This window comes from Enterovibrio sp. QJM3NY_24 (genome assembly GCF_057786035.1).
Genome location: NZ_CM173519.1, coordinates 2,133,845 through 2,249,187, shown reverse-complemented (window position 1 = coordinate 2,249,187; position 115,343 = coordinate 2,133,845). Strand labels below are relative to the sequence as shown.

Below are 115,343 nucleotides of genomic sequence, written 5' to 3'. Positions count from 1 at the left end.
TGCTTTTGAATTCCAGTTCTTGATAACAACCTGAGAGTGAAGTGAATCCGTCACCATTAAGTTGGCCTTTCTCCACGTCTGCCTTGACCATGGTGAACCCTTCACGTTCTAGCGTATTGAGGACACGTTGAACCACGGGCAATGGGCGGACTTCAATGAAGTCGCGATCACTTGGGTCAATAGCAAAATCTATGTCTAAGGTGGTTTCAAGCCAAACGTGACATTTATTGGAATGTGCATTGACTGCTGTGATTGGCGTTTCATTATGCAGTTTTAATTCAAATTCCACGTCTTTTTCTTCATCCGGTTGGACCACGAATGAGTCGTTTACTTGCATTGATCCAAGCACAAATGATTCGTAACTCTCCCCTGAATCAGATTCCACTTTCACTTCTGTGCATAGCTTCAACGAGATTGCTTCAATCTGCTGCTCAATGTTCCCACCTTTAATGCGAACGACACCTCTGAGCATTTCTCCCTGATAGAGGGATTCATTTTCTACTAGTGTGTCGACCGTGGTAGCGCCAATGCCTAGAGACGCTTTGAGTTTTTTGAACATGTTTATCCTTGCTCTCGTTCAGACTTAAGATCTCTATTTACACGCCCTGAAGGGTTGGTGCAAGCCGCAACCTTGATACAAATCCATGATTGCTTGAATTCAAAAGAAAAAGCCGTGAAATAAGACAGCTGACAAGGTCTACTGCCAGAAGGATTAAGCAGCCAGAGCAGGAACACCGCTGTGGAAGCGGAATGTATTGTCAGGCGTTTGAATCAACGCGGCTTCCTTCTCGCCAATGATTTTAATGCGATCACTGATGTCGCCACCTGCAATGGCTTCCGCCAGTTTTAAGTAATCTTGATAGTGGCGGGCTTCTGAGCGCAGTAAGGAAATATAGAACTTGCGCAGCTCTTCATCCAAATACGGGGCAACTTTGGCGAAACGTTCACACGAACGCGCTTCGATGTACGCGCCGATGATCAGCTTATCGATCAGCGTAGCGGGTTCATGGGTACGCGCGCTTTTCATCAGCCCGCGAGCATAACCACCGGCTGGCAGTGATGAGTAAGCCATGTCGCGCTTTTCCATAATTTCGACAACTTGTTCAAAATGATGGAATTCTTCTTTGATGAGGCGAACCATTTTATCAATCAGATCTTGGCTATGTGCAAAGCCTGCTTTTGGCGTGAGAGGAGCACTCAAGCCATTTTTTTTGGATTGGGAAATACCGTCTTTTTTGCAGAGATAAACAAAATCCTCATAGGGTTTAGCCCATTCCAGCAGTAGCGCACCGCTTGATTCATCGATGGCGTATTTGCGGATCAGCCACATGGCGGTCTGGCTGGCTTTTAATTCGCAGTTGGCATGATCGCGCAACAAAATAGTTTCATTCTCAGGCTTTATCGCTTCATCAATCCATGCTTGAGGGGTTTCGCAATGCAGAAATCCGCGAATAGGTTCGAGCAATTTTTCTAACTCTTGGCTTAGCGACATCTATATTCTTAGCTTTTATTAGGTGTTTAGACAGCGATTATACAAATCCCTGAGGCAGAGAGAAACACTCCTGACATGTTCTGTCAGTAGCTGGCAGTAAGCTTCTTCTAACCCAAACAGAAGGAGAAAGCACCATGGAAAACGTTGTCGAAACAGTTCGCTTTAAATTGAATGAAGGCACGGATGTGCAAAGCTTCTTGTCTGACGCTGAAGGTACAACAGCTTTTGTTAAGGGAAGTGCTGGCTTTCAATATCGCTCACTAAGCTTGAACGAAGAAACGCAAGAGTGGCTTGATGTAATTTACTGGGACAGTATGGAAAATGCGAAAGCGGCTTCTAATCATTTTATGAGCAATGAGTCGGCACAGAAGATGGTCTCTCATATCGATGAGGCATCGCTTGTTATGGCTACCGATTTTGTCAAAATGAGTATCTGTAGTTCTGCTCTATAACGAAATAACAAACAGGAATAATGAATGAGTAAATCGGAGCGCTTATTTGAATTGCTGACACTGTTACGTTCTAAACGTTACGCGGTGACAGCAAATGCACTGGCTGACGAGCTAGGTGTCAGTGAGCGCACGATTTACCGTGATGTTCAATCTCTGCTTCTTTCGGGTGTGCCCATTGAAGGTGAAGCAGGGGTTGGCTATTTGCTTGGCAAAGGGTCTCATTTGCCGCCGTTGATGTTCACCGAAGAAGAAATGCTAGCACTGGAACTGGGTATGAAGATGGTTGAAGCTTGGTCGGATAAACGCCTTGCCTCGGCGTCGGAATCTGCCTCTCGTAAAATTCACTCTATCTTACCGGAACATTTGAAAGCGCAAATTGAAGCGTTTCCGCTTGCTGTGCCAGCGTTTCATGTTGAAAGTGACCATGCAGCGCGTGGTGACGTATTGCGCGCAGCGGCATCAGAAAAAACCAAAGTGCGCATTGAATATGAAACTGGCGAAAAGGTGACAAGCAAACGGGTTATTCATCCACTTGGACAAGTGTACTGGGGGAAAGTATGGACACTCGTGGCTTGGTGCGAACTGCGCGATGAATACCGAAATTTTCGACTTGATCGAATCAAAGCAGTTTCAGTGTTGGATGAGAACTTTGAAATCTCTCCCGCGAAAAACTTCCAACATTTCATGTCTCTTTGTTGTGAAGCCAAAATTATTGTTTAGTTCCGGTCTTTGATCTGTGGCTATACATATCAAGCATTACATGATGTGATTTCTGTTAGCAGTAACATCCTTATTTTTCAGTGAATTGCAGATGGTAGTCGTGTACTAAACCAATAAAAAAGCGAGCTAAATAGCTCGCTTTTTTTCATTGATCAGACCTCAAACCGATGCGTGATGCTTAGTGTTAGCCCAATAGATCATCTGCAACTTTGTAGTTTGGATCTTCAATATGATTAATTTCAACCAAGCTACCCGCTTTGGTTAGCAATGCCTGACAGTCATGTGATAAATGGCGAAGGTGCAGTGTTTTGCCCGCTTTGTTATAGCGGTCTGCTAACGTGTCGATTGCCTCGATAGCCGAGTGATCAACAACACGTGACTTACCAAAATCAACAATGACGTCATCTGGGTCGTTCTGCGTGTCGAACAACTCAAGGAAATTCGCAACTGAACCAAAGAACAAAGGACCATTTACTTCGTAAATTTTTGAGCCTTGTTCGTTAATATGGCTCGACGCGAAGATGTGTTTAGCATGTTCCCATGCAAACATCAGAGCAGACACTATCACACCCACGATAACGGCGATTGCCAAATCGGTCATGACTGTCACGACAGTCACAAGTACGATCACGAAGAAATCTTTCTTAGGCACACGACGTGCAAGCTTGAACGTTGCCCATTCGAATGTGCCAATCACCACCATGAACATGACACCAACGAGTGCTGCTAGTGGGATCATTTCAATCAGTGACGAGGTGAACAGAATAAAACAGAGCAGGGCAATGGCAGCCATGATACCTGATAAGCGGCCACGACCACCTGAGTTAACGTTAATCATTGATTGCCCAATCATGGCACAGCCACCCATTGCGCCAAACACTGAACAGGTGACGTTAGCGACGCCTTGACCGACACATTCACGGTTTCCGCGACCGCGAGTACCCGTCATTTCATCAATCACAGTTAGCGTCAGCAGTGACTCGATTAGACCAACCGCAGCAAGAATGAGTGCGTAAGGCAGAATGATATAGAGCGTTTCAAGGCTAAACGGAACGGATGGAATGGAGAACGTTGGCAGTGTACCTGCCAATGTTGCATTCTCATCGCCACTCATTGAACGCAGGAAGTCGACAACGTTGCGGGTATCCAAATCAAGCAATACCACCGCGGCGGTAACAGAAACGATAGCCACCAGAGAAGAAGGCACAGAGGTTGTTAGCTTCGGCAGGAAGTGAATGATAGCCATCGTGATAGCGACCAGCCCAAGCATCAAGAACATTTGCTCACCTTGAAGCCAAACAAGGGCACCAGAAGCGTCAGGCGCTTTGAATTGTCCTAGCTGTGCAAGGAAGATGACGATGGCAAGACCGTTTACAAAACCAATCATTACCGGATGCGGTACCATACGGATAAATTTACCCAGCTTGAACACACCTGCGGAAACTTGGATAAGACCGGCGAGCATGACAGCAGCAAAAAGATACTGAACACCATGTTGAGCAACCAGACTGACCATGACGACAGCCATTGCACCGGTTGCGCCAGAGATCATGCCAGGACGACCACCAAGGATGGAAGTCAGCAGACCCATAATAAAGGCAGCGTAGAGACCAACCATGGGATCTACACCAGCGACGAAGGCGAAAGCAACAGCTTCTGGCACCAAAGCCAATGCAACAGTCAGTCCAGACAGTACGTCGTTTTTTACTGAGTGTTGGGGGAATTTAGGAAATTCAAACATCGTGTTGGATTACTTCTTAAATATTGAGTTAAAAGGCTATCGCCAAAAAAATGACTCTGCGAAATCACAGTGTCGCAGAGGTATATCGCCTGCGAATACTACCGAAAAGTGTGATTTTGTTCAATGTTAGTAACGTTATTGTAAACAGTGGTGGTGAAAACTTTGCAGGTTGAACAATAAGTTAGTCATGTCGCAGCGATAGGGTGAATGAAAGCTTCGTTAGGCATCAAAGGAAATGTTGTCATTGAAGCGATATCATACGTCCAGTCTTTACCTTAAGTCGGCTTGATAAAGATAGAAATAAAAAAAGAGCCATGACAAGCATGGCTCTTTTCGTCAAACCTTGTTTATTTAGAAACTCGGTTTGGTGGCAGGTGCTGTTGCGCGACTTGTCGCGGTATCGCTGCCTGCTTGTTTGGTTTGTGCAACATCACTACGGAAGTCAGCAATAGCAACGTTAAGTGCTGCAGTGTTGCTTTCCGGTGCGGGTGCTTTCGCCATTGGCGCAGCAACTTGGCGATAGCGAATCACAGGGGTTTCTGCAGCCTTAGCTGGCTCAACCGCTGGGATTTCACTTGCCTCCATCACTTCTTTAACTTTAGCTTCTGGCTTAGTTACTTCTGTCACTTGTGATTCGGCAGCGTCTACCACAGCGGTTTCTGGCTGTGCTTCTGCAGGCGCGTTGATAGTAACAGGAAGCTCTTCGCTCAGTGTTTCAGTGCCTTCTGATTTGGCTTTTTCTTCCAGCACGCTTGGTGCAGTAGGACGTGGGAATACTTTACCCATTGCCATTTCAGGGAAGGCTACACCGCCCAAAGAAGGTTTTTCAGTAACAACGGCTTGTTCATCTGTTGGTGCTTCAGCAACAACTTCAGCAACGATAGGGGCTTTGATAGCAGCTTTTGACGGCCACACTTTACCCATCGCCATTTCTGGAGAAGCAACGCCTGATTTCAACACCACTTGGTTACGTTTTTCGACAACAGAAACGGAGGTCTCCATCATGTCCAATTGATCAAGAGCTTGTTCAGTCGAAGACGTTTCGTTTTCTTCACGATTATTGCGACGACGGCGCTGGCCGCTAGCACGCAAGTGACGCGGAGAACGACGGTTGCGACGCTTCTCATCACGTTGTTCTGTGTTTTCTGCCGCATCTACTGAATGAGTAAACTCAGTGGTTTGTACTTCGGCTTTCGCCTCAGTAGCAACCGCTTGACCCATTTCTAGTAGTGGGCTCGCTGCAATGGCTTCTGCTTCTTGTGCAGAATCAGCGCGGCGCACTTTCTTGTTGAGGGTGCGGCGTTGACGGCGTTGTTTCACTTTTTCCGTCTTTTCCACTTTCTCTTGTTTAGCAACTTCTGGTTTAACAACGTCTTGTTTAACCGCAGGGGCATCTTCTTTTACTGGCTTAGCTACTTTCGCTGGCGGACGTTGTTCGGTTTTTTCAACCTTCTCAACTGGCTTGCGAGTTTGCTTCTTCGCCGGCTTCTCTTGACGCTCGACGTTACGCTCAGTGTTTTCTGGACGCTCTCTATTGTTACGGCGAGGTTTGCGGCCTTCGCTACGTTCATTGTTTCGACCATTCTCATCGCGTTGGACGCCACGTGAACCGCGACGAGTGCGATCTTGTGAACGATTTTGGTCACGACGATTACGATTTTCGCGTACAGGCTCTTGCGGTTTCTCTACTTCTACTTCTTTACCTGCAAACAGGCCAGAGATGAAAGAAACAACGCGTGAAAGCAATCCTGGTGTTGTATCAACAGCCTTAGGTGCAGGCGCCGCTGATTGAGGAGCCGGTGTTGGCGATGCTGGCGCAGCGAAAGTTTGCAATGCAGGTTCTTCACGCTTCTTAACAACACGTTCTGCAGGTGCTTCTTCTTTGCTTTCAGCTTCACGAATGGCATCAAGATGCTGTGGCAGTTCGTATGACAATGTTGTGTTTTCATCACCGCCACGGACACGAACCACTTCAAAGTGCGGCGTTTCCATGTTGGCGTTTGGTACGATCACAACGCGAACATTGTGATACTTCTCTACGTGCTGAACAGAACGACGTTTTTCGTTCAGAAGGTAGGAAGCAACAGGAACAGGAACGATCGCCATGACTTGTGACGTGTTCTCTTTCAGTGCTTCTTCTTCAATCAGGCGCAAGATAGACAATGACAGTGATTCATTATCACGTACTACACCTGTACCCGTACAACGAGGACAGATGTGGTGGCTAGCTTCTGCAAGAGACGGGCTCAAGCGCTGGCGTGACATTTCTAGCAGACCAAAGCGAGAGATACGACCGATTTGAACGCGAGCACGGTCCATACGAACAGCTTCACGCAGACGATTCTCAACTTCACGCTGATTACGTACTGGCGTCATATCGATGAAGTCGATAACAACCAGACCACCTAGATCACGCAGACGTAATTGACGTGCAATTTCATCAGCAGCTTCTAAGTTAGTTTGCAGTGCGGTTTCTTCGATATCAGAACCCTTTGTTGCACGTGCAGAGTTGATGTCGATAGAGGTCAGTGCTTCGGTTGGGTCAATAACAATTGAACCGCCTGATGGCAAACGAACTTCACGTTGGAACGCAGATTCAATCTGGCTCTCAATTTGATAGTGGCTGAATAGCGGAACTTCGCCTTCGTAGTGTTTGACACGTTGAAGGAAATCAGGACGGGTAGCCTGAATGCGCTCACGTGCTTGATTATATACAGCTTCGCTGTCGATCAGCACTTCACCAATGTCACGACGAAGGTAATCACGGAATGCACGAGCGATAACATCACTCTCTTGATAGATCAAGAAAGGGGCCACTTTGGTATCTGCTGCGCCCTGGATACGTTCCCAGTTATTCAGTAGATATTTCAAGTCCCACTCGAGTTCTTCAGCTGATTTACCAACGCCCGCAGTACGAACGATCAAACCCATGCCCTGAGGCAGTGTAAGACCGGACATCGCTTCTTTTAGTTGGCTACGCTCTTCACCTTCGATACGACGAGAAATACCGCCAGCACGAGGGTTGTTAGGCATAAGAACCAGATAGCTACCCGCGAGAGAAATGAAAGTGGTTAGGGCTGCGCCTTTGTTACCACGTTCTTCTTTATCAACCTGAACAATGACTTCTTGGCCTTCTTTCAACACTTCTTTGATGTTGGGACGGCCTTGGTAGCTATAATTGGCAGGGAAATATTCGCGAGCAATTTCTTTAAGAGGAAGGAAGCCGTGACGTTCTGAGCCGTAGTCTACAAATGCTGCTTCAAGACTTGGTTCAATACGGGTAATACGACCTTTATAGATGTTTGCTTTTTTCGATTCATGACCAGAGCTTTCGATATCTAGATCGTATAAGCGCTGACCGTCAACCAATGCGACGCGCAACTCTTCTTTCTGAGTTGCGTTGATCAACATTCTTTTCATATCAATTTTTTCTCGATTATTTGTTGTTATTAGTCGTCGGATACGAGACAAAATACGCAATGCTGCCAGGTCCCAAGTCTGACATTAATGCAACCTCACGGCTGGAAAATCAGGGACGCTCTAGGGCACTACTCATCGACCCACTGATGCGGAAATCAGAAATCACTCCGCCTTATTCAGTCGGCTCTTCGCCACAAATGGCGATAGTCTCTTTGACACTGGTTATTTATCCCGTCGTGCCAACAAACTAACGGGTGCTTTATTCCTCATGTCTTACGCCAATTGCTGCATGATTAGGACGTCTTGAACTCTCAGCGAATCAGATACTACTCAGAGATAGTGCCGTGAATGGTCAAGTGTCTTGGAAAAAACGGTAAAGATTTACTCTATTTGTCGACTTTGTAGTCGTGACGTGCAAAAAAGCTGCAAACTTTCTCGCATTACGGCGCAACTATAGCAGGGACACTTTTTTGCAGCAAACTACTTTGATGCAATGTAGAATCGAAGTCCTATGAATACAGACAAACCCCAAGTGCAATTCATCGACATTTCTGATGACATTGCTGGCCAGCGGATCGATAACTTTCTCCGAAATAGGCTTAAAAACGTACCTAAAAGTATGATTTATCGCATTCTTCGTAAAGGAGAGGTGCGAGTTAACAAAAAACGCATAAAACCGGAGTATAAGCTCCAAGCGGGCGATGTTATCCGTCTTCCACCTATCAAGATCCCAGAGGTGGCGCAGGTTGCGGCTCCCAGCACCAAGCTTGATAGAGTGGCAGAGCTAGAAAAATGTGTGATTTATGAAGACGATCACATGCTTGTTCTCAATAAGCCTTCCGGAACTGCGGTTCATGGCGGCAGTGGGCTCCATTTTGGTGCCATTGAGGCTATGCGCGCACTTCGTCCAGACGCGCGTTTTCTTGAGCTGGTGCATCGTATTGACCGTGATACTTCTGGTATCTTGCTGATTGCAAAAAAACGTTCGGCACTTCGTCATCTTCAGGCGCAGTTTCGTGAAAAAACCGTACAGAAATATTATTTCGCTCTTGGCATGGGTCGCTGGAAGCCGTCGATGAAGAAGGTGACTGCGCCACTGCTTAAAAATGAAGTAAACAGTATTGTTCGTGTTAACCCCAATGGTAAGGCATCTGAAACACGTTTTAAAATACTGGAACAGTTTGATCAGGCGACCTTGCTTCAAGCGAGCCCAATCACAGGTCGTACCCATCAAATTCGAGTTCATGCGCAGTATGCTGGGCATCCGCTTGCTTGGGATGACCGTTATGGTGATCCGCGTTTTGATGCTTACACCAAGAAATTTGGCTTAAACCGTTTGTTCCTGCACGCAGCAAACATCAAGTTCACGCATCCGGGCACGGAAGAGGTGATGGATATCTCTGCGCCGTTGGATAAACAATTAGAGAGAGCCCTAGAAGGCTTAAGGAAATTGCCGCGTGTTAACTAACTACAAGTTAGTGATCTTCGATTGGGATGGCACTGTGATGGATTCTGTTGCCCGCATCGTGTCGAGTTTGAAGGAGGCTGCCCGTTTAACGGGTGGTTTGCCTGAATTGTCGGCTGATGAACTCAAGCAAATGATCGGGTTAAGTTTAGATAAAGGCTATTGCTATCTTTATCCGAATGCACCGCTAGATAAGCTTGATGAGTGGAAAAAACATTACGGCGAGCAGTTTCGTGATTTTAATACGACGCCGCATGCACTTTACGATGGTGTGGTGGATGTTTTAACTGCATTAAAAGAAAAGGGCTATGTGCTCGCGGTTGCTACAGGGAAGTCACGTATTGGCTTAGACCGTGTCATGCTGGAAACGGACACGGGACATTTCTTTGCGGCCACAAGAACGGCGGATCTTACGGCTTCAAAGCCGGATCCTTTGATGATCCTTGAGTTGTTAGACGAGCTAAATGTTCAGCCCCATGAGGCCATCATGGTCGGCGACACGTCTCACGATATGCTGTTGGCACAAAAGGCAGGCGTCGATGCTATTGGCATAACATGGGGAGTACATGATGAAGCTGTACTTTCGGATTACTCACCTGTTGCGATTATTGCGTCACTTGATGCATTGATATAAGCACTCAAGTTAAACAATAGAGAGGGCAATCGCCCTCTTTATTTGGTTTTTCGTGTGATTATTCGTTCTACTGGCAAGAAATAAGCCTCATGCTAGAGAATGCTAATACCTTCTTCTTTCAACATTTCACACAGCCTAATCAAGGGTAAACCCACCAAAGTGTTGGGATCCCTTCCTTCTAATCGAGTGAACAACGCAATGCCTAAACTCTCGCATTTAAAACTGCCTGCGCAGTCGAGAGGTTGCTCTTTCTGCACATAGTTTTCAATTTCACTGTCAGTTAACGTTCGAAAATGCACGTGAAAAGGCTCAACATCCGTCTGTGTGTGACCACTTTTGACATTGAGTAGGGTGAGGCCTGTATAAAAGGTAACATGTTTGCCTGAGGCCGCTTTTAGTTGTTCAACAGCACGTGCATGCGTGTGAGGTTTCCCGAGGATCCTTCCGTCGATCACACAGACTTGATCGGATCCTATGATGAGTGCTTCAGGATAAACGTCACGACAGGCGAGGGCTTTTTCATAGGACAAGCGCTTGACCAATTCAGTGGGGGGTTCATCAGCGAAAGCAGCTTCATCGATGTCAGGTGAATGTGATTTGAATGGAATGCGGAGTTTTTCAAGCAGCATTTGGCGGTATTTAGAGCCAGATGCCAGCACGACTGTTTGATTATTCATCTAACGGTGCACCTTTGTCAGATTATTCGTATACGGCGGTCAGTGTAATGTTTTACACTTGCGTAGGCGAGTGGACATGCGTTGTTTGCGTCCATTCTGGTATTAATTTCGCTAAGTACCTGTTGCACAGAAATTAACCTTTCCTGAATTATTGTGGCTTTTTTTGTCATCTATATGGAAGTTAAGGTACAAATCTCTTTGACTCGGGATACTTTGGAGGCTAGAATTCGCGCCCTATGCAGAAGGTAAAGCTACCACTGACGGTTGATCCGTTTAAGAATGCGCAAAAGCGGCTGGACTATGATGGCATCATCACAGGAAAGCAACTCGAGCGTCTTGCTGAGGCAACTGAAGGTGTGATTAGTGATGCTAATGTAAAGCTTTCGTTTGACATTGATGCTCAAGGTCTGAAGATTGTAAGCGGTAACGCCAAGGTCGATGTAACTCTTGAATGTCAGCGTTGTTGGAAGCCTTTCTCGCATCACTGTGATATCGAATTTATTTACAGCCCGGTTTTCAATGATGATCAGGTTGGCAATTTACCGGAAGCTTATGAGCCGGCATTAGTCGACGAAAATGGTGAGATTAACCTGCTTCACCTCATCGAAGATGAGTTGATGGTGGCATTGCCACAGGTTGCCATGCACGATGAGGTTGACTGCGAAGTCACCGCTGATGGTATGGTTTTCGGGGAAATCCCGCTTGCTGATGAGCGTCCGAATCCATTTGCCGTTTTGAAGAACTTAAAGCAAAGTAACGAGGAGTAGGGTCAATGGCCGTACAAAAGAGCAAGAAATCACGTTCAATGCGTGGTATGCGTCGTTCACACGATGCGCTAACTACTAGTGCACTGTCTGTAGATGCAACTTCTGGTGAAACTCACCTGCGTCACAATGTGACTGCTGACGGTTTCTACCGTGGCCGCAAGGTAATCAACAAGTAAGGTTGAGCCTTGTCTGGTCTAACCATTGCACTTGATGCGATGGGTGGGGACTTCGGTCCTCAGATAACAGTGCCTGCCTCCGTGCAGGCATTGTTGTATTTCCCTTCGTTAAAAGTCGTACTCGTCGGTGATCACGCTGAGATCACTCGCCAGCTTACATTGCTGGGTCAAAATAATGCCTCCCGCATATCAATTGTTCATGCGGAATCTTCTATTGCCAATGACACACGTCCTTCGCAAGCACTTCGTGCGAGCAAAGGTACCTCTATGCGTGTCGCTCTCGAACTTGTCGCTGAAGGCAAGGCCGATGCTTGCGTCAGTGCTGGAAATACCGGTGCCTTGATGGCGCTTTCCCGCATGTTACTGAAATTACTTCCTGGTATAGACAGACCTGCTTTGGTATCAGAGCTCCCAACGATTGGAAGCCATAAAAGCTGGTTGCTCGATCTGGGCGCAAATGTGTCCGTGGATGCTGATACCTTGTTTCAGTTTGCCGTGATGGGATCGGTCCTTGCTGAAGAGCAGCTAGGCTATAAACCGTCAGTGGCGTTGTTGAACATTGGTGAAGAAGAAATAAAAGGCAACGATTTAGTTAAGCGCTGTTCAGAAATGTTACAACAGTGCTCGGCGGTCAATTACATCGGTTATGTAGAGGGTGATCAACTTTATACAGGTAAGGCCGACGTGATTGTCTGCGATGGATTTGTCGGTAATGTCAGCCTGAAAACCAGTGAAGGTGTCGCCAGATTATTTTTAGAAAGTCTAAAAATGCATATACTGGTGAACCCAATTAAGAAACTGGTGGCTAAATGGTTATTCGGTAGCCTATTTAAAGCGCTAAATAACCTGAACCCCGACCAGTACAATGGTGCAAGTCTGTTAGGATTGCGCGGCATTGTAGTGAAAAGCCACGGACGTGCTGATATATCCGCTTTCCAACACGCTATCGGAGAAGCGGTACACGAAGTCGAACGGCAACTACCTAGAAAAATATGTGACCGTTTGGAAGCCGTACTACTCGAGAGGCAATATTAGTCGTCATGTTTAGTAAGATTTTAGGCACAGGCAGTTATTTGCCTGAGCAAATCCGTTCGAATGCGGATCTCGAAAAAATGGTTGATACCAGTAATGAGTGGATCATGGCTCGTACTGGTATTAAAGAGCGCCGTATTGCTGCTGAAGATGAATCAGTGGCAACTATGGGTTATCACGCTGCCTGTCGTGCCATTGAAATGGCAAATATTGACAAGCAAGACATTGATTTAATTATCTTTGCCACAACCAGTGGTGAAAATGCGTTTCCATCATCGGCCTGTGATGTTCAGGCAATGTTGGAGATCAGCGGTTGCCCTGCATTTGATATTGCTGCCGCCTGTTCTGGTTTTGTTTACGCGTTGAGTGTTGCAGACCAGTACGTGAAATCAGGCATGGCGCGTAATGCATTGGTGATTGGTGCTGATCGTCTTTCGCACAAGTGTGATCCGACTGATCGTTCTACCATTATCCTGTTTGGTGATGGTGCCGGTGCCGCTATTGTGAGCGCAAGTGATGAACCAGGCATTATTTCAACGCATCTTCGTGCAGATGGTAAGTTTGGTGAATTGCTGAAATTGAAATATCCAGCACGTGATATTGCGAGCAACCCTACTGCGCAAGATGCGTGGTTGGAAATGGCGGGCAATGACGTGTTCAAAGTCGCTGTCAATCAACTTGCCAATATCGTGTCTGAAACGCTTGATGAAAATCAAATGGATAAATCAGAGATTGATTGGCTTGTGCCACACCAAGCAAACTTTCGCATTATCAAAGCTACCGCGAAGAAACTCGCAATGTCGATGGATCAGGTAGTGATTACTCTAGATAGACACGGCAATACGTCAGCCGCTTCTGTTCCTACTGCGCTCGATGAAGCAGTACGAGACGGACGCATTCAGCGCGGCCAAACGATTTTGCTGGAAGCCTTTGGCGGTGGTTTCGCCTGGGGCTCTGCACTGATTAAATTTTAATAAGGAAAACGTTATGTCTAACTTTGCTGTGGTTTTTCCAGGCCAAGGTTCACAGGCTGTGGGTATGTTGGCAGCACTGGCAGAGCAATTTGCGGTAGTTAAAGAAACCTTCGCTGAAGCATCTGGCGTACTTGGCTACGATTTGTGGGAATTGGTTCAAAACGGACCTGACACCGATCTAAACCAAACCAATCGTACTCAGCCGGCATTGCTGACAGCCTCTGTTGCAATCTGGCGTGTCTGGCTGGAACAAGGTGGTGCGCAACCATCTGTCATGGCAGGTCATAGCCTTGGTGAATACTCAGCATTGGTATGTGCGGGCGTTATCGATTTCAAACAAGCGGTAAAGTTGGTTGAACTTCGTGGCGAGTTGATGCAAGAAGCAGTTCCAGCGGGTGTGGGCGCAATGTCTGCCATCATCGGCTTGGACAATGACGCGATTGCGAAAGCGTGTGAAGATGCTGCACAAGGTCAAGTCGTGTCACCGGTTAACTTTAACTCTCCGGGTCAGGTTGTTATCGCTGGTAATAAAGAAGCGGTGGAACGAGCGAACGTACTGTGTAAAGACGCGGGTGCTAAACGTGCGCTTCCTTTGCCCGTTTCTGTTCCTTCACATTGTGCGCTGATGAAGCCTGCTGCTGATAAACTTGCAGTTGCACTTGAAAGCATTGACTTCTCTGCGCCATCGATTCCTGTCATTAACAATGCTGACGTTGCTGCTGAAACTGATCCTGCTGCGATTAAACGCGCACTAGTTCATCAGCTATACGGTCCTGTTCGTTGGACTGAAAGTGTTGAGAAGATGGCTGGTCAAGGCGTAGCGCTGCTGTTGGAAATGGGGCCAGGTAAAGTATTGACCGGTCTAGCAAAACGTATCGATCGCAACCTAAATGCGGCGGCGGTAAATGATCCAGCATCGCTGGAAGCCGCGAAGTAATTTCTAGGAATTGCGGGAAGTGTTAAATCGCTAACCGCTGTTATAAAGGAACGAAAACTCATGAACCTGAATGGAAAAATTGCTCTTGTAACGGGCGCAAGTCGCGGGATTGGGCGTGCTATCGCTGAACTTCTCGTGGAACGTGGTGCGACGGTCGTAGGTACTGCCACTTCTGAGAGCGGTGCCGCAGCAATCAGCGATTATCTGGGTGAAAATGGCAAAGGTTTCGCACTGAATGTGACATCAGCAGAATCTGTTGGCGATGTGTTGAAAGCGATTAAAGAAGAGTTTGGCGACATTGATATTCTGGTAAATAACGCAGGTATCACTCGCGATAACCTTCTGATGCGTATGAAAGATGACGAGTGGCAGGACATTATGGACACCAACTTGACGTCTATCTTCCGCATGTCAAAAGCAGTACTGCGTGCAATGATGAAAAAGCGTAATGGCCGAATCATCAACGTGGGTTCTGTTGTTGGTACCATGGGCAATGCAGGACAAGCGAATTACTCAGCGGCAAAAGCTGGAGTTGTGGGTTTCACCAAATCTCTGGCACGTGAAGTTGCATCGCGCGGAATTACCGTAAATACTGTTGCTCCAGGTTTCATCGAAACCGATATGACAAAAGCGCTGAACGATGATCAGCGTGCAGCAACACTTGCTCAAGTACCTGCTGGACGATTGGGTGACCCACGTGAAATTGCTGCCACAGTCGCATTCCTTGCGTCTGCGGATGCAGCATATATCACAGGTGAGACACTTCATGTTAACGGCGGCATGTACATGATTTAAACATTAAAGTTGCAACACTAAATGATACAGGTCAAACTCCGGCTGTTTATCGAGCATATCGTGGTTTGACCAGCATATAGGGTGTTGCAAAGTCCACATTATTGAATAAACTACTGCACATATCGCATCTGCGAATCTTGTAAGGAATAGTATTAATATGAGCAACATCGAAGAACGCGTTAAAAAAATCATCATTGAGCAATTGGGCGTAGACGAAGCTGAAGTTAAAAACGAAGCATCTTTCGTAGACGACCTAGGTGCAGACTCACTGGACACAGTTGAGTTGGTAATGGCTCTGGAAGAAGAATTCGATACCGAGATTCCAGACGAAGAAGCAGAGAAGATCACTACCGTCCAAGCAGCGATTGATTACGTTGTAGGCGCGTCTGAGTAATCAGAACAAGATCCTTCCAGGCGGTCACTTGACCGCCTGAGTTTTTTCTAAGACCCCGAAAATTTCAAATAACACCTTTTCTCGGAGAATATCATCGTGTCTAAGCGTCGTGTTGTAGTCACTGGCATGGGGATGTTATCACCTGTAGGTAACACCGTTGAATCTTCTTGGAAAGCCTTGCTGGCTGGCCAAAGCGGTATTCAAACCATCCAACATTTCGATACCACTGGTTTCGCAACCCAATTTGCTGGGATGGTGAATGATTTCAACTGTGAAGATTACATCTCTAAGAAAGATGCCAAAAAAATGGATTTGTTTATCCAGTACGGTATCGCTGCAAGTGTGCAAGCACTTGAAGATTCAGGTTTAGAAGTCACAGAAGAGAATGCAGAGCGCATTGGTGTTGCCATCGGCTCTGGTATTGGTGGCCTTGGCTTAATTGAGTCCAACCACCGTGCGTATGTCGCAAAAGGCCCACGCAAAATTAGTCCATTTTTTGTACCGTCGACCATCGTTAATATGATCGCCGGTCACGTTTCAATTAATTACGGTCTTCGCGGTCCAAACATCGCGATTTCAACGGCTTGTACTACTGGACTTCACAACATCGGTCACGCTGCCCGTATGATTGCATATGGTGATGTTGACGCAATGGTTGCCGGTGGTGCAGAAAAAGCCTCTACAGAGCTAGGTATCGGTGGTTTCGCCGCGGCTAAAGCACTGTCTACCCGTAATGATGATCCACAGTCGGCATCACGCCCGTGGGATAAAGACCGTGACGGTTTTGTTCTGGGTGATGGTGCTGGTGTGATCGTTCTTGAAGAATACGAGTTTGCTAAAGCACGTGGCGCGAAAATCTACTGTGAATTAGTCGGTTTTGGTATGAGCGGAGACGCGTACCACATGACGTCGCCAAGTGCAGACGGTTCAGGCGGTGCGCTGGCAATGAAAGCAGCGATCCGCGATGCAGGCATCACACCGGAAGATATCGGTTACATTAACGCGCATGGTACGTCTACTCCAGCGGGGGATGTGGCTGAAACCAAAGGCATTCGTTTAGCAATGGGTGCAGCGGCTGACAAAACTATGGTGTCTTCGACTAAGTCGATGACCGGTCACTTGTTGGGTGCTGCGGGCTCTGCTGAATCTATCTTTACCATCATGTCTTTGGTTGATCAGGCGGTAGCGCCAACGATTAACCTCGATAATCTTGATGAAGGTTGTGATCTTGATTACGTTCCTCACGAAGCACGCCAAGTGAACATGGAGTATGCACTCTGTAACTCTTTCGGCTTTGGTGGCACAAATGGCTCGTTAATCTTCAAAAAAATGTAAGTTTTTTTGATAGACTAGAACGGCTCGATAGTTGATATCGGGCCGTTTTTTTATCTGCATTTCAAGGATGAACGATGATCCTGCTCAACGGACAAGCTTCTGATCACCTGCCGTTGTCGGATAGGGGGCTGCAATATGGTGATGGATGTTATACCACCATGCTGTCAAACCACGGCGTGTTGCGTTCATGACCACTTCATTTGGCGCGTTTGACGTCAAATACTGAAACGCTCGGTATTCAAGGCATAGATTGGGATTTGCTGACCGCTTGGGCTGAATCAGTCTCGCTTTCTCAGAAGGATAAGGCAGAGGCGATCGTTAAAATATTGATCACGCGCGGTAGCGGCGGGCGAGGATACAGCCCTCAAGGCTGCCAAACCCCAAATGTTGTCGTATCGACCCATCCTTACCCTGCGCATTATGAACAATGGCGTGAAAAGGGTATTCAGATGGGAATGTTGCAGCAGCGTCTTGGTTTGTCGCCTCTTGCTGGTCTAAAACACCTTAATCGGCTTGAGCAAGTGTTGATTAAGCAAGAAGTCGACGCTTTAGGTCTTGATGACGGCGTGGTTTGCGATCTCAATGGCAAGTTGATTGAAACGTCTGCGTCTAATTTATTTTGGCGAAGAGGCGATAACTTGTTTACGCCTGAGCTTTCGTTGTCGGGCGTTGAAGGTACAATGCGCGCAGAAGTGATCAACGCGGCGCCCGGAGAAGGGTTTCACGTCAGTATTGTTTCTGCTGAACCAGACGTGCTTATCGATGCAGATGAAATATTTATAACCAATGCAGTGATGGGATTAGTGCCTGTTCGTTGTGTAGAAAAAACATTCTACAGCAGTTTTTTAGCATGTAGAGCAATTACCTTGAGGTTGAGTGCGTGATAAAAAAAATCGCCCTGATTTTATTGTTTTTCGTTGTAGCTGCAATGGGCGGCGCATATTGGGTGCATGGTCAAATTGAAAGCTATGTGAATGAGCCCATTGAAATTGAACAAAGCCAATTGATCAAAGTACCAGAAGGCTCAAACTACCACTCTTTCACGCGTAAGCTTGTCTCAGAAGGCGTTATTCCAAGCTCTCAGTGGGCACGTTGGGCAGCAAAAACACATCCGGAACTGACGCGACTAAAAGCGGGTACCTATCAAATTCAGCCGGGTATGACATTAGCTGATGTGTTTGTTGTAGCGCGTTCAGCCAAAGAGCACCAATTTGCGATTACCTTTGTTGAGGGCAGTACGTTTAAAGAATGGCGTAAGCAGTTAGCTGAAACCCCTCAAATTACGCATGACACCGCGGACATGTCAGAAGCTGACATTGCTAAAGCATTGGGTGTGAACGTTGATAAACTTGAAGGGCTGCTGCTACCTGAAACCTACCATTATGTGGCGGGTGAAAGTGATATGGCGCTCCTGAAACGTGCATCAAGCCAGCTTCAAAATGCGTTACAACAAGCATGGGAAACACGTGAAGAAGGCCTACCGATTAAATCGGAGTATGATTTATTAACGCTGGCGTCGATCATTGAAAAAGAAACGGCAGTAGACCGAGAGCGTGAAAAGGTGGCGTCTGTATTCGTTAACCGATTAAACAAGGGTATGCGACTACAAACGGACCCAACAGTGATTTACGGTATGGGCGATAAGTATGATGGCAATATTCGCAAGAAAGATTTGCGCACGCCAACGCCTTACAACACATATACGATTAACGGATTGCCACCTACACCGATTGCGATGCCGGGTAAGGCGTCCATTATTGCTGCCGCTAATCCATCGGATACCCCGTATTTTTATTTTGTTGCCGATGGTCTCGGCGGACACACGTTTTCTAGAACGCTCGCGGAACATAACCGTGCAGTAAGACAGTATCTCAAGATATTAAGAGCCCAATGAATAACGGAAAATTTATCGTCGTAGAAGGTTTGGAAGGTGCGGGGAAAACTACCGCTATCCATAACGTGATTGAAACCCTGAAAGACTGTGGGATTTCAGATATTGAAACAACGCGCGAACCCGGCGGTACGCCGTTGGCTGAGCAAATGCGTGCGCTGGTCAAAGAAGGGCACCCTGATGAGCCTTTGACGGACATGGCTGAGCTGTTGTTGCTCTATGCGGCACGGATTCAATTGGTCGACAATGTCATTAAGCCTGCGTTGACACGCGGCGCTTATGTAGTGGGTGATCGCCATGATATGTCTTCGCAAGCCTATCAAGGTGGTGGTCGTGGCTTTGATAAAGCCTTGATGCAAAACCTGCGTGATACCGTGCTTGGGGACTTTCGTCCAGATTTTACCTTATACATGGATCTCGATCCTGCGATTGGCCTTTCTCGTGCTAAAGCACGTGGAGAACTCGATCGCATTGAAAAAATGCAACTTGATTTCTTCCACCGTACTCGTGAGCGTTACTTAGAAATGGCGAATGCTGATGACAGTGTTGTGATTATCGACGCATCACAGTCGATTGAAAACGTCACTAAAGACATTCGCAATGCATTAGAAACGTGGCTGAATCATGCAGGCTAACCTGTATCCTTGGCATCAAGAGCTATGGCAAAACTGGCAACACTTACTGGGTCAAGATCGCCTGCACCATGCAGTATTGCTGAGCGCCCCGAAAGGGAGTGGTAAGTTAGCGCTTGCCGCCACGCTCGCAAAAACGATTTTGTGTAAAAATGGCGTGACCGAACCTTGCGGTGTTTGTCATAGCTGCCAGTTATTTGATGCCGACACCCATCCTGATTTCCATTGGCTAAAGCCAGAAGCGGAAGGCAAACAGTTGGGCGTCGATGCGGTTCGAGCGGGAAACAAGTATGCGTGGGAAACGTCGCAACTTGGCGGTGAACGCGTCATCTTGGTTCAAAACGCAGACAGTATGGGTGAAGCTGCTGCGAATGCGCTACTCAAAACCCTCGAAGAACCGCCTACAAGCTGCCACTTTATCTTGCTTTGCGAGTCCATGGACAGCATGTTGCCTACAGTTGTCAGTCGTTGTAATAAATGGAAACCTAAACTGCCAGAAGAAGCGGTGGTGAAGCGTTGGGTTGAAAGTGGGTTGTTTGACTCTGTGCCTTTGCAGGTTATTCGCATCAACCGTGGCGCTCCTTTGGCGGCGAAAGCCTTTATAGAAAATGGCAACGTTGGTAAACACGAAGCCTTGCTGAGTGCTTTCGTTAGCTTTGTTTCTACACAACAAGGCTTATTTACGCTGACGGATCTGCTGGCGAAGGCCCAGAGAGATGGCTTGAACTGGCTAAGCTTCTTATTGCTTGATGTGATGAAGACTCAGCAAGGGTCTCAAGAGGCTATTGTGCATTGTGATTCAACCGCACAACTCAATGCCATTAGTAAGGCGGTTAACCCATCGAAGGTTACGTCTCAGTTGATGGCCTTAAACAAGTTGAAAGCTGAACTTACAAGACACACAGGGCTGAACAGTGAACTTCTCCTGAGTCGCTGGTTATCAGGCTTCAATGAATAAATTAATTTAGCGCGAAGATTACCGTATAATCCCGCGCTTCAATCATTTTGCTAACCGGAGAAAGTGACGTGCTAGTCGACTCGCATTGCCACCTCGACAAACTTAACTATGACGAATTACACACCGATGTTGCTGACGTGGTCGAAAAGGCCAAAGCGCGCGGTGTTGATTATTTACTGTCTGTCGGCGTGACGCTGAAAAGCTTCCCAAACATGATGGAGTTGATTCGCCCGTTTGATAACGTGTTTGCGTCTTGTGGGGTTCATCCGCTCGATATTGAAGAAGGCTTCGATTACGAGACCTTGAAACAATTGGCGTCTGATGACCGCGTTGTGGCTATTGGTGAAACGGGGTTGGATTACCACTATCAGCCAGAGTTAGCAGATAAACAAAAAGACGCTTTTCGTCAGCATGTACGTATTGCAGTAGAGTTGAATAAGCCCCTTATTATTCACACACGCATGGCCCGTGAAGACACGTTGCAAATACTGCGTGAAGAGAATGCTCAGAATGTGGGGGGTGTGCTCCACTGCTTTACTGAAAGTTTTGAGATGGCAGAAGCCGCGATTGAGCTGGGTTTCTATATCTCAATTTCAGGCATTGTAACGTTTAATAAAGCGTCCGAACTGAAAGACGTGGTGCGCCGTCTGCCGCTGGAAAAACTGCTGGTGGAGACAGATTCACCGTATTTGGCGCCGATCCCGTATCGCGGCAAAGAAAACCAACCTGCTTACGTGAAAGAAGTTGCTGACTATGTCGGTTTGCTGAAAGGCGTATCCGGTGAGGAAGTGGCGAAAGTCACCACAGAGAACTTCTTCAAATTGTTCTCTCAAGCGAAGCGATAGAGATACTGAAAGTTTGATTTTACAGATTGATAAAAAGAAGCCGGGCTGATGCCCGGCTTCTTTTTAGTTTGCTGAAGGCAAATTTGTTATCTCATAGCGAATGGCATTTTTACTCACGAAACCTGCCATATAGCTTTCTAACTCTTCTTTAGTAATGGCTTCCAGCATGGAGTCAGGGTTGATGACGGCTAAAGGATCTGAACCGTATAGCACGTAGTCAAACATCATTCTCGCTTGTTCTTTGGGGAGAATAAGTCCATCTTTCAGTGCTTGAGAAAGCTGGGCGACGGTGCTTGAGAACTCCTGTTCTGTAATGCCATCTCCTAACGAGTCAACGACCTGACCAATGCGATCTTTCGCCTGCTCGCGCTTGAGCAATGACACATTCGATACAAACATAAACATCTGCTGTTTTGCGCCATCAGGCCACATTACAAAGGAGTACGGTGAATAGTCCAAACTCGCCTCTTCGCGAATATCTTCAAGTAATCTTTGCGTCATAATACGGCCCGCCATATCGCCAATGAACCGATCGCGGGTTGTTTTGGCTGGGGCTGAATTTATCAATGCAGTAACAAACTCGACGTTATTACCGCGAGGCCGAAGGCGTAAACAATCTCAGTTTTCGATGTTTTAATGCCTAGGTCGTACTTCGGCTTGGGGGCTTTTTCATCAAACGTAATACCTGCGAGATATGTGCGTGCAAATGGCTTTAGCTCGTCTTCTGAGAGGTTACCTGCGATCACGATGGTTAGCCCTCGGTTAACCTGAAAAAGCTGTTGATAGGCATCTTTGACTTGTTCTACTGTGACTGCTTGATATTGTTCTGGATCGAAGCCATATCTCGGTGACGATGGCGAATATATGCTTTTGTTAAAAGAAAAGTACGACTTGCCATCGAGAGAATCATGGAATTGCTTTTGGTTGGCCACAAACGTCGCTTTGTGTTGTTCAAACTTTACTTTATCCACGGTTGCATGCTGATAGGCTTGATGAAGAGCCGCTAAAAGCACTGGCAAAGATTCTCGCGGTGCTTCCCCGTAAATACCATGCCTATTTTCATCAATCATGGGTTCTAAATAGCTTTTGTTTTTGACCATAAACCGATTGAAGTCAGTGGATGACATTCCACCTAATCCTGTCAGCGCGTAGGCGCCAGGTGACATATAAGCGGCAGGCCTTAATGTTTGGGGTAACGAAGCGATACCGCCTTGAGATCCGGCATAGAGGTAGACGGTGTCTCCGGCATCAGGCATATGTCTGAGATACACCGTGACATTGTTGCTCAACGTGAACTTGGTGGTATCCGGCGCAACGGATACCATCGCGGTAATATCGCCTTTTGTCTCAGGTTGAGGGAATGCGTCAATGGCGTCAGGGAGTATCAGTCGTTGGCCTTTGGCTTGGAAGGTGTCGTTAAAGGCTTTTAAATTAGCAGCAACTCGCTTGTTCGTGTTTCCATCTAGGGCTTGGTTGAACTCGAGTCCCGTAATGGGCTTAACGTCTTTTTTACCTAGCAGAAGACGCAACTGTTTGTTGAAGTATTCTTTGTCCGCAAGAGTGACATAGCGTTTAGAAAGTTCAGTGCGCTGAGCTTGAGAAAGCGTTTGAGTGTTGTTTATTAGGTTGTTCAATTTCTCGTCAGCAAAATCCCTCGCAGCCCAGTTTTCCTTCATATTTTGCTCGTTATTGGCAAAAGCGGTTTCTTGCGCATCGATTTCAAGTGAGCTGAGGCCGTGATCTCTGAGGGTAGCGAGTTCATGTGCTAGAAATGTCATCGCCGCGTCGCGATTGTTAGGTTCAAAAGCCACACTAATTGTTAGCTGGGGTAAACCAAGCCAATAAGCCGTCGAACTTGAAACGAATTGAACGGGGGCTTGTGTGTCTGATGCTCTGCCATTCAAGCGTGTGTTGATGGCGTTGGCAAGCATCACTTGATTGGCATATTGCTCAAAGTGAACACCTTCAGTTAACGCATTTTGTTCTGGTTTGAAAATGAGCGTGAAAGATGGGAATTCACTGTCGGCAGTGGTGATAGTGAGTGGTTCGGGATTAAATTGGGCGAGTTGACTGTTTCTATTGGTGTTCTCTTGGTTGGTCCAGCGACCAAATGTTGAGCGAATAAGCGTTTCTATGTTTGCTTTGTCAATATCACCGCTAATGACTAGCTCGGTGCGATTAGGTGTATAGTTGGCCTGATAGTAGTCTTGTAATCTTTCCGTGGAAATATTGGTTATCGACTCGCGAGAGCCAAGGACATTAACATTCCCTTCATAAGCATCTTCCGCTAATGCCATGTGGGCTTTGAAATTGATTGAACCTTTAGATGCCTCTTGTCGACGAAGTTCGCCGAGTACGACCCCTTTTTCTGCGTTGACCGCATCAGGAGAGAGGGTTAAGCCTGTGGAAATATCTTTGAACCAATCGAGCGCATGCGGCAAATGGCTGTTATCGGGCAAATCCAGCTTGTAGAACGTCCAATCATGATAAGTGAACGCATTGAGGTGTTGTCCAAAGTTGAGCCCAGCATCGCCAAACAGCTTAATGACATCGTTTTTTGGGAAGTTATCACTGCCATTGAATGCCATGTGTTCAAGAAAGTGAGCGTATCCTTTTTGGTCCTTATCTTCGTCGATTGAACCCGTGTGAACGAGAAGGCGGATGGAGACTGGCGCACCTTTTTGATTTCGTATGTGCACGTTCAAACCGTTTTCTAATGTTGTGTGCTGCCAAGATGTGTCAGGTGCGATCGGGTCGTTAAGCAGTGTTGTGTTGCATGCGACAATAAAAACAACGGGGAGCAATACAAATAGTCGTTTCATCACGTTGGTCTTTTCTCTTCCATAAGCAGTTCAACGTAATCTACACAATCGAATACATCGCAATCATGTTATTGGTCTGAAAATGCGACAGGCAAGTCTTAAAATCTGTGCAATACTATGTAACTAAGAGATAAAATTAAGCGTTATTTCGTTACATGAAATAACGTTCCTTCCTCGATCCCCTGGCACAAACCCACTTGGGTGTTAAGTACTCCATATTCATAAAAAATTAATTTTAATCAATGATTTAGATAGTATCAAAAATGCTATTATCTCAGTGTCTGATGTGATCTATATTTGGTTTCTGAATACCCATGTCATGTTACATAGAGTCTCTGTAACAGCAGGCCTATATTAATCAGCGAATAACATTGTTTCCGGGTTGTCGAGAGCTAGAATCGGATCTGAGTTCAAGCTCAACCCTACATATTTCAGGAGCTACATATGTTTAAAAACCTCTTTGCGAATATGCAAAAAGTCGGTAAGGCGCTGATGCTTCCAGTATCAGTTATGCCAGTCGCCGGTATTTTGTTAGGTGTTGGTGCTGCCGATTTCTCTTGGCTACCAAGTGTCGTTTCAACCATCATGATGAGTGCTGGTGACGCCGTTTTCGGTCACATGGGCCTTCTGTTTGCAGTCGGTGTTGCACTGGGTTTCACTAACAATGATGGTGTGGCAGGCCTTGCTGCTATTGTTGGTTACTACATCATGGTTAACACCCTAGGTGTTATGGGTGAAGTGTTCGGTGTAGGCGCGATTGAAACTGGCGTACTGGGTGGTATCCTTGCTGGTGGTGTTGCCGCATGGGCGTTCAACCGTTTCTTCCGTATTCAACTTCCAGATTACCTAGGCTTCTTCGCGGGTAAGCGCTCTGTACCCATTATTACTGGTTTTCTGAGCATATTCTTGGCAATTGGTCTGTCTTTCATCTGGCCACCAATCGGTGCGATGATCGCGTCTTTCTCTAACTGGGCATCCGTTCAAAATCCACAAGTGGCATTCGGTATCTATGGTCTGGTCGAGCGTTCACTTATCCCGTTTGGTTTGCACCACATCTGGAACGCACCATTCTTCTATGAAGCGGGTCAATGTGTGACGCCTGCTGGTGAAGCACGTACTGGTATCCTGACTTGCTATATGGTTGCTGATGAAGCAACACGTGCCGCAGGTAACGGCTTTGGTCAGTTGGCTGGCGGCTTCATGTTCAAGATGTTTGGCTTGCCTGCTGCTGCTATTGCAATGTGGCACACCGCAAAACCAGAAAACCGCGCGAAAGTGGGCGGTATCATGGTGTCTGCTGCGCTGACCTCATTCCTAACAGGTATTACAGAACCTATCGAGTTTGCATTCCTGTTCGTTGCGCCAGTGCTGTATGTTATCCACGCTATCCTTGCTGGTACTGCGTATGTCATCACTAACACCTTGGGTATGGTTCATGGCACGTCTTTCTCACACGGTTTGATTGACTTCGTTGTATTGTCTGCAAACTCTCAGAAAATGTGGTTGTTCCCGCTGCTGGGTATGATGTACGCCGTGTTCTACTACGTTGTATTCCGCGTTGCTATCGTGAAGCTGGATCTGAAAACGCCAGGTCGTGAAGATGATGATGAAGAAAAAACAGCGGCAGTTGGTGTTGGTTCTGATATGGCGAAAGAGTTGGTGATGGCGTTTGGTGGTAAAGAAAACATCACTAACTTAGACGCATGTATCACACGTTTGCGCGTTGCTGTAGCAAGTGTTGATGCTGTTGACCAAGACAGATTGAAGAAACTGGGTGCGGCAGGCGTAGTTATCGCTGGCGGCGGCGTTCAGGCAATCTTCGGTACTAAATCTGACAACTTGAAATCAGACATGGATGAGTGGATTCGCAATAATTAATATCAATCGTTATTCCCCCAACGTTTGATGATAAAAAGGAGAGCATTCGCTCTCCTTTTCTATTTCTTGTTCAGTTATTTCTTTTGTGCGCGACACACTATAGCGATACAAAAAATAGCATAAGTATGGGTACGAGAAGACTCAGGATAAAACCGCTGACAATCGCGATAGGAACGCATTTTACCCCACCTGTGGTTTGGATGATGGGTAGCGTGAAATCCATGGATGTTGCACCACCATAACCGATGGCGGTTAACGGATAACGGCCAATAAATATAGGAATAAGGATAATCGCGACAAGCTCACGAGTGAGCTCAAGTAAGAAAGATGCACCACCGTATACTGGACCGAGTGCATCACCCATCAAAATACCCGCCAAAGAATACCAACCAAAACCGGATGCCATAGCAAGACCATGATTGTAGGGAAGCTCGAGAAGCCATGCGGCAAGAAGACCACCCAATAGAGACGTGACAATGACGACCAAGGCAACACTGAGTCCTTTCTTGTTTAGAATTATTTGCTTGAGTGTCATACCGCTGTTTCGGAGCTGAATACCGATCAGGAAAAGCAATATTAGCAGGATACCTTCACTCGCAGGGTCAACCCAATCTAGGGGAATAGGAAGTAGAAGTCCTAGTATCAATCCGCCGCCAACGACAAATACAAGCTTCACAGATTCCATCACCATTTGTGAAAGTGGGATCGTTTGTTTGTGTTGTTCAGTTTTGGTTTTCAGAATGAAATCTAGGATTGGCAACGCCAGTAGATTAGCGACACCTATACAGAAAAAGAAGGTAACGCTAAGCAAAAGAATTTGATTTAAGTTGCTACTGAGATTATCCAAACCAGCCAGGCTCAGACCCATCAGACCTAGGATGACAAACACCAATCGAGACGTAGATCGATTGATGGTATCAAGCAATGAGGCACTTTTAATGGGGATTAAATAACCAACAACGAGTGGAAGGAAAATATAAAGCATGCCGGGGAGCATCGAGTTAAGACCTTATTGATAAAAAAGAAAACCGAGATGAGAGTATCAGTGGTCTTCCAACTAGGTCAATCTTTGTCCCGGCAAAGAGCGGCTTAAAAACCGCAGTTGTTAATAATACCACTCAACTGGTGACGAAAATCTGTTTCGTTCAGGTTGGATAGTTCATAAAGGGCTTCCGCACCTGCGAGGGTTATTTCAACGTCGTGATCATCAATGTCTTCATCATTCGCACGGAACATGAGCAAGTGATTGGCCATTTTTGCAACATCTAGATAGGTGATGTCTTCACCAGTTCGGCGAATGTGGCGATTTAAAGATACTTCAACAAAGTCTAAATCAAATCCCCAACTCTTAAGGATAAATCGACTGGCTTCTTTACTCACTGCGTAGAAAACGTGACTGGCAATATCAAAATCGAGGTAATTGCCTTCATTAGAGTACTGCTGATAAGCCTTTACAGCACTGTAGATACCAATGTCTGCGAGAAGCCCAATGAGTAGCGACTTTTCTACTTCAAGAGCAATCCCATCGTCATCGTAGTTTTTAACCTTCTGACATAGGAGAGCCATTGTAGAGGCAAATTCTCGCGACGCCTGTGCACTTTTCTTGAGCAGCCCATTACATTCAACGCTGAAGTGAGCATTGTTTTTCAATGATTGGATCGCATGTGCCGTGGCGATACCGAGAACGCGTTGAATGCCCAATCGAGAAACGGCCATATTGATATCATGGCATGGACGATTCGTTCTAGGACTAAAGACGGCAGAGTTTGCCGAGCGAATCACGGCAGCGGTAAGCGTTGCATCATCAAGGAGAAGTGTTGATACATCTCTGACTGTGGTATTCGGGGAGTTACATACTTGTTGGAGTTTGACTACCACATCGGGAATAGGGGGCAATGCTAACGTATCGTCTTTTAAAGAACGATAAACACGTTGGAAGAAATCAGTTTCTATAGCTTTGAGGTGCTTTTCACGGTTTGGGGTAACCCAAAATAACGATAGGTGATCCATTTTTTTAGACTCGAAAAAACGCTGTGTAAATAGTAGATCTCTTACGTTTTAATTGGAACACATATGTACATAAACTTGAACGAAAGATACCAATTGAACACGTACTGTCCAATAAATCTGTCACACCGGTAATTGACAATATTATTAGTGGTGAAAACGCAAGTTTAAGGACTGTCTCAAGACAAAACTTGAAGTGAATTAACGTTTGTAAGCTAATCTTGGTGCAATTGGTTGCACCAAATTGCGAGTTCAATAGCTCATTTAACATTGTGTATACATAAAAATTACACACCATAACCGTGACGAATGTTGCGTTTTTGCTACAGTGTGCCGTGGTAGGTGATCTGGTGCATGGTTTTCTATGCCTTTATGCGGCATCATTATTTCGCGTTGAGAAATTACAGAATGTTGGCCGAGGAATTGGCTGTTGGGGAGAAAGGAGGCACCTGTGCTTGAAGTTAAAAGTGGCTTTGTAGAGTACTTATCTCAGTTTGGCGAAACAGAGAAGCGCTCAATGTTTGGCGGAACCGGCTTTTTTGTGAGTGGTGCAATGTTTGCACTGGTTAAGGAAGAGCGTATTTACTTACGCGGTGGCGCAGACTTAACGGACGCGTTGTTGGCAAAAGAGTGTAAAAAGTTTGTCCATGTAAAGAAGAGTTCAACCGCGATTGTTAACTATTACGACATCACGGATCTCTATAATGCAGCGGATACAGGTTTAGACGCGATGGTAAAAAAGTCCGTAGTGAACTCTGTAGCAGAGAAAGAATACCGCGATTCCAAGCTAAACAAGCGTCTTCGTGATTTACCTAATCTGCGTTTGACCATTGAAAGAATGCTTAAAAAAGCAGGGATAGAAGATGTTGATACTTTCTTCTCCATGAGCCCTGAAGAATTGTTCCGAAAAGTGCAGGAAGCACACGGATACGATGTTGATATCAAGTTGCTGTGGATGTTTGCCGGCGCTCAATCGGGCGTTCATTACACTTTGTTAAGCGAAGAGACTAAACAAAACCTTCTTCGCGCAGTGTAATTTCACACCATTCTCACCCCAAAAAAGCTGCATTGTGCAGCTTTTTGTCTTTATGACATCGTTAACCATCCCCTATACGTCCATAGCCAATATTGCTACAGTCCCTTAAATGCGTATCAAAAACAGTGGCTTTGTCATGAAACTACCTGAGCTATCTTCCTCGTTGCTCGCAGGTCTGCACTGCTTTTCAATTGTCGCGGAAACAATGAGCTTTACTCGAGCAGCAGAGCGGCTCCATCTAACGCAAAGCGCTGTTAGCCATCGTATTAAAAAACTCGAGCAGCGTTTAGAGGTGTCGCTATTTATTCGACGTCCACGTCACCTGTCATTGACTAATGAGGGTGAGCAGCTAAAACAAGTGGTCGCAGAGCAATTTTCGGCTATTAGCCAAAAGTTATTGGAACTCAATCGAGCTAGACCATTTGGTGATTTCATCATTTCTGCGCCGCCGACTTTCGCGCAAAAATGGCTGGTGCCTCGACTTTCTCAATTCGCCGATACATTTCCAGATGTTACGCTCCATCTTAGAACTCGAAATGATTTGGTTGATTTCAAAGCCGAAGCTTTTGATTGTGCCATATATTTTGGTCATGGGCGTTACACTGGGCTAGCGACTCATCATCTACTTGATGACTTCATTGTGCCAGTTTGCAGCCCTGAATATGCAAAGAATCACAATCTTTATGACAATCCCCAGCAACTTGCTCAGTGCCAACTGCTTCATGATGCAGCCCCCTGGGCCAGCGCCAGTTTAAGTGACGAATGGCTTTACTGGGCCAATACCAATGGTGTTGAGTTAAATGGCACGAATCATAGTTTTGATCGCGCCGATCTTGCGTTAGAAGCAGCAACTTCAGGGATGGGGGTCGCCATCGGCCGTACCGCATATATTCAAGACTACTTGCACTCTGGTCGACTCGTGACGCCGATTGCGCAGTCGGTTAAGTCTCCCTTTAGTTTTTATCTGGTATACCGCGAAGAGCACGTGAACAATGCAAAGATTGTCGCGTTTAGGCAGTGGTTGCTTGAGCAACTCGAAAAGTCGACAAAATGTCGATTGAATTGTTAATGAGTTGGGTGTGTTTTCTGTCTATGTTAGTCATTAAAATATAAGATACGAAGTATGTTAACGCGGGCACAATGGACTGATGGCGAAAAATACCAAAGAAGGTGCACAGCAAACGGAAGCACTGATATATCAAACCATTATTGATATTTTTATGGAACATGGCTGGGATGCGGTCACCTATGGCAGTATTGCTAAGCGCACCGGATTAAGTCGAAGTGGTATCCAGCGTGTTGTTCCTACGAAGGAATCAATGACTGGAGCCTTTCAAGGGCAAGTATTCCACTATGTTGTTGGGTTGATTGACTCGACGTCACATCAAACAATTAAATCAACGTGGTGTGCTGCACTCCAAGAAGCAAAATTCATTCACTGTATTAAGTATTTTCTTGGCGCGACTGGTGCTGATTCTAGCGGCAAAGAAAAGGCGGCAGCGGCGTTGGAAAAACTGTTCGATTTATACGGTCAGAGCATTGTTATCGAGTTATTAGGTTTGTCTGTTGCTCATTTACTCGACGTGAATGTTGATTGGAATGAAAGTCCGAGCGGCCCAAACAAGGAAGAAGGTTAATGCGTTTACTAAAAGGGAATACCCCCTCAAAATTTATTGTCACAGGTTGTTTGTTTATCACAGTCAGCCTTGCGGGCTGCGCGATTAAGCAAAGCAAAGATGTGACTGTTTATCAGAGTCGCGGGGCTGTTCAGTGTGAGACGACTGGGAGTACCGCGCAAGAAAGTCGTGACAAACTCATGTCGATTGGCGTGAATGTTGAATCATCCCAATGTGCGAGATTAAATGATCTTATGTTTGCGAGTGTGTGTGGTGGTAAAACCGCGGACATTTTGGTTCACAGCGTAAACGCGAGAGACCTAAAAGTCGTGCAAGAGATGGGATTCACATTGGTCGGTGAGCTTGAGTCTGCAAAAAGTGAGACGGGTTATACAATTGTTCCGTGCGAGTAGAAACGTGAGATGAAAAAAGGCCTCATTGAGGCCTTTTTTGATGATGCTAACTTAGTATTTGAAACGTGTGGTGAACATGAATTGATCGCCATATGCTTCGTTAAAGCGAATCTGAGCACCAAGAGAGAACAATTCGGTTGCGTGGAAGCGACCAAAAACTGACCCGAAAATATCGTCATCGCTATCAATGGAGACGTGACCGAGTTCACCGCCTACTTCTAATTGTGGACCCAACCATTGACGCACACCTAGGTTAACTTCAACACCAAGTTCCGTGTCGTTGTCGAAACGGCCGCGTTGCTTCATGGTACGAAGGCCGAGTTCGCCATAGACGTCAGCCCAGTTGTTAACGGGCGCATGGAAACCAATAGCAGCAGTCGCATCGAAATCAGATTCGAACTCACTATCAATTTCTGCACGAATGTGTGCATTAGGGTGAATTGACGTGCTAAAACCAACGCCGTAGGTCACAGGGCTAATACCAACACGAGCTTCAAAGTAGTCGTAGCTGAAGTTGCTCATGCTGCCATCATTAGCAGCACTTGCGGCAGAGAATACAGCAGAAGAAGCTGCGGCCAGTAAAATACCAGCAATCTTGGTTTTGCGCATGAAAGGTCTCGTGATGAAAAAGGAGTTATGGTGTAGTTTAATAGAAGTCGCTTTTGCTAAACAACAGCATAGCGAGCATTTAAAGCACTACTGAGTCAAATTTAAGCAAAAAATACGAAAAAGTCTGTTAGACAGGCGCTGCAATCATAAATTGTCCGACCTTTACTGCGCCTATCATTAAATCACTCTCGCTAGTCGTCAGAATAATTGAGTCGATTATTACTGATTGATTCCATGATTCTCTCTGCATCCAAAACCCTAACCCAAGGCAATAGGTTACCGTCGTGTGCGATCATAAATGTGGTTAGTTGGTCGATCACTACCTGTCGCAGGGTTTCACCTTGCCACGGTTTCGCAATGAAATAATCAAGGCTGCCAAGATTCACAGCTTGAACGGTCTCTTCTAAACCAGCTTGACCCGTGAGCAGCAACTTTCTTGCTTTGGCGGTAATATCAAAGCGATTGAGTTCGATAAGAAAGTCGACCCCAAGGTCTTCCGGCATAATGTGATCACACAAGATCAGGGCGAGTTGAAGCTCGTCAGCGGCGGCTTCAGCAAGAATTTCTCTGGCCTCAGCAACGGATTCAGCGGCCTCGATAACAAAGTGCTCTTCGAGTGACGCGAGGTCATTGGTGACACTGTCGAGTACGTCACGTTCATCATCGACGCACAAAATAAGGTATTGGCTCATTTAGTCCTCCTTGGGGGGCGTGAGTAACGGGGAATAGGGTAGGGTAACAATCATCGCCGTGAACTCACCGGCCGAAGAGCTAACATCAATCAACCCACCGTGATGCTCCACAATTTGACGACACACAGACAAACCGATACCCAAGCCGAAGTGACCTTCTCGTTTAGTCGTGTAGTTGAGTTCAAAGATCTTATTCTTAATTGACGCAGGGATCCCCATGCCATTGTCCCGTACGGTTACTTTGACGGCTTTGCGACTGCGATATACCGTCTCTCGGGTTGTGACATGGATTTCACCGTCATTGCCTACCGCATCAAGAGCATTAGAAATGAGGTTTGTCCACACTTGCTGAAGGGCAATGGGCATACAGCGAATGGGCCTTAGCTCACCATAGTCACGTACAAGCTGAATGCGTTTTAGTTGGTTTTCAAACATAACCAGTGTGTCTTCAATACCTTCATGAATATCTACTTCATGCATGGTTTCGTCATCTTGTCGCGCGTAGGTTTTCAAGCTCTTGACCATATCGGCAATGCGTTGAGCGCACACATTGGTTGAACGCAGTAAGCTGCCCGCTTGATAGAACATGTCCCATTGATTCAATGTATCCGTGAATTCTGGCGCGAGCTTTTTCTGCCAAAGTTGAATGTCATCAGGTTTATCTAGCCCCATGTTAACGGCTTTTCGCGCAAGGTTCCGGTTGCCAACAAGGGATTCAATTGCCTTGGATTTTTTGCGAGCATCTGCCGTGGACATGGGACGAGAGAGCAGTGCTTCCGCCATAATTTGGTTTGCTTTGTCTCTCGCTACATCGCTCAATTCGACATTAATCAATTGACCAATATTATCTCTGAGCGTGTCACTGTTTCTGAGAATCGCAGAGACTGGGTTATTCAGTTCATGCGCCACGCCGGCCACGAGTTGCCCAAGCATCGCCATTTTCTCTTTTTCGATAAGTTGCTTGTGCGCTAGTTCGAGTGATTGAAGCGTTTGCTGCAATTTCACTTCAGTAGAAATGCTGCGCTTGAGTCGTCGGTTAAAATGGCGAAGCAGGTAACTGGAAAAAAGCGGGAGCAAATCATTTCTGGCCTGCATAACCTGAGAAAACAAGGTGCGGTTGAGTTTTATAACTTTGGTGGGCTCTAAGGTAATGCCCGTTGAAAATGACACATCACCAGTGACAAATGACATTCCGCCAATCAAGCTTCCTTGCCCCAGTCTTGCTACTTCATGAGACGCGCCAGTCTCGTCACGTTTTAACAGTGCCACTTCACCTTCTTCGACGAACCAAAGGAATGAATTGGGTTTGCCTTCGTGTGTCAGCAGATGATCTTCACTGTAGAAGCGAGTCACGTTGTGCTCACTGTTCTGAGCAAAATACTCGTGTAAGCCTTGAACCAACTCTTGTGCTAAAACTTCATCACTGACGCCCAGCGCAGATTCGATGAAACCATTGCGGTAAGAAGCGAGCTTGTTCTCAATGTGAGCATCTAGCAGCCTTTTTTGGTCTAGCACACTGCAGTACTTCAATAATTCGTCACTGTTGTGCTGAAGCACATATTGGGTCAGTTCTTTCTTGGCCGTGTCAGCCATGACTTGAGGCGCCCAAGGTTTAGTCATGCAATAGTTGAGTCGGCCTTCGTTAACCGCCTGCATGATAATTTCTAAATTTGGCTGGTCGTTCAGCAATATGGTTCGTGCACCATGTGAAGCGGGATGATTGTCGATGTTGATCAGCAGACTAATGCCCTGGTCTTCGCCCAGTGTATGGTCACAGATAAACAGGGCGACACGACGCTCATTGCGCTGCAATTCTTCAAGAATTTCACTCGCAGTGTGCGTGTTGTCCGCGCAAATGATGTCGAATAACCCACCAAATGCTGACAATTCGGATTCAATTTTGGTCAAGATGGTGGGGTCATCATCAAGACATAAGATGACTTGTAGATTCATACGTTTATCTATTATCACTATTTTTTATGAGTGTATCGTTTTCATCGTCTTTAAGCTGAGAAGAGCGCTGCAAACTGGCACATATTGAAAGAAAACCTCTTCTGGCCATGGGGTTATAGATGGGGATGGTTTAAACTCTTCTAAAATTAATGCCGGACCCAATGGAGCAAAAATGATTTTTGGAAAGTACACGGCAATAGCTGGAGCCGTCGCGGTAGGTGTGTTGTGGCCATTTGCAACAGGTCAAATTGGTCAGTCTTTTTATGATAATGAGATTAAGCAAATCCAGTCGCCTTATCTTGCTGTCGAAAATACATCCTATGAACGAGGTTACCTCTCTTCTGAGGTTATCACGCGAGTTGCTGTCATCGGGTCGATGAAAGAAGTCTATGAAGACGAAGGCCTACCAACATCTTATTCTGTGTTGAGTCACGTGAGTCATGGATTCCTAGGTGTTAGCACCACGTCCACGCTAGAAATGACACCTGAGATCAAAGTGATTACCGATCTGCTTTGGCCGTCGGGCGAGTCTCCACTTACGATTGTCACGGAGACCTCATTGCTGGGCGCCACTCAGTATGATGTGACAGTGCGAGCGATGAATGCCGAAAACGACGAAATCAAAGTGACGAGTTCACCTGCGAATGTATCAGGAACGGCCGATAAAGATGGCGTGATGGTGTTCCAGTTGGAGATGCCGTTTATTGAATTATCGAGCCCTGAAGGTGAGAAATTCGCGCTGAAAGACATCACAGGCAGTGGCGATGGCCAACTGGTTGATGAAGTTTGGGTCGGGTCGCAAAGAGTGAATGTCGCAACCAGTACATTTAGTGATATGTCAGGCTCAACGCTGACGATTGATAAGCTTGCTGTGGATGTGAAGAACGCGCTATCTGCCATCAACAACGGTGATGTGAAAACAGCAGCGCCTGATGATCTTCGTTTTGATAACACCAATGTTATCTCATTCGAAAAGTTTGATATGCCAGACACGCTGGTCGTTGATAGCTTTAAGATGGGTGTAAATTTCAATGCACTTGATTACAACTCAATGATCGCCTTGGCAACAACGGCAGATTCGATGAGTGCTGAGCCGACTGAAGAAGAAATGATGAAGTTGGTGACAGCGTTAGATGGTCTGGTCGAGAAAGGCCTAACCTTCGAAATCATTCCATTGGAACTTGATACACCAGAAGGGCATATTGACGCGAAGTTTGATTTATCCGTCGAGCCTGGGCTTGGCAGTGTGACCCAAAATATTGGTGCACTCATGACGAAGCTGAAGGGCAACCTTTTCATTAATGTTCCTACAGCATACGTTGAAGGTGTCCCTGAAGTGGAGGCGTCTTTGTCGAACTTAGAACCTTATGGCTTCATTTCTCAAGCTGAGAATGGCGTGACACTGACAGCGAAAATTGAAGGTGATCAAGCCGTATCGCCTAGTGGTGAGAAGATTCCGCTGGGTCTGTTGATGATGATGCTTATGTAATCGCGCGTAAGATTTATATACTCACGGTTTAATATCTTCACTATTTTTATTAAAACCAGCATCAATAGATGCTGGTTTTTTTTGTGCCTTTTTGTAAGCCAATGAAAGGTTTTGAATGAAAAACACTCTTTCATTTGTGACAAAGCATAAAAATACTTCTGCATGAGCTAGTAATTTGGTCAGCTTGGTCGACACTAATAGTGAGATAAACAGAGATTTTTCGCTGTATCGATATAACTGCTGAATAATTATTGGGGGATGCATGGAATCGATAAAAGTAAAAGATTACATGAACAAACGACCCGTGACCTTCAAGGCTTCCATGTCTCTGTCTGTCGCGCTAGAAAAAATGTTGAATGCAAACCAATCCGGCGGTCCAGTGCTTGACGAAAACCATCATGTTGTGGGCTTTTTGTCTGAACAAGATATGATCCATAAACTGCTGAGAATGGGTTATTACTGTCATGATACAAATACAGTAGATGACTGCATGCACAAAGAGGTATCAGCCGTATTACCCGATGACAGTATTATTAAGCTGGCAGAAGAAATGCTACCGGGTAAACCTAAGCTGTACCCTGTTGTTGATGAAGATGATCGCCTAGTGGGGATCATTACGCGTCGCGACATTTTGAAAGCGATAGCCACTCAAATTGATGACAGCTTTCACCATCCCGTATAATGGGTAAACATTTTTGAATGTGTCGTATCAAAAGAGGTGCTTGAAGCACCTCTTTTTAATGGCACAATACTTACCGACAGAAATATCTACCCGCACGTTGTGATTCAGTCCTTTCTCTCATCACGCCGCAAGGATGGCTGACAGTCTCTCTTACTTAATACGGAAATTAGTATGCCCAATCAGCAACAAGCCAAGTTTGTTAATGGCTCTATCATGCGTCATATCACCGTCATGTCGACGTCTGGCGCGGTGGGGCTTATGGCTCTATTTTTGGTCGATTTAGTTGATATGTTTTTTATCAGTTTACTCGGTCAAGTTGAATTAGCCGCGGCGATTGGTTTTGCTGGCACCATCGTCTTTTTCTCAACGTCAGTGTCTATTGGCACCTCGATTGCTATGGGAGCATTGGTTAGCCGCGCTTTGGGTTCGGGAAATCGAGAAGAGGCTCGAAAGTTAACGGGCAGCATTATGGTTTTCGCGGCTATTGTTAGCGCGGTCACCGTGGGAATCATCTTGTTTTTTGTTGATCCGATCCTCGCGTTGATTGGTGCTCAAGGGGAAGCGGCACAAAAAGCGAAAGACTTTCTCGTTATTCTCCTTCCCGGTGCGCCCTTAATGGCAATGGGCATGTCAGCGGGCGCGGCGCTAAGAGGAGTGGGAGACGCGAAGCTATCAATGGCGGCAACCCTGATTAGCGGCGCGGTGAATGCCATTCTCGACCCTATTTTCATCTTTGGACTTTCTATGGGAATAGAGGGGTCGCGACAGCATCGCTACTGTCTCGTTTCGTGTTGTTTGGCGTCGCTTTCCATGCCGTTCACCGTAAACATGATTTGGTGGCTCGCCCTACCTTTGCAGATCTCTCGCAGCACTTTCGTGCCATCATGAATATCGCTGGCCCCGCGATTGTTACTAACACGGCAACGCCGATTGGTAATGCCATCGTCACCGCTCAAATCGCCAAATTTGGCGCGGATTACGTGGCTGGATATGCCGTGATGGGCCGATTGTTACCTGTATCCTTTGCGCTGATTTTTTCGTTGTCAGGCGCTGTTGGCCCGATTCTTGGGCAGAATTATGGCGCGCAAAAATTCGATAGAGTTCAGCAAACGTTAAGTGACTCGGTAAAGTTTGTCACTGCGTATTGTGTGGTTGTGGCACTGATTTTGTTCCTCGCACAAGGGTTCATCATTGATGCCTTTAGCCTTGATGGTGATGCCTCATCCATGGTGACATTGTTCTGTACTTACATCGCCATTACCTTCATTTTCAACGGTACCTTGTTTGTGTCTAATGCTGCGTTTAACAACCTGAACAGACCGACATGGTCAACGTTATTAAATGTCGGAAAGGCAACACTAGGCACGATTCCTTTTGTTTACGTTGGCGGCCACATGGGAGGGGCAGAAGGCGTGTTGATTGGTCAAGCCGTTGGTTCTGTTATCTTCGGTATTGCAGGATACATCTTGGTTAAAAAACTCATCGCACAGCTTGCCCGAGACCATGAGCAAAAAGAAGAAGATGTGGTTGCGATTGAACCTGCTGTACCCGTGACAGCGTTTAGCAGTTTTCGTGCCGTCATGGCGGAAGAAAGTGAGAGCGCAATCAACACCGATACAGACAAAAAAGACGCCGACCTCAAACGCTAGTCGATAAAGGGATGTTTCTAACGAAACGTCCCTTTTTTCTATTCGATATTTTCACTTAGAAATGAGTCCAATTTATTGATCTAATTCAGTACTCCTTGAAAGCAAGTAGCGCAGAATAAGCGTGTTGCCCACGGAATGTGGGTGTTTAGCTTTAAGGGATTACAAGCGATTATGCGCGTTCAGGCGAAATACATACTTCCTATTCTTATACCGCTGGTGGTGATGCTACTACCAGCGTCTGTTTTTCCATTTGAAACCCTGACTGTGATGCAGCAGCGGGCCATCGCTTTGTTTTTACTCGCAGCGTTATGCTGGGTACTTGAGCCCATTCCTATCTATGCCACGTCCGTTCTGGTGATTGTGCTTGAATTGCTTTTTCTCTCAGACAAAGGACTGATCTGGTTTAGAGCCGATGCTGGAACGCCAGAGTTTGGCGGGCTACTCCACTACAGCGATATCATGGCAACGTTTGCCAGCCCCATTATCATGCTATTTCTTGGTGGGTTCTTTCTCGCGATGGCAGCGACAAAATACCGTTTAGACGTTAACCTTGCCCGCGTATTGCTCAAACCATTTGGTCATAAACCTCAGATGGTCATGGCAGGGCTCATGCTCATCACCGCCGTGTTTTCTATGTTTATGTCTAATACGGCCACGACAGCGATGATGTTGGCTATTCTTACTCCCATTCTCATGGTGTTCAAACCGAACGACCCAGGCAAGATTGCTTTCGCGTTATCCATTCCTGTTGCCGCCAACATTGGTGGTATTGGTACGCCGATTGGTACGCCACCTAATGCGATTGCACTGCAATATTTAACCGGCGAAAATTTGATCACCTTCGGCGAATGGATGGCGTTTGGTGTGCCGTTTGTGGCTGTCATGTTGGTATTGGCGTGGGCGTTGTTGAGCTATTTATTCCCATCAAATGAACAATCGATTTCGCTAAGTATTAAAGGCAAGTTTCTTAAAACGCCTAAAGCCATCACCGTCTATGTCACGTTTGCTACGACGGTGTTGCTTTGGTTGATGGGCTCACGGCATGGCATGAACTCCTACACGGTTGCACTTATTCCCGTGGCCGTGTTTTCGATGACTGGCATCATTAACAAAGAAGATCTGAAAAAGGTCTCTTGGGATGTGCTTTGGTTGGTATCGGGTGGCTTTGCGTTAGGTTTAGCATTGGACAAAACGGGCTTGGCAAGACTGATTGTCCACAGCATTCCGTTTGAGAACTTTGCACCTGAGATTGTCCTGTTGGGCGCAGCAGCACTCTGTCTGCTAATGGCAAACTTCATGTCCCACACGGCAACGGCTAACTTGTTGATGCCGATTATGGCCGCGCTGGGTATGTCCATGACTTCATTGTCATCTCTTGGTGGTGAAGCGACATTAATCCTGATTGTTACTTTTGCTGCATCCTTGGGTATGTCACTGCCAATAAGTACGCCGCCAAATGCACTGGCGCATGCCACTGGGCATGTAAATAGCAATCAAATGGCAAAAGTCGGTGTGGTACTTGGCATTGTGGGTGTCGCACTGAGTTTTGTGATGGTTTGGATACTTCGACTGGTTAATTTCTTGTAGCATTAATTCAGTAATGCCAAGTTTCTAACAATGGGCGAGGCGACGAGTCGCTTGCCTTTACAGTAGGCTTTTAGAAAGGGGAAACAGATGGAAAAAGTGAACATTATCTGCGTTGATGATCAGCGTGAAGTGTTAGACGCTGTGCTCAAAGATCTCGCTCCCCTTGCGGTTGCGTTTCATATTGAAGATTGTGAGTCAGCAGATGAAGCGTTGGCGTTAATGGATGATCTTGATGCAGAAGGCGAGCACATTGCATTGATCATTTCTGATCATGTGATGCCCGAGAAAACCGGTGTTGAGTTACTGACCGAAGTCTCCTTAGACCCACGTTTTCGTGGCACACGCAAGGTACTGCTGACCGGACAAGCAACGCATGCTGATACGATTGAAGCCATTAATAACGCCTGTATTGAGCGATACTTTGAAAAACCTTGGCAAGCAAGTGTTCTGCAAGAAGCGGCAAAGAAACTGATTACCCATTTCGTGTTTGATGCAGGATTAGACTATCGCGATTATCAGGCAGCGTTGGATACCCAAGTTATTTTAGATCGACTGAAGTAACTTATCAGAGAGAAATGCCGGCGAGAAAGTCCCAAATAATGATCTTGTTTACTTGACCTTGGAGTTAGCTCCAAGGTTTACACTGAGTGTAATTTCAAATAGGGAGATAGCCTTATGTGTCATTCATGTAAATCAGGTCATTGTAACAAACCAAGTCATCAACACGCCCATTCTCAGGCTGCACCAGTGTCAACAAACACATGCTGCAATGCCAGTGCTTCTGCGTCAGTCAGCAACAGCAGTGATGCTCTACCTGAGGATTGCGACGACCCCGCAGGGCAAGGCTGTTGTGACCGCGAACACAGCAGCCATGATGTTAATTCAGAGCATTCTCACGATGGCCACGTTCATTCGCACGTGCATGCTCCCGATGAGCCGCAAGAACAATCACCGCTTGCCAAAAGCTATGCATGGCGTGTCACCAATATGGATTGCCCTAGTTGTGCGGGTAAGCTTGAGGGCGCGATTAAAAGCCTACAGGGCGTGACGCAGGTAAATGTCCGATTCGCGACAGAAAAACTCGTTGTCAGTTTTGATCGTGAACCCACACAGATTCAGCTTGAACAGATCAATGCTCGCGCTAAGAAAACCGGATTCCCTCTAGTCGATCTCTCTCTTCCGTCTAAAAAATCAGAGCCTAAAAGTGCGGCCCAGCGCATCAAAGAAGAAGGCGTTCTCCTCTCGCTTATCGGCGTGATGAGCATTGCTGGCATTCTCTCCATTTGGCTGCCTGACCTGTCGCGCATATTGTTTAGTGTTGCTACCGTCATTGGCCTTATTCCTATTGTTAAAAAAGCGGTGGTACTAGCAAGAAGTGGGTCGCCATTCTCGATAGAAATGTTGATGTCGATTGCCGCCATTGGTGCGCTTTACCTTGGCGAAACGGTTGAAGCTGCCATGGTTCTGGTGCTCTTTTTGATTGGCGAGCGACTTGAAGGTTATGCATCAGCAAAAGCGCGTGCAGGCATAAAATCATTGATGGCATTGGTACCAGAAAATGTGGTCAGAATTGAAAAAGATGGAGGCCGAAAAGACGTCTCTGTATCCACACTTCAGCCGGGAGATATTATTGAAATTTCGCCGGGTGGCAGGCTTCCAGCCGATGCTTCGCTTGTTGCCGAAAGCGCGAGTTTTGATTTAAGTGCATTGACAGGAGAGTCTATTCCGGTTGAAAAAAGTGCAGGTGAGAAAATACCAGCGGGCGCGTTGGCTGTTGACCAACGTGTCGAATTGGAAGTGGTATCCAAACAGGGTGAAAGTGCGATAGACCGCATATTAACCTTGATAGAAGACGCAGAATCTCGACGAGCACCTGTCGAGCGATTCATCGACCAATTTAGCCGTTGGTATACACCTTTGATGATCATCATTGCTGCATTGATTGTCATCGTGCCTCCGCTTATGTTTGGAGAAAGTTGGGATGTTTGGATTTATCGCGGACTCACGTTGCTGTTAATTGCTTGTCCTTGTGCGCTGGTGATTTCAACACCAGCGGCAATGACATCAGGGCTTGCGGCGGCGGCGAGACACGGTGCATTAATAAAAGGCGGTGCAGCGCTAGAAGCGTTGAGCCGTGTTGAATGGGTCGCTTTTGATAAGACGGGCACCTTAACGGAAGGTAAGCCGGTGGTCACTGACATACTCTGTTGGCAGGGTGGCAGTCACGACATGCTTGCACTCGCATCTGCGGTGGAGCAAGGCTCACATCATCCTCTGGCAAAAGCGCTTGTTATCGAAGCGCAACGTCAGCAAGTGAGCATTCTTTCCGCCGACAATGTACGTACAGATGCGGGTAAAGGCGTGTCGGGCAATGTGGACGGTAAGAAGATAACCATTGTTGCGCTCGATAAACGTAATGACACGCAAGTCGTGCAGGCTGAAAATGTTGAGAGTGCACAGCAGTTAGCTGATAGTGGAAAAACCGTTGCGATTGTTTTTATCGACGATGTTGCGAATGGCGCAGTGGCATGGCGTGATGAACTACGTCAAACGGCGGTTCATACCATTGAGAGCTTAAAAGATGCAGGTATTTGCTCTCTTATGTTGACAGGGGATAACCCAAAGGCCGCAGCAGGTTTGGCTGGTATTTTGAATATGGAATACCAAGCGGGTTTGATGCCGGAAGGTAAAGTTGATGCTATCAATGTATTAGCGAATCATTCTCGAGTTGCCATGGTGGGTGATGGGATCAACGATGCACCTGCAATGAAAGCGGCGACAATTGGCATTGCGATGGGGAGCGGCACAGACGTTGCGCTTGAAACCGCCGATATCGCCCTAAGACATAATCGTATTGAAAGTATTCCAGAGATCATCGATCTCGCTCGAGCGACCATGGCGAATGTTCGCCAAAATGTCGCGCTAGCCATTGGATTAAAAGCCATTTTTCTTGTGACAACGGTAATGGGTTTCACCGGGCTTTGGGTGGCCGTGCTGGCAGACAGTGGGGCAACGGCCATTGTCACCATGAATGCGCTACGTTTGTTGCGTTATAAAGCCAAAACGCGTCGAGTCGCGCCTGAGGGGCAATGGCCGGAAAACGGTTTAGTTCGACCACAAGATGACCGGGATGGCTCCCATGGACAAATGAATTAGCATTGGTGATCTACATCACTCATAAGTGCAATGTAATGAAATGAAAATATTTTAAATTTGAATTTCGTCACTTTATTTTTCATTCCAAACGTTAAGGTGGTAGCTGAATTCATCGCCACCTAATCATTCGTGGCAATCGTACTCAGCACTTTTCGATTTAGACAAAGCTGAGGGGCACGATACAGTGAGGAGACAATCATGACTGAGCAAAACGTATTCCATTTGGGCGTCAACGCATCGGATCTAGACGGTGCAACATTGGCCATTATTCCGGGTGATCCTGCCCGAGTGGAAAAGATTGCAGCCTTGATGGATTCGCCTAAATTTTTGGCGAGCCATCGTGAATACACCGTTTATTTGGCGAAATTGGAAGGTCAGTCAGTGGTGGTTTGCTCCACAGGGATTGGTGGCCCTTCAACATCAATTGCGGTTGAAGAATTGGCACAACTCGGTGTACGCAAATTTTTGCGCGTGGGTACAACCGGCGCTATTCAGCCAAACATCAATGTCGGTGACATGATTGTGACGACCGGTTCAGTGCGATTAGATGGTGCGAGTTGCCATTTTGCGCCTCTAGAATTCCCAGCGGTTGCGGACTTTGATGTGGCGACAGCAATGAAAGCAGCGGCTGATGAGTCTGGTGCGGCGGTGCACACTGGCGTAACTGCTTCAAGCGATACGTTCTACCCAGGGCAAGAGCGATACGATACCTTCAGTGGTCGCGTAGTTCGTCGTTTTCAGGGTTCAATGAAAGAATGGCAAGACATGGGTGTGTTGAACTTTGAAATGGAATCCGCGACGTTGCTGACCATGTGTGCAAGTTCAGGACTGAAAGCGGGTTGTGTGGCGGGCGTGATTATTAATCGCACCCAGAAAGAAATCCCAGACCAAGCGACGATGGCTGCGACTGAAGCGCGTTCAATTAAAGTCGTGGTGGAATCCGCACGCAAAATGCTCACTGAATAATACGCTGATCGGCGATAACATCGAAAAGCCGGCTAATTTGCCGGCTTTTTTGTATTTGCATGATTTTCTTCTCTCACCCAAAAGGGAAACGAAGAAGCATCGCAGGTTACGAGAAAGACGCCTTCTCTGTCCCGCCTGCCGCCAAAAACCACTCATGGAGATGCGTTTTCAGGTCAGCAAGCTGATCTGGGCCGATAAGCGCCAATCCAAGGTCTGTGGCACGCGTGATATCGTGATGCCTTAAAGGACGGAAGCTGACCAGCATCGCACGTGCTTGTAAACCGCCAAGAAGGTCGCGAATTGATTCAAGCTTATAAAGCGTATCATCGCCATCGCTCGACATTCCTTTGGTTTTACATTCGATGATATGGAGTTTGTTGTTCACAACAGTGGCAACATCAAGTTCGTTGCGCACTTCTTTCTCGCCAATTTTACGATAAACCTGCACACCAAGGGACAAATCTTGGATGGTGAGAAGATCGTGCTTAATGGCTTCAACCACATGGTGTACATACCACTCAAGCCATTCACCATTGGCAAAACGCCTAGCAGCTTCGTTTGTAAACGTCAGTATGCCATTCTCAAAGTTGGATAAACCTGCGTCGTTAAGGTCATCAATCAACATCTTGAGTTCGCGATAACCCTGTTGCTTCTCGCTCAGCTCAACATCAAGCTTCTGTTCTTTACGACAGGTTGTCGCTAAGTAGTTGAGTGTGGCGAGACCTGGGCCAAGCTCATAGGCGTTACTTGCCCACTTTTGGCCCAGTGTTTCAATGGTGGTATCCAATACGCTGCGGATATCTTCATCTTGCAACTCACAACGCGCACCAAAAATCGTTAAGTAGTCGCTAATGTTGATATGGTCTTCGACTTGTTGTTGCTCAAGACCGTATGGATACAACCAGCACAATTCATCACTGAAAGGTTCGATGACATAAATGGGCCAGTGATAGGTGCGGAAAATTTCATAAGCGGTCAGAAGGCGGTGACGCAAACCACAACTGGCATTGAAGCACACCTCCGCACCTTCTTGCTTCAACCGTTCCGCGAGTTCAACGATTTTGCTTTTGATCAGCGGAATATTGATGTCAGAAGGGATCTGGAAAAATTCAGTGATGATGCCTTTTGGCGTCAATACTTTACTGAGCTGTTCATACTGTTGCAGCTGACATTCAACGCCAATGAATATTACTTTCTCGGCCTTGAATTTTCGGTGTAGCAAAGCGGTGACCAATCGAACTGGATCTTGGTCAATTATACCGACGTGAATGGCCATATTTACTCCATGTAGATGCATTCGAACAGTAGACCTGCTCACCCATCTTTTGTTGTTCTTCTGGCTAATATCAGGGCTTGATTGGGAATATTCAAGTACTTAGTCATATTTATCCCCAGAGGAAGTATGGACTCGAGTTCGTCAAATGACATTGCTATGTAAATTTCGGTGCGAATAGCGCTGATTTTCCTAATATTAATAGTGCCATTTGTGTCAATAGTTAAACATTGACGAGTAAGAGATGAAAGATTCTGTCTCAGGCTGTCTCAATATTGAGCGAGCAATGAAACTAGCTGGCTTAGGGGTAACACCGTGATATGGCGGCTGGTTACACTGTATAGCTGGGTAGCTTCTAGGTTGAGGATGCTCAGGTTTATGCATCACTTTTAGAGACACGGATTCGCGCCAAAATTGCGATAAAAGGTTGGGGTAAAAATATGATTGGTCATGAGTTTGACACGAAGTTAAATATTGACAGCGTTAAAGGACAAGCATTCTTAGTTTCCAATGAATCGGGTATCGTATCCGCGGTTCCCGGTATGCAAATAGCGCCCAATCAAGTGTTACTGACCAATGATAACAGTGCGGTTGTCGTCAGCCAAAGTGAACAGCAGTTCTATGTCGACAGTCGATGTGCCTCCTGCCTTATTCCTATCTCCGAAGGTAATGCCCAACTTGCTACCACAGGTATCGGGGTTCGCTTTGATGCTGACGGTCTGGATATAAACCAAGGCCTGAACCTTGACGTGGCTGATTTGCAGCGACTGATCTTAGAAGGCATTGACCCCACCGAATTATTTGAAGAAGCCGCTGCGGGTGAAAATCTTGGATCGTCGAACGCAGGGTTTGTCGTCATTGATTATCTGTATGCATCGTCGTTAACTGAAGCGGGATTCGACACCGCAGGCCCGCTAGGTGCTGATAATGATGACGTGGATTTTCTTGGTGGCGATCTCTTCGGGTCTTCTCGGTCGCCTGCCGTTGATATTGATGCTGCTGGTGGACAGAGTATTACGCTCGAAGTTACCGAAGGCGACCTAGACGTCAATCCTTATGGTGTCCCTCAAACTCAGTCGTTTGTCATTGAAGGTGGCGCCGATCGTTTGTTACCCGGCTCGCTTCAGATCGCGCCGAGCGATTTAGCTGCGTTCGAAGCTGAGTTAGCTGGTGTGACATCAAATGGCGAACCCGTACTGTTTACTCGTCAAACGAGTGTGGATAGTGATGGCGTTGGCACATTTACGCTGGTGGGAACGGTGAATGGCGAGGTTGTCGTTACCTTAACTTTAACGGCAACCCAAGATGGAAACGGACTCTCTGTTTCTGCCTCTTTGACGCAATCTGGTCCATTAGATCACTTAGACAGCACGGGCAGCTACGTGACTATCAATGGTGATAGCATTGCGATTGATTTGCCGTTGCAAGTCGCGGATACCGGTGGTGATTTGATGCAAAGCCCCGCCACTATTTCCTTGGTTAGCAATGATGGTCAAGCACCGGTAGTGGGCGATGAAAGCCTTGAACTAGTAGAACCGCAGACCGATCCGAGTGAAACCAAGGAAGTAACAACCTCTGTTGATATTGATTTGGGAAGTGATCAAATCGTCAGTGCTGACTTTGATGCAGCCGCAGCGGAAGCAGCGTTCGTTGGCATCACCAGCCATGGTATGCCAACAACTGTCGATACGTCGGTTGATGGTGTGATTACCCTCTATGCTGACAACAATGGCACGCCTGAAAAAGTGTTGGAAATCACCCTAAAGCCGTCCAGTACGCTAGGAGAGCCAGCACAGTATACGGTGACACAATATCAGCCGATCGATCAGCATCAGGCCAGCGATGGCGATGCCGATGATGAACAATCCAGCTTTACTTTACCGTTCACAGTGACCGACGCAGACGGTGATGTCAGCAATCAATCTTCTATCACCTTTACTATCATCGACGGCACACCCGCACCAGGTGGCGAGCGACTTGATGCACAAGGTACCCCAACAGATTTCTTTTCTGTTAATGAATTAGAAACACCAAACCAATATGACGCGTCTGCGCCAAAGAATACGACAGCGGGCACGATTAATTTTGCAGCGACATCCGATCGATTAGTGCATGACACGCTATCTATTGATGATTTCTCCACGCTGGAAGCTGAGCTTAAACTACTGACGAATAATCTTGGTCAGAACATAGATTCGGTTTTGCTGACAACAGCTGCGGATGGCTCGATAACCATTCTAGCTTCTATCAACGGCGATCCCGCTCTGGAAATAGTGCTGACTCCTGCTCAAGCGCCAGATGGCTTGGGTGTTAATGTTAATACGTCGTTTACCCAACATCAGGCGCTCATTCATCCAATCGACCCTGCCGATCAAATTTCCGGTAACTATGTCAGTGCCGATGGCGATAAAATTAACATCAAGCTGCCCATTCAACTTGAAGATACCGATGGCGATAAACTGGTTGATCCCAACGACGCCAATACAGAGTCACCGAGAATAGTGACGTTTTCGGTGGTGGATGACACCACAACGCTTGGTTTGACAACCACCGATCCTATTTCTGTGGAAGAAAGCAGCATTGATGATGGAACAGGTGCCAGTCAGGGCTCCAAATCCAGCGGTACGCTAAATATTGATAACACCAACGATGCCGGTGACCCGAATACGTTAGATGCCGACAGCGATACGGGGGACGATATTGGTCACTTCTTTTTTGTCAGCGACTACGTTGTCTACCCTGATGGACAACCTGTTCTCGCCAGCGGCTACCCTATTTTCTTGGAGCAACGCCCTGCAACAGATGCGTACCCGAAAACCTACTTCGGTATCGCTGATGATGGGTCGGGCGACAACCGTGATGCATTCAAAGTCACCTTGCAAGAAGATGGCACCTTTAGTTTTGAGCTTCTATCAGGATTAGATCATGAGCCAGGTGATGGCAATAACTCGCTGAGCTTTAACCTCAGCGCCTATACCGTTGATGCGGATGGTGATCAATCGAGTCGCATCACCGTGCCAATCACAGTGCTAGATGATGTTCCCACAACACAAGGTGATATCTCAGCGTCTTTAGACGATGCATCCGTAGGCGGAAATACAACAACCGTTGATGTGTTTGAAATCACTAATTCTTCTTCGGTCCCCCCAGGCATTGAAAGCTTACAAGGTGCTGACAGCGCGTTCATCACGCGCATTCACAATGGTAAAGAATGGGAAGAGGTGTCAACCACACGCCCAACAACCCTTACTTTGTATTCTGAAGCTGATCCAAGTCTTGAGCTTGGCACCATGTTTATTGACCCACGCAATGAACCCGTGGGCGAAATCACGTTTACGCTAAACCCTAACCTGACTGACCCGCAAGACGTCACGACCGAGACAATTCAATATGAAGTCACGGACTTTGATGGTGATAAAGCGTCCGGTCAAATTTCGTTATCAATTGATATTGATGCGCAAGGTGGGCAAAGCGCATCATTAACCGTGGTTGAAGGGGATTTGGACAACGCCACGTATAGCGTGCCAGACACGGAAAGCTTTGTGATAGAAGCGGGCACTGAACGCTTGCTTCCAGATTCGCTACAAATCGCGCCTGACGATCTTGCCGCGATTGAAAGCGAGCTTGCGCAGATAACGTCCAATGGTGACGCCGTTACCTTCGCTCGCCAAACCACCGTTGATGGCAATGGCGTGGCGACATTAACGTGGACAGGCACAGTAAACGGTGTGGTGGTCCTTGAACTGGTTGTCACCGCGACTCAAGATGGAAAAGACCTCAATATCTCCGCCACGTTGACGCAAAATGCACCGCTTGATCACCTCTCTGGGTCAGGCACTTATGTCAATATCGATGGCGATAAAATCACGGTCAACATGCCGCTGCAAGTGACTGACACGGGCGGTGACCTGATGCACAACCCAGCGCAACTGACACTGCAAAGCACTGATGGTGCTGCGCCGGTGATTAGCGCATCAAGCATTGATTTGGTTGAACCACAAACGGATCCGAATGATGCCAAGAGCGCCTCATCATCTACCGGCATTGATGCAGGGAGCGACGAAGTTAGCAGTATTGCCTTCGACACTGCAGCAGCAGAGACCGCGTTTTCAGGACTCACCAGCCATGGGATGCCAACCACGGTTGATACGTCAGTAGAGGGAGTGATTACGGTCTATGCCGACAACAACGGCACGCCAGAAAAAGTACTCGAAATCACCTTTGAACCATCGGGAACGATGGGTGAGCCGACTTTCTCTGTCACGCAATATCAACCTATCGACCAGCATCAAGCCAGTGATGGCGACGCTGACGATGAAAAATCCACCTTTACCTTGCCGTACACCGTGACGGATGCTGATGGTGACGAAAGTAATTCGTCGTCTATAACGTTCAATATTATTGATGGCACGCCAGCCTCAGGTGGAGAGCGCTTAGATGCCTCAGGTGCGCCAGTAGATGTGATTGCGTTGGAAGAAACCAGCACGCCAAATCAATATGACGCCTCGGCAACTGAAAATACACAATCTGGCACGATTAGCCTGGCAGCGATTTCAGATCGTTTAGTACCAGATACGATTTCGATTGATGATGGTAACAACAATGCCACGTTGATCAGTGAGCTCAAATTACTCTCCAATAATCTTGGCGAGTTTGTTGATGACGTGACAATGACACCAAGCACGGATGGTGCTGGCAATCCGGTATTGACCATTTTGGCGTCCATCAATGGGGAGCCCGCGTTGCAGTTCGTGCTGACATCGACTCAAGCTGCTGATGGTTTAGGTGTAGAGGTGGATGCCGCATTTACCCAATATCAAGCGCTGATCCATCCGAAAGAAGCGGGCGATCAAATCAATGAAAACTATGTCAGCGCCGACGGCGATAGCATTAGCATTAAGCTTCCGATCCAAGTCGAGGATACGGATGGCGATAAATTGGTTGATCCAAATGATGCGAGCAGTGAGTTGGCGCGTCTTGTTACCTTTACCGTGGCAGATGATGACTCAACAAACGGAGGCGTAACATCTATCGATACGGTGTCTGTTCAAGAAAGCAGTATTGATGCGACAACCGGTATGAGTGAGGGGTCGCAGTCGAGCGGCACGCTGAATATTGATACCACTAATGACAGTGGCGAGCCGAATACTCTCGATGTAGACAAAACGCTTGGCGATGATTTTACGAACTATTTTTTTGAAACAGACTACCTAACTTATTCCGATGGCAGACCTGTTTTGGCGGATGGTTTTCTTGTTAGCCTAGAGCAACGACCTGCCACGGATGCTTACCCTAAAACCTATTTTGGTGTCGCTGATGACGGTACAGGCGACAATCGTGATGTGTTCAAAGTGACCTTGGCGCAAGATGGCACGTTTGGGTTTGAACTGTTATCGGGGTTAGATCACGACACTGGCGATGGCAAGAACTCTCTCACCTTTAACCTTATTGCACACACAGTAGATGCTGATGGTGATGAATCAGGGCAAATCCGCGTACCGATTGAAGTGCAAGACGATATTCCGACCGCACAAGGTGCGATTCCATTGGTGGTAGACGATTCACCAACCGATGACACCTTGGTCAATATTGATGTATTTGAAGCCACTGACCCATCAGTGCCCTCCGAGATTGAAAGCTTGCAAGGCGCTGATGGAGCCTTGATAACCCGCATTCACAATGGTGTTGAGTGGATTGACGTATCGACCACTAGACCATCGAGCATCACGCTGTATTCAGACACAGATCCGGCGCTTGAACTGGCCACCATGCGTATTGATCCGCGCAATGAACCTGTGGGTCAAATTTCCTTCACCTTTGTCGCTAACTTAGACAACCCATCGGCTGTGTTAAATCAATCGATTCAATATGAAGTGACCGATAACGATGGTGACACAGCCGAAGGTGCGATTGCGCTGACGCTAAACGATCAAGTGCCGACGATCACTATTGCGCCAGCAACGAGTGGCGTGATAACAGGTACCGAAGATCAGGGGCAGAATGATACGAATACAGAGGCTTCTGGCATTGATGCTTCCGCTGGCGTTGCCATCAATGTTCAGTTGAATATTGGTGACAATGACTTAGGCGAAGCCTACGAAGACGCAGGAACCTTGGTGCTCGACGGTGAAGTTACCCTCATGAGCAAGGACCCAGCTGGCGACATTGGCGGGAAATTCTACTTTAATGGCGCTGAAATCTTGCCAGACGGCGATGGGAATATCGTGTTCTTGGGCAACATGTTTCAAGCTTCCGGCACAATTGCGCCGATTATCTTTGATTTGTCAGGCGTAACATTTATTCCTGACCCTGATTACTCCTCCTATGACGACACCGACCTGATTCAGTTTGATGTTGAGTTAGAACTAAACGGTCATGACCCTATTTTTACCTCCTCGCCGATGGAAGTGACGGTTTCCGGCGTGGCCGATGCGCCAACCATCACATTGATTGGCGATGCAGCGGATGGTGTGTTTGAACTTAAAGAAGACTTCGACCCATTTGGCACGTCGATTAATGACCCTTCACAGTTCGTCCTGTCGGATCTGCTGTCAGCGAGCCTGCAGGATACTGACGGCTCAGAAACACTTGCGCTGGAATTCACACTGTCGCCAAACGAAGGACGATTCCAAGGTGGCGCTATCTATGAAGATAACGGCGTTTGGAAGCTGGATGACCCATCGCGATTGAGTCAAGTTCGCTTTATTCCCAACAGTGAATTCAGCGGAGACATTGCGCTCGGCATTAAAGCAATATCCACCGAATCCGCACCGACGAGCACAGAAACGGCCGAAACAACGTCATCTATTATCTTGCGCGTCGAACCTGTTGCTGACGAGGCAAGAATGGTGGTGCGCACCGTCGTAGGGAATGAAGATGCGGGTAACCCAGATACCAATGTCGCAGAGGGTGAAGCAATTTCACTCGCCAGCGCGATTTCGTTGACCACACTCGGCAGTGATGCCGATGGGTCAGAAGCGATGTTCGTGCGCATTTATGACATACCAGCGGGTGCGACACTGCAACTTAATGATGGCGGTACGATTACACCCATTACCGACACTGACCGTATCGCGATTGCCGACTTAGCGAACCTAGAACTTATTCCACCAGTTCACAGCAATGAAAACATCACATTGATGGTCGAAGGCATTGTTGTTGACTCTGCCACGAACTCGCCGGATGACGAACGCATCTTGACGGCTCAACCCCTGAATGTACTGATTGCTGGTGTTGCTGATACGCCGGAATTTTCGATTGAAAACCCAGGAACTAATCCGGGCGAGTGGCAATACGACGCTGATACCGGTGTTGTGACAACGACAGTGCCAGAAGACGGTATTAACGGCGATGGTTTGGTGGCGGTTGATTTCAATGTGTCGTCTGGTGAGAAGGCACTTTCGCCATCGGATAGCTCAGAATCACTCACCATGATCGTCTCGAATCTGCCTGATGGCGTGTCGTTTGTGGTCAAAAATGCGGATGGTTCATTAACCGATGTTGAACTGGCATTTGCTGGCTGGGAAACAGACGGTAGCGGTATGTCAATTCCTACCTATTCCGTCGCGCTTGATGCCTTTGCATCGGGTGATGTCTATCTCAAGCTTCCGCCCAATACCACCGAAGATCTGCGCATTGAGACCAAATTGGTCGCGACAGAAAACGATGGCGATGACAAAGCGATCAGCACCACGATTGAAGTGATTGTCGGCCCGCCAGTGATTGATGCGGCAGATACTTACGAAACATCAACGACAACAGGCAACGAAGATGCATGGGTGAACATAGATTGGCAGCCTGATCTTGCCATTGCGGGTGTGCCTGACTCTGATGCGCAAGGCGTGAAAGAGTATGTTGTTGGTGCGACCATTTCTGGGTTCGCTGATACAGACAGTGTGCAATTGGTCAAAGGCAGCGATGTTATCGCGTTAACACCTGTTGGCGGTGAAGTGACCCTGACGGAAGCGCAGATTGCTGATGGCTATCAACTACAAGTGAAGCGTGCGCCTCATAGCGACGAAGACCTCACGTTGACGACGTCAGTGACGATTCGACAAGACGACTTTGAAGGGCAGACATCTGCCGAGAAAGAGATTACCGGCACGGTCAATATTGATATTCAGGCGGTGGTTGAAACGGTAGATGGCACCTTGGCCTTGCTAGATAGCACAAACCAGCCTGTCACTGAAGTGTCTACCGACACCTCGGGCAGTGCCGCATTCCTGAATGCAGTGGTGTTCACACATCCAGACACATCAAGCTCGGAAGAAATCATCAAAGTTTACATCAGTGATTTACCGGAAGGCTTCTATGTAGAAAACGCGCAGTTTAATGGTGATATGGGCTGGATTCTTGACGATCCAAATGACTTTACCATCGTTGCGCCACCTAACAGCGCGCTTCAGCAAACCACATTTACACTGAGTGCCATGGTCATTGACCGTGGTGACGGCGGCGAAGGAGATGAAAGCCTTCCTGAAGTGGTAACTAACGTCATTACACTGAACTACCAAAACTCATCGACTGACACTGAATTGGCGCAAACCGTGACGCCAACGGACACCACAGTAGTGTTGACGGGAGATGAAGACAACCCGATTTCACTAGCAGACGTGGGTACAGCAATCAACTGGCCAAGTGCGGGTACAGGTGACGAGCTTAACGACCAAATCACCATCGTGATCAAAGGCGAAGACTTGCCGGCAGGGTCGGTTGTTGGAGGGGCCGACTACCATGTCGAAGACAATATTTATGTGTTCACTCCGCCAGGTCGACAAGAATCGGGTAACCCTTACCCAAGTGGATTGGATTTATCCGCACTGACTATTACGCCGCCAGAAGATTTTGCGGGTGAAATGTCTGTGCCGATTAGCGTGGTCAATATCGACAGCGTTAGCGGTCATACCAGAACGACAGCAATGACCGTTGATATTGACGTCAAGCCATTGGTTGACCTACCCGAGCCAGACGGTGCCGCGCAACCGGGTGACAATACGCTAGATTTCTCGTTCTCACTGGGCATCAAAGAAACGCAAGGTTTGAACGCGGAGCAGCAACCACTCGAAGCGGGTGACACGGAACAGGTTGTTTCCGGTCAGGCACTTGAAGATGGCATTATTATCCTCAGTCTGAGTGCTTCGTTGGCCGACAATGATCAGGCCAATGGTGAAGAGAAAATCACCGCGGCGACACTGACAGTGCCTGCAGGTATGGGGATGTTTGTATTGGCCGATGGCAGTGAATCAAGCACCTTGGTTGTTGATGCAAGCCAGCTTAATGACATCAAGTTTAAACCTGCGCCTGATTTCAGTGGTGAAGTTGAAGTCTCTGCGACCATCACGATTACAGACACAGCAACAACCGGTACTGACAGCCGCACGGTGAACACCACCATGAACGTTGAAGTGACGGCTGTAAATGACGAAGTCACCTTTACCCAAAATGGCACGGAATTAGGCGACACCGACGTCGCTGAGATCACTGTGGATGAAGATACGACGAGCGGCGCTTCACTGGCCGATCTTGGCTTTAGCTTTAGTGATATTGATGGCTCCGAATCCCTTGCGTCTATTATCGTGGAAAATGTGCCAGACGGGTTTACCTTGTCTGCCCCTGCGGTTAATGCATCAGAAGGGCAGTGGATCATTCCTGCCAGCGCGATAACAGACAACACATCGCTGTCGCAAATCACGGTGGAGCCAGCGGGCAACTTCAGTGGCACGGTTAACTTTACTGTTACCGTGTTTACCCAAGAAGACAACTTGAGCGAACCTGTTGGATACAGCCAAGTCGTTTCACTCACGGTCGATCCTGTGGGTGATGGGGCGAACGCCAATGTGAACGCATCGGCATCCGGCACGGAAGACACCGCCGTTCATCTTGAAATGGAAATCACGGCGAAAGATAACAGCGATAGTGTTAGCGATACAGGGCAGCCATCAGGTGTTGATGTCACTGAAAACCCACCTGAAACCTTACTTATTACGATTTCAGGTGTGCCTAGTGGCGGCAAAATTGTTCTGCCTGATGGTGTGGTCGGCACCGTCACACCGGAAACCTCGGACGGCGGCGATATTGTCGTGACTATCGACAGTGCGCGTCTTGAGGATCTGACCTTTATTCCGCCGCAAGATGTTAACGGCCAATTGGTGTTGGATCTTGCCATTCAGACCGTGGATAACGGTGCGGTGTCTACTGATGTGGTGAATAAACAAATTACCGTCAACCTATCAGCAGTGAATGACGAGCCCGTGAATATCCTAGCGGATAGCTACGCCTCAGAAGAAGACACTGTGCTCACAATTACCGACCTGCAAGTCCAAGATGTGGATGCAAGAGACGGCAGCAGCGTGGTTAATGTGCAATTGGCAGTGGGCGCGGGCAGTACGCTTAACCTTGTTGGTGATACCACGGGAATCACTGTCTCAGGATTAGGGTCAAATACGTTAACGCTGACCGGTGACATCGACGCCATTAATACCTTACTTGCTGGTGGCGTTAACTATGAGTTTGCAGGTGACAATACCTCGGGTGATGACACCTTAACCATGACCACGCGTGATCGCGGAAACGTTGGTTCAGGCGGTCAGAAATTCGATCGCGATACTGTCTCCATTGTTGTTGTCCCCAAATCAGACCTGCCAGAACTTAGCTATGCGACTCAGCTCGCTTCTATGCGCGCGGCTGTTGGTGCGATTGTTCCGTTATTGGGGCTGATGGCGACGTTGGTTGACCCAATTGATAACGAATTCTCCTTAACCTTTAGCGGACTCGGTACGTCTGGAGAGTTGATTGATGGCGCAGGTAACCCGGTTGGCACGAATGATGGGAATGGGAATTGGACACTCAGCCAAACGGATTTAGCATCGGTCACGCTTGAGGATCTTAATCTTCGATTTAGTGCGCAGCCGGTGGGTGATGTGACCGTCACTGCGCTGTCTGATGTCGGTGATGGCGATCCAAAAGAAGCCTCACTCACCATTAATATCGAAGTGGTAGACACAGCAGCAACGCCTGTTCTCAATGACACAGATAACACCGGTGATAACCTGGTAGTCGATGGCAACCAAGCAACGCAAGTTCACGGCGGTGCGGGCGAGGACATTCTCGCGGGTGGTTTAGGCGAAGACATTCTCACAGGCGGCGCGGGTGACGACCAAATCTGGGGCGGTGACATCGATGGAACAGGCGATGGTGAAGCTGATACCTTTGCTTGGAAATCCGGTGATTTTGGCACTGCGGCTGACGTCGCCAATGATGTGATAAAAGACTTTGAAAATGGGATTGATGTGATCGATCTTTCCGACGCATTTGATACCACAGGCGTGTTTACCTTTACCGAATTGGCGAATCGACTTGATATCCAAACGGTGGGCGGTGATACGCGCATTCAAGTGTTTGATGATGCCAGCGCGCCGATCCAAAACATCCTCATTGAAGGCCACACGCTGAATGAGTTGCTGGGGATGGATGCATCCGGTCTGACACAAGATGAAATTCTTGAGTCCATGTTGATGACGGGTCAGCTGGTGGTGTTTGATCCAAACTCAACGCAATTTGGCACAGAAGCGGATGATAACCTCGAAGCAGACGATGCCGGTGCGCGTGTTATAGCCGGTGATGGTGACGATATCATCGAAGCGGGCTTAGGTGACGATATTCTCGTGGGCGGCGAGGGCGATGATGTCTATGCGTGGACAGCCGATAGCGTGAGCGCTACGTCAAGTAATACAGATACGGTGGCAGACTTTGAGCTGGGTGACACGGTCACGGTAGCTGATAAGCTAGATGTCTCTGCGATTCTGCCGGATGCCATTGGCAGTGGTTCTTCCATTGGCGAATTACTGGATTATATTCGCCCTGAAATGACAGACGATGGCTTGACCCTTCACGTGTCACGAACCGCGGGCGGCATGGAAGTGCAAGACATTGTTCTGCACGACGTAGGCTGGAGTGAACTTGGCTTAGATGTGAGCGCAACAGGCACTGATATTCTGAATCAATTGATCCAACAGCAAGCGCTGAAACTAGACTAAGACTAATTGTTTAGAATGCGTCAGTTTTGACACGCGAATAACCACCAAAGAAAGGCACTGCATCATGCAGTGCTTTTTTATGTGTGGTATATATCTGTTTATATTCCAGTTGAAACAGGCACCTTGCGTTATTTTGCGTATAGTTGCTTGAAATAGCCTTTAAAAAGTAGAGCCATGAAAACACTCTTTGCCCATCGAGGAATGTCCTCACTTGCGCCAGAAAACACACTTGCTGCTTTCTCATTAACGCCAAAATATGGCCTTAACTGGGTAGAGTGCGACGTGGATGTATTGGCTGACGGGACGGTTGTCCTCAGTCATGATGAAACATTAGATCGCTGCACCGACAGACCCGGCAGTTTGTATGACTTGACCGTTAACGATCTCGAAGACATTGATGCGGGAAGTTGGTTTGGGGATGACTTTATCGGCGAGCGAATCCCAACGTTCGCCCAGTTTATTGAACTGGCCAACAAGCTTAAGTTAAACATCAATGTCGAAATCAAGTCATGCACGGGCGGTTGGGCGCAGACAGAAAGTTTGATTGATGGCGTCATTGAAGGGTTAAAGAAGCTGGACAAAGATCGCGACATCTTGATATCCAGCTTTAATGTATTGGCGCTAGCAGAGTTTAAACGCCGCTGCCCTGATACTTCAGTAGCGTGCCTTTTTGGCGAAGAAACGCTGGAAGCGGATTGGCTAGCCGTCTTGCAAGCGTGTCAGGCCGACGCTATCCACGTTGAAGACAAAGGGCTAACCAAAGAGATGGTACTTGAAATCAAAGAGCACGGTTACGCTGTGAATGTGTACACCGTGAATCATCTTGCTCGCGCCAATCAGTTGTTTAACTGGGGTGTTGATGGCGTGTTTACCGATGTCGGGCATACTTTCCCATCTCGCTATCGAAAAGCTTAAATTCCCCACCCAAAAGTGATAGGTATGACAGATTGAATCTATAAATTTCAACGATTATACCTATCATGCATCCCATCATAAACTACCCCCATAGACATTAAAGTCAACGGCCAAACAAAATGCCAAAAGAGAATGGGGAAGGGGTTATGACAAGCATTAATATCGGTATTCAAGAACACGACAGAATTGTGGTTGCAGAAGGCCTAAAACGCCTATTAGCGGATTCATACACCCTGTACCTACAAACGCACAATTTTCACTGGAATGTTACTGGTAAACAATTCCGCGAACTCCACGTGATGTTTGAAGAGCACTACAACGCGCTGGCGCTGGCAGTCGATGAAATAGCGGAGCGAATTCGCACTCTAGGCGTCGCCGCACCGGGCACGTATAAAGCCTTTGCTGAACTGAGCGCGATTGAAGAAGTGGAAGGGGTCCCATCGGCTGATGACATGGTGGACATACTCACCAAAGGCCACGAGCAGGTGGTTCGCACCGCCCGTGAAGTGCTTAAACTGGCACAGCAAGCCGATGATGAATCCTCCGCATCACTGGTATCAGATCGCATGCGCGAGCACGAAAAAACCGCGTGGATGCTCCGCGCCATGCGTGAAAGCGGCTAAGCCGAAAACTAAGCCGTAAAGATTAAAGTAAGCAATGTTCCGTAAGAAGAAGGTCGTCCAATGGGGCGACCTTGTGTTTCTGGCGTTGTTTTGGACAGGAGTGAGCTAGGGATTGCATGCGCCACGCTCCGCTTCGCATAAGCTGAGTTTTGGCAAAGAGTCGATTGTAAGTGCCTGTCGATGCTGAATGTTACTTCTTGGCGGCGTTCGCCCGTCAATCAGTGATGGGCGACTATTATACCTGTACGCATCCGAGCAATTTACTTAATAAAGGGCGGGCTTGTTCAACACCCAAATAAAGTGTCGGCTGCGCGACACTTATTCTTATTTGTTAACTGTTTTTTTGTGGTGCTGATTCAGGATATAAAGCACAAAAGCAGTTACGCATAATGCCAAAATAATCGAAACAAATAGATTTGGGGTGAACCAGACCTTCATTACCAGGCTGAACAAGGCTATAAATCCGACCCAAAATGTTGGGAGCAACTCCATGACAAAGTGCCTACGATATTGGCTGTTTTGGAAGAATAAAAAATTCTCATCAAACCTCTTTATCGATTCGATCAAATAAGGAGAATCCATTACTTTTTTGTATTGCTGTATTAACTCTCGAGTAACTCTCATATCAACCAGAAGAGCATGCCAATAGTCTTTGTCGGTATTCGTAATAGCATATCCTCGTCCACCTTGCTCTGCTTCCTCTTTGCTAATGCCGACCATTAACCGCGCTTTCTCTTGGCATTTTTTCATCTCATCTTCGCTGATTTTGATATCTATAAACACGTCCGTATACAACTGATGAATCTGCAAATATGAGTATAAATTTGATTGCTCAGCACTATCATTGTGATCCTTATAAGGATGTTGACTAGTTACGTTGCTACAAAACCGTTCACTCTGACTTGGCTTGCTTATCGGATTTTTTGTACCCGAAACCCGAATTTTCCACTTAGCGATATACTCTGTGCAAAGCCAACCATAATTAGAAAGTAAATACACTAAGCTCACCAACAGCATCGTAAATACGAAGTCAAAGTCGATATGCGAAGACCTGATAAAGAACAACGTGAAGGTTACACTTTCTTCTGTATCTGGCGTAGACTTCAAACCAAAAATGATCAAAAGTGAAATTGCACTTAACACTAAAATGTTTCGTTTAACTTTTAGCTCATTGTCCGTAAATGTTGGAGCCACTGGCTCACCCATGGACTTCTTTGTTAGCTGAGATAAGTCCGTCATACAACCTCAATTGAGTATGTTGATAAAGCAAAAACAGTTAACAATGTATTAGCTCTCAAAGTAGGGTGATTAAACATGCCACTATCGGATTTTTTATGCATGTGATGAGTCCCGTTTTCTAGTGTGACCATGTGTTTTTATAATAATATCATAGGCATATCAAAAGTTAGATCGAGAAAATACGACAAAATGGGGTATTTTTACACACCTCTCGTTTGGCATAAGAAAATCTATCGAAAACACTTTATGTGAGACTGATACTCTTTGCGTCCTCTAACGAGGAATGGTCCACAACCTCGCCAGCAATAATCGCGGAACGTTATTCCGCGCGTTGTTTGATGAATGCGTGTTCTTCGAAGCAGGCGATAGCGGTTTTGAAATCATCGATAGCGACTTCAATATCGCCGCCGTTGAGGTTGGCGATACGATGGGCCGCTTGGTTGATGCCACACCTGTCAGTCATGGCATCAATCACGTCGTCTGGAACGACCTCGCCTTGTTGGTCTGGCCAGACGCTGCGGGGGAGGGGTTCCACATTGTGGTTGTGATCAGCGTGCGCGCTGAGTGTAAGAAGCAATGCAAACACAACCAGACATTCATCATGTCTCCTTACGACTTTGAGCTCTTGAGCGCTTTCTTTGCGAGTTCGTCCGTCAGCATGTGCATTTCCGGCAAGATGCGATGAATCAAGTGAAGCTGCTGCAACACCATACGTGCTGATGTACTTTCTTCTTCACGCCATCGTTCTAAATGCTTGCCGAGCGCGTCATCTAAGCAAGGTGTCGTTTCAACCGCATCCCCCGCCAGTTTTGTGATCAGACAATCCAGCTCTTCGTGTATGCCACGGTGCGCTTTGGATACCAGTTCATGAATGCTGTCATCATCCATTTGCATGCGGTGTGCGCCAAGGGTTGAGATATAACTCAGCATGGCATGGTTCAAACAAAGAAAACGGAAGCTTTCATCAATGGCGGTGCGGTAGCGCCCTGGCTCTGCCAACATGTTACTGATGGCGGTGGTTAACTGTGCATCTTGATTATGGGATTCGCGTCGAGCCACGCGATAGGCCATGGTATCGCGTTTACCAATGCGGTATTGGCCAATGATTTGCCCCAAATAATCTCGGTTTGCCGTGACAGAATCTTTCATGATCCCGCGTAAACGGTGTGCTTGCCAATCAGGTAAAACAAAACGCACTGCCGCGACTGACAATAAACAGCCAATTAGCGTATCCCCAAGGCGAGGTAGCATCACCGCATAGCCTTCACCGAGTTGGTTGAAACACATGAGCACCAACAAGGTAATAAACGCGGTCGCTGCGGCATAGTGGGTGGTGCGGAAGGCGAAGAACAACACGCCAAACAACACCATCAGCACCAATTGCCCTGTTAAATCAGGGAACAATGTGAGTAGGGGGAGACCAACCAACAAGCCAATTAAGGTGCCGGATACCCGTTGGGTGAGCTTACTTCGGGTGGCAGAATAGTTGACCTGACACACAAACAAGATGGTGAGCAATATCCAGTAGCCGCGCGTTAAATCAAACGCCTGAATAATGCCATAGCCAACACCCAGAGCCAGACTCAAACGCACCGCATGGCGAAACAGCAATGACTTAGGCGTCACCTGTGCCCAAACACGGGAGCACTTTTCACGGAAGCTGTGTGCGTTTGAATCTGGGATTTCTTTGTCTTCGTCATTGAGCATGGCATCAGGATTACTGATGTTGGAAAGCTGGCGCTCTACCGTGGCTAAGTTGCTGAACAGAAAGTCTAACTGGCTAAGTAACGGGTTCCACTCAGGGTTATTTTCCGCTTTGATATAAATGAGCGACTCTTGCAATTCATCCAATGCTTTGACGCTTTGCTCGCCGTGACGATAGGGGCGAGACAAGGTGAGGCAGTGTGAAACCTCTAAGCAGGCTTTAGCTTGCAAGTGCAATAGGTGCTGCAAGCGGAACATGACATCGCTATGGAAGAACACTTCGGCTAGATCTTGATAGCGATAGTGGGACGAGTTCGCGCGCTCATGAATGTCTTGGGCAAGAAAGTAAATTTTCAGCAGTTGTCGTGTGTTGTCGTTGACCCGACCGCGACGAATGCGGTTCATCAAGGCGGTTTTGGCACCGTTAAGCGCATTCACCACTTTGATATTTTCGTTCGCATCACGCAGTCGCAAAGGTTGCGGATTCAAGCTGCGACTAGGGTGAAACATCTCTGACTTCTGATCGAGATAGTGTGAAAGGGTGTTGAATACCAAAGCAATGCTTTGCTGAACCGGTTGCAGCGGCCAGAGCAAAAGCCAGACGAGAGAAATCAAACCATACCAAGCCGCGCCCGCGATAAGCAGCATCGGCTGGAACCAAAGAGAGGGGGATTCTTGCGCCCCTAGCATGGTGTAAATGGCGGTCAGTACGGAAGCAAATGCAATGCTGGTATAGCGAGGACCAATGGCGCCCAACATGATAAAACTGAAGGTGGAAACGACCATTCCCAACGCAAACAAAATGGGATATTCAAAAAGGATTTCGACAGAGAAGGTCGTGATAGCAAAACAGAATAGGGTGGTGAGAAGGGCGGAGAGTCGACCCGAGAAATTGTCATCCGTTTCGGCCAGTGCAGAAGCAATAATACCCAACACCAAGGGGGTAATCGCTTCAGATGCACCATACCACCAACAGGGAAGAGCAACACCGACCAAGGCGATAAACACGCGGACGCTGTAATTAATTCGGCTGTTTGCCCAGTATTCACGGAATGTAAGCGAAGTGCGTTTAGATATCATGAGAACGAAACTAGATGAGGAATGGAAGTAAGATAGCAGATTGAAACCTTCATCCAAGGGGTGAGATCAAAAACGAGGGTTTTTTCCCTTTCATAAGATCCTTTTGCTGATTTTTCATTCACCTATGTTCTTCAACAACTCATGACTGAAGGTCGTGAGAAGCGTGTCAGAAGTTGCTATCCTACACACTGAAATTTACGTAACAGAAGCCTTTGATGAAATTATCAGCCAGTAAGTTGGCTCAATGGTGTGTGCAAGGCGATCACTACAGCATCGCACTTGAAGAACACCACCTTGTGTTTGAATCCAAACATTTGACAGAAACTGTCCCCTTCGCCATTTGGGACGGGCAATGTCGCCTATCTCGCGGTTTGTTGTGGGGTAAGCTGACGTTTATTGTTTCCCCCGCCGATCAACCTGCGCGGTCAATCTCTGTTTATGGTCTTCCATGGTTTGAACTCTCTTCCTTCGTCGAACAATTGACAGCAAGCTATCAAGATTGGCTGGCAAAGCAGAAGAACAAATTCATGCTGGTTGAACACGAGTTGGTGGCGCTGCGCGATGAACTTGAAGGGCATAAAGGCTACCTGCGTGACGCCGATTTACAACAATGGATCAGCAAAGCGGGAATAGCCGTGGCGGAATTTGGTGTTCACCCTCAAGTGGCTGCTATTGCCAATCCTGCGCTATATCAAGGGTTCTTTGGTTGGCTGCAAAATGGCAGCGCGATGCGTGAAGCCAGAAACACGCAATGGCGGGAAGCCGAACTAGAACGTTGGTCTCAGTGGTTTGATGGCATTGAATCTTCGCCGCTTAACCCTTCTCAGCGTCAAGCCGTGTTGATGGATGACAACCATAATCTTCTGTTGGCTGGTGCAGGCTCAGGCAAAACCAGCGTGTTGATGGCGCGCACCCAATACTTGGTAGCCAGCGAGCAAACCACACCAGAACGCATCGTGATGTTGGCATTTGGCAAGAAAGCCAGCGAAGAAATGGCGCAACGGCTAGCCAGTGCGGGGCTTCGAAATGTTGAAGTGTCTACGTTCCATAGCTTTGCAACAAAAGTCATCAAGGCGCTCACAGGTAACGCACCTGTGCTGTCTGCACTCGCGACCGATGAAGAAGCCAAACTCAGTTGGATGACGCTATGGCTCGCTGAGCATCTCACCCAACCTGCGGTCGAAAAACGCTGGCTGAAGCACCTTTCTCAGTGGAAATTACCTGGCTTGAACGCAGAGAGAACATTGGCTGAACAGGCTCATGAACCGCGTTTACACAAATGGTTGTGGCGTCAGGTTGATCTGCTGATCCAACAAAATAAATCGCAGGCGGCGATGCGATCGCAAGTGAACGGTGATGCGCGCGCTGAAAGTGAATTCGCGTTGGTATGGCCTTTGATGCGCAGTTATCAAACTCATTTGTCTCAAGCGAATGACGTCGATTTTAACGGACTGATTAAAGAAGCCACCAAGTTACTTTCACGAAAAAGCGCGACGTTTTCGGCGCAATATGACCACATAATGGTGGACGAATACCAAGATATTTCCCCGTCACGCATGGAAATGCTTGAAGCACTGTGTGGCGGTAAGCGAGAACGCGCGCCTTCGTTGTTCGCGGTGGGTGATGATTGGCAGGCGATATACCGTTTTGCGGGCTCCGATGTCAGTTTGACCACGGATTTTCTCGCACGATTCCCCGCTGGCGTTATTCGCTATTTGGACGTGACTTACCGTTTCCATTCCCAAATAGGTGCGGTGGCAAACCCGTTTATCCAGGTCAATCCAAGACAGTTGGCTAAACCGCTGAATAGTGTGAAAACGCAGAAGAAAAAGGCCGTGCACCTTGTGTCATCAGAAACGCTAGAAGACACACTGACGAAGCTTGCAGCATCAAAGGGGGAGCGTGACGCAACACTCATGATGATAGGGCGCAACCATGCCAGTAAACCAGAGGGATTTTCATCATGGCAAGCGCGTTGGCCATCGCTCAATATTGTGTTTGTTACGGCACATGCGAGCAAAGGATTAGAAGCAGATTTTACGTTTTTACTCGATGTTAACGAGGGCGTATTCCCAGCAAAAGGGCAAAGCGAAGGGCTAGAAGTGGCGATGCTGTCTGTTGACGGGGAAATGGAACATGCCGAAGAGCGTCGGCTTTTCTACGTGGCGCTGACCCGAGCGCGGCAAGAGTGTTGGATTTTCTGCCATCCAGAAAAGCCATCTGTATTTGTTAAGGAGCTTTGGCAGGGAGATTATCCCGTGATGTCAAAGTTACCCAAAAAAGCGCTTGAGTTCGAACAAGCGCCGCCTGCTATCGAACAGTCAGCCATGTCGGAATAGACGAGAAGGAACAAGACAAGGCTGAACAAGCCAAAGCTTAATAAGACAAAGTTTAATAAGACAAAGTTTAATAAGACAAAACCAATTGGCCCTAAGGTTAGCTCGCGTGGGCGGTTTGCATACCTTCATCGGCAAACTGTGCGGCTATCTCAACAAACTGATGTTCACATGCTAGAAATGCGTCAACCACAGCAGGGTCAAAATGGCTTCCTTTGCCCTGCAAGATGATCTCCTTGGCCTTTTCATGACTAAACGCGGGTTTATAAACCCGTTTTGAGATCAAGGCATCGTAGACATCAGCCAGTGCCATTAAGCGGCCTGACAGCGGAATTTTTTCCCCCGCCAGCCCGAGAGGGTAACCAGAACCATCCCATTTCTCATGATGCGTTGCGGCAATTTCTTGAGCAAAACGTAAGAAGGCAATGCCCTCAACGCTTTTCTCTGTCATCGACAACGCATCCGCACCTAACTGAGCATGTGTCTTCATGATGACAAATTCTTCGTCAGTCAGTTTGCCCGGCTTGAGCAAAATGGCGTCCGGAATGCCGACCTTTCCTACATCATGAAGAGGTGCTGACTTGTAGAGCAGATCAATCGTGTCGTCACTGAGGTAGGCCGCATATTTGCTTTGTCTACGCAATGTGTAAGCCAGTGCGCGAACATAGTTTTGCGTACGCAGAATATGGGCGCCAGTTTCGTTGTCTCGCACTTCTGCCAAAGTAGAAAGGCCAATAATGGTGGCATCTCGAGTGCGGTTTATCTCGTCGTAACTGGTGTGTAGATCAATCAGCATTTTGTTTGTGTAATACGCAATAACGCCTAATTCTCCTGCGTGGTTTGAAGGCAGCCTTTGCTCTAATTGCCCGTCAGCTGCGAGCACCATGACGTGGGTTTGACGTTCCAATTGCTGATGAATCAAACGCGTCGCGTTTTTTGAAATGACGGCGATATAACCCAAAACCACCAGTGCAACAAAGACAAACTCTTTAAGAATGCTATCAATGTCGGCAATGGCAGGTTTGTGTTCAGTATGCTCAACCAGCCAAAGTAAATCTTTAGTGACAACCAGCCCAAGCAGCACCGTTACCATCACGACCAAAAACATGGCGCCCAAACCAATTTGGCCAGCTAATGGGGTGAACTTTTGTGGCGCATTGTTTTCGTTAGTTGAGGTGGCAGACTTGTAGCGTGCATTATCAATGGCTAAGTCTAGGCTGATCACGATTCCAAGCAACGTTATGCCAAGCGCCACTTTGAGATTACTGTCTAAAGGAAAGTTATAAAGCGTGCCATACCATGTGGCAAAGCCAATACCAGCGAGCGAGAAAATAGCGACGTTTGTCAGCAAGCTTGCTTCTGCGTGATATACCGCACGAAGTATCAAGCGAACAAAAAAGAGCAGAATAAACACGGTGGCGGATTGAATAAGCAAAACCGCCGTCGGTAACGAATCGATGAATGGGCAAACTTTTGCACCATATAAAGTAAAAACAATGACCGCGACAATGTAGTGAATAGCAGCTCTTTTTGGGGACTGCTCAAATGAAGTTTCAGTCATGTCCGCTTTCTCTCTCTCTCTCTGTTTTCAATGGTTGTGGGTGAGTGCCCAATATGTCTTTATCAGCGCTTAATACCGCACTGCATCGTTGTTCTTCCTGCCAATAACTCTGTCACTAATACATGAAAATGAAACGGTGCATTGCCAGCCAGCATTTGTTGCTCGGGTTTCACAAGGGCATCTTTTGTTAGTGTGCCAAAGGTGCTGAAAACGTCTGAGGATGATTGGTTTGTCACCGCAACACCAAGCTTTGCGCATACGGTGAGGTTATTCATTAGTGATAAGCGCATTGTATTTTCGTTAGTATCACTGACACCCAATATGGCAAAGTAATCACCTTCTCGCAGCCAGATTTCTCCGTTGTGAATGACGAGTTTTTCTCCATCATTCATGTCCGTCCAAGGATCTTCAAATCCTAAGGTTTCGAGCACGTCTTTCATATTTTGAGGCGCAGGATAATGCAATTGCTGTGCACTTATCGTAGGCACAATAAATAGCGGCCAGATCGCAATACTAACCGCCATTAGCCATGGAAGATTGAGACGTTTTGTTACGTTTATAGCCAATACGCACCACGTATATTTCATATCGCTGAATAGTGTAAGTGTAGACATCTGATTCACTAGCTTTATAAAACTATAAAAATGAATCAGATGTTTCTCTTATGTTCTGGGTCACAAAAGCCAATAAAAGGCGCATTAGCAGTTCTTCATCTTTGTGTTAAATATGAATAAAATCTTTAAATTACAATATGAAAGATGAATTTTATTTGTTGAAAATTGGCACCATTCACATTGAATTTAACTGAACTCTTGCCTATACCTAACTGTGAGAGAAAGTGTTTTTGTTGAAAGCCAAGAGTAATTGGTGTGTAAATTTTTCCGACATTTTGGCGAAAATGATCATTTACGCGTGAAGAACGCGAGCATTGAACATCATCTAAGTGTATTTCCGGCGAGGGATATTAATGAATACAAACTCAGCACCAGCGAAGAAGCCGCCGGCTCGACCGAGAGAACGCGTGATCATGGGACTTCAAGCCATGGACTTCATTCAGCATGGCACTGAAGCGTCGCTTGAAATTGTAACCCCATTGGGTCAACACCTTAATTTTAAATCAAATTTTATTGGTTTTGATGATCAGCAACACATCTTTTTCACTATGCCGAGACTCACCAAAAAAGATTATGAAGAATTCTTCATGGAAGGATTCAATGTAGACATTGAGGGGATCTCTGAGCAGGGGGAAGGTGCGTTAATACGTTTTAGAACGCGCATCGCGCATGTCGTTTTACGACCTATTCAAGTGCTCGTTTTTCCAGTACCTCAGCAGGCAAAATTGGTTCTGCTCAGAAATGAAGTTCGTTATGAGCTGCGGTTACCCGGTGACATTCAACTTTCGAATCGTAAGTTGGGCGTGATATTGACAGATGTATCGTCCGGGGGTTGTGGCTTTAGTTATGACGCCATATCTCCCGAATTTGATGTTGACCAAAAGATTGTTCTCGAGGTTGTTAACAAGGCGAATGGCGATACCTACGCATTGAGTGGTGGAGTGAAGAATGGTCGAACCAAACGCGGTAAACAAACCTATGGGATGGTATTTGATGAACCCGGTAAGGCAAATTGCCGACGACTCCTTTCGACCCTGATTTACGACGGCACCAAATACGTGTTCAAAAATCCTAAAAAAGATGCTGGTCCAGGTGCAAGCTAACCGCTAAAAACTCACCATAGAAGGTGATTAAAAGACAGCAGAAAGCACCGAACACTCACGGTGCTTTTTTTTATGGAATTCGCAAACAAGTTGGCGATTAAAATGGGAGATACATGCTTTGAATCAAATATTTAATAAAAGATGTCTCATTTCTGATTACACGCTAGATCTTGTCTAAACTTAGCAAAGACCCTAATAAATCAGATATATCCATGACTGACATAAATGTTGATAACCACTTTGTGACCGCTGCTGTTGTGGCTGCTGAATTGTATAAAGCACGTGAGATTGCAAACGATATATCGTTGACGGCTAGCAATGCCCGTGCACTTGCTTTACGTGCAGGTCAAGGTGCAGCTGGTTTTCGTGCTATTACAGATTTCATCGATCAGCTTGCTGACACAACGGTTAAAACATCAGATGTCATCAACTTAAAAGCGGTCACCATTAGTCGTTTGGCGACAGTTGCTGTACGCAGCGAGCGAACCATCGACCGATTTATGCAGGCGGCGACAATAAGCCGAGAGTCAGAATTTGTTCAAAGCATTATCGATCCTATCGAACAGATGAAAGCAGAACACGCAAAAGTGCTTCGTCATTTTCACCGAGAAGTCGCACAGTTGTCAGAGCTACTTGAAAGCCTTGCTCGTGAAATCAAAACCGCGTCTGTCCTATCCGCCATGTCGCGTGTTGAGGCGTCGCAGTCAGGTAAGAAGTTTGAAGAAGGGCTCAATGTGGTTGCAGACAATGTCTCCACAGCAGCAGAGCGCATCCAGGTTCATATTATGCTTTCTCAATCGCTTTGCCGCGAATTGTCAGACGATTACTACTAGACATAGGCAGTGTGAACCCCATTTACAACGGCAACCATGTCCCGGAGACAGGCTGAAATGATCACAAAAGAAATATACTCTGGCGAAACGCATCAATGGTTTATGTTTGGTCGGGATCCGTCTAAACCTGAAAAAATCATTGATACCAACCAGTACATGATCCGCACACCGAAGAGTGCCTTGTTGATGGATCCCGGTGGTATGGAGATATTCTCTGCCATGCTCGCGTCTGTGGTGAAACAAGTGCCAATCACACAAATCCATCATTTGTTCGCGTCTCATCAGGACCCCGATATTATTTCCTCTCTCGGGTTATGGGATACGGCTTTGCTCGACACTAAATTGCATGCACCTTGGTTGTGGGAAGGGTTTATTCGTCATTTTGGTATGCAGAACATTGAGTACGCGCCCATTGCTGACGAAGGGGGCCGTTTGGTTATCAATGGTGTGGAAGTTCAGTTCATTCCCGCGCATTATCTTCATGCATCAGGCAATTATCATGTGTATGATCCGGTTGCAAAAATCCTCATGAGTGGTGATGTTGGTGCTGCTTTGGAAGATGACGATGCGCCACTTGAAGTGGAAGATTTCGAAGAGCACATTCCGAAAATGCACGGATTTCACCAGCGCTGGATGCCGTCGAATGAAGCAAAAAATGATTGGATACGACGCGTGCGTTTGTTAGATATTGATATGATGTGCCCGCAGCATGGACGTGTTTTCACGGGTGACAATGTGGGTAAGTTTCTAGATTGGTTTGAAGATCTTAATGTAGGTATCGCTATCAAGTAGCGATCAGGGATCATATCTTGAAACTAGCAAAGAGTGCATTGTGCACTCTTTTCTGTTTTATTCACGTCTCTATTTTGTATTTATTCTCTAAAAACAAGCAACAAGTTAAGGGCTTCACCCGCATCGACTTGATGGTTAATGGTGTCATCGAAGAAGTGATTAAACTCGGCCAATCTTGGATCATCGCTATTGATATGATGAAATCCCATACTCCAGTTTTTGAATTGTCTGTCTGGAATGGTTTTGCGCATTAACTCAACCACGGAATAATGGCGGTGATCTTTACAGATAACCTTAAAAAGTGGTTCGAGTACTTCTTCTTCGCCTTCTATCACTTGAATGAAATCACCGTCCTTGTACAGAAGCATGCCTGTTACGTTGTGTTGCTCATTGTTTTTGCGGATGGCCTCCAACATATTGGAGAGTTCCAGATCAGTGAAAGGGTGCTCTGCACTGCTAATATAAACAATCTGCTTTAACGTATTACTCATCGCCACCTCCACAATTCACGCATCTAACAATTCTTTCTCATAAGTATGTATTAAAAATGAAAAAATGCATGACTGTTGGCGACTAAATGAAGGGTTCAATGTAAAGCACCTTACTTGTGATGTCGTGCCCATTGAGAAAGTTAAGCCAACGGATTTGATGTGGCTGTAATTTGTCACCCGGACCTTTAATTTCCACAAACTGGCAACAACCATCCTTCACCATAAACAAGTCAGGATGTCCGGAGCGGTTGGATTTCGTATCAAATAGCATTCGATTCAAACAGGCAATGATCTGTTCACATGTAAGTGTTGAACAGGCCGCTTCAACTAAGGTTCTATCAACCATACCCCAGTGTACCCATTCGTTTGCTATACCTTCTTTCTCATCGTAAATATCCAGTACTGAATAGCTGCCCTTGGAAAAATCGGTGATCCGATCATCGATCAATGTCTTTCTTTGGTTTGCAAACTCAGGGGAATACATGTCTCTCGGAGATCGCTGAAAGGGATTCAAAAATGCGCCTTTAATCGGGGCGAAGATGATATCCCAGAACACCAGACCAAATAGGGCATTGAGCACGGCATTTTCGCAGAACCAGACTTTCCAGCCTTGAGATTCAAATTCATTCGCCGCAAGTCGTTCAACGCGCCCTTCAAGGGTGAGTGAAAGCGTCTCTATTGCATATTGCCTGGTCGCTGAGGGCGGAATGTGAAAAGGCAAACTGAGAGGGGGAGCTTTCTTTGCGAGCTGTCGAGCAAGGCGTTCAGCAACGTCTTTTTCATCTTCGGTGATGGGGTGTTCGAGCATCGAGGCGACAGTCTGACTGGCTGAATGAAAGTCTTCCAGTTTGATAGCCATGCGGGCGAGACGTTCGCGAGCTGGAGGTAAGTTTGATTGTGAAAATATAGAAGTGGCGGCTGTAAAATCTCCGATGCGTTCTGCATCACGCGCTAAACGATTGGCTAGCCTGTTCCATTTTTTTGCGAGAGGGAGCCAAGATGGCTTCTTTGGCAGCGAATTGACCAGTTTTAGCGCTGAACGAATGTCTTTTATTTCGGTATATTGCCAGTAGTCATCACTGAGTGTCGATAAAAATAGCCAATCTTCTACTTGGTCTCTGGAGTTGAACAGTCTGTCGGCATAAAGAAGTGGTACGCTCTCGAAGCGATAAATACCTAGGTCACTTAAAACAAATTGGCTGAGGTCTTGTCGAGAGTTGCCAAAGTACAACAACAGAAAAATAGGCAGCACATCGTGAGACATACATAAGCAGTCTGTGTCTAGTGGCGGGATATTGTCGTCTTCCGCTAGTAATTCCAAAATGGTGACGACTAGTTCGCTTTTCTTAGCGGATGCTTTGAGTGAATGCGCGGAGAAATGCTCAAGCAATTCTGGCTTTGTCATCAGTTCCGCAGCGATGACAAAGGGAGGCGTGCGAGTCACGGTGATAACACCGTGTTTAGCGAGATCGCGAATAGCGCTGTCAATGTCGTCGATTTCTTCGTAGTGCAGTTTGTCGCGGCGAAACCAGCAGCCTTTGCGCGACAATAAACGCACAGTGAGCAGCTTGGCGTCTAAGGGAAGCGAAGTAAAGGTAAGTAGCCAGCGTTGCTCTGTTTGGGTCAGCAAGTCGCGATAACGCGTCGATACGATGTCGATAATAGAGTGGAAATTATCGAGATAGTAGTGAGGTGACAAAACGGGCGGGGCGGCGTATTGGCGATGCATAAAGGAATGTTCGATCTAATTCGACTGTGCTGATTATGGCAGGCGATGGGTGCAGTATTCAATTGAATGTGGTTTATTTGATTTTGAAAGAGGTTTGTTTTTTTTGATATTTTTACGTTTAATCATGGGGTTATTTGTCCTTCTTACGTTCAATGTGTTAGCGAACACATCGGTAAATGCAATCAACAGCACGCTACCAATCAAGGCTGCAGATTGTCTGATTGTTGATGGTGATGGCAACATTTTGATGATCGATGAGGTAATCAGTGGGAAATACTCCATTCCCGGAGGCTCTATCATCGGCGATGAAACACCGCAGATGGGTGCAACAAGAGAAGTGTTTGAAGAAACCGGGTTGCATGTCGATATTGGCGACATGATCGCGCGTACATACAACTCAGCCATCTTTGCTTGTACCTTGAAAACACCCACTCCCTATTTTATTGATGAAAATAGTCGACGTGTACTGATGGCTTGGTCTGCGCCCCATTTTGGTAAAGAAGTCACCCGAGTTTTGCTGCTACCCAATACGCCAGCCGTTCGCAGCAACTATCGATTCCCTGAGCACAAATGGATGTTTCCTCAATGGGTACCTTTAGTGGCCCCAAGTAATTTCGAGTTCTCTCCGGGAGAATCTGAGAATTTGACACCGTTTTATCGCAGTCAATTGAGTGCACTTCAGTCTTTCCACGATTACCGAGCGGGGAGTCGCGCCTTCACGCGTTTCACGAATGCCATTGTGGCCGCGGGCAGTCTGATAACACCGCTTTTCTTTATCTTATCTTTGGTTTTTATCCGTGCTTACCACGGTCATCGCGCGACACTGATCTATGGTGCGGGTCTATTCGCTGTCGCTGTATTTACTTTGCTAATGACAACGATTATCGAAGTACCTCGTCCTTATTTTATCGACCCAGTCTTTGGTGAGCATGATACGTTGGGTTACACGCTGCCTGGCAGCATGGTGGCACTAGCTACCTTTATGTTTAGCTGGTTATTAGTGAGCTGGGATAAAGAAAAACATCCACGTGGAAGAAAAAGGCTCGCACTAGTATGCGCAGCGTCAGTTTTGCTAGTGAGTGGCAAAGTCATGATTCAAGGTGAACACTATCCGTCGGATGTGTTGGTTGGACTCCTCATTGGCCTAAGCACGAGCTTTGCGCTGCGCCAGCTTAGAAACTGGCGATTTGCTAACCGGACGAGAGTGCTAACCTCCGCTAGATTTTGGCTGCTCTCGTTTGTGTTTGCCGCTGTGTTGGGTTTATGGGTCCATAAACCACACATCATTTATGTCTCTGCAATGTGTTTAGGCACATATTGCTCATTACTTTGCTTAAAGATCTATCCGATTTACGTTTCTGCGGTTAGACGTCATGCGAAGGCGACATTTTTTGTTATAGCGTCGGTGGGTGTGCTGGTGCTGATACTCATGGATAACATCATGACGGCGAAATACGCGGTCAATGAAGTGATCGTTGCATTGAACTGTGCAACAGGCTGGGCCATCGCGGTTTGGATTTTGGTCGTGACGCCAAGAGTTTTCCGTCAAGTCATGCGGTAGAAACCAGGGAGTAGAAAACAGCATGTCTTTTCTGCCCCTAAGTTGTGTGTTTTCAGCCGCTTTTCCTCCGGTGAGGGTTGCATTTCCACTTTGATGCACCTCACACCTGAGGTAAAGTGATGTCCATCGAATTCAACGCAATCTGCCAGCAACCGTAAGGAACCACGGTGCATTTACTGGCCTCAGGGAGCATGATGTTACCAGCACTTACCCACCAGCATATTATTGAACCTGTCGTTGGGCGCTATCTCGATGCGCTCAAAAATAAGGGATTTCAAGGTGATGTAGAGACTTTCTACGCTAGCCGACTTGCGGTTGCGACAGATAACTCTGTTTATCAGTTATTGCCGCAAGCGGTTGTTTTTCCAACGTCTATTCAAGACTTGTCTTTGATTGGCTCGCTATGTAAGGACGACGAATTTAGTGATATTCGTTTTTCAGCACGCGGGGGTGGTACGGGTACAAATGGTCAGTCGCTGACACAACACATTGTCGTTGATATGTCTCGCCATATGCGGGAAATCCTCGAAATCAACGTTGATGAAGGCTGGGTACGAGTACAGGCGGGTGTGATTAAAGATGCGCTCAATGATGCGCTGAGACCCCATGGATTCTTCTTCTCTCCTGACCTTTCTACCAGTAATCGCGCCACTGTCGGCGGTATGATTAATACCGATGCTTCAGGTCAAGGTTCTCTGCGTTATGGCAAAACTTCCGACCATGTTCTCGGGCTTACCGCGGTGTTGGCTGACGGTTCTATGCTGGACACTAGCAGGCTTTCAATCGATGCAATTGCGTCCAGTGGCCGACAGGATTTTGCAGGCCATGCGTTAAGAACCGTCTCGGAAATTTGTCGTTCAAAACGTGCAGACATTGACGCTAAGTTCCCGCCGTTGAACCGTTTCCTGACGGGGTATGATCTCAAAAATGCCTATGAGCCAGAAAACGACACGTTCGATATCGGCCGTGTACTTTGCGGCGCAGAAGGCTCGCTGGCCTTTATTGCAGAAGCCAAACTAAACATCACCCCAATCCCGAAAGCGCGCACTCTGGTCAACGTGAAGTACGACAGCTTCGACTCTGCGCTGAGAAGCGCACCAGTGATGGTTGAAGCGAATGCTTTGTCGGTAGAAACCGTTGATTCTCGCGTCTTGAACCTTGCTCGCGAAGATATTGTCTGGAACACAGTAAAAGAACTGCTGACTGATGTACCCGGCAAAGTGATGCAAGGCATTAATATTGTCGAGTTCGCCGGCAATGATATTGAAGAGATTGCTGCCCAAGTTGCTGCGCTAACAGAACGCTTAGATGTGTTTGTTCAGACGGGCGAGCAAGGCGTGATTGGTTATCAGGTTTGTGATGATTTGGCTTCTATTAATCGCATCTACAATATGCGCAAAAAAGCCGTTGGTTTACTGGGTGCAACGAAAGGTGCAGCCAAACCTGTCGCGTTTGCCGAAGATACCTGCGTTCCTCCTGAAAACCTTGCCGATTACATTGTTGAGTTCCGTGCTCTGCTCGATAGTTATCATCTGGATTACGGCATGTTTGGTCACGTTGACGCGGGTGTACTGCATGTACGTCCTGCGCTTGATCTGTGTGACCCTGAACAAGAACGCTTGATGAAGGCGATTTCCGATCAAGTGGTCGCGCTGGTGGCGAAATATGGCGGCCTGATGTGGGGTGAACACGGCAAAGGTTTCCGTTCAGAATATGGGCCTGAATTTTTCGGCGACGATCTGTTTAACGAACTGCGCAAAGTCAAAGCGGCGTTTGATCCCGACAACCGGATGAACCCAGGTAAAATTTGTACCCCGTATGACAGCACTGACACCTTAGTTAGAGTGGATGGAGACAAACGTGGCGCGTTAGATCGTCAAATCCCTGTGGTAACCCGTGATAGCTTCCGTCAAGCAATGGAATGTAACGGTAATGGGCTTTGCTTTAACTACGACACCAGTTCGCCAATGTGTCCGTCGATGAAAATTACCTATGACCGTCGCCACTCGCCAAAAGGCCGTGCAGGCATTGTGCGTGAATGGCTGCGGCTTCTGGCCGAACAGGGTGTTGACCCATTGGTGATGGAAAAAGAGTTAAGCGAAAAAACGCCATCAGTACGTCAAATTGTCGCTCGCTTCAAAAACACATGGCTAGCAAAAAAAGACGATTACGACTTCTCGCACGAAGTCATGGAAGCGATGAACGGTTGCTTAGCGTGTAAAGCCTGTGCAACGCAATGTCCGATAAAAGTGGATGTTCCAAGTTTCCGCTCTCGCTTTATCAATCTGTATTACAGCCGTTATCAACGTCCGGCCAAAGATTACTTGGTGGCAAACATTGAATCTATGTTGCCTTGGATGGCGAAAGCGCCAGTGATTGTAAACACCTTTACTCAACCAAAATGGGCGCAGGCTGTAACCAAAAAAGTGGTGGGTTATGTCGATGCGCCTGCTTTGTCAGTGCCTACGCTGATGGAATCTTTGGATGGTCACCATGCCACCAAGTTTGATTTGCAATGGTTGCAGGCATTGAGCGATGAAGAACGTTCGCGTTATGTACTTATTGTTCAAGACCCATTTACCACGTTCTATGAAGCGGATGTGATCCGTGACTTGGTGAGCTTGGTTGAGAAGCTAGGTAAAAAGCCGATGCTATTGCCATTCAAACCTAACGGCAAAGCACAGCATATCAAGGGATTCCTGAAGAAGTTTGCCAAAACCGCGTCGAATACGTCTGAGTTTCTTAATCAGGTAGCAGGGCTTTCTATCCCAATGGTGGGCGTTGATCCTGCTCTTGTGCTTTGTTATCGCGATGAATACAACGAAGTGCTCGGTGACAAGCGTGGTGATTTTTCAGTGCTGACAGCCCATGAGTGGCTGTTGGATGAAATCACACATCTGCCAGAAAAAGAACATGCCGACACTGACGCGTGGTATTTGCTTGCCCACTGTACCGAAAAAACCAAACTGCCGAATGCAGAAGCAGAATGGGGACGTATTTTTGCGCACTTTGGCGGCAAGTTAGAAGCAGTACCCGTGGGTTGTTGCGGCATGGCTGGCACCTATGGGCATGAGTCGGATAAGCTAGAAAACTCTAAGGGCATTTATGATTTAAGCTGGAAACCTCGTCTGGAGTCATTACCGCATTCACGCTGCATGGCGACAGGCTATTCGTGCCGAAGTCAAGTGAAACGATTTGAACATAAAAAGCTGTTTCATCCCGTGCAGGTGCTGTTAAAGCTCGTTTAAATCGTCATAACTTAAGTCATCATAACAATTGATAATCGAAGGGAGCATTGCTCCCTTTTTTTCGGCTGTGTTCTGAACAATAGTGAGCACGTCTTAATAGTTGGGCGAGGCTTATTCTTCCAACTGATAGTCTTAGCAATAACAATTTCCTCTCTAGGAAAGGAGTTGCTATGAGTAAGCTTCAGCCACACATCACGTTTCATGGTGTTTGCCGCGATGCATTGTCGTTTTATGAAGATGCTTGGAACGGAAAAATCACCACATTGACCACGTTCAATGACTCTCCGGTTGAATTCCCGTCGCATATTCTAAGTCGAATTATGCATGCCGAATTCGTTTCACCAGAAATTCGCTTTCTCGCATCGGATGGGTTGGATGACTCATTGGCCCAAGGGTCAGGCGATGTAGCGTTTCATGTGTCGTTTGACGATGAAAGGCGACAGAGCGAAGTGTTTCTGTCTCTGTCAGAGATGGGGCAAATTATCATGCCACTGGATTATACCTTCTGGGATGTGCGGTTTGGCATCATCATCGACAAATATGGTGTTCGGTGGATGTTGAGTTGCCCTGCAGACAGCAGCGATTTTCCAACATAATTGCAGATAACAGATAACAGATAACAGATAACAGATAACGGATAACAGATAACGGAAGCCCCAGTCTCGCTGGGGCTTTGTTTTATCTTAATGTGTTCATTGTCATATCGAGCAGGGCATTAAAGATTCATGTTTTAATCTTCGTTAGGGCTAAGCCAGCGATAAACAACACCTGCAATCACAGCGCCAATCATCGGTGCTACCCAGAACATCCAAAGCTGATCGAGTGCCCAATCACCGACAATCAGAGCAGGCCCAGTACTGCGCGCCGGGTTTACCGAGGTGTTGGTCACTGGAATACTGATTAAGTGAATAAGGGTCAGTGACAAACCAATGACCAAGCCAGCAAAACCTGGGTTAGCGAGTTTGTGTGTCGCACCCATGATGACAATCAAGAACATAAAGGTCATTAGCACTTCGGTAATAAAGCCTGACATCATGTCAAAGCCACCTGGAGAGTGTGCGCCATAGCCATTAGAAGCCAGCCCACCCGCGAGATCGAAGCCTGGTTGACCGCTAGCAATGATGTACACGGTGAATGCGCCCACAATGCCGCCTGCGACTTGAACTATAATGTAAGGGAGAAGTTCGCTGGTGGGGAAGCGACCACCAGCCCATAAGCCAACAGATACCGCGGGATTTAAATGACACCCTGAGATGTGACCAATGGCGTAAGCCATGGTGACCACGGTTAAGCCGAAAGCGAGCGCTACGCCCAAGAAGCCAATACCGAGGTCTGGAAAAGCCGCTGCAAAGACGGCGCTTCCGCAGCCACCGAGCACTAACCAGAATGTACCAATGAACTCTGCTGTAAGTTTTTTCAACATATCACAACCTTCTTTTACTCAATGTTATGGAACGGCGGAATGTTAATCACCCAAGGTGCGCTAGAGCTTGCACCTAGTAAGTGATTTAAACCTAGCACATTATTCTAAGTGTGCAGTGAAAGCCGTCTTCCCACATGTTTACACCCGCCAAAAGCACTTATGACTTAGCGTCAAGGTTTTGTGTCACAAGTGAGTGAGTAGGGTGTCAATGTCGCAGCGATTGAACTAGTCATCGCTGTGGGAGGGTATATGTGTTACTTTTGAAAAATCAGAGAGTTGGCTAAAGAGGCGATTAAAATGATTAAAGTTGCGATTATTGGTGGATTAATCATTGTTGGCATATTGGCTGCGAAATTTCTTGATGAAAAGGCACAGAAAAAAGTCGTCATTGGATTGTGTGTTCTCGTGGCGGTTGCAGCGCTGAGTTTGGTGATCTCTGAACTAATACGATGATGGTTAAGCCCATCGGAGTAGAAAAAAAAGCGAACCATAAGGTTCGCTTTTTTGTGTTTCTTTATCGGGCTGCCGAGCGGCTTCTGTTGCCGGATGGGCGATTTTTAGCACCACTTGGTCTTGAGCTCGTTGGTTTAGAAGCTCCAGGCTTCGAACCTGCTGGTCTAGAGCCGTTTTGCGGCTTGCTAGCGCCTTGAGCCTTTGGCTTGCCTGAAACCGGTCGTTGACCGTTTCCAGCTGGCTTACCTTTTGCTCCCTTGCCTTGACCCTGAGGTTTACGAATATCAGGTTGGTTAGGGTGCTTAGTGGCAAAGCGCTTCGTGCCAGGACGGTTCGAACCACGACGCTGTAAGGCAGCCATTTCTGCTTCGCTACCTTCACGCGGGATCAAACACCCTTCACGATCTCCGATCAGGTGTCGCTTGCCCATGCTGGTGAGGGCTTCACGAATGATTGGCCAGTTGGCTGGGTCATGATAACGCAACAGCGCTTTGTGCAGACGGCGCTGAATTTCACCCTTAGCAACAAACAACTCTTCACGCTTCTTGTACTTCACGCGTTTCAGAGGATTCGTCTCAGAGTGATACATCGACGTTGCGTTACACATTGGCGATGGATAGAAATTCTGCACCTGATCGCACTGGAAATCGTTCTCTTTGAGCCACAGTGCAAGATTCAGCATGTCATCATCGGTACAGCCAGGGTGTGCCGCGATGAAGTACGGGATTAAATACTGCTTTTTACCCGCTTCTTTAGAATATTTCTCGAACAACTCTTTAAAGCGATCATAAGCGCCCATACCGGGTTTCATCATCAGATCCAGCGTACCTTTTTCGGTATGCTCTGGAGCGATCTTCAGATAACCCCCTACATGGTGAGTCACCAATTCTTTCACATACTCTGGTGATTCAATCGCAAGGTCATAACGAACACCTGAAGCGATAACCACTTTCTTCACGCCAGGCAACTCACGCGCAGAGCGGTACAGATCAACGGTGTGTTTATGGTCTGTGTTTAATTTCTCACAGATTTTTGGAAACACACACGACGGTCGACGGCAGTTTTGCTCTGCACGAGGATCAGAACAGCCAAGGTGATACATGTTCGCCGTTGGGCCACCAAGGTCGGAAATCACGCCAGTAAACCCAGGTACCTTTTCACGAATGTCTTCAATTTCGTTCAGGATAGATTCCTTAGAACGGTTTTGAATAATGCGACCTTCGTGTTCGGTAATCGAACAGAATGAACAACCACCAAAACAGCCACGCATGATGTTGACCGAGGTTTTGATCATTTCATACGCAGGAATTTTTGCGTCGCCGTATTTAGGGTGAGGGACACGTGCGAAAGGCAGGCCAAACACATAATCCATTTCTTCAGTCGTAAGAGGAATCGGTGGAGTGTTGACCCAAAGTTCACGTTCGCCGTGTTTCTGGATGAGTGCGCGCGCCGAATATGGGTTGGCTTCCAAATGCATGACGCGGCTTGCGTGTGCATAAAGGACTTTGTCGTTGACCAGTTTTTCGAAAGAAGGCAAACGAACATAACTGTTTTCAGCATCATGACGTGGCGGGCGAACCATGATGGGTTTCGGTTCGTCGTCTTTTTTGGCCTCGCAGGCCGTTTCAGTGGCATACGGGTTAGGCAGAACCATAGACTTGCCCGGCTTGTCGATGCGTGAGCTATCAACTTCCGTCATTTCTTCTGGTGCATTTTTCAGCATCACGGCTGTGCCGGCGATGCGGCTCATGCTTGCTGCGTTTTCGCCTTTTGCAAAGCGATGGGCAACTTCAACCAATGCGCGTTCAGCATTACCAAACAGAAGGATGTCAGCTTTCGAATCGCACAAAACCGAGCGACGGACTTTATCTGACCAATAGTCATAATGCGACAAGCGGCGAAGACTTGCTTCGATGCCACCCAGAACAATAGGCGTCTCTTTATAGGCTTCTTTACAGCGTTGGGTATATATCAATACTGCGCGATCGGGACGCATGCCGCCTTTGTTATCAGGCGTGTAGGCATCGTCGTGACGAATTTTTTTGTCTGCGGTATAGCGGTTTATCATGGAATCCATGTTGCCCGCGGTGATACCGAAGAAGAGGTTTGGCTGACCTAGCGCCATGAACGCTTTTTTGTCTTGCCAATCGGGTTGCGCAATGATGCCGACACGGAAACCTTGAGCTTCTAGCGTACGACCAATAACAGCCATACCAAAACTCGGGTGATCGACATAAGCATCGCCTGTAACAATAATAATGTCACAGCTGTCCCAACCTAGCTGATCCATTTCCTCTCTGCTGGTTGGCAGAAAAGGTGAAGTGTCATAACACTCAGCCCAGTATTTAGGGTATTCAAAGATGGGAGTGACGGAATTGCGCATTTTTTGACCTCTTTCTCGCAAGGCGGCAATTATAGCGGCTTGTAGAGAGGAGAGCCAGAAGGTTTAAACCCGTAGTTTTGCAGGGTTTTTGGCGGTATTGGGCTGCACTACCCGAAAATGCAGCCCATTTGCATTAGAATTTGTAGTTCACACCCAGTGAAAATAGATACTGGCTGGCGTTATAGAAATCAATATTTGAGTCAATGTTGTTGTAGCCTGCCAATGAAATGAGGGACAAAGGCGTGACATCAAAAAGCTCACCGTACTCATACGCGAGGAAGGCGCCGTATTCTTTGTCAGCACGTGTGGTACCAAAAACTGGATGATTCGCATCGTAGTCTCGAGCATGATATTTACCCGTTAGTACAATTTTATTTCGGCCAGCAAAGCTGAAATAGGAAAGCTCACCCCCTAGCGATTGGTAAGACATTGCATCGCCTTCGGCTTCATGATCGTAGTAAACAAACGCGGGGGCGATACCCAATCCGCGACCGAGGAACTGACGGTAGCTGACCTTTGAATATAAGGTGTCACCTTCACGGTTTAACTGGCTTTGTTCACTGAGTGTGAACCCTGCAGTCCCGCTTTGCTCGTCGTCGATCTCGGTTTGTGCGTAGGCGATGTCAATAGACAGCGGAGAGCCACCAATACTATTCAACTGTAAACGGTAAGCATTGCCAGATTTGTCTGTTTCAGATCGCGCTGCATCTGTTAAGTAAGGATTTGACCATACTTCTTCTGACAACACGGTGGGCAAATACGCCACCGTAACTTTAGTGCCAGAGGCCAATTCTTGCTTGTAGCCAATTTCCAAAGCAACCGTACCGACGGCAATATCTTCACGGGTCGTACCGACAAAAATTTGTTGATTAAGCCCTTCGCCCCAAGTGAAGGCTAACTTGCCCAGAGGCCCAAAAATGGTGTTCGTCTCACGATTTCCACTGCTGTTTAGCGGCGCGTTTGTTATGGCATCGCCACTGGTAGATAAATTGGAATCCGTGGATACCACACCGCCTAGCAGTGATATTTCGCCGCTGAGTCCGCCTCTTTCTGCCAGCCCAGCGTTAGCAAAAAAGGGCAGTACAATGAGACTGGTTAAAAGAGTGTGTTTAACATTCATGCGCGCAATGTCCTTTTGCTCTGACGATGTAAAGAGTCTGCCATCATAGCAAAGAGGATGGCTAGAAAAATAGTCATGAAAATCGATAAGTTAAAAATCTATTCAATGCGTTTTATTACTACGAACAGAACATTGGGAATCGATCATCACAGTTTGGCCATTAATTTGGTCAATACATCAATTTTTTGATTCGACAGTTGGCGATAGTCAAAATAGGGGCAAATAATGATGGGTAGCGTCGGGTGTCGGGCAAAGTCCTTGTCTAGCCAAACACATTGTTCTGCGATACCCAGTTTTTGAGCATGAGTTTTCCCAGCGATAATGTGGATACCGCCGCTGTCGGCCAATGTGAGCAGATCATGGCGGCCAAAATACAACGCTGCGTTGGAGGCTTGTTGAAGCAATGCTTCATCTCGGTACCTCTGCCATGTAGCAAAACCTTGTGGGCGAAGCGTTGAATGTTCGGGCAGCGCATATAGTAGCTTTGCATAGACGTTGAACACTTTGCGCCAGCCATTACCTCCGGCTTGCCCAATGGCGATTATGTCGCCATTAATGAGAGGTGTGTGGCTCCCAGTTAGAGGCATTTCGCCCCATAGTGCGTGCAGAGGCGGTGCTTTCTCTACATAGACATTGATAGAAGGGTTACCTGAGCCGAGCGAAAAAGCGTGCACTGTGTTCATCCTGCTATTTGTTCTCTTGTACGAAATCGATAAACGCACGGTCCGCCAATGATAAGTAACCGTGTTTTCGCCACGCCATGGAAATATCTAATGTTACGGGTTCTTCAAATGGAATGGCAATGAGTCCAGGTTCGTGCTGTGTCACCAATTCAAGCAAAGCGGTAATAGCAAAGCCATGACGAACAATGTTTAAGATCATCGCCAACAGGTTGGTTTCAAAAGAAAGGTTGGGTGTGATTTTATGGCTAGCACAGATACGGTCAATGAATTCGCGGTGAAAATAGCCTTTTTTGAACATCACCAACTCTTCATCAAAGAAGGCTTGAAAATTCATTGAGGTTTGTTCCGCCAGTGGATGATCGGCACTGGTGACGGCAACCATTTGCGAAGAAATCAAATGAGTTGTGTCCAATGCGGCAGGGACATCCTGACTGTGAATCACCCCAATGTCGAGTTCGCCATCGAGTAGCATTTGTCGGATTGACTGTGTCCCTGCTTCTACCACACTGAGTTTAAGATCTGGGTATTTGCTTTTAAAGCCCATCAAAATGGAAGGGAAGAAGTAAGAACCCAGCATGCCAGGCACGCCTACACGAACTTCGCCTTTTTGTAAGCCTCTAAGTTCTGCCATTTCGGTGTTGGCGTCTTCAACCATTCTTAATATGCGGTAAGCGTGGGGAAGGAGAGTTTGGCCTTCTTGCGTGAGGTGCACTTGGCGTTCGTTGCGGTCAAATAGATTGAGGCCGATATTGGTTTCTAATTTCTTTATCGCAATACTCAACGCAGGCTGGGCAATATTCAGCTTTCTGGCAGCGCGAGTGAAATTTTTCTGCTCGGCGACACTGACAAAATATCGAAGCTGTCTTAGATCCATGCTTTATGTGCCTTTTGATAGTCGATGTGAGTGTCAGAGATGGCCTATACCCAAGTATCTTGAGGTTGTTTGGGTATAGGTATAAAAAAAAGATCTCACTCCAATATAATTAATATACTTTATATATTACTGATAGGTTGCTAATTTCACAGTATATTGTGAAATCAGTAATGTAGAGCATGATCGAATTACAAACACCCGCTTACCGTAAAGCCGCATTTGCCTTATCTTTTGGCTCCTTTCTGGTGTTCTGTAACCTGTATTTGTTCCAGCCAATGCTTCCTGTATTTGCAGATGCCTTTGTCGTCACCGCAACGAAAGCGAATTGGCTTCTCGCCGCGTCCACGCTGGGCTTATCGATTAGCTTGTTACCTTGGGCGTTACTGTCTGAGAGAGTTGGCCGTCGCCCGGTGATGCTTGCGAGCCTATTTTTGATGCCAATCGTCGGTTTTGCGTCACTGTACGTGGACGCGTTTTGGGGGTTGGTGGTGCTCAGAGCGCTAATGGGTATTGCGTTGGCTGGCTATGCGGCGGTCGCGGTGGCGTATATGGCGGACGAGTTTAGCCCGACCGCGCTTGTGGTCGCGGTAGGTGGCTACATCAGTGCTAACTCGTTAGGTGGAATATTCGGTCGCTTATTCGGTGGTTTGTTCTCGGATTTTTTCGGGTGGCAGGGCGCTGTGATGGCAATGGCAATATTTACGGCCATTGGCATTTTGTTGGTCTGGAGTCTATTGCCTACTCAAACACGGTTCGTATCAACTAATACCTCGCTTATTGAGCAAACAAAAGTGATTGGTGAGCACGTTAAAACCCCCATATTGTGGGTTGCCATGATTATTGGTGGTGTGAATTTTGCCCTTTTCGTGAACATCTACTCAGTGACAACATTCAGACTGTTGGCAGCACCTTTTAACCTTCCTGTCGGTATTGCATCCGCTATTTTCATTTGTTATCTCGCTGGCACGCTGACCTCTCGGTTAAGCGGGCGCTGGGCGAACCGGTATTCACCGATTTCAGGCATGACTTTTGGCACCGTGGTGACATTGTTTGGGGTATTGATAGCCAGCGTAGAAACTCAAGCGACCGTGGTCATTGGCTTACTCATTGTGAGTGGCGGCGCGTTTTTTACACACTCATTGGCTTATGGGTGGGTGAGTCGACGCACAACGAAAGGTAAAGCCACTGCAACAGCACTGTATCTAGTTCATTACTATGTGGGTGGCAGTCTGGGTGGTTTCTATTTGATAGGGTGTTGGGAATATGCTGGGTGGTTCGCTGTCACGCTTGGGGCGATCTCATTGGCGGCTCTCAATCTTGTTTTGATTCAGACATTGGGCTCGCTGGAAAAGAAATGGCTGACTCAAACATCTGTCATTGAAGCAAAAAGAGCGAGTGATTAGTTGGCAGTCTCAAGCCAAGGGCGCTTATGTTTTTCCTGCACATCATCACAGCAGTGGTCAAACATGCGGCTGCAATCGCGACCGTTATGCTTTGCGTGGTACAAAGCAAGATCCGCTTTTTCAAGTAACTGGTGAAGGCTATCTTGTGTCGAAAGACTGGTACTAATGCCGATGGATGTTGTCACTCTGATTGGCTCAGACACACCTTCTACATCGATTGCCAGATCGCGAATATTACTCATGATCCTCGTGGCTACCAGTTGAGCGTTTTCTGCACTGCATTGCGGTAAAAAGAGAATGAATTCTTCACCGCCATATCGACCAAATATATCCGATTTCCGTAACGTTTCTTGCACGGTTTTGGTGAATGCTTGCAGCACCATATCGCCAGCGAAATGGCCATATTGATCGTTAATTCGCTTAAATTTATCAAGGTCCATCAACAGAACAGAATAGGGGCGTGATCGTGTGCGCGTATTCTCAATGTCGCGTTTCGCGAGGGTGAGCAACATGCGGCGATTGTATACCCCAGTAAGAGGATCAAGCGTCGCGTGACGGTATAAGCGAAGCATCATATGCAGCTTGGATGTTTGAGCCCAAATCACGAGAAAACCTACGACCGTTTGTAGCCAATAGATCGCAAAAGTATCTAAAGAGAGAAGAAATCCGCTCTGAAAATCAACGTAGATCTGTGTCAGTGCTGTGGCAAGGAGCAGTGAGAAAGACTCTCGAATAGATAAGGGAAATATCGTCAGCATAATGACATGCAGAAATGGCAGTAATGTGTAGCAATAAACGAACGTATTGATGGTGTGTGGATAACCTAACACATGATTAGCCAACAAATAAAAGACATTGATGCTCATGACCAAGGCGACTAATGCAATGCGGCAGTCGCGAAGAGAGTGACGTGAACGAACGATATGGGCAATGGTAAAAAGCGTGGCGGCGAGACAAATTCTAAGAATGGTCAGCGAGTAGCTGCTGGTATCAAGTATCAGGTTATCAACGGGTATCCATACGAGTGTTAGCGCCGCCCAAACATAACTAAGTGCAATAATGCGTGATCGCAGGTATGTCGCACGTGTTGTGTTGAAACTGGCAGCATGACGCTTTGCGCTCCAGAGTTCCTGAAGCGAAAGTTTAAAATGACGGTAGGATAACTCCATGTTTCCCCTGGTTTTCATTGACGCACGAGCCAGTGATGGGTATTAAGCAATTTTTTGAAGCGCATTCACAATATTAATACTTATAGTAAAACAGTTACATATGAATGCGAGTGAATGCAAAGTTATCATCAATAACTGTGAGGGTATCTACATTGTTATAGATATAAAGTGGCCTGATGCCTCACGGCGGTATTTGCGATAAAAAGTGGATTTTCAGGCGGTAGTATAAATTGGGTAACTCACGGTTGCTTGGGTATAATTGCCCGCATATATCCAATAGGTAGTAAAACAATGTACGAGTTATTGAGTTCGGTGGTGATGTCGGGTGCGTTAGGCGCCCAGTTTGTTTTGACGTTGGTATTGCTGAAAGGTGATATCTGTCCGGGGCAGCGCGGACGTCTGCATAAAGCGTTTTGGTTTCTGGTCGCCGCTTGGGCATTGGTTGTTCCATTTTCTCCATTTTCAGCGTTGCCATTTATTGCGTTAGGCATTTTTTCATTGCGTTCGAAATCAGGGAAAACTCGACTGTCTGGACCTATTCCTTTGTTGCTTTTGGCCAATGGCTTTGGTGCGTTGGCAGTGCTAATTTCAGCATGGCAACAAGGCATGTTTGTAGGGTTGCTGATGATTTCCCAAGTTGCTCTGGTGGGCGCTATCACGGGACATTGCTTGCTGGTTCGGGCGCGATCTCGTTTACAGGCATTTCACCGTATTCTTCCGGTTGCGGGTATTGTCGCTGCAATGTTGATGGCGTTGGTTATTGCAGTTGCCAGCACATCTATGCCGGAGGCGTCAGCCAATGCGTTAGTGACATCCGTGTTGACCAGTTTGGGCTTGGTGCTAGTGGGCGTGATAATTTGGACATTTCATTTGCTTCGTCAAACACCACCGCATTTACTGCAACTTTGTTGTGCGCTGATCGTCATTGGGGGGGCATCTGGCGTTGCCATGTCAGCACTCATCTGAGCATTTGCATGGCAACGGGTTGTCTCAGGCACAATAAAAGGCACGTGAAGTGCCTTTTTTGTGGCTGTTCACCTTAGGCGTCAACGCGAATATGACGTATCGCATCTAAAATACTTTCGAATAGGTTCAAAAGTGACCCACTGAAAACGGGAGTACGTGTATGGAAATCCACAACCTTGAGCATCTCGAAGGTGCGATCATGTTCGGCATCGTCAATGAGAAGTTGCGTTTAGAGTGCGATAGCCTCGACGACCTCTTGGCGCAATTTGAATTGGACCACCAATCTTTCCAACACAAACTCGATGAAATGGGATGTTACTACGATCCCGTTGTGAATCAGTTGAGGCAAAAATAGAGCTCAAGACGGTTAGCTATACCTTCTTAATCCCATCCAAATGGGTATGGCATTGATTGCGAGCGGTAGCAAAGAACGCTTTAAGATAGGGCCGTTGCGACTCCTGACTTCTTACCGCGGCATACAGTCGACGCCAAAGCCCTTTGCCGAGTGGCCTATCAACCACCAAACCCTGTCTTGAAAATTCACTAATGGCCCAATTAGGTAAGGCAGCTACGCCTAATCCAGCCGTTACCATTTGTATCAGCATCAAGGTGTTATCTGCAGATTTAAATTGAGCTGGCTCAACACCTGCAGGATGCAAAAAGTGCTTAACCACATCCATACGTTGTCGTTGCACCGGATAGGTCAGTAGGGTTTCTCCGGCAAGGTCTTCAGGTTCAATCACACTTTTTTTCGCCAGTGGATGCGTGTCGGCAAGAACAAGGCGCATTTCAAAATCAAACAGTGCCTCATAGTGAATTTCACTACGCGGGCTAATGTCTGAGGTAATCACCACATCTAACTCGCCTCCTGCCAATGCCGGTAGTGGTTCAAAGCCAAACCCAGAAGAAAAGTCTAACTTCACCAACGGCCAACTCATTCTGTATTCTTTTAATGCTGGCATAAGCCATTGAAAGCACGAGTGGCATTCAATGGCCATATGAAGCCGTCCCTGCGCATCTTCTTTCAAGGCTGCCAACTCTGTTTCAGCCCGAGCGAGGCGGGGCAAAACATCATCGGCCAACGCCAACAACACTTGTCCTTCTGCGGTAAATCTCACCGGGCGTGTCTTTCTCATGAACAGTGGCGAACCAATACGCAGCTCCAAATCCTTAAGCTGATGTGAGAGCGCCGATTGTGTCAGGCAAAGCTGTGTTGCTGTCGCCGTCAGCGAGCCTGTGTCGCGGAGAACGAAGAGGGTGCGTAGGTGCTTTACTTCTAACATGAATTTATCTCAACATCCGTTTGAGTAATTTGAGTTTGTTTTATGCACTCTAATCAATCAAGGTGGACATGTAAACATCTGGACGGCTAAAAAGGAGAGATAGCATGACCACGACACATATTTTGGGTTACCCACGCATCGGCAACAAACGAGAATTGAAATTTGCATTGGAGCAATATTGGAACGGTGAAATCAATCAACAAGGACTGTTGGATGTTGGTGCAACCATTCGTCATCATAACTGGCAAGTACAAAAAGATGCTGGCTTATCGTTTGTCACTGTGGGTGATTTCGCATGGTACGACCAAGTGCTTCAAACGAGCCTGACGTTAGGCCACATTCCTAAACGCCATCGTCACGGTCATCCTGATCTGGATACCTTGTTCCGTATTGCTCGAGGCAAAGCGCCAACGGGTTGCAGCTGCGCCGCGTCAGATATGACCAAGTGGTTCAATACCAATTATCATTACATCGTTCCTGAGTTCACTAAAGATGACGAGTTTTCCCTGAGCTGGAACCAACTGTTTGATGAAGTGAGCGAAGCGCAAAAATCCGGATACAAGGTGAAACCTGCCATTTTGGGTCCGATTTCTTACCTTTATCTAGGTAAAGAAAAAGACGACGATTTTAATCGTTTGGAACTGTTGCCACGATTGTTAGCGGTTTATCAGCAAATTCTCGCCAAATTGAAATCACAAGGTGTGGAATGGGTACAAATTGATGAGCCTATTCTCGCGCTGGAATTGCCAGACGAGTGGCGCAATGCCTACAAGCTTGCGTATCAAGTGATTGGCGGTGATGTGAAATTGCTTCTGACTACCTATTTTGAGTCTGTTGAGCATCAACTTGATGTAATTTCAGCGCTTAATGTCAACGGTCTTCACCTTGATGCGAATGTTGCGCCACAGCATGTCGATACCATTGTTGATGCCATACCTGATCACTGGGTGGTGTCTCTTGGTGTGGTGAATGGCCGAAACATTTGGAAGGCGAACCTCAACAAGTGGCTAACGGCGCTGCAGTCAACAGCGGACAAATTGGGAGACCGACTTTGGATCTCAAGCAGTTGTTCTCTGCTGCATTCACCGATTGATGTTGAGCAAGAAACCGATCTCGAGCCAGAAGTGAAGAGTTGGTTGGCATTTGCTAAGCAAAAATTGGATGAAGTGGTGTTGCTGGCGAATGCACTTAACGGGAACAGTAAGGCAATTAGCGAGACTAAGGCTTACAGTGAGGCTATTGAGGCGCGTACAACTAGCCTTCGTGTCAATAAGGCGGATGTACAGGCGCGTGTGAATGGCATTACCACGGCGCTGGCTGAACGCGCCTTGCCATATCAACAACGTGCTGATGCACAACATGCGTCTTTGTCGCTACCTTTATTCCCAACCACAACGATTGGTTCATTCCCGCAAACTGGCGAGATCCGTCAGCAGCGTCGCGCTTTCAAAACGGGTGAACTGTCAGAGTCTGATTACACCGCTGTGATCCAGGGGCATATTCAAGATGCAATTGAACGTCAGGAAAAGCTAGGTTTAGACGTGTTGGTTCACGGTGAGCCAGAGCGCAATGACATGGTGGAATACTTCGCAGAGCATTTGGACGGTTTTGCGGTGACGCGATTTGGTTGGGTGCAGAGCTATGGTTCTCGATGCGTGAAGCCTGCAGTGATAGTGGGGGATATTTCTCGTCCTGCACCTATCTCGGTTGAGTGGACGGCATTTGCACAAAGCCTGACAGACAAACCAGTCAAAGGCATGTTGACCGGCCCTGTGACGATTCTTGGTTGGACATTCCCGCGCGAAGATATTTCTCGTCAGCAAATTGCAGAACAAATTGCGTTGGCATTGCGTGATGAAGTGTCGGATTTGCAAGATGCCGGTATCAAAGTGATTCAAATTGATGAGCCAGCGATTCGTGAAGGCATGCCTTTAAAAACCGGTGATTGGAAAAACTATCTGGATTGGGCTGTTAATGCGTTCAAAATTTCAGCCGCCAGTGCGACACCAGAAACGCAAATTCATACCCACATGTGTTACAGCGAATTCAACGACATTATTGATGCAGTTGCGGCGCTAGATGCCGATGTGATTACCATCGAAACCTCACGTTCAGACATGGAGTTGTTGCAAGCGTTTGAAGAGTTCGCGTATCCGAATGAGATTGGCCCTGGTGTGTATGATATTCACTCTCCAAATATTCCAGACGTGGAAGGCATTGTGGCGTTGCTCGAAAAGGCACGTAAAACCATTCCTGACGAGCGTCTGTGGGTGAACCCTGATTGTGGTTTGAAAACACGTAACTGGGACGAAGTGGAAGCGGCGCTGTTGAGTTTAGTGAAAGCGGCTCAAATATTGCGAGAAGAAGTGGCTTAATCATTGTTTTAGCCTCAGCGAAAGGCGTGAGAGTCATCATCATTTCGTCATTGTGTCGTAGAGCAACCTGAAATGTTATTTAGCCCTGATCGGACATGTTCCATCAGGGCTTTTTTGCCCGTAATTATCATTCTCAATGAATTAACGAACCAAAGAATACAAACGGTTAGTCAGCTCAATGTTGGCGTGATCACGAAATATGACCAACAATTAGTTAACATCTATTGGAGGGCGTATTGAGGATGGCAAAGAAGGTTTTGTATTCAACGATTATCACAGTCTTAGTTGGGCTGTTTTTTTCGTTCCTCGCAGCCATGTCTTTGCATCAATCTGAACAGCAATCCATTAAACATGAAATTCAAAAGGATGTTGAAAACGCTGCACTTTCTCTAGGAAGGGAACTCAACATTAGTATTGAGTTGCTATATGCGCTGCGTACTCAGCTCATCATGCATCAAGACATTGATGAGAGCAGTTTTAGTCGATTGGCCGATAGTGTAATGGATCGACATCCTAATATACGCGCGATGGAGTGGGCTGAATTTGTTTCCGGTGATGATCGAGAACTCTACGAATCCGAAGCTGCGTTAGAGTTTGCGCTTTTTGAGATTGTGGAGCTGAGTGCCAACGGGGATCTTGTTAAGGCGATGACGCGCGATCGATATTTCCCTGTTCGTTACATCACACCTTATGAAGTAAACCAACGGATTTTAGGGTTTGATTTGGCTTCTCGAGAGTCAATGGAAGAAGCATTGGAGATGAGCTGGTACCGCGGTGTGCCGATTGCAACACCGGCGATGCGTTTGAAACGGGAATTTGAAGACAACAGTGGATTTTTGATGTTGTTACCCGTGTTTTATGGTGATCCTGAAACGGATGCCGACCGACAATCCGCATTGCGTGGGTTCCTACTCGCCTTGTTTGACGTTGAGGATATTTTTGAACTGGCAATAAACAGTATAGTGAAAGAGTCTATCAATCTCGAATTGTTAGATGTCGGCCTTAACACGCAAGGCGATGTTATTTATCAAAATGTAGTCGATTTGTCCGAGCCGCCTGTGACGACATTGAGCTATACATCCACCCCCATTTACTTTGCTGGCAGAGAATGGCTATTAAAAGGCACGCCATCGCCAAGCTATGTGAATAGCCGCATGAGCATCTACCCGCATTTGATTTTCTTTATTGGTGTGTTGATCTTTACCTTGTTGGCATACCTGCTTTATATGCTGCAACATCGTGCGCTGACAGTGCAAAAGCATGTTGATGCGAAAACCCGTGAACTCCGAGAAGCCAATAAAAAATTGGAGAAAATGTCGAAAAGCGATGGCTTAACGGGGTATTGCAACCGTGATTATTTCGAAGAATGTATTCAAGCCGAAGTGAAACGAACTCAACGAGATAATCTGGCGATTAGTTTGATTGTGATTGAAATAGACAATATGTCTCGTTACAACACGAAACATGGTCGTGTGGTTGGCGATAAAGCGATTCGACTGATTGGCCAGGCTGTATCCGATACATTAAAGCGTCCGGGTGATTTGTTAGCGCGTTATGGAGGAGAAACCTTTGCGATTTTGCTACCGAATACCAAAGATGGTGCCCCTATCGCTCAGTTGTGTATTGATGCTGTTAAGACGCTGAAATTGCCGTTCGACAAAGAGGCGGGTTCTCAGATAATGACGATTTCGATTGGTGGTGTGTCGGTCCTAAATTCAGACGAAATAGATGCAACAAAAGTGATTGCGTATGCTGAGATCGCATTGGGCAAAGCCATTAATGCAGGGCGAGATCAATGTAGTTGGATCTATACCGAAGAAAGCAAACAGCCCCCAATCGGAGGCTGAAAGCGATAGCTTGTTAGCGTAACAAGCGATAAAGCTCGTTCGTACAAAAGGTAATTAATTTACCCAATCACGAAGTTGAAATGACAGAACGTGCTCACCGTTTTTCAGTTGCAGCGTTTGTTTAGTCAGTGTCACGTCGCTCCAATCACCCAGCACATTAGTCATCACGCCTTCGATAGCCATTGCTGGCTCTGGACATGCCATCATGGTGCTCGCCATTTTATCAATGCGGAATTGCTCGCCCTTCAGCTCGCCTTGTCCGAAATAGCGGTTACAACCTGCGTGACCATTGGCGGTGAAAGACTCACCAATCTCTAGGCTTGGGGCGGCAAAACCTTCAGGAAGGCTCAATGGCTGACCATCAACACTTTCCAGTACCCAGTTGTGGTGCTGCATGTTCACGGTAGAAACGTCTAATGCGTCGGTTTTACCGGAAGTGCTTGTTGCACAACCCGCCAAAATTGCTGGCGCAACCAGCATTGCGATTGCCATCTTTTTCATTCGTTACTCCAGAAATATTACTGAATGCGTCAATTATAGAGTTCGATACAGGGTTAAAGACAGTGTCTTTGAGGTTTAGTTTCCTCGAATGCAATGCATTTTCCACTATATGACTGACTTTATTATTCGCTTTCTGAACCGCTTATCAAGTCAGAACTCTGTTAAAACTTGAAATTTAGTCTGACAATTAGCATTACGCTGCTCGATGTTAATATGTTCAAGCGGTTTGTTGATCAATTTGTTACGGGCAGTGCGGCGTTTTAGCCAAAGTCACCATTCACGTAACCTCGAGTACGATCGTCGCGAGGATTGGCAAACAATAGTTGCGTCTCATCATGCTCAACCAATTCTCCCATTAGGAAGAATGCAGTGCGATCTGAAATGCGACGAGCTTGCTGCATGGAGTGGGTCACAATAACGATGGTGTAGTTCTTCTTTAACTCTTCCATCAAGTCTTCAATTTTCTTCGTCGCAATAGGGTCGAGTGCCGATGTCGGTTCGTCCATCAGAATCACTTCGGGCTCCATGGCGATAGTGCGAGCAATACAAAGGCGCTGTTGCTGGCCGCCAGATAACCCAAAAGCATGAGATTTTAAACGATCTTTCACTTCATCCCAAAGTGCAGCACTTCTTAGGCTTTGTTCAACCACAGCATCGAGTTTTTTCTTATCTTTCATGCCTTGTGCACGCAGTCCATAAGCCACGTTGTCATAAATGCTCATTGGGAATGGGTTGGCTTTTTGGAACACCATGCCGACCTTGATACGAAGATTCGCAACATCAATGTTGCCATACACATTCTCGCTATCCATCTCCAAACGGCCATCAATTTTTACGCCTTCGATGAGATCATTCATGCGATTAAGGCAACGTAGCAGTGTCGATTTTCCGCAACCAGATGGGCCAATCAATGCCGTCACTTTTTTGTGCGGGATGGGTAGGCTGATGTTTTTCAGCGCGTGATTGGCACCGTTGTTGTAGTAAAGGTTCAGATTTTCAATATCGAATTTGTTCATGATTTTTTCTCTCAAACTCAGTAAGAAGCTTTGCTAAATTTGCTGGCGATAATTTTTGTCAGCATGTTCATAAGCAGTACGACGACAATTAGCACAGTGGCAGTGGCATAGGCTTGATTCCACTCGTGCACCGTGTAGAGCTCCTGAGTTAACTTGTAAAGATGGACGGTAAGTGTGCGGCCAGAGTCCAACACGCTTTCTGGAATGCGTGCGACCATGCCAGCAGTAAGAAAAACCGGTGCAGATTCGCCAATAACGCGGCCGACACTCAAAATGATGGAGGTAACAATACCTGGCATCGCACTTGGCAGAATCAGCTTCCAAATGGTATAGATTTTCGATGCGCCCAAACCATATGAGCCTTCACGGTAGGTTTGCGGTACTGCCATTAAAGCTTCTTCAGTGGTGCGGATAATCACGGGCAGAATCAAGATACTTAGCGTTAATGCGCCAGAAAGTATCGAAAAACCAAGACCCAATACGCCGACAAAAAACGTCATGCCGAACAGACCAAAAATAATTGAGGGAATGCCCGCTAATGATTCGGTACAAAAACGAATCACTTTAACCAGTTTGCTGCCGAGCTTTGCATACTCAGTGAGGTAGATCGCCGTCATGATGCCGATAGGCGCAGCAATGGAAATAGAAGCGATGACCATATAAATGGTTGAGACAATCATTGGCCATATGCCTGATTGTTCACCAATACGGGTGTAATCGCTGGTAATGAATGACCAGTCAACGTACTGCAGGCCATTGCTCAATATGTACCAAATAATCCAAAACAGAAATCCGACTGTCATGCCTGCAGCCAGCCAAACCGTGACCATCAAGATATTGTCTTTTAGTTGACGTGTAAGCATTTCAATTACCTCGCTTTTTCACGGTTAAGGAAAAGCAGTGTCGCGTTTAGCATCATGATAAAGACAAGAAGGACGATACCTGTGGCGTACAGAGCACTGGCATGAATACCGGAGGCATAAGACATTTCCAGTGCGATATTGGCGGTTAATGTGCGTGCAGATTCCAAAATGCCTTCTGGCATAGCTGGTGCGTTACCCATGACCATGATGATTGCCATGGTTTCTCCCAATGCACGAGCGATACCGAGAATAACCCCCGTCATAATGCCCGAACGTGCTGCTGGGATAAGCAGTTTAAACGTGGTGAACATGGGCGAAGCGCCAAGCGCCAGTGAGCCTTCTTTGTAGGTTTTTGGTACAGCACGTAAAGAGGTTTCTGATACCGCAATAACCGTAGGTAGAATCATGGCTGCCAGCACAACAATGCCAGCCAGCACTGTGTTACCAGCAGGAACGTTAAACACGTCTTGAATCAAGGGAACGATAATGACAAGGCCAAAGAAGCCGTATACCACTGATGGGATGCCTGCGAGTAACTCGACGGCAGGTCGTATAATGTTTGCCAGCCATTTTGGTGCGACTTCGGCAATGAAGATAGCGGTCAGTACCGCTACAGGAACACCCAGAATAACAGCGCCAGCCGTCGATACTAACGACGCGACAATCATAGGCGCGATGCCATAAAGCGCTGGAGGTAGCCATTCAACGCCTGTCACCATGTTGACTAAGCCAGCTTGTTGAATAGCTGGAATACCTTCGCGGAAAATAAAGTAACCAATGGTGGCGAGAGACAACACGCCCAAGATAGCGGCGGTTAGGAACAATGCACGGAAAAACGCTTCGCGCCAGTCTCGGTTCTTTCGTTTACCCAGTTTGCCCACGTTGCTTGGCGTGCTGGTGGGTTGAATGTCAATAACATGTTGATTTGCGATGTTCATGCTCACTCCGTGATGCCAATCATGGCAGTTAGGAAGTCTTTTTAAAGCGGCCTGACAAGCGCGTCAGGCCGATAGTGGGTTTAGGCGGAATCAACACACCTAAACAACTAATGATTTACTGAACGGGCACATAGCCTTGGCTTGAGACAATTTTTTGGCCTTCGGCTGAAGTCACCCATGTCATGAAGTCTTCAGCGGCAGGTGACGGCTTGCCAGCTTTGCTTAACACCAAAAATGGACGTGCAACTTTATACTTGCCTGCTGCAACTGCATCAGATGTCGCTTCTACGCCGTCAACTTTGACTGCTTTCAACGACGCATCGATTGAACCTAGAGAGATGTAGCCGATAGCGAAGGGATTGTTAGCCACGATGGTTTTGACCACGCCATTGCCATTGCCGACTTGTGCACGTTGAGAAATTGCCGAGACTTTCATTCCGTTGATATCGCGCTTCAAGCTCATGATGTCTTCAAATGCACCGCGAGTACCTGATGCTGTGTCTCGGGTAACGACAACGATAGGTTTGTTTTCGCCACCCACTTCGGCCCAATTTTTCACATCACCGCGGTAGATTTTTGCGATTTGCTCAATAGTCAGATCAACAAGAGGGTTGGCATTGTTGACCACAACAGCGATACCGTCTCGTGCAATCACCGTTTCTTTTAATGTTGGTTCTTTCTCGGAATCTTTCAGTGAACGTGATGCCATGCCAAACATGGAAGTGCCATTTTTGGCGGCTTTAACGCCTGCTGAAGAACCCGTTCCTTGCACTTCAATGAAGGTATTGCCATTTTGGGTTTGATACGTTTCTGCCAGTACTTCCATCACTTCGGTAACAGATGTAGAACCTGACACTGTAATTGTTTCTTGCGCAGAAGCTGTGTTAGCCATTAATGCGCCAGCGACACACAATGCAGTAAAAACGTTTGATCTCATTCGAGCTTTCCTTAGTCGTGCCTCTTAAAAGGCTTTGTTTGTGTCAACAGTGGCAACTTTAGGAAAGTTTTATGACAGCTATGTTTCACTTAATTGAAGCATTAATGACGAGATGAAAATATCACTATAGATTCGAGTGTTTTATAAACGATTGATGAAAGTGTGAGCAAAATAAGGGGGTGCAGTTGTTCGATGAGGGGAATATAAACAGAGTGTGGCAGTTAGTTTTGATTGGCGACTTTGGAGCTGATTTGGAGAGATTCATTGAGCCAAGCATCAGTTTGGGCCAGATTCATTGGGCGGCCATACCAATAGCCTTGAATTTTATCGCAGCCGATAGACATCAAATATTGTCCTAGCGCTTCAGTTTCAACACCTTCTGCAACCACACGGCAATCCAAACTGTGGGCGAGGTAGATAGTGGATCTCACAATGGCTTCATGGTTACTGCTATAGAGTAGGTCAGTGACAAAGCTGCGATCTATTTTAATCTCATCAATGGGCATATTGCTCAAAATAGACAGGGATGAGAACCCAGTACCAAAGTCATCGATGCTTAAATACACGCCCAGCTTTTTGATTTTATCTAAGACGACTCTCGCTTTCGCTGGATTCAGCATCATGCTCGTTTCGGTCAATTCAAGGGTGAGCTGCGCGGGATTAATGGCGTATTTTTTGATCAAACCTGCCAGGTAGGGCTCGAGGTTTTCGTCTTCTAGATCTTTGACTGAAATGTTCACCTGAACTTGCGGCGTGATGGATTGTTTTTGCCACACCGCTAATTGAGCAACGGTCGTTTCAAGCACCCAGTGGGAGATTTGCTTGATAGCGTTTGTCTGCTCCGCAATCGGAATGAAATCATCAGGTCGTACGGAATATCCGTCCCCGAGAGTCCATCGGATAAGTGCTTCAAAGGTTGTCTGATGTGGGTTATGTACATTCATAACGGGCTGAAAGTAGAGCTCAAAATCCATTGTTGCAATGGCATTGTGCAGCATCGCGGCCAATTCTGACTGGTCGTAAAAATGTGTAGATGCGGACGGTTCATAGATAGCGTATGGGGCTTGAATGCGTTTGGCGCTGTACATAGAGATTTCTGCGCGTTTGAGGATTTCTTCTGCATTCGAGCCATGTTCAGGGTATAAGGCGACCCCGACAGTGTTGGTTAGGTTCATGTCGTGATCGTTAATGGTCAATGGATGGTCAAGGTAAGACTGAATATTTTCGATATAAGCAGAAATATTTGTATTCTCGGGGTTGGTGAGCAAGAGGGTAAAGCGGTTTCCGCTAGACCTCGCTAAAAACACATCTTCATCGACGAATTCTTTAAGGCGTGCTGAGAACTGTGCGAGTAATACGTCGCCCTTTTGATGACTAAAAACCTCGTTGAGGTTGTTGAAGTTATTAATATCAATGATAAAAACCGCAAATCGCTGCAGATTGGCGTTGTAATCAACAATATGTTGGCTGATGGTACTAATGAGGAACCGACGGTTGGGTAACCCTGTCAATGGGTCGTGTGCTTCATTGTGGCGTTGCTGAAACTCAGCAAACGCAATACGTTCCATGCTTTGGGATACAACGCTAAAAATCATGACGCAAAAGATCCCGCCACCAAAAAACACAACAGAAACAATAAATTCGATAATGATTATTTCGGATTTTAATGCGAGAAAGCTAGCATAAATCATGTAGCCCAGAACAAATCCAAGCATGACAGGCACAAAGCTAAATGTTGAAGGGCGCCTATCGCGGCGATACAGAGAGATCGACGATTTTAGCGCCGAAATGAGGGCGAGCATGCCAAGGATGACGAGGACAATAGAAAGCGTTTTTATCATCGTAGCTGCAATATGCCCACTGAATAAGGAAGTTCACTCTGCGATGGCGAAACGCTCGATCAGCAGAGGCCTTCCTTATTGTAGTAGAAATACGCGATTTTGAGAGTAGTGTCACCCAGATAAGACGGTATTGTTAATTATTGCAGACACTGCAGCTTGGATTCTTGGGCAGCATAAAAGTGCGCCACTCACTGCTTAACGCATCATAAAGCATAATTTTACTGGTTGGCGCAGGCGCAAAATTGGATAAAACCTTTATTGCTTCAAGAGCTTGTGTGGCACCAATGATCCCGACAACAGGAGAGAGGATGCCCGCTTCGACACAACTGAGTGCTTGTTCGCCAAACAGTGCACTCAGGCACTGGTAGCAAGGCTCGTTTTCACTGTAAGTGAATACGGCCACTTGTCCTTCCAACCGAATCGCTGCGCCGCTGACTAAGGGCTTTTTAGTGAGAAAGCAAAGTTGATTGAGTTGATTGCGTGTCGCGACATTGTCAGAACAGTCAATCACAATGCTGTGCTGTTCTATGAGCGTCTGTAAGGCGTTATCGTCGAGGCGCTTTGCTACTGTTTTCACCACGACGTGAGGGTTAAGTAGACGCAGTGCTTTTGCTGCTGACTCGACTTTTAATTTGCCAACCGTGCTGTCGTTGTGCAGCACCTGACGCTGTAAGTTGGACAGCTCCACTCGGTCGTCGTCAATCAATGTGAGCGTGCCAACGCCAGCCGCCGCAAGGTACTGAGTGGCAGCACAGCCCAAGCCGCCAGCACCCAAAACGAGAACGCGGCTTTGCTTCAACGCTTCCTGACCATCAAAATCAAACTGTCGAAGTATGATCTGGCGGTTGTATCTGAGCTCTTCTTCCGGAGAGAGAATGTCCACGGTATTCCTATGCTTTTATAAGATTACGTTGCAAAAATGGCTTGTTAGAAAACGTCTTTGATAAACGTAATCAGACATTAGTTTAAAACAGTGCCAAACGGTTCAATCGTGACGTTTTCACCTACATCAATATGCCCGCGATCTTGCTCTAAGACTGCAAAGCAGTTCGCTATCGATAGGGAGCTAAACGCGCCAGAACCTTGGTTGCCTGTGGTCGCAACAACCAATTCGCCTTGCTCGTTAATGCGATATACAGCGCGTTGGTAATCAGCACGCCCCGGAGATTTCCTGAATCGTGTTTCAGCTTTAGCGCTTAAAGTGATGGTCGGTTGCCATTGTGTATGGCCTGCAAGTTTGGCAAGCAGCGGCTGGACTAACACATGTAAGGTCACGAGTACTGAAACTGGGTTACCGGGTAATCCGCAAAATAGTGCGCCTTTGACTTTGCCAAACGCAAAGGGCTTACCTGGCTTGATGGCAATCTTCCAAAATCCAACTTCGCCTTCTTGATCCAAAATGTCTTTGGTGTAATCCGCTTCACCTACGCTAACGCCACCCGAGGTAACGATAACATCAGCTTCGCTGGCGGCTTTCAAAAAGGCGTTACGTAGTTGCTCTGGACAATCGGGCACGACACCAAGATCGATCGCCTCACAATGCATTTTTTCAAGCATGGCGCGAATGGTGTAGCGGTTGCTGTCGTAGATTTCACCTTTTCCTAGTGGCTCCCCCACTTGACGAAGCTCGTCTCCGGTAGAAAAGAACGCCACTTTGGGCCTGCGCATGACGGTGACAGTGCCTATGCCCAGTGTTGCCAACATCGGAACTTCACGGGGCGTTAGCAGTGTGCCTTTGGGAATAACGACATCACCGGCTTCTACATCGTTGCCGATAGGGCGAATGTTTTGCTGCAACTCGGCGGTGTGGGTAAAGGTAATGTCGTCGCCGTTTACCGTGGTTTGCTCTTGCATGATGACGGCATCTGCGCCTACTGGGACTTCAGCGCCTGTCATAATACGAATACACGAGCCAGCGGCCATTCGCCTTCAAACGGGATACCTGCGAAGGACTTACCCGCGAGGCGAAGTGTCATATTGTTGTTGAGATCTGCACAGCGAAGCGCATAACCATCCATTGCAGAGTTAGCAAAAGGGGGCACATTGATTGGAGAGCGAATATCTTCAGACGTGATGCGATTTTGTGCGTCAACCAGTGACACGATTTCGGTTTGTGTCAGTGGCGACGTGTTGTCTAATAGAATGTCGATAGCCGATGAAACTGGCATCAAACCAGGAGTGTCGCAGCAACCCATATATAACTCTCAGTCGTTTTGAGCGAAACATGCTCAGCGCATAGATGAAAGCGAGCATTATCGCAAACTTTGAGAGTTGAAACTAATGCCCACACGCATTTCGAGGTGTAATTATTTTACTATAAACGCTATGCTTCAAAAATCTGACACTATTTGATCCTTGTCTTTAAAAGACGAGTAATAAATTAGATAACAACAATTGCAACGACCCAAGGATTTTTCTATGACAGCATTAAGCGATTCAGCCAAGCGCGTTCGCGAAGCGCTTATAGCACGTGGTATTGAGACACCAATGCAGTCGGGCACTTCGATGACCGCAGAAGAGAAAAAAGAGCGTATTGAATATCATATGCGGGAAATCTTGACTGTTATCGACCTAGATCTCGAAGATGACAGTTTGACTGAAACGCCAGCGCGCATTGCAAAAATGTACGTGGATGAGGTGTTTTCGGGATTAGATTACGCGAACTTTCCAAAAATCACCGTTATCGAAAACAAGATGGGCTGTGACGAGATGGTTAGGGTCAAAGACATTACATTGACGAGTACTTGTGAGCACCACTTGGTCACAATTGACGGTAAATGCACAGTGGCCTATTTGCCAAAGAGCAAAATTATCGGCTTGTCGAAGATTAACCGCATTGTTCGATTTTTTGCCCAGCGTCCACAAGTTCAAGAGCGTTTAACTCGCCAAATCCTCGTGGCGCTTCAAACGTTGTTGGAAACGGACAACGTGGTCGTACACATGAATGCGACACATTACTGTGTGAAAGCACGCGGTGTGATGGATGCAACCAGTGTAACGACGACGACAGCATTAGGTGGTAATTTTAAGCAGAACCCGGCAACTCGTGCTGAGTTCTTGCACGGCATTCAGTAAGCCAGCTTGATTGACAGAGGGCTGCTCATTCAGCGCTCGATGTTAAAGCGAAGAACATGAAAAAAGCGCCGAAAGGCGCTTTTTTATTGGCTGTTTTATTCGTGCTAGGTGCGGTTGATTATTTCAACACAGCAGCGATAGCTTTACACAGTGGACGCATGTTCGTGTGCATCATAGCAGCAACGGCGATGCGACCAGAGCCAACGATGTATACGCCAAATTCGTCTTTCAAACGAGCAACTTGATCTTTGTTCAAGCCAGAGAAAGAGAACATGCCGTTTTGACGTTGAATGAAGCTGAAATCGCCCTGCACGCCTTCTTCTGCGAGTGTCGCAACAAAGAGCTCTCGCATTTCTTTAATACGAGCGCGCATGGCTGCCACTTCTTCTTCCCATTCTGCACGCAATGTAGCGTCATTCAGAATAATGGTAACAACAGCAGCGCCGTGAGCAGGTGGGTTAGAGTAAATCACGCGAGCGATGCTCTTAACTTGGCTGAATGCGGTGGCGGTTTCAGTGGCGTTTTTGCCGACGATGGTAAATGCACCAACACGCTCGTTGTAGAGGCCGAAGTTCTTAGAAAATGAGCTCGCAACCAAAAGCTCTTCGCATGAATCTGCAAAAATGCGCAGACCAGCAGCATCTTCTTCAACGCCAGTTGCAAAACCTTGGTAAGCAAAGTCAAACATTGGAAGCAGTTTTTTCTCGTTACACAGTGCTGCAAGTTGCTGCCACTGTGTAGCGTCTGGGTCGATACCCGTTGGGTTATGGCAGCAACCGTGCAGAAGTACGACATCACCTGCATTTGCGGTTTCAAGATCGGCCAGCATTGCTGGGAAATCCATGTCTTTGGTTTCTGCGTTGTAGTAACCGTACGATGCGACTTCAAGGCCTGCGGCAGCGAACACACCGTTATGGTTCGCCCATGTAGGGTTACTTACCCAGACTTTCACATCGCCAAGTTGACGTTTAATAAATTCAGCAGCAACGCGAAGGGCGCCAGTACCGCCTGGAGCTTGAGCTGTCTGTGCACGTTTATCTGCAATGATGGTTGCATCGTTACCAAATAAAAGCTTTTGCACAGCCAAACCATATTCTGGTGTACCCGGAATGCTTAGGTATGATTTGGTGGTTTCTTTCTCTAAAAGAATAGCTTCGGCTTTTTTAACAGTGGCCAATACTGGCGTGTTACCGGCTTCGTCTTTGTAGATACCTACACCTAAGTTGATTTTCTCAGCACGAGCATCGGCTTTGAATTCTTCAGTAAGGCCCAAAATAGGGTCAGCGGGCGCTGCAGCAATTTTTTCAAACATCTTCTTCATCCATGGCGTTGTTAAAGGAAACTGTCTTTGTTTATACCATTTTGATTAGTGGTAATAAAACGGAAATTTGGTGATTTCCCTGACTTCCTTGTCTCTTCGCATCTTTGTTGTCGTTAACCCCCGATTTCAGCGCCATGAATTTAATATTTAATACGGGCTTAATCAGAGGGAATGTTGGTGACAGGTACTGCAAATGAAAGAGGGTTAGGACAGGGCAACGCGCAATTAACGTTGCTATTGATGGAGGGGGCATTTCCACACGGACATAAAGGCACGATTATACTGATGAAAATAAACAAGAAAAAAGGCCGCCTTAGGCGACCTTTGTCATTTTAGTCAAACCGCGCGCTATGGTGCGATTAGAAGTTTGCACTGCGTGGTGCGCGTGGGAATGGGATAACATCACGGATGTTGCCCATGCCCGTCACGTAAGACACTAAACGTTCGAAACCGAGGCCGAAACCAGCATGTGGAACGGTGCCGTAACGACGAAGGTCGCGGTACCAGTTCATGTGTTCTGGGTCGATGTTCATTGAACGCATGCGTTCGTCAAGTACGTCTAAACGTTCTTCACGCTGCGCACCACCGATGATTTCACCGATACCTGGTGCTAGAACGTCCATGGCCGCAACGGTCTTGCCATCATCATTCATACGCATGTAGAACGCTTTGATATCTTTCGGGTAGTTCTTAACAACGACAGGTGCTTCGAAGTGTTTCTCAGCAAGATATCGCTCGTGCTCAGACGCCAAGTCGATGCCCCATTCAACAGGGTTCTCAAACGTTTGGCCTGATTTAAGCAAGATCTCAATCGCGTCGGTGTAGTCGATCTGAGCAAAATCAGAATCAACAAACTTCTCTAGACGAGTGATGGCTTCTTTGTCGATACGTTGAGCAAAGAACTCAAGGTCATCACGACGCTCTTCAAGCACGGCTTTGAACACATACTTAAGCATGTCTTCCGCGAGCTTGGCAACATCATCCAGATCTGCAAACGCAACTTCTGGCTCAACCATCCAGAACTCCGCAAGGTGGCGGCTGGTGTTTGAGTTTTCAGCGCGGAACGTTGGGCCAAAGGTGTAAACCTTGCTCAATGCACACGCGTACGCTTCAGCATTCAGCTGACCTGATACGGTCAGGAAAGTCTCTTTACCGAAGAAATCTTCGTTGAAATCAACTTTACCTTCGTCTGTGCGTGGCAGGTTTTCCATGTCCAATGTAGAAACACGGAACATTTCACCTGCACCTTCTGCATCAGAAGCTGTGATCAGCGGAGCAGAAACCCAGAAGTAACCTTGCTCGTGGTAGAAGCGGTGAATCGCTTGAGACAAGCAGTTACGCACGCGTGCAACTGAACCAATCACGTTGGTGCGTGGACGCAGGTGAGCAACTTCTCGCAAGTATTCGATAGAGTGGCGTGTTTTAGCCATTGGGTAGGTGTCTGCGTCTTCAACCCAACCCACCACTTTCACGTCAGTCGCTTGAAGCTCGAATGCTTGACCTTGTCCTGGGCTTTCAACAACTTTACCAGTAACTTCGACAGAGCAGCCTGTGGTAAGACGCAGTACATCTTCTTTGTAATTATTCAGCTCATTAGAAACAACTGCCTGAATTGGATCAAAACAAGAGCCGTCATAAATGGCGAGGAAAGAGATACCGGCTTTTGAATCACGACGGGTGCGGATCCAACCACGGACAGTGACTTCTGTGTCTACTGCCGTTTTGCCGCGCAGGACGTCTGCTACAGGCATATAGTTCATAATTTGCATCTAACTCCGTTGAAGATTGCCTGAGGAATCGAGTCATCAGGCTAGGATAATTCAAACTTAAGCCGGCAAGTTTACCTCTAACCCTAAACTACCTCAAGACACTTGGTTTACATGGACTGTTCACGCATGCAATTCTTGGGAAATCAACGGGAAAACACGACCGAATTCAAGTTGGCGTGGCAAAGAAACATACGATACTGATAATTTTCTGTGGCTGGAGGTGTTGATCGCTATCTGACGGTGATATTTTCAACTGTCGTTTTACTGATGACTTTTTGCTTCTCGCTAAACCTTCAGTTGATCACAAACCTTGCGAAACGAATTGAGGGCGATTCAATTTGAGCTTGGCGCGAATATTCAGTAGCATCGCCGCGCTAGAAACTACAAATGAACACGGGAACGCATAAAATGCACACTGAACTGTTTAAAGAATTCATGTTTGAAGCGGCGCATCTGCTGCCACACGTACCAGAAGGTCATAAGTGTGGTCGCCTACATGGTCACTCTTTCCTCGTGCGTCTCTATGTGGCCGGTGAAGTGGATCCGTATACGGGATGGGTGATTGATTTTTCTGAAATCAAAGAAGCGTTTAAACCTATCTACGATCGCTTGGACCATTACTATCTGAATGATATTGAAGGGTTAGAAAACCCAACGAGCGAAGTGTTGGCGAAATGGATTTGGGATCAACTTAAGCCGTCACTGCCTTGTTTGAGTAAAGTGATGATTAAAGAAACCTGTACGGCTGGCTGCATCTATACGGGTGAGTAATATTTCATTGCACGAAAAAAAGGGCCTACGGCCCTTTTTTTGTGTCTAGGTTTACTGGATTGGGTGCAAACTAAGCGATAAATGCTTAAGCGATATCTAAATACTTATGTGTTTGAATGGACAAGCGCCAGTTGCGACGGATACAGGTTTTAATGCACAACTCGGTAGCCCGCGGTTTTTGGCTTATGGGTTGTAATGCGACTTCTTTATTTGATAAATCAATACCTTCGAGCAGTGCATCGAGTTTTTCAATATCTGACTCTGTTCCAACGGGATGTTTGATCTCATTGGCGCGTTTCAGCGCTTCATTTAACACGGGCAGTTTGCCGCGCATATTAATTTTCGGAGATACCGTTACCCACGTATTGACTGTCGCTTTCACTTTATACGTACCACTGGTCTCGATTTGACAGCGATAACCCGCTGATTCAAGAAGCGTTGTTAGGGGAAGTAAATCAAATATGCAAGGCTCCCCACCGGTGATCACAACATGCTTTGCCGTGTAACTTTGCGTAAGGTGCGCAAGAATATGTTCGGCTGAAACTGAGGTCCATGTTGGGCTGTCGCCTGTTTTGGCGATCACTGTGCCGAAATCACGTTCATCGTTCGGGAGTGTGTCCCACGTCTGGCGCGTATCGCACCATGGACAACCGACAGGGCAGCCTTGAAGGCGAACAAAGACCGAAGGTACACCTGTGAACGTGCCCTCTCCTTGAATGGTTTCAAATATTTCGTTGACGTTGTACATACGGCTTTTACAGTCAGAATTTTGTGAGGGGCGAGATTATGGCAGTTTCGCTCGCCACTGTCTTGGGGAGATACAAATTGACACATCAGTTACAGAATGAAATACCATTAACTTATTGATTTTCGGCATTTGATATAAATGTCATTGCGATAAATCAAATAGGTCGTGACGTGTATCACGACATCCAACCATGGCGCTTCACAATTACTTCGCAAAGTAAAAAAATTCACTGTTAATGAATTTTAAAGGGAAATTGGGATGATTCTCGCCCAGCCAGGACACATAGATCACATTAAGCGTAACAACGCTGGAGCGGTATATAAGCTGATCGACCAACTTGGGCCTATCTCCCGAATTGAGCTTTCTAAACGCAGTCAGTTAGCCCCTGCAAGTATCACTAAAATTACTCGTGAGCTAATCGATGCTCACTTGGTCAAAGAAGCCCAATATGGCGAACCTGCAAGTCGTGGTCGTCCCGCGATCGGATTGGTGTTGGACAATGAAGGGTGGCAGTTTCTTTCCATACGTCTTGGGCGTGGCTATTTAACGCTAGCGTTGCATTCATTGGGTGGCGACATTCTGGTTGAAGAGCGCCATGACATCCATGTACGGGATCAGGATTTGTTGATTGAACTCATTCAACAGCATATTAACCAGTTCTTTTCTACGCATTCGAACATCGTTGATCGCGTCACATCGATTGCGGTTTCTCTTCCTGGTCTAGTAAACAGTACTCAAGGCATTGTTATTCAAATGCCGCATTACGATGTTCATAATATGCCTTTGGGCGCGGTCATTCATCGGGCGACAGGTTTACCTGTTTTTATTGGCAATGACACGCGATCGTGGGCGTTGGCTGAAAAGCTGTTTGGTAACGCGCGTGATGTAGAAAATGCCGTACTCATTTCGATTCATCATGGCGTCGGTGCGGGCATCATGATCGATGGAAAAGTGCTGGAAGGGCAGGTAGGTAACATCGGCGAACTGGGCCATATTCAGATTAAACCGTTTGGAAAGCGTTGCTTTTGTGGCAATAACGGGTGTTTGGAAACCGTCGCCAGTTTACAAGCCGTGCTGGAAGACACACAGGTAATGCTAGATCAGGGGCATCCAAGTGTTTTGCATGATAAACCACTGACCATTGATAGTATCTGCGACGCCGCGGTTGCAGGTGATGGTGTGGCGGTAAATGTGATTACTGAACTGGGTCATAACCTAGGGCAAGCCATCGCGATTGTGGTGAATCTGTTTAATCCGCAGCGAGTGTTGATTGGCGGCGAATTTAATCGCGCCAAATCAGTTCTTTATCCTGCGATTATGGAAAGAGTGCTTAACCAATCACTTCCACATTACTGTGAAAACCTCATGTTAGAAGAGAGTTATTTTTATACGCAAGCAACGATGCCAGGGGCTGCTTTGGTTAAGCGAGCCATGTATGACGGCTACTTGCTGATGAAGGTGTTGGAAGGCTAAAGCTGAGAAGTGCTGAAATAGCCAAAAAATACAGAAACAGAAACAGAAAAGGAGCGTGTGAACGCTCCTTTTTAGTATCAACCACTTTTGTATCAAACGCCGCGCGTTTTACATCGTGCGTTAGAACGGATACCAGATGGTGGCTGTTTCAACAGATCGTTTGTAAATCGCCAATCCCACCACAACAGTGATCGCAGCCAGTGCGAGCCAGTCTTTGTTCGCCAATGGACGATAATTGTACCAAGTGCGCGACTTATTGCGTCCAAAGCCACGCAATGTCATCGCGTTGGAAATTTCATCTGCACGGTCAAGGCTAGAGAAAATAAGCGGGATCAAAATTTTCGCCACACCTTTAAAACGCGCCATGAGTGGGGCGTTCTTTGAGAAATCCACACCACGTGCTTGTTGTGCATGCATGATGTTCACGAAATCATTCTTCACTTCAGGCAGATAGCGCAGTGTTAGGCTAACGGCATAGGCAATTTTGTACGGCACACCAATGCGGTTGAGGCTAGATGCAAACTCTGTTGGGTGCGTGGTAAACACAAACACCAGTGCGATGGGGAACATGCTGAAATACTTCAGTGTCACTGTTATCAAGTAAAAAAGGGTTTCTTGTGTTAACGAATAGTTACCCGGTAACTTCAATAGTTCAGTCGTTGTGCCTATCCACTCAGCCCCCTGCTGTGGGGCGACCAGAAACATGAATACCGCATTCATGCTTAGAACACTCAACGTGCCCAATAAAAGCGGTTTGTAGACACGAAAAGCCACGCCTGTCATCTTCAGCAATGCCAACCCGATGGCCACCATGCCAACAATGATACGCAGGTCAAAAGTGGTGAGAACAACGGTCACCCACGCCATGAACAAAGCAAACTTGGTGATGCCATTCAGCGCGTGAAGGGGGGATTTCGTATCGATGTAGTTGATACCAAACTTCATCTTCGAGGCTTTCATTTGGCGTTGCTCTCTGTTTGAATAAATTGCTGCATAAATCCGTCAATGTCGCGAATACCGACGCGGTCTGCAAGTTGGTACAGGCTGGTGGTGGCGAGGTTGGCCTCGTCCAGTAACTGTGGTTGGCTGAATACCGATGTCATTGGCGCGTCAGCAATCAACTTGCTGTCAGCAATTACGATAGAACGAGAGGTGTATTCAAGCACCAAATGCATATCGTGAGAGATGATCATTACGGTGATGCCGCGTTCTTTGTTCAAGCGCTGTATGAAAGACAGCATGGTGCTGTAGTTACGGTAATCTTGACCTGCTGTCGGCTCATCTAAGATCAGCAGTTCCGGCTCCATTACCAAAATCGAAGCGATGGTCACGCGTTTTTTCTGACCGTAGCTCAATGCATCAACGGGCCAGTGACGGTATTTGCTCAAGCCACAAAGTTCGAGAACATCTAGTGCACGTTTCTCGATTTCGGCTTCACTAAGGCCGAGGTTTCTGAGGCCAAAGGTCACTTCTTCCATGATCATATGGTGAGAAATCATATGATTTGGGTTTTGCATGACCACGCCGACTTTCTTGCTGCGCTCAAAAATCGACAGATGACTGAAATCTTCACCGTCAAAACGAATCATGCCAGCATCTGGTTCGAGTACGCCCATCACTAGCTTGGTAATTGTCGACTTGCCCGATCCGTTTTTACCGAGAACAGAGACGATCTCGCCGCGATTAACGGAAAACGTGACGTCTTCAAGCGCGTTCTTCTCGCCATCGTACGAGTAGGTCAATCCTTCGATACTCAACAGCGGTGTGGTTTCGGAGGCTGGTGTAGATGGCACATAATCGCCAGCCCATCGCTGCAATTGAGAAGCGAATTTTTCAACAGGCAGCGTCGAGAGATAAGCAGGGCTGTCTGCTTCGCTCAACGTACACCCTGCGTGTTTAAGCGCAGAGAAATACAGAGGTTGGCGAATGCCATGTTGTTCAAGTAATCCTGACATCATCAGCGCATTAGGCGTGGTATCGGCAACGATAGTCCCGTTATCCATCAAGATCACGCGGTCAACCGCATGGGTCAGCACATCTTCGAGTCGGTGCTCGATGATGATGATTGTTTTACCGGTATCACGGTGCAATTGATCGATGATTTCAATGGTACGTTTGCCCGTTTTTGGGTCCAGCGCCGCCAGCGGTTCATCAAACAGAAGCACATCGACGTCATCAACCAATATACCAGCCAAAGACACACGCTGTTTTTGACCCCCAGAGAGATCGTGAGGTGCGTGATTCAGTAGGGCATCCAAATCCACCATTTTGGCGGTTGCCTTAACCACTGGGTACATGTCGGCTACGGATACGCATTGGTTTTCTAACGCGAAAGCGATGTCTTCACCCACGGTTAAACCGACAAATTGGCTGTCGGTGTCTTGCAATACCGTACCAACTAACTCGGTGTATTGCGTGAGTTTCATGTCGCGAATTTCAGTGCCATTGAGGCTAAGCGAACCTGAAATTTCGCCTTCAATAGCATGAGGGATCAAACCATTAATACACTGGCCTAGCGTAGATTTTCCGCTGCCACTTGGCCCGATAATCAGTACTTTCTCGCCTTTTTCGATGCGGAGGTTGATACCTTTCAGCGTCGGGTTTACCAGCGCATCATAACGAAAGCTAACGTTTTTGAATTCAATGGTCATGGTGCGGATCAGGCCTCGGTCAGATTACGGTACTGGCTGTTGCGTTTGGCAACGGACTGCAGAATGAAATAACCAACAACAGTCACCAGCAGGGCGTTGCCTGCGGCGATAATGCATAGCTGAATGAATACCTTGGTAAAGGGTTCGGCGTATAACACGGTGTCAAGAAACGCGGAGCAGCCATACCCCACAACATTGCCGAGCAAGGCGAGCAGTGAGAATAGGACGACATCAAAAGTCGGAAACCGTCCGTACTTTAGGCGCCTTTTGGTCAGAATTGGGAAAAAGCCTATCACCATACCGACAATACCTGAGCCTAACACCCACGTTAGCCACACCCCCCAACCCGCAAATAGGTCAGTGACCCAGTGGCCAATGAAACCCACGAAAAAACCAACGACAGGGCCAAAAAGGACAGAGAAGAGCGCGAGTATAGCCATTGCTGGTTTTAGCGTTGTATTGGCAAACACGGGAATACCAAACATGGGTAAGCCGCCAATACCATAAAGTGCCGCACCAATAGCAATGATGACGACAGTTTTCGCAGAAAAATTCATAGATAACCCTTGGTGTCGGAATGTCTAAGTTCAGAGCCCGGCACACATTTGAATGCTTTTGTTGAGGTGACTCGCAAAAATGAGGCGGGATTATATAGGATAACGTTCACTAAAAGAAAGCTATCAGTCTAGACGTCTACAACGCTGTGTAAACCAGAATAGACAGATTGGTTAATGCTTGGGCGACCAAAAATGGGATTGCGGGAATTTATCATGGTGTTTAATGAGGGGATGGAGAAAAGGTAAACGAAAAAGGCGCCGAAGCGCCTTTGTTTTTGAGCATGTGAAAATGCTTATTTGGCGATTTTCATTTCCATCGCTTCGCGTTCAGCGGCGCGACATGCCGCGGCAGTAAACACCACATCCGTTGAGCTGTTCAATGCCGTTTCAGCGGAATCTTGAACCACACCGATGATGAAGCCTACGGCGACGACTTGCATCGCAATATCGTTTGGAATGCCAAACAGGTTACACGCCAGTGGTATCAGCAATAGCGATCCACCTGCAACACCTGACGCTCCACATGCTGATACAGCAGCAACAATGCTCAACAGAATCGCCGTCGCCAAATCAATTTGAATGCCCAACGTGTGAACGGCCGCCAGCGTCAATACGGTAATCGTGATGGCTGCGCCACCCATGTTGATCGTCGCACCCAACGGAATGGAAACAGAATACGTGTCCTCATCCAGTTTTAGCTTGTTGCACAGTTGCATGTTCACGGGAATATTTGCCGCTGAACTGCGCGTGAAGAATGCTGTCACACCGCTTTCACGTAGGCACTGGAACACCAATGGATAAGGGTTAGTGCGCGTTTTCACGTAAACAATGATCGGGTTAACCACCAAGGCAATGAATGCCATGCTACCCAAAAGTACACCTAACAAGTGGGCGTAGCCCATCAATGCATTGAAACCTGTTTCTGCAAAGGTATTGGCAACCAGACCAAAGATACCAATTGGGGCCAGTTTGATGATAAAGCGCACGATGAACGACACGCTTTCGGCTATATCTCCAAACACAGTTTTGGTCGTATCGGATGCATGATGCAGGGCGATACCCAGACCAATGGCCCACGCGAGAATGCCAATGAAGTTACCTGTCATCAATGCATTGATAGGATTATCGACCACATTGAAAAGCAGTGTGGTAATCACTTGAGCAATGCCTTCTGGCGGTGCAATGGCAGCGTCCGACGCTGTTAATGTCAGCATCGTTGGGAATAAGAAACTCATGGTCACCGCGGTAATGGACGCGGCAAAGGTGCCCACGAGGTACAGAGTAACGATAGGACGCAAGTGCGTATGTTGGCCTTTACGTTGGTTCGCAATTGACGCGGCAACCAAGACAAAAACCAAAATAGGAGCGACAGCTTTAAGTGCGCTGACGAAAAGACTACCAAGAAAACCGACGGCCTTGGCACTGTCTGGCGAAAAGCTGGCCAGAGCAACACCCGCGATAATACCGATCAAGATCTGAACGACCAGACTTGAGTTGGTTACGCGAGTAAGTGGGGATTGTGCTTGCTTCATTTTATCTCACTTCACTGTGTGTATAACCCAAACTGCCCCAGAGCCAAAAATTAGCGATGGCGTATTGAGCAAAAGCTGTTAACGCTTAGTTAGCGACTGGATTAAATCAGGTGAATGAGTGGTCTGTAAAGTGATAATTAACACATAATATACTTATAGATCTAAGATGCCTGATTTTGTAGCGACCAATTTATAATCAGCAATGTAAAATGTTGGATAAAGAAGTGTGTTGCCGATGTGAAACGCAAAAGAAAAGCGCCTCGATTGAGGCGCTTAATATTGGCTTGATGTATGGGTGCTCCGTCTGCACGAGAGCTTCAACCTTTGCAAGACATCAGTAAATCACGTGTCCTACCGCGTTTAGCAACTGACTCACACCTTTGGTAAAGTGAAGCGGTGCGTCAGCGATTGTGTAACATAAGCAACCATCATGAGTTTGCGGGGTATGGTGATTGCTGCTGTCTAGAATAATAAAGTCTCCGGGCACATAGCTATCATGCTCATCTTCGAAATGCCCACTCAACAACAGAGTCACTTCTGTGCCTTTGTGCGTGTGACTTGGAACACCACCATTCATCCCGATATGAAGCAAGCTTGCACGCGTGTCGCCTTCATTTAAAGGTAAACGAGCACGGCTCAACGAACCCACACTGCTCCAACCGAGGTGATGGTAGCGACGAAGTGCCGTTGGTAGCGTATATCTCTCACCGGCGACATCAATCTTAGACTCGGGTGAAGGCGAGATAGGCGTGCTTGGCAGCTGCTCGTCACTCAATATTGCTGAAAGCATGCCTGCAAATTCATCACTGTCACTCACATTCGAAGAAGCTTCTATATTGTCAGCGAGATTAAACGTTTCATCTGCAATCTGATTTTCGAATAGAGCGACTTTCTTAGCGCAAACATCACACATTTCGCTGTGAGCGGAAACAGCAATAGACATGGACGCAGGAAGAGTTCCAGCGGCGTGGGCATAGAGAAGACCGTCTGCCGGATGATACTTAATCATCGTTTACCTCCAAATGGGTACGCAGCTTTTGTAAACCTAAACGTAAGCGAGACTTAATGGTGCCAAGTGGCACATTGAGCTGATCGGCTAATTCTTGGTGTGTCAGTTGCTTAATATACACTCCTTGCACAACCTGCTTTTGAAGATCAGGCAAGAGATCGATGTACGAAAACAGCTGTGCTTGAAGTTGGTCGTGAAGCGCATCTTCTTCTTGATCGCCAGATTCGCCTTCAATAAGAGGCCAAATATCGCCACTTAAACAATCTTCGCGATTGCTTTTCACTTTGCGCAACATGTCGAAACTGACATTACGCATAATCGTGAAAATCCACGTTGACGCTGCGCCTTTTTCACCGTTGTATAGGTGGGCTTTGCGCCAAACCAATAACATGGTTTCCTGTACTAACTCTAACGCCTGGCCATCGGCTCTCAAGTGTCGCAAACCGTAGGATTTCACCTTGGGCGCAAAATGTTTAAACAAGGCTGCATATGCAGACTGATCCCTGTCATGAGCGACGCGACGAAGTAACTCCGCCAAATTTTCCGGTGAGAGTGCTGACATGCTTGTTGGACTACTCGGACGGTTTAAAGATTTCGTAGTATATGTGTCTTCGACCAATTCCATGACGATTCAATCCCAAAATTGCCAAATAAAGTCATTATTTAAGAAACGAACCGCAATTCAATTTGGATCACTCTTCTACAGAATTTTCTTCATTAAGGAGAACATCAATAAATTGTTTGGCTTCTTCAAGGTCATTTTGGGCAATAAACCATTGCTTCTGGTTGTTCGCAAGAGGCAAAACTTCAAGCCAGCGTTGACAGACCCAATTGAGGTCGTCGAAATGGCGATCCTCGCTATATTGGTTGGCATGTTCAGGATGGGCGTCAAAAAGTTCCGCTAGTGCTTCACCTAGGAAACCGGGTTGGTGTTGGCTGCTTCGCCAATCTGGGAGTGATTCAGCCTCACCAACCCAAAGGCCATCTTTTTCCTGAACAATGTCGGACAGTTTTACGCGAGCCATCCCTTTAATTGTCACGCCCAGTAAGCCATCGGGTAGGGTTTCAAAATCAATGATACTGACGTGCGTGCCAAAGGTACAAACGGCATCGCCTTCTTTCATCGCCAAAATGAAGCCACGATTGTCTGCCATGGACTCTTTGACCAATCTGACATAGCGAGGCTCAAATATGCGTAACTGGGTTACGCCTCCAGGCAGGAGAAAGAGTGGCAGTGGGAATAGACCTAATTGCATTTGTACCTCCATAAATCGTACTTAAACTTACGGGGCGATTAGCGTTGCCGATCACACTGCCTAACTCAGTCGACTAC

92 protein-coding genes and 2 pseudogenes (2 of these 94 running past the window's edge) are annotated in these 115,343 nt (G+C 47.0%); 48 read left to right on the top strand and 46 right to left on the bottom strand.

The genetic code is table 11. The features are described from left to right. Positions 1-559, bottom strand: the 5' portion of a protein-coding gene (locus tag AC3CIC_RS09810) for a sporulation protein (protein ID WP_488514481.1). Its footprint begins 182 nt before the window's first position; 559 of the gene's 741 nt are visible here — the first part of the coding sequence; the start codon lies at positions 557-559; the stop codon falls past the left edge of the window. A gap of 153 nt (positions 560-712) precedes the next feature. Then, positions 713-1,492 carry a tRNA isopentenyl-2-thiomethyl-A-37 hydroxylase MiaE gene (miaE, locus tag AC3CIC_RS09805; protein ID WP_488514480.1) on the bottom strand — a complete coding sequence of 260 codons (780 nt, stop codon included), beginning with the start codon at positions 1,490-1,492 and terminating at the stop codon, positions 713-715. Positions 1,493-1,626: 134 nt separating this feature from the next. Between miaE and AC3CIC_RS09800 the strand changes: the two genes are divergently transcribed. Both AC3CIC_RS09800 and AC3CIC_RS09795 read left to right on the top strand, forming a co-directional pair. After that, positions 1,627-1,944 carry a hypothetical protein gene (locus AC3CIC_RS09800; protein WP_488514479.1) on the top strand — a complete coding sequence of 106 codons (318 nt, stop codon included), beginning with the start codon at positions 1,627-1,629 and terminating at the stop codon, positions 1,942-1,944. 24 nt (positions 1,945-1,968) lie between these two features. Beyond that, positions 1,969-2,664 carry a helix-turn-helix transcriptional regulator gene (locus tag AC3CIC_RS09795; RefSeq protein WP_488514478.1) on the top strand — a complete coding sequence of 232 codons (696 nt, stop codon included), beginning with the start codon at positions 1,969-1,971 and terminating at the stop codon, positions 2,662-2,664. A 184-nt stretch (positions 2,665-2,848) separates the two neighbouring features. Here the strand turns inward: AC3CIC_RS09795 and AC3CIC_RS09790 are convergent, their stop codons facing one another. Both AC3CIC_RS09790 and rne read right to left on the bottom strand, forming a co-directional pair. Further along, the gene (locus AC3CIC_RS09790) at positions 2,849-4,405 is read right to left on the bottom strand and encodes a SulP family inorganic anion transporter (protein ID WP_488514477.1); all 1,557 of its coding nucleotides are present in this window, start codon (positions 4,403-4,405) and stop codon (positions 2,849-2,851) included. Between the two features lie 351 nt (positions 4,406-4,756). Beyond that, positions 4,757-7,816, bottom strand: a complete 3,060-nt coding sequence (gene rne, locus AC3CIC_RS09785; protein ID WP_488515898.1) for a ribonuclease E — start codon at positions 7,814-7,816, stop codon at positions 4,757-4,759. A gap of 520 nt (positions 7,817-8,336) precedes the next feature. Here rne and rluC point away from each other — a divergent pair. After that, positions 8,337-9,293, top strand: coding sequence for a 23S rRNA pseudouridine(955/2504/2580) synthase RluC (gene rluC / locus AC3CIC_RS09780; RefSeq protein ID WP_016961379.1), 957 nt, complete (start codon positions 8,337-8,339; stop codon positions 9,291-9,293). Continuing rightward, positions 9,283-9,924, top strand: coding sequence for an HAD family hydrolase (locus AC3CIC_RS09775; RefSeq protein ID WP_016961380.1), 642 nt, complete (start codon positions 9,283-9,285; stop codon positions 9,922-9,924). The genes rluC and AC3CIC_RS09775 overlap by 11 nt, the downstream gene beginning before the upstream one ends. Before the next feature lie 92 nt (positions 9,925-10,016). Here AC3CIC_RS09775 and AC3CIC_RS09770 read toward each other — a convergent pair whose 3' ends face one another. After that, the gene (locus AC3CIC_RS09770) at positions 10,017-10,601 is read right to left on the bottom strand and encodes a Maf family protein (RefSeq protein WP_488514476.1); all 585 of its coding nucleotides are present in this window, start codon (positions 10,599-10,601) and stop codon (positions 10,017-10,019) included. Between the two features lie 236 nt (positions 10,602-10,837). Between AC3CIC_RS09770 and yceD the strand changes: the two genes are divergently transcribed. The 13 genes from yceD (at position 10,838) to AC3CIC_RS09705 (ending at position 21,337) form a co-directional block, all read left to right on the top strand. Further along, positions 10,838-11,368 (top strand): 23S rRNA accumulation protein YceD, encoded by a 531-nt coding sequence (gene yceD, locus AC3CIC_RS09765; RefSeq protein WP_488514475.1) that lies wholly within the window; start codon positions 10,838-10,840, stop codon positions 11,366-11,368. 5 nt (positions 11,369-11,373) lie between these two features. Beyond that, complete coding sequence (rpmF, locus tag AC3CIC_RS09760; protein WP_016961383.1) at positions 11,374-11,544, top strand: 50S ribosomal protein L32; 171 nt, start codon at positions 11,374-11,376, stop codon at positions 11,542-11,544. Positions 11,545-11,553: 9 nt separating this feature from the next. After that, complete coding sequence (gene plsX / locus AC3CIC_RS09755; RefSeq protein ID WP_017007496.1) at positions 11,554-12,579, top strand: phosphate acyltransferase PlsX; 1,026 nt, start codon at positions 11,554-11,556, stop codon at positions 12,577-12,579. Positions 12,580-12,584: 5 nt separating this feature from the next. Then, on the top strand, positions 12,585-13,550 hold the full coding sequence (locus tag AC3CIC_RS09750) for a beta-ketoacyl-ACP synthase III (protein ID WP_488514474.1): 966 nt from the start codon (positions 12,585-12,587) through the stop codon (positions 13,548-13,550). Positions 13,551-13,563: 13 nt separating this feature from the next. Beyond that, complete coding sequence (gene fabD, locus AC3CIC_RS09745) at positions 13,564-14,487, top strand: ACP S-malonyltransferase (RefSeq protein WP_017004107.1); 924 nt, start codon at positions 13,564-13,566, stop codon at positions 14,485-14,487. Between the two features lie 60 nt (positions 14,488-14,547). Beyond that, on the top strand, positions 14,548-15,282 hold the full coding sequence (fabG, locus tag AC3CIC_RS09740) for a 3-oxoacyl-ACP reductase FabG (RefSeq protein WP_016961387.1): 735 nt from the start codon (positions 14,548-14,550) through the stop codon (positions 15,280-15,282). A gap of 157 nt (positions 15,283-15,439) precedes the next feature. After that, the gene (gene acpP, locus AC3CIC_RS09735) at positions 15,440-15,676 is read left to right on the top strand and encodes an acyl carrier protein (protein WP_016961388.1); all 237 of its coding nucleotides are present in this window, start codon (positions 15,440-15,442) and stop codon (positions 15,674-15,676) included. Positions 15,677-15,772: 96 nt separating this feature from the next. Beyond that, positions 15,773-17,011, top strand: a complete 1,239-nt coding sequence (gene fabF, locus AC3CIC_RS09730; protein ID WP_016961389.1) for a beta-ketoacyl-ACP synthase II — start codon at positions 15,773-15,775, stop codon at positions 17,009-17,011. Between the two features lie 200 nt (positions 17,012-17,211). Then, positions 17,212-17,895, top strand: coding sequence for an aminodeoxychorismate lyase (pabC, locus tag AC3CIC_RS09725; RefSeq protein WP_488514473.1), 684 nt, complete (start codon positions 17,212-17,214; stop codon positions 17,893-17,895). Beyond that, positions 17,892-18,905, top strand: coding sequence for an endolytic transglycosylase MltG (mltG, locus tag AC3CIC_RS09720; RefSeq protein ID WP_016961391.1), 1,014 nt, complete (start codon positions 17,892-17,894; stop codon positions 18,903-18,905). The genes pabC and mltG overlap by 4 nt, the downstream gene beginning before the upstream one ends. Next, the gene (tmk, locus tag AC3CIC_RS09715; protein ID WP_016961392.1) at positions 18,902-19,537 is read left to right on the top strand and encodes a dTMP kinase; all 636 of its coding nucleotides are present in this window, start codon (positions 18,902-18,904) and stop codon (positions 19,535-19,537) included. Before mltG ends, tmk begins: the two co-directional genes overlap by 4 nt. Then, complete coding sequence (gene holB / locus AC3CIC_RS09710) at positions 19,527-20,492, top strand: DNA polymerase III subunit delta' (protein ID WP_488514472.1); 966 nt, start codon at positions 19,527-19,529, stop codon at positions 20,490-20,492. The genes tmk and holB overlap by 11 nt, the downstream gene beginning before the upstream one ends. A gap of 68 nt (positions 20,493-20,560) precedes the next feature. Then, positions 20,561-21,337: a TatD family hydrolase gene (locus AC3CIC_RS09705; RefSeq protein ID WP_394210040.1), complete on the top strand. Its 777-nt coding sequence runs from the start codon at positions 20,561-20,563 to the stop codon at positions 21,335-21,337. Positions 21,338-21,400: 63 nt separating this feature from the next. Here AC3CIC_RS09705 and AC3CIC_RS09700 read toward each other — a convergent pair whose 3' ends face one another. Further along, a complete protein-coding gene (locus AC3CIC_RS09700; RefSeq protein WP_488514471.1) occupies positions 21,401-21,838 on the bottom strand; it encodes a hypothetical protein in 438 nt (145 codons plus the stop codon). 62 nt (positions 21,839-21,900) lie between these two features. After that, positions 21,901-24,159 (bottom strand): M16 family metallopeptidase, encoded by a 2,259-nt coding sequence (locus tag AC3CIC_RS09695; protein ID WP_488514470.1) that lies wholly within the window; start codon positions 24,157-24,159, stop codon positions 21,901-21,903. Positions 24,160-24,603: 444 nt separating this feature from the next. Here AC3CIC_RS09695 and ptsG point away from each other — a divergent pair, with 444 nt between their 5' ends. Next, positions 24,604-26,037 carry a PTS glucose transporter subunit IIBC gene (gene ptsG, locus AC3CIC_RS09690; RefSeq protein ID WP_016961396.1) on the top strand — a complete coding sequence of 478 codons (1,434 nt, stop codon included), beginning with the start codon at positions 24,604-24,606 and terminating at the stop codon, positions 26,035-26,037. Positions 26,038-26,134: 97 nt separating this feature from the next. Here ptsG and AC3CIC_RS09685 read toward each other — a convergent pair whose 3' ends face one another. Both AC3CIC_RS09685 and AC3CIC_RS09680 read right to left on the bottom strand, forming a co-directional pair. Then, complete coding sequence (locus AC3CIC_RS09685; protein WP_016961398.1) at positions 26,135-27,034, bottom strand: LysO family transporter; 900 nt, start codon at positions 27,032-27,034, stop codon at positions 26,135-26,137. 92 nt (positions 27,035-27,126) lie between these two features. Then, positions 27,127-28,047 carry an HDOD domain-containing protein gene (locus AC3CIC_RS09680; protein ID WP_488514469.1) on the bottom strand — a complete coding sequence of 307 codons (921 nt, stop codon included), beginning with the start codon at positions 28,045-28,047 and terminating at the stop codon, positions 27,127-27,129. Between the two features lie 448 nt (positions 28,048-28,495). Between AC3CIC_RS09680 and AC3CIC_RS09675 the strand changes: the two genes are divergently transcribed. The 4 genes from AC3CIC_RS09675 to AC3CIC_RS09660 all read left to right on the top strand — a co-directional run bounded on the left by AC3CIC_RS09675 (position 28,496) and on the right by AC3CIC_RS09660 (position 31,109). Continuing rightward, positions 28,496-29,080, top strand: coding sequence for a TfoX/Sxy family DNA transformation protein (locus AC3CIC_RS09675; RefSeq protein WP_394210050.1), 585 nt, complete (start codon positions 28,496-28,498; stop codon positions 29,078-29,080). Positions 29,081-29,189: 109 nt separating this feature from the next. Next, complete coding sequence (dsdC, locus tag AC3CIC_RS09670; RefSeq protein WP_488514468.1) at positions 29,190-30,149, top strand: DNA-binding transcriptional regulator DsdC; 960 nt, start codon at positions 29,190-29,192, stop codon at positions 30,147-30,149. A 79-nt stretch (positions 30,150-30,228) separates the two neighbouring features. Beyond that, positions 30,229-30,717, top strand: coding sequence for a TetR/AcrR family transcriptional regulator (locus tag AC3CIC_RS09665; RefSeq protein ID WP_488514467.1), 489 nt, complete (start codon positions 30,229-30,231; stop codon positions 30,715-30,717). After that, entirely contained in the window at positions 30,717-31,109 is a 393-nt protein-coding gene (locus AC3CIC_RS09660) for a hypothetical protein (RefSeq protein ID WP_488514466.1), read from the top strand. Before AC3CIC_RS09665 ends, AC3CIC_RS09660 begins: the two co-directional genes overlap by 1 nt. 51 nt (positions 31,110-31,160) lie before the next feature. On the opposite strand, the gene AC3CIC_RS09655 is transcribed toward AC3CIC_RS09660, so the two are convergent. The 3 genes from AC3CIC_RS09655 to AC3CIC_RS09645 all read right to left on the bottom strand — a co-directional run bounded on the left by AC3CIC_RS09655 (position 31,161) and on the right by AC3CIC_RS09645 (position 34,363). Then, complete coding sequence (locus tag AC3CIC_RS09655) at positions 31,161-31,718, bottom strand: outer membrane beta-barrel protein (RefSeq protein WP_488514465.1); 558 nt, start codon at positions 31,716-31,718, stop codon at positions 31,161-31,163. Positions 31,719-31,909: 191 nt separating this feature from the next. Then, positions 31,910-32,410, bottom strand: a complete 501-nt coding sequence (locus tag AC3CIC_RS09650) for a response regulator (protein WP_488514464.1) — start codon at positions 32,408-32,410, stop codon at positions 31,910-31,912. After that, positions 32,411-34,363, bottom strand: coding sequence for an ATP-binding protein (locus AC3CIC_RS09645; RefSeq protein ID WP_488514463.1), 1,953 nt, complete (start codon positions 34,361-34,363; stop codon positions 32,411-32,413). Between the two features lie 172 nt (positions 34,364-34,535). Between AC3CIC_RS09645 and AC3CIC_RS09640 the strand changes: the two genes are divergently transcribed. From AC3CIC_RS09640 to udp, 7 genes and pseudogenes are all read left to right on the top strand, one after another. Further along, entirely contained in the window at positions 34,536-35,852 is a 1,317-nt protein-coding gene (locus tag AC3CIC_RS09640) for a DUF945 family protein (protein ID WP_488514462.1), read from the top strand. 262 nt (positions 35,853-36,114) lie between these two features. Further along, positions 36,115-36,534: a CBS domain-containing protein gene (locus AC3CIC_RS09635; protein ID WP_017004096.1), complete on the top strand. Its 420-nt coding sequence runs from the start codon at positions 36,115-36,117 to the stop codon at positions 36,532-36,534. 171 nt (positions 36,535-36,705) lie between these two features. Beyond that, positions 36,706-38,183, top strand: a pseudogene (locus AC3CIC_RS09630) (MATE family efflux transporter). Between the two features lie 171 nt (positions 38,184-38,354). Beyond that, positions 38,355-39,770: an SLC13 family permease gene (locus tag AC3CIC_RS09625; RefSeq protein WP_017007476.1), complete on the top strand. Its 1,416-nt coding sequence runs from the start codon at positions 38,355-38,357 to the stop codon at positions 39,768-39,770. Between the two features lie 87 nt (positions 39,771-39,857). Further along, positions 39,858-40,331 (top strand): response regulator, encoded by a 474-nt coding sequence (locus tag AC3CIC_RS09620; RefSeq protein WP_016961411.1) that lies wholly within the window; start codon positions 39,858-39,860, stop codon positions 40,329-40,331. Positions 40,332-40,445: 114 nt separating this feature from the next. Then, on the top strand, positions 40,446-42,926 hold the full coding sequence (locus AC3CIC_RS09615; protein WP_488514461.1) for a zinc/cadmium/mercury/lead-transporting ATPase: 2,481 nt from the start codon (positions 40,446-40,448) through the stop codon (positions 42,924-42,926). 198 nt (positions 42,927-43,124) lie between these two features. Next, the gene (udp, locus tag AC3CIC_RS09610) at positions 43,125-43,892 is read left to right on the top strand and encodes a uridine phosphorylase (RefSeq protein ID WP_488514460.1); all 768 of its coding nucleotides are present in this window, start codon (positions 43,125-43,127) and stop codon (positions 43,890-43,892) included. Positions 43,893-43,998: 106 nt separating this feature from the next. On the opposite strand, the gene AC3CIC_RS09605 is transcribed toward udp, so the two are convergent. After that, on the bottom strand, positions 43,999-45,168 hold the full coding sequence (locus AC3CIC_RS09605; protein ID WP_016961415.1) for a Card1-like endonuclease domain-containing protein: 1,170 nt from the start codon (positions 45,166-45,168) through the stop codon (positions 43,999-44,001). Between the two features lie 437 nt (positions 45,169-45,605). Between AC3CIC_RS09605 and AC3CIC_RS09600 the strand changes: the two genes are divergently transcribed. The 3 genes from AC3CIC_RS09600 (at position 45,606) to AC3CIC_RS09590 (ending at position 58,738) form a co-directional block, all read left to right on the top strand. Then, positions 45,606-57,200, top strand: coding sequence for a retention module-containing protein (locus AC3CIC_RS09600; protein ID WP_488514459.1), 11,595 nt, complete (start codon positions 45,606-45,608; stop codon positions 57,198-57,200). Positions 57,201-57,374: 174 nt separating this feature from the next. Continuing rightward, the gene (locus tag AC3CIC_RS09595) at positions 57,375-58,115 is read left to right on the top strand and encodes a glycerophosphoryl diester phosphodiesterase (protein ID WP_488514458.1); all 741 of its coding nucleotides are present in this window, start codon (positions 57,375-57,377) and stop codon (positions 58,113-58,115) included. A gap of 146 nt (positions 58,116-58,261) precedes the next feature. Then, positions 58,262-58,738 (top strand): Dps family protein, encoded by a 477-nt coding sequence (locus tag AC3CIC_RS09590; protein WP_488514457.1) that lies wholly within the window; start codon positions 58,262-58,264, stop codon positions 58,736-58,738. A gap of 324 nt (positions 58,739-59,062) precedes the next feature. Here the strand turns inward: AC3CIC_RS09590 and AC3CIC_RS09585 are convergent, their stop codons facing one another. The 3 genes from AC3CIC_RS09585 to yccS all read right to left on the bottom strand — a co-directional run bounded on the left by AC3CIC_RS09585 (position 59,063) and on the right by yccS (position 62,761). Further along, positions 59,063-59,977, bottom strand: a complete 915-nt coding sequence (locus AC3CIC_RS09585; RefSeq protein ID WP_488514456.1) for a hypothetical protein — start codon at positions 59,975-59,977, stop codon at positions 59,063-59,065. A gap of 319 nt (positions 59,978-60,296) precedes the next feature. Then, positions 60,297-60,563 carry a hypothetical protein gene (locus AC3CIC_RS09580; protein WP_488514455.1) on the bottom strand — a complete coding sequence of 89 codons (267 nt, stop codon included), beginning with the start codon at positions 60,561-60,563 and terminating at the stop codon, positions 60,297-60,299. Between the two features lie 23 nt (positions 60,564-60,586). Then, on the bottom strand, positions 60,587-62,761 hold the full coding sequence (gene yccS, locus AC3CIC_RS09575; protein WP_488514454.1) for a YccS family putative transporter: 2,175 nt from the start codon (positions 62,759-62,761) through the stop codon (positions 60,587-60,589). Between the two features lie 215 nt (positions 62,762-62,976). Between yccS and helD the strand changes: the two genes are divergently transcribed. Then, complete coding sequence (helD, locus tag AC3CIC_RS09570) at positions 62,977-65,100, top strand: DNA helicase IV (protein WP_488514453.1); 2,124 nt, start codon at positions 62,977-62,979, stop codon at positions 65,098-65,100. A 97-nt stretch (positions 65,101-65,197) separates the two neighbouring features. Here the strand turns inward: helD and AC3CIC_RS09565 are convergent, their stop codons facing one another. After that, positions 65,198-66,658 (bottom strand): HD-GYP domain-containing protein, encoded by a 1,461-nt coding sequence (locus AC3CIC_RS09565; RefSeq protein ID WP_488514452.1) that lies wholly within the window; start codon positions 66,656-66,658, stop codon positions 65,198-65,200. A gap of 62 nt (positions 66,659-66,720) precedes the next feature. Then, entirely contained in the window at positions 66,721-67,224 is a 504-nt protein-coding gene (locus AC3CIC_RS09560) for a hypothetical protein (RefSeq protein WP_488514451.1), read from the bottom strand. Positions 67,225-67,625: 401 nt separating this feature from the next. Here AC3CIC_RS09560 and AC3CIC_RS09555 point away from each other — a divergent pair, with 401 nt between their 5' ends. The 3 genes from AC3CIC_RS09555 (at position 67,626) to AC3CIC_RS09545 (ending at position 70,000) form a co-directional block, all read left to right on the top strand. After that, positions 67,626-68,375 carry a PilZ domain-containing protein gene (locus tag AC3CIC_RS09555; protein ID WP_488514450.1) on the top strand — a complete coding sequence of 250 codons (750 nt, stop codon included), beginning with the start codon at positions 67,626-67,628 and terminating at the stop codon, positions 68,373-68,375. Between the two features lie 212 nt (positions 68,376-68,587). Continuing rightward, positions 68,588-69,208, top strand: coding sequence for a chemotaxis protein (locus AC3CIC_RS09550; protein WP_488514449.1), 621 nt, complete (start codon positions 68,588-68,590; stop codon positions 69,206-69,208). Positions 69,209-69,265: 57 nt separating this feature from the next. Further along, positions 69,266-70,000 carry an oxygen-binding di-iron domain-containing protein gene (locus tag AC3CIC_RS09545; RefSeq protein WP_016961428.1) on the top strand — a complete coding sequence of 245 codons (735 nt, stop codon included), beginning with the start codon at positions 69,266-69,268 and terminating at the stop codon, positions 69,998-70,000. A gap of 80 nt (positions 70,001-70,080) precedes the next feature. Here AC3CIC_RS09545 and AC3CIC_RS09540 read toward each other — a convergent pair whose 3' ends face one another. Both AC3CIC_RS09540 and AC3CIC_RS09535 read right to left on the bottom strand, forming a co-directional pair. Beyond that, the gene (locus AC3CIC_RS09540; protein ID WP_488514448.1) at positions 70,081-70,491 is read right to left on the bottom strand and encodes a BLUF domain-containing protein; all 411 of its coding nucleotides are present in this window, start codon (positions 70,489-70,491) and stop codon (positions 70,081-70,083) included. Positions 70,492-70,573: 82 nt separating this feature from the next. Further along, the gene (locus AC3CIC_RS09535) at positions 70,574-72,220 is read right to left on the bottom strand and encodes a VRR-NUC domain-containing protein (protein WP_488514447.1); all 1,647 of its coding nucleotides are present in this window, start codon (positions 72,218-72,220) and stop codon (positions 70,574-70,576) included. Positions 72,221-72,344: 124 nt separating this feature from the next. Between AC3CIC_RS09535 and AC3CIC_RS09530 the strand changes: the two genes are divergently transcribed. The 3 genes from AC3CIC_RS09530 to AC3CIC_RS09520 all read left to right on the top strand — a co-directional run bounded on the left by AC3CIC_RS09530 (position 72,345) and on the right by AC3CIC_RS09520 (position 77,625). Then, positions 72,345-73,781, top strand: a complete 1,437-nt coding sequence (locus AC3CIC_RS09530) for a phosphatase PAP2 family protein (protein ID WP_488514446.1) — start codon at positions 72,345-72,347, stop codon at positions 73,779-73,781. A 194-nt stretch (positions 73,782-73,975) separates the two neighbouring features. Beyond that, positions 73,976-77,029: a D-2-hydroxyglutarate dehydrogenase YdiJ gene (gene ydiJ / locus AC3CIC_RS09525; protein WP_488515897.1), complete on the top strand. Its 3,054-nt coding sequence runs from the start codon at positions 73,976-73,978 to the stop codon at positions 77,027-77,029. Between the two features lie 170 nt (positions 77,030-77,199). Beyond that, a complete protein-coding gene (locus tag AC3CIC_RS09520; protein WP_016961434.1) occupies positions 77,200-77,625 on the top strand; it encodes a VOC family protein in 426 nt (141 codons plus the stop codon). A gap of 134 nt (positions 77,626-77,759) precedes the next feature. On the opposite strand, the gene aqpZ is transcribed toward AC3CIC_RS09520, so the two are convergent. Next, complete coding sequence (gene aqpZ, locus AC3CIC_RS09515; RefSeq protein ID WP_488514445.1) at positions 77,760-78,452, bottom strand: aquaporin Z; 693 nt, start codon at positions 78,450-78,452, stop codon at positions 77,760-77,762. Between the two features lie 297 nt (positions 78,453-78,749). Between aqpZ and AC3CIC_RS09510 the strand changes: the two genes are divergently transcribed. After that, a complete protein-coding gene (locus AC3CIC_RS09510; protein ID WP_016961436.1) occupies positions 78,750-78,905 on the top strand; it encodes a hypothetical protein in 156 nt (51 codons plus the stop codon). Between the two features lie 61 nt (positions 78,906-78,966). Here AC3CIC_RS09510 and AC3CIC_RS09505 read toward each other — a convergent pair whose 3' ends face one another. The 4 genes from AC3CIC_RS09505 to AC3CIC_RS09490 all read right to left on the bottom strand — a co-directional run bounded on the left by AC3CIC_RS09505 (position 78,967) and on the right by AC3CIC_RS09490 (position 83,965). Next, positions 78,967-81,288, bottom strand: coding sequence for a YgiQ family radical SAM protein (locus AC3CIC_RS09505; protein ID WP_488514444.1), 2,322 nt, complete (start codon positions 81,286-81,288; stop codon positions 78,967-78,969). A 133-nt stretch (positions 81,289-81,421) separates the two neighbouring features. Continuing rightward, on the bottom strand, positions 81,422-82,408 hold the full coding sequence (locus tag AC3CIC_RS09500) for a DUF2860 domain-containing protein (protein ID WP_488514443.1): 987 nt from the start codon (positions 82,406-82,408) through the stop codon (positions 81,422-81,424). Positions 82,409-82,554: 146 nt separating this feature from the next. Further along, positions 82,555-83,091: a DUF6942 family protein gene (locus AC3CIC_RS09495; RefSeq protein WP_394210103.1), complete on the bottom strand. Its 537-nt coding sequence runs from the start codon at positions 83,089-83,091 to the stop codon at positions 82,555-82,557. Between the two features lie 4 nt (positions 83,092-83,095). Continuing rightward, entirely contained in the window at positions 83,096-83,965 is an 870-nt protein-coding gene (locus AC3CIC_RS09490; protein ID WP_488514442.1) for a LysR family transcriptional regulator, read from the bottom strand. Between the two features lie 179 nt (positions 83,966-84,144). Here AC3CIC_RS09490 and AC3CIC_RS09485 point away from each other — a divergent pair, with 179 nt between their 5' ends. After that, positions 84,145-85,368, top strand: coding sequence for an MFS transporter (locus AC3CIC_RS09485; RefSeq protein WP_488514441.1), 1,224 nt, complete (start codon positions 84,145-84,147; stop codon positions 85,366-85,368). On the opposite strand, the gene AC3CIC_RS09480 is transcribed toward AC3CIC_RS09485, so the two are convergent. Next, entirely contained in the window at positions 85,365-86,537 is a 1,173-nt protein-coding gene (locus AC3CIC_RS09480) for a GGDEF domain-containing protein (RefSeq protein ID WP_488514440.1), read from the bottom strand. The genes AC3CIC_RS09485 and AC3CIC_RS09480 overlap by 4 nt on opposite strands. A 291-nt stretch (positions 86,538-86,828) precedes the next feature. Here AC3CIC_RS09480 and AC3CIC_RS09475 point away from each other — a divergent pair, with 291 nt between their 5' ends. Continuing rightward, positions 86,829-87,503 carry a hypothetical protein gene (locus tag AC3CIC_RS09475; RefSeq protein ID WP_488514439.1) on the top strand — a complete coding sequence of 225 codons (675 nt, stop codon included), beginning with the start codon at positions 86,829-86,831 and terminating at the stop codon, positions 87,501-87,503. A gap of 160 nt (positions 87,504-87,663) precedes the next feature. Further along, complete coding sequence (locus AC3CIC_RS09470) at positions 87,664-87,858, top strand: DUF4250 domain-containing protein (RefSeq protein ID WP_488514438.1); 195 nt, start codon at positions 87,664-87,666, stop codon at positions 87,856-87,858. Positions 87,859-87,874: 16 nt separating this feature from the next. On the opposite strand, the gene metR is transcribed toward AC3CIC_RS09470, so the two are convergent. After that, on the bottom strand, positions 87,875-88,786 hold the full coding sequence (metR, locus tag AC3CIC_RS09465; protein WP_488514437.1) for an HTH-type transcriptional regulator MetR: 912 nt from the start codon (positions 88,784-88,786) through the stop codon (positions 87,875-87,877). Between the two features lie 104 nt (positions 88,787-88,890). Between metR and metE the strand changes: the two genes are divergently transcribed. Together metE and AC3CIC_RS09455 are read left to right on the top strand one after the other, a co-directional pair. Then, entirely contained in the window at positions 88,891-91,161 is a 2,271-nt protein-coding gene (gene metE, locus AC3CIC_RS09460; protein WP_488514436.1) for a 5-methyltetrahydropteroyltriglutamate--homocysteine S-methyltransferase, read from the top strand. A 242-nt stretch (positions 91,162-91,403) separates the two neighbouring features. Then, on the top strand, positions 91,404-93,008 hold the full coding sequence (locus AC3CIC_RS09455; RefSeq protein ID WP_488514435.1) for a CHASE domain-containing protein: 1,605 nt from the start codon (positions 91,404-91,406) through the stop codon (positions 93,006-93,008). Positions 93,009-93,062: 54 nt separating this feature from the next. Here the strand turns inward: AC3CIC_RS09455 and AC3CIC_RS09450 are convergent, their stop codons facing one another. From AC3CIC_RS09450 to moeA, 8 genes and pseudogenes are all read right to left on the bottom strand, one after another. After that, complete coding sequence (locus tag AC3CIC_RS09450) at positions 93,063-93,509, bottom strand: META domain-containing protein (RefSeq protein ID WP_016959626.1); 447 nt, start codon at positions 93,507-93,509, stop codon at positions 93,063-93,065. A gap of 260 nt (positions 93,510-93,769) precedes the next feature. Continuing rightward, positions 93,770-94,525, bottom strand: coding sequence for a phosphate ABC transporter ATP-binding protein PstB (gene pstB / locus AC3CIC_RS09445; protein ID WP_017007547.1), 756 nt, complete (start codon positions 94,523-94,525; stop codon positions 93,770-93,772). 17 nt (positions 94,526-94,542) lie between these two features. Next, positions 94,543-95,388 carry a phosphate ABC transporter permease PstA gene (gene pstA / locus AC3CIC_RS09440; RefSeq protein ID WP_016959624.1) on the bottom strand — a complete coding sequence of 282 codons (846 nt, stop codon included), beginning with the start codon at positions 95,386-95,388 and terminating at the stop codon, positions 94,543-94,545. Between the two features lie 5 nt (positions 95,389-95,393). Further along, positions 95,394-96,326, bottom strand: a complete 933-nt coding sequence (gene pstC, locus AC3CIC_RS09435) for a phosphate ABC transporter permease subunit PstC (RefSeq protein WP_488514434.1) — start codon at positions 96,324-96,326, stop codon at positions 95,394-95,396. Between the two features lie 115 nt (positions 96,327-96,441). Then, positions 96,442-97,263, bottom strand: coding sequence for a phosphate ABC transporter substrate-binding protein (locus AC3CIC_RS09430; RefSeq protein ID WP_016959622.1), 822 nt, complete (start codon positions 97,261-97,263; stop codon positions 96,442-96,444). 221 nt (positions 97,264-97,484) lie between these two features. Continuing rightward, positions 97,485-99,104 (bottom strand): putative bifunctional diguanylate cyclase/phosphodiesterase, encoded by a 1,620-nt coding sequence (locus tag AC3CIC_RS09425; RefSeq protein WP_394210119.1) that lies wholly within the window; start codon positions 99,102-99,104, stop codon positions 97,485-97,487. A 133-nt stretch (positions 99,105-99,237) separates the two neighbouring features. After that, complete coding sequence (gene moeB, locus AC3CIC_RS09420) at positions 99,238-99,987, bottom strand: molybdopterin-synthase adenylyltransferase MoeB (protein ID WP_488514433.1); 750 nt, start codon at positions 99,985-99,987, stop codon at positions 99,238-99,240. Positions 99,988-100,064: 77 nt separating this feature from the next. After that, positions 100,065-101,299, bottom strand: a pseudogene (gene moeA, locus AC3CIC_RS09415) (molybdopterin molybdotransferase MoeA). 223 nt (positions 101,300-101,522) lie between these two features. Here moeA and folE point away from each other — a divergent pair. Continuing rightward, positions 101,523-102,179, top strand: a complete 657-nt coding sequence (gene folE / locus AC3CIC_RS09410) for a GTP cyclohydrolase I FolE (protein WP_488514432.1) — start codon at positions 101,523-101,525, stop codon at positions 102,177-102,179. A gap of 118 nt (positions 102,180-102,297) precedes the next feature. Here folE and AC3CIC_RS09405 read toward each other — a convergent pair whose 3' ends face one another. Continuing rightward, a complete protein-coding gene (locus AC3CIC_RS09405) occupies positions 102,298-103,491 on the bottom strand; it encodes an amino acid aminotransferase (RefSeq protein WP_016959617.1) in 1,194 nt (397 codons plus the stop codon). Between the two features lie 368 nt (positions 103,492-103,859). Next, positions 103,860-105,260: an asparagine--tRNA ligase gene (gene asnS / locus AC3CIC_RS09400; protein WP_026023951.1), complete on the bottom strand. Its 1,401-nt coding sequence runs from the start codon at positions 105,258-105,260 to the stop codon at positions 103,860-103,862. A gap of 417 nt (positions 105,261-105,677) precedes the next feature. On the opposite strand from asnS, the gene queD reads away from it, so the two are divergent. Further along, on the top strand, positions 105,678-106,040 hold the full coding sequence (queD, locus tag AC3CIC_RS09395) for a 6-carboxytetrahydropterin synthase QueD (protein WP_017004063.1): 363 nt from the start codon (positions 105,678-105,680) through the stop codon (positions 106,038-106,040). Between the two features lie 85 nt (positions 106,041-106,125). Here queD and queE read toward each other — a convergent pair whose 3' ends face one another. Beyond that, the gene (gene queE, locus AC3CIC_RS09390) at positions 106,126-106,788 is read right to left on the bottom strand and encodes a 7-carboxy-7-deazaguanine synthase QueE (protein WP_488514431.1); all 663 of its coding nucleotides are present in this window, start codon (positions 106,786-106,788) and stop codon (positions 106,126-106,128) included. Between the two features lie 258 nt (positions 106,789-107,046). Between queE and mlc the strand changes: the two genes are divergently transcribed. Then, the gene (gene mlc, locus AC3CIC_RS09385; RefSeq protein WP_488514430.1) at positions 107,047-108,261 is read left to right on the top strand and encodes a sugar metabolism global transcriptional regulator Mlc; all 1,215 of its coding nucleotides are present in this window, start codon (positions 107,047-107,049) and stop codon (positions 108,259-108,261) included. Positions 108,262-108,381: 120 nt separating this feature from the next. Here mlc and AC3CIC_RS09380 read toward each other — a convergent pair whose 3' ends face one another. The 8 genes from AC3CIC_RS09380 to bioA form a co-directional block, all read right to left on the bottom strand. Then, positions 108,382-109,221 (bottom strand): energy-coupling factor transporter transmembrane component T family protein, encoded by an 840-nt coding sequence (locus AC3CIC_RS09380; protein WP_017004062.1) that lies wholly within the window; start codon positions 109,219-109,221, stop codon positions 108,382-108,384. Beyond that, the gene (locus AC3CIC_RS09375; protein ID WP_488514429.1) at positions 109,218-110,912 is read right to left on the bottom strand and encodes an ABC transporter ATP-binding protein; all 1,695 of its coding nucleotides are present in this window, start codon (positions 110,910-110,912) and stop codon (positions 109,218-109,220) included. Before AC3CIC_RS09375 ends, AC3CIC_RS09380 begins: the two co-directional genes overlap by 4 nt. Before the next feature lie 8 nt (positions 110,913-110,920). Continuing rightward, positions 110,921-111,469 carry an ECF-type riboflavin transporter substrate-binding protein gene (locus AC3CIC_RS09370; RefSeq protein ID WP_016959608.1) on the bottom strand — a complete coding sequence of 183 codons (549 nt, stop codon included), beginning with the start codon at positions 111,467-111,469 and terminating at the stop codon, positions 110,921-110,923. A gap of 293 nt (positions 111,470-111,762) precedes the next feature. Then, positions 111,763-113,001, bottom strand: a complete 1,239-nt coding sequence (sstT, locus tag AC3CIC_RS09365) for a serine/threonine transporter SstT (RefSeq protein WP_016959607.1) — start codon at positions 112,999-113,001, stop codon at positions 111,763-111,765. Between the two features lie 334 nt (positions 113,002-113,335). Continuing rightward, positions 113,336-114,010 (bottom strand): ChrR family anti-sigma-E factor, encoded by a 675-nt coding sequence (locus tag AC3CIC_RS09360; protein WP_488514428.1) that lies wholly within the window; start codon positions 114,008-114,010, stop codon positions 113,336-113,338. Beyond that, positions 114,003-114,635, bottom strand: coding sequence for a sigma-70 family RNA polymerase sigma factor (locus tag AC3CIC_RS09355; protein ID WP_016959605.1), 633 nt, complete (start codon positions 114,633-114,635; stop codon positions 114,003-114,005). The genes AC3CIC_RS09360 and AC3CIC_RS09355 overlap by 8 nt, the downstream gene beginning before the upstream one ends. 67 nt (positions 114,636-114,702) lie before the next feature. Beyond that, on the bottom strand, positions 114,703-115,266 hold the full coding sequence (locus AC3CIC_RS09350) for an LON peptidase substrate-binding domain-containing protein (protein WP_488514427.1): 564 nt from the start codon (positions 115,264-115,266) through the stop codon (positions 114,703-114,705). Between the two features lie 73 nt (positions 115,267-115,339). Beyond that, on the bottom strand, positions 115,340-115,343 hold the 3' end of the coding sequence (bioA, locus tag AC3CIC_RS09345) for an adenosylmethionine--8-amino-7-oxononanoate transaminase (RefSeq protein ID WP_488514426.1). 1,265 nt of this gene lie beyond the right edge of the window; 4 of the gene's 1,269 nt are visible here — the last part of the coding sequence; the start codon falls outside the window, past its right edge — the gene reads right to left on this strand; it ends in the stop codon at positions 115,340-115,342.

What these genes read in the sequence shown, in the direction of transcription:
- yceD (WP_488514475.1), top strand. Translation starts at nt 10,838, where the DNA reads ATGCAGAAGGTAAAGCTACCACTGACGGTTGATCCGTTTAAGAATGCG.
- AC3CIC_RS09500 (WP_488514443.1), bottom strand. Translation starts at nt 82,408, where the DNA reads ATGAATGTTAAACACACTCTTTTAACCAGTCTCATTGTACTGCCCTTT.
- AC3CIC_RS09430 (WP_016959622.1), bottom strand. Translation starts at nt 97,263, where the DNA reads ATGAGATCAAACGTTTTTACTGCATTGTGTGTCGCTGGCGCATTAATG.
- AC3CIC_RS09605 (WP_016961415.1), bottom strand. Translation starts at nt 45,168, where the DNA reads ATGGCCATTCACGTCGGTATAATTGACCAAGATCCAGTTCGATTGGTC.
- folE (WP_488514432.1), top strand. Translation starts at nt 101,523, where the DNA reads ATGACAGCATTAAGCGATTCAGCCAAGCGCGTTCGCGAAGCGCTTATA.
- fabD (WP_017004107.1), top strand. Translation starts at nt 13,564, where the DNA reads ATGTCTAACTTTGCTGTGGTTTTTCCAGGCCAAGGTTCACAGGCTGTG.
- yccS (WP_488514454.1), bottom strand. Translation starts at nt 62,761, where the DNA reads ATGATATCTAAACGCACTTCGCTTACATTCCGTGAATACTGGGCAAAC.
- rluC (WP_016961379.1), top strand. Translation starts at nt 8,337, where the DNA reads ATGAATACAGACAAACCCCAAGTGCAATTCATCGACATTTCTGATGAC.
- AC3CIC_RS09530 (WP_488514446.1), top strand. Translation starts at nt 72,345, where the DNA reads ATGGGGTTATTTGTCCTTCTTACGTTCAATGTGTTAGCGAACACATCG.
- acpP (WP_016961388.1), top strand. Translation starts at nt 15,440, where the DNA reads ATGAGCAACATCGAAGAACGCGTTAAAAAAATCATCATTGAGCAATTG.
- AC3CIC_RS09405 (WP_016959617.1), bottom strand. Translation starts at nt 103,491, where the DNA reads ATGTTTGAAAAAATTGCTGCAGCGCCCGCTGACCCTATTTTGGGCCTT.
- AC3CIC_RS09475 (WP_488514439.1), top strand. Translation starts at nt 86,829, where the DNA reads ATGTACGAGTTATTGAGTTCGGTGGTGATGTCGGGTGCGTTAGGCGCC.
- AC3CIC_RS09700 (WP_488514471.1), bottom strand. Translation starts at nt 21,838, where the DNA reads ATGACGCAAAGATTACTTGAAGATATTCGCGAAGAGGCGAGTTTGGAC.
- AC3CIC_RS09800 (WP_488514479.1), top strand. Translation starts at nt 1,627, where the DNA reads ATGGAAAACGTTGTCGAAACAGTTCGCTTTAAATTGAATGAAGGCACG.
- AC3CIC_RS09505 (WP_488514444.1), bottom strand. Translation starts at nt 81,288, where the DNA reads ATGCGCAATTCCGTCACTCCCATCTTTGAATACCCTAAATACTGGGCT.
- AC3CIC_RS09480 (WP_488514440.1), bottom strand. Translation starts at nt 86,537, where the DNA reads ATGGAGTTATCCTACCGTCATTTTAAACTTTCGCTTCAGGAACTCTGG.
- AC3CIC_RS09660 (WP_488514466.1), top strand. Translation starts at nt 30,717, where the DNA reads ATGCGTTTACTAAAAGGGAATACCCCCTCAAAATTTATTGTCACAGGT.
- AC3CIC_RS09595 (WP_488514458.1), top strand. Translation starts at nt 57,375, where the DNA reads ATGAAAACACTCTTTGCCCATCGAGGAATGTCCTCACTTGCGCCAGAA.
- AC3CIC_RS09640 (WP_488514462.1), top strand. Translation starts at nt 34,536, where the DNA reads ATGATTTTTGGAAAGTACACGGCAATAGCTGGAGCCGTCGCGGTAGGT.
- AC3CIC_RS09645 (WP_488514463.1), bottom strand. Translation starts at nt 34,363, where the DNA reads ATGAATCTACAAGTCATCTTATGTCTTGATGATGACCCCACCATCTTG.
- AC3CIC_RS09425 (WP_394210119.1), bottom strand. Translation starts at nt 99,104, where the DNA reads ATGATAAAAACGCTTTCTATTGTCCTCGTCATCCTTGGCATGCTCGCC.
- AC3CIC_RS09370 (WP_016959608.1), bottom strand. Translation starts at nt 111,469, where the DNA reads ATGAATTTTTCTGCGAAAACTGTCGTCATCATTGCTATTGGTGCGGCA.
- AC3CIC_RS09615 (WP_488514461.1), top strand. Translation starts at nt 40,446, where the DNA reads ATGTGTCATTCATGTAAATCAGGTCATTGTAACAAACCAAGTCATCAA.
- AC3CIC_RS09510 (WP_016961436.1), top strand. Translation starts at nt 78,750, where the DNA reads ATGATTAAAGTTGCGATTATTGGTGGATTAATCATTGTTGGCATATTG.
- AC3CIC_RS09350 (WP_488514427.1), bottom strand. Translation starts at nt 115,266, where the DNA reads ATGCAATTAGGTCTATTCCCACTGCCACTCTTTCTCCTGCCTGGAGGC.
- AC3CIC_RS09795 (WP_488514478.1), top strand. Translation starts at nt 1,969, where the DNA reads ATGAGTAAATCGGAGCGCTTATTTGAATTGCTGACACTGTTACGTTCT.
- AC3CIC_RS09555 (WP_488514450.1), top strand. Translation starts at nt 67,626, where the DNA reads ATGAATACAAACTCAGCACCAGCGAAGAAGCCGCCGGCTCGACCGAGA.
- AC3CIC_RS09750 (WP_488514474.1), top strand. Translation starts at nt 12,585, where the DNA reads ATGTTTAGTAAGATTTTAGGCACAGGCAGTTATTTGCCTGAGCAAATC.
- AC3CIC_RS09485 (WP_488514441.1), top strand. Translation starts at nt 84,145, where the DNA reads ATGATCGAATTACAAACACCCGCTTACCGTAAAGCCGCATTTGCCTTA.
- AC3CIC_RS09770 (WP_488514476.1), bottom strand. Translation starts at nt 10,601, where the DNA reads ATGAATAATCAAACAGTCGTGCTGGCATCTGGCTCTAAATACCGCCAA.
- AC3CIC_RS09490 (WP_488514442.1), bottom strand. Translation starts at nt 83,965, where the DNA reads ATGGATCTAAGACAGCTTCGATATTTTGTCAGTGTCGCCGAGCAGAAA.
- AC3CIC_RS09680 (WP_488514469.1), bottom strand. Translation starts at nt 28,047, where the DNA reads ATGGATCACCTATCGTTATTTTGGGTTACCCCAAACCGTGAAAAGCAC.
- AC3CIC_RS09380 (WP_017004062.1), bottom strand. Translation starts at nt 109,221, where the DNA reads ATGAAAGCCTCGAAGATGAAGTTTGGTATCAACTACATCGATACGAAA.
- AC3CIC_RS09355 (WP_016959605.1), bottom strand. Translation starts at nt 114,635, where the DNA reads ATGGAATTGGTCGAAGACACATATACTACGAAATCTTTAAACCGTCCG.
- AC3CIC_RS09655 (WP_488514465.1), bottom strand. Translation starts at nt 31,718, where the DNA reads ATGCGCAAAACCAAGATTGCTGGTATTTTACTGGCCGCAGCTTCTTCT.
- AC3CIC_RS09520 (WP_016961434.1), top strand. Translation starts at nt 77,200, where the DNA reads ATGAGTAAGCTTCAGCCACACATCACGTTTCATGGTGTTTGCCGCGAT.
- AC3CIC_RS09450 (WP_016959626.1), bottom strand. Translation starts at nt 93,509, where the DNA reads ATGAAAAAGATGGCAATCGCAATGCTGGTTGCGCCAGCAATTTTGGCG.
- ydiJ (WP_488515897.1), top strand. Translation starts at nt 73,976, where the DNA reads ATGTTACCAGCACTTACCCACCAGCATATTATTGAACCTGTCGTTGGG.
- metR (WP_488514437.1), bottom strand. Translation starts at nt 88,786, where the DNA reads ATGTTAGAAGTAAAGCACCTACGCACCCTCTTCGTTCTCCGCGACACA.
- AC3CIC_RS09635 (WP_017004096.1), top strand. Translation starts at nt 36,115, where the DNA reads ATGGAATCGATAAAAGTAAAAGATTACATGAACAAACGACCCGTGACC.
- queE (WP_488514431.1), bottom strand. Translation starts at nt 106,788, where the DNA reads ATGTACAACGTCAACGAAATATTTGAAACCATTCAAGGAGAGGGCACG.
- AC3CIC_RS09540 (WP_488514448.1), bottom strand. Translation starts at nt 70,491, where the DNA reads ATGAGTAATACGTTAAAGCAGATTGTTTATATTAGCAGTGCAGAGCAC.
- miaE (WP_488514480.1), bottom strand. Translation starts at nt 1,492, where the DNA reads ATGTCGCTAAGCCAAGAGTTAGAAAAATTGCTCGAACCTATTCGCGGA.
- AC3CIC_RS09470 (WP_488514438.1), top strand. Translation starts at nt 87,664, where the DNA reads ATGGAAATCCACAACCTTGAGCATCTCGAAGGTGCGATCATGTTCGGC.
- pstA (WP_016959624.1), bottom strand. Translation starts at nt 95,388, where the DNA reads ATGCTTACACGTCAACTAAAAGACAATATCTTGATGGTCACGGTTTGG.
- AC3CIC_RS09585 (WP_488514456.1), bottom strand. Translation starts at nt 59,977, where the DNA reads ATGACGGACTTATCTCAGCTAACAAAGAAGTCCATGGGTGAGCCAGTG.
- dsdC (WP_488514468.1), top strand. Translation starts at nt 29,190, where the DNA reads ATGCGTATCAAAAACAGTGGCTTTGTCATGAAACTACCTGAGCTATCT.
- AC3CIC_RS09495 (WP_394210103.1), bottom strand. Translation starts at nt 83,091, where the DNA reads ATGAACACAGTGCACGCTTTTTCGCTCGGCTCAGGTAACCCTTCTATC.
- aqpZ (WP_488514445.1), bottom strand. Translation starts at nt 78,452, where the DNA reads ATGTTGAAAAAACTTACAGCAGAGTTCATTGGTACATTCTGGTTAGTG.
- rpmF (WP_016961383.1), top strand. Translation starts at nt 11,374, where the DNA reads ATGGCCGTACAAAAGAGCAAGAAATCACGTTCAATGCGTGGTATGCGT.
- AC3CIC_RS09625 (WP_017007476.1), top strand. Translation starts at nt 38,355, where the DNA reads ATGCGCGTTCAGGCGAAATACATACTTCCTATTCTTATACCGCTGGTG.
- AC3CIC_RS09360 (WP_488514428.1), bottom strand. Translation starts at nt 114,010, where the DNA reads ATGATTAAGTATCATCCGGCAGACGGTCTTCTCTATGCCCACGCCGCT.
- mlc (WP_488514430.1), top strand. Translation starts at nt 107,047, where the DNA reads ATGATTCTCGCCCAGCCAGGACACATAGATCACATTAAGCGTAACAAC.
- AC3CIC_RS09790 (WP_488514477.1), bottom strand. Translation starts at nt 4,405, where the DNA reads ATGTTTGAATTTCCTAAATTCCCCCAACACTCAGTAAAAAACGACGTA.
- AC3CIC_RS09565 (WP_488514452.1), bottom strand. Translation starts at nt 66,658, where the DNA reads ATGACTGAAACTTCATTTGAGCAGTCCCCAAAAAGAGCTGCTATTCAC.
- AC3CIC_RS09545 (WP_016961428.1), top strand. Translation starts at nt 69,266, where the DNA reads ATGATCACAAAAGAAATATACTCTGGCGAAACGCATCAATGGTTTATG.
- asnS (WP_026023951.1), bottom strand. Translation starts at nt 105,260, where the DNA reads ATGAACTATATGCCTGTAGCAGACGTCCTGCGCGGCAAAACGGCAGTA.
- holB (WP_488514472.1), top strand. Translation starts at nt 19,527, where the DNA reads ATGCAGGCTAACCTGTATCCTTGGCATCAAGAGCTATGGCAAAACTGG.
- ptsG (WP_016961396.1), top strand. Translation starts at nt 24,604, where the DNA reads ATGTTTAAAAACCTCTTTGCGAATATGCAAAAAGTCGGTAAGGCGCTG.
- AC3CIC_RS09535 (WP_488514447.1), bottom strand. Translation starts at nt 72,220, where the DNA reads ATGCATCGCCAATACGCCGCCCCGCCCGTTTTGTCACCTCACTACTAT.
- pstC (WP_488514434.1), bottom strand. Translation starts at nt 96,326, where the DNA reads ATGAACATCGCAAATCAACATGTTATTGACATTCAACCCACCAGCACG.
- fabG (WP_016961387.1), top strand. Translation starts at nt 14,548, where the DNA reads ATGAACCTGAATGGAAAAATTGCTCTTGTAACGGGCGCAAGTCGCGGG.
- udp (WP_488514460.1), top strand. Translation starts at nt 43,125, where the DNA reads ATGACTGAGCAAAACGTATTCCATTTGGGCGTCAACGCATCGGATCTA.
- tmk (WP_016961392.1), top strand. Translation starts at nt 18,902, where the DNA reads ATGAATAACGGAAAATTTATCGTCGTAGAAGGTTTGGAAGGTGCGGGG.
- sstT (WP_016959607.1), bottom strand. Translation starts at nt 113,001, where the DNA reads ATGAAGCAAGCACAATCCCCACTTACTCGCGTAACCAACTCAAGTCTG.
- AC3CIC_RS09455 (WP_488514435.1), top strand. Translation starts at nt 91,404, where the DNA reads ATGGCAAAGAAGGTTTTGTATTCAACGATTATCACAGTCTTAGTTGGG.
- AC3CIC_RS09620 (WP_016961411.1), top strand. Translation starts at nt 39,858, where the DNA reads ATGGAAAAAGTGAACATTATCTGCGTTGATGATCAGCGTGAAGTGTTA.
- AC3CIC_RS09375 (WP_488514429.1), bottom strand. Translation starts at nt 110,912, where the DNA reads ATGACCATTGAATTCAAAAACGTTAGCTTTCGTTATGATGCGCTGGTA.
- pstB (WP_017007547.1), bottom strand. Translation starts at nt 94,525, where the DNA reads ATGAACAAATTCGATATTGAAAATCTGAACCTTTACTACAACAACGGT.
- rne (WP_488515898.1), bottom strand. Translation starts at nt 7,816, where the DNA reads ATGTTGATCAACGCAACTCAGAAAGAAGAGTTGCGCGTCGCATTGGTT.
- helD (WP_488514453.1), top strand. Translation starts at nt 62,977, where the DNA reads ATGAAATTATCAGCCAGTAAGTTGGCTCAATGGTGTGTGCAAGGCGAT.
- AC3CIC_RS09685 (WP_016961398.1), bottom strand. Translation starts at nt 27,034, where the DNA reads ATGCTCCCCGGCATGCTTTATATTTTCCTTCCACTCGTTGTTGGTTAT.
- AC3CIC_RS09600 (WP_488514459.1), top strand. Translation starts at nt 45,606, where the DNA reads ATGATTGGTCATGAGTTTGACACGAAGTTAAATATTGACAGCGTTAAA.
- AC3CIC_RS09590 (WP_488514457.1), top strand. Translation starts at nt 58,262, where the DNA reads ATGACAAGCATTAATATCGGTATTCAAGAACACGACAGAATTGTGGTT.
- queD (WP_017004063.1), top strand. Translation starts at nt 105,678, where the DNA reads ATGCACACTGAACTGTTTAAAGAATTCATGTTTGAAGCGGCGCATCTG.
- AC3CIC_RS09695 (WP_488514470.1), bottom strand. Translation starts at nt 24,159, where the DNA reads ATGAAACGACTATTTGTATTGCTCCCCGTTGTTTTTATTGTCGCATGC.
- AC3CIC_RS09650 (WP_488514464.1), bottom strand. Translation starts at nt 32,410, where the DNA reads ATGAGCCAATACCTTATTTTGTGCGTCGATGATGAACGTGACGTACTC.
- AC3CIC_RS09665 (WP_488514467.1), top strand. Translation starts at nt 30,229, where the DNA reads ATGGCGAAAAATACCAAAGAAGGTGCACAGCAAACGGAAGCACTGATA.
- metE (WP_488514436.1), top strand. Translation starts at nt 88,891, where the DNA reads ATGACCACGACACATATTTTGGGTTACCCACGCATCGGCAACAAACGA.
- AC3CIC_RS09550 (WP_488514449.1), top strand. Translation starts at nt 68,588, where the DNA reads ATGACTGACATAAATGTTGATAACCACTTTGTGACCGCTGCTGTTGTG.